General features: G+C 73.2%; 96 protein-coding genes and 1 riboswitch (1 of these 97 cut by a window edge). Of the genes, 39 read left to right on the top strand and 57 right to left on the bottom strand.

Features of this window, described 5'->3' with window-relative positions; all coding sequences use genetic code 11:
- Positions 1-504 carry the 3' portion of an amino acid ABC transporter ATP-binding protein gene (locus ACFO3J_RS08210; protein ID WP_386427616.1) on the top strand. 321 nt of this gene lie to the left of the window's left edge, so 504 of the gene's 825 nt are visible here — the last part of the coding sequence; its start codon lies beyond the left edge, outside the window; its stop codon occupies positions 502-504.
- 54 nt (positions 505-558) lie between these two features.
- Here the strand turns inward: ACFO3J_RS08210 and ACFO3J_RS08205 are convergent, their stop codons facing one another.
- The gene (locus ACFO3J_RS08205) at positions 559-1,095 is read right to left on the bottom strand and encodes a GNAT family N-acetyltransferase (RefSeq protein ID WP_386427614.1); all 537 of its coding nucleotides are present in this window, start codon (positions 1,093-1,095) and stop codon (positions 559-561) included.
- 243 nt (positions 1,096-1,338) lie between these two features.
- Here ACFO3J_RS08205 and ACFO3J_RS08200 point away from each other — a divergent pair, with 243 nt between their 5' ends.
- The 3 genes from ACFO3J_RS08200 to ACFO3J_RS08190 all read left to right on the top strand — a co-directional run bounded on the left by ACFO3J_RS08200 (position 1,339) and on the right by ACFO3J_RS08190 (position 3,965).
- A complete protein-coding gene (locus ACFO3J_RS08200; RefSeq protein WP_386427612.1) occupies positions 1,339-1,863 on the top strand; it encodes a DUF5134 domain-containing protein in 525 nt (174 codons plus the stop codon).
- Positions 1,864-2,128: 265 nt separating this feature from the next.
- Positions 2,129-3,067 carry a M56 family metallopeptidase gene (locus ACFO3J_RS08195; protein WP_386427610.1) on the top strand — a complete coding sequence of 313 codons (939 nt, stop codon included), beginning with the start codon at positions 2,129-2,131 and terminating at the stop codon, positions 3,065-3,067.
- Positions 3,068-3,293: 226 nt separating this feature from the next.
- The gene (locus ACFO3J_RS08190; RefSeq protein WP_386427608.1) at positions 3,294-3,965 is read left to right on the top strand and encodes a TetR/AcrR family transcriptional regulator; all 672 of its coding nucleotides are present in this window, start codon (positions 3,294-3,296) and stop codon (positions 3,963-3,965) included.
- A gap of 73 nt (positions 3,966-4,038) precedes the next feature.
- Here the strand turns inward: ACFO3J_RS08190 and ACFO3J_RS08185 are convergent, their stop codons facing one another.
- From ACFO3J_RS08185 to ACFO3J_RS08150, 8 genes are all read right to left on the bottom strand, one after another.
- Positions 4,039-4,947, bottom strand: a complete 909-nt coding sequence (locus tag ACFO3J_RS08185; protein WP_386427606.1) for a JmjC domain-containing protein — start codon at positions 4,945-4,947, stop codon at positions 4,039-4,041.
- Positions 4,880-6,301: a hypothetical protein gene (locus ACFO3J_RS08180; RefSeq protein WP_386427604.1), complete on the bottom strand. Its 1,422-nt coding sequence runs from the start codon at positions 6,299-6,301 to the stop codon at positions 4,880-4,882. Before ACFO3J_RS08180 ends, ACFO3J_RS08185 begins: the two co-directional genes overlap by 68 nt.
- On the bottom strand, positions 6,298-7,641 hold the full coding sequence (locus tag ACFO3J_RS08175; RefSeq protein WP_386427602.1) for an MFS transporter: 1,344 nt from the start codon (positions 7,639-7,641) through the stop codon (positions 6,298-6,300). The genes ACFO3J_RS08180 and ACFO3J_RS08175 overlap by 4 nt, the downstream gene beginning before the upstream one ends.
- Positions 7,638-8,426, bottom strand: coding sequence for a hypothetical protein (locus tag ACFO3J_RS08170; protein ID WP_386427600.1), 789 nt, complete (start codon positions 8,424-8,426; stop codon positions 7,638-7,640). Before ACFO3J_RS08170 ends, ACFO3J_RS08175 begins: the two co-directional genes overlap by 4 nt.
- Positions 8,423-9,316: a multinuclear nonheme iron-dependent oxidase gene (locus ACFO3J_RS08165; protein WP_386427598.1), complete on the bottom strand. Its 894-nt coding sequence runs from the start codon at positions 9,314-9,316 to the stop codon at positions 8,423-8,425. Before ACFO3J_RS08165 ends, ACFO3J_RS08170 begins: the two co-directional genes overlap by 4 nt.
- Positions 9,317-9,319: 3 nt before the next feature.
- A complete protein-coding gene (locus ACFO3J_RS08160) occupies positions 9,320-11,077 on the bottom strand; it encodes a B12-binding domain-containing radical SAM protein (RefSeq protein ID WP_386427596.1) in 1,758 nt (585 codons plus the stop codon).
- A 1-nt stretch (position 11,078) separates the two neighbouring features.
- Entirely contained in the window at positions 11,079-11,315 is a 237-nt protein-coding gene (locus tag ACFO3J_RS08155; RefSeq protein ID WP_386427594.1) for a hypothetical protein, read from the bottom strand.
- Between the two features lie 77 nt (positions 11,316-11,392).
- The gene (locus ACFO3J_RS08150) at positions 11,393-11,560 is read right to left on the bottom strand and encodes a hypothetical protein (RefSeq protein WP_386427592.1); all 168 of its coding nucleotides are present in this window, start codon (positions 11,558-11,560) and stop codon (positions 11,393-11,395) included.
- A gap of 511 nt (positions 11,561-12,071) precedes the next feature.
- On the opposite strand from ACFO3J_RS08150, the gene ACFO3J_RS08145 reads away from it, so the two are divergent.
- A complete protein-coding gene (locus tag ACFO3J_RS08145; protein ID WP_386427590.1) occupies positions 12,072-12,449 on the top strand; it encodes a hypothetical protein in 378 nt (125 codons plus the stop codon).
- A gap of 30 nt (positions 12,450-12,479) precedes the next feature.
- Here ACFO3J_RS08145 and ACFO3J_RS08140 read toward each other — a convergent pair whose 3' ends face one another.
- Positions 12,480-13,157, bottom strand: coding sequence for a uracil-DNA glycosylase (locus ACFO3J_RS08140; protein WP_386427588.1), 678 nt, complete (start codon positions 13,155-13,157; stop codon positions 12,480-12,482).
- A gap of 99 nt (positions 13,158-13,256) precedes the next feature.
- On the opposite strand from ACFO3J_RS08140, the gene ACFO3J_RS08135 reads away from it, so the two are divergent.
- The 3 genes from ACFO3J_RS08135 to ACFO3J_RS08125 all read left to right on the top strand — a co-directional run bounded on the left by ACFO3J_RS08135 (position 13,257) and on the right by ACFO3J_RS08125 (position 16,096).
- Positions 13,257-14,102 (top strand): phospholipid scramblase-related protein, encoded by an 846-nt coding sequence (locus tag ACFO3J_RS08135; RefSeq protein ID WP_386427586.1) that lies wholly within the window; start codon positions 13,257-13,259, stop codon positions 14,100-14,102.
- Positions 14,103-14,105: 3 nt separating this feature from the next.
- Positions 14,106-15,113 carry an N-acetylglucosamine kinase gene (locus ACFO3J_RS08130; RefSeq protein WP_386427584.1) on the top strand — a complete coding sequence of 336 codons (1,008 nt, stop codon included), beginning with the start codon at positions 14,106-14,108 and terminating at the stop codon, positions 15,111-15,113.
- Positions 15,114-15,211: 98 nt separating this feature from the next.
- Positions 15,212-16,096, top strand: coding sequence for a sirohydrochlorin chelatase (locus ACFO3J_RS08125; protein ID WP_386427582.1), 885 nt, complete (start codon positions 15,212-15,214; stop codon positions 16,094-16,096).
- Positions 16,097-16,201: 105 nt separating this feature from the next.
- On the opposite strand, the gene ACFO3J_RS08120 is transcribed toward ACFO3J_RS08125, so the two are convergent.
- Positions 16,202-17,242 (bottom strand): lactonase family protein, encoded by a 1,041-nt coding sequence (locus ACFO3J_RS08120; RefSeq protein ID WP_386427580.1) that lies wholly within the window; start codon positions 17,240-17,242, stop codon positions 16,202-16,204.
- A gap of 565 nt (positions 17,243-17,807) precedes the next feature.
- Here ACFO3J_RS08120 and ACFO3J_RS08115 point away from each other — a divergent pair.
- Positions 17,808-18,305, top strand: a complete 498-nt coding sequence (locus ACFO3J_RS08115) for an Lrp/AsnC family transcriptional regulator (protein ID WP_386427578.1) — start codon at positions 17,808-17,810, stop codon at positions 18,303-18,305.
- Between the two features lie 47 nt (positions 18,306-18,352).
- Here ACFO3J_RS08115 and ligD read toward each other — a convergent pair whose 3' ends face one another.
- Complete coding sequence (gene ligD / locus ACFO3J_RS08110) at positions 18,353-19,357, bottom strand: non-homologous end-joining DNA ligase (protein ID WP_386427576.1); 1,005 nt, start codon at positions 19,355-19,357, stop codon at positions 18,353-18,355.
- A 160-nt stretch (positions 19,358-19,517) separates the two neighbouring features.
- Between ligD and ACFO3J_RS08105 the strand changes: the two genes are divergently transcribed.
- Positions 19,518-20,582 carry an ATP-dependent DNA ligase gene (locus ACFO3J_RS08105; protein ID WP_386427574.1) on the top strand — a complete coding sequence of 355 codons (1,065 nt, stop codon included), beginning with the start codon at positions 19,518-19,520 and terminating at the stop codon, positions 20,580-20,582.
- Positions 20,583-20,632: 50 nt separating this feature from the next.
- On the opposite strand, the gene ACFO3J_RS08100 is transcribed toward ACFO3J_RS08105, so the two are convergent.
- Positions 20,633-21,055, bottom strand: coding sequence for a secondary thiamine-phosphate synthase enzyme YjbQ (locus ACFO3J_RS08100; protein ID WP_386427572.1), 423 nt, complete (start codon positions 21,053-21,055; stop codon positions 20,633-20,635).
- A gap of 444 nt (positions 21,056-21,499) precedes the next feature.
- Between ACFO3J_RS08100 and ACFO3J_RS08095 the strand changes: the two genes are divergently transcribed.
- The 7 genes from ACFO3J_RS08095 (at position 21,500) to ACFO3J_RS08065 (ending at position 28,288) form a co-directional block, all read left to right on the top strand.
- A complete protein-coding gene (locus ACFO3J_RS08095) occupies positions 21,500-22,705 on the top strand; it encodes an LLM class flavin-dependent oxidoreductase (RefSeq protein WP_386427570.1) in 1,206 nt (401 codons plus the stop codon).
- A gap of 183 nt (positions 22,706-22,888) precedes the next feature.
- Entirely contained in the window at positions 22,889-23,707 is an 819-nt protein-coding gene (locus tag ACFO3J_RS08090; RefSeq protein ID WP_386427568.1) for a glycoside hydrolase family 3 N-terminal domain-containing protein, read from the top strand.
- 109 nt (positions 23,708-23,816) lie between these two features.
- A complete protein-coding gene (locus ACFO3J_RS08085) occupies positions 23,817-24,932 on the top strand; it encodes an NAD(P)-binding domain-containing protein (protein ID WP_386427567.1) in 1,116 nt (371 codons plus the stop codon).
- Between the two features lie 19 nt (positions 24,933-24,951).
- Positions 24,952-25,170: a hypothetical protein gene (locus ACFO3J_RS08080; protein WP_386427565.1), complete on the top strand. Its 219-nt coding sequence runs from the start codon at positions 24,952-24,954 to the stop codon at positions 25,168-25,170.
- Between the two features lie 120 nt (positions 25,171-25,290).
- Positions 25,291-26,088, top strand: coding sequence for a (Fe-S)-binding protein (locus ACFO3J_RS08075; RefSeq protein WP_386427564.1), 798 nt, complete (start codon positions 25,291-25,293; stop codon positions 26,086-26,088).
- On the top strand, positions 26,085-27,614 hold the full coding sequence (locus tag ACFO3J_RS08070) for a lactate utilization protein B (protein ID WP_386427563.1): 1,530 nt from the start codon (positions 26,085-26,087) through the stop codon (positions 27,612-27,614). Before ACFO3J_RS08075 ends, ACFO3J_RS08070 begins: the two co-directional genes overlap by 4 nt.
- Positions 27,611-28,288 (top strand): LutC/YkgG family protein, encoded by a 678-nt coding sequence (locus tag ACFO3J_RS08065; RefSeq protein WP_386427561.1) that lies wholly within the window; start codon positions 27,611-27,613, stop codon positions 28,286-28,288. Before ACFO3J_RS08070 ends, ACFO3J_RS08065 begins: the two co-directional genes overlap by 4 nt.
- Before the next feature lie 47 nt (positions 28,289-28,335).
- Here ACFO3J_RS08065 and ACFO3J_RS08060 read toward each other — a convergent pair whose 3' ends face one another.
- Complete coding sequence (locus ACFO3J_RS08060; protein ID WP_386427560.1) at positions 28,336-30,198, bottom strand: ABC transporter ATP-binding protein; 1,863 nt, start codon at positions 30,196-30,198, stop codon at positions 28,336-28,338.
- A gap of 45 nt (positions 30,199-30,243) precedes the next feature.
- On the opposite strand from ACFO3J_RS08060, the gene ACFO3J_RS08055 reads away from it, so the two are divergent.
- Positions 30,244-30,804 carry a MarR family winged helix-turn-helix transcriptional regulator gene (locus ACFO3J_RS08055; protein WP_386427558.1) on the top strand — a complete coding sequence of 187 codons (561 nt, stop codon included), beginning with the start codon at positions 30,244-30,246 and terminating at the stop codon, positions 30,802-30,804.
- 6 nt (positions 30,805-30,810) lie between these two features.
- On the opposite strand, the gene mscL is transcribed toward ACFO3J_RS08055, so the two are convergent.
- Positions 30,811-31,254: a large conductance mechanosensitive channel protein MscL gene (gene mscL / locus ACFO3J_RS08050; RefSeq protein WP_386427556.1), complete on the bottom strand. Its 444-nt coding sequence runs from the start codon at positions 31,252-31,254 to the stop codon at positions 30,811-30,813.
- Positions 31,255-31,370: 116 nt separating this feature from the next.
- Complete coding sequence (locus tag ACFO3J_RS08045) at positions 31,371-32,150, bottom strand: hypothetical protein (protein ID WP_386427555.1); 780 nt, start codon at positions 32,148-32,150, stop codon at positions 31,371-31,373.
- 212 nt (positions 32,151-32,362) lie between these two features.
- On the opposite strand from ACFO3J_RS08045, the gene ACFO3J_RS08040 reads away from it, so the two are divergent.
- Both ACFO3J_RS08040 and ACFO3J_RS08035 read left to right on the top strand, forming a co-directional pair.
- Entirely contained in the window at positions 32,363-34,189 is a 1,827-nt protein-coding gene (locus ACFO3J_RS08040; protein ID WP_386427553.1) for an ABC transporter transmembrane domain-containing protein, read from the top strand.
- Positions 34,186-35,967, top strand: coding sequence for an ABC transporter ATP-binding protein (locus ACFO3J_RS08035; protein ID WP_386427551.1), 1,782 nt, complete (start codon positions 34,186-34,188; stop codon positions 35,965-35,967). The genes ACFO3J_RS08040 and ACFO3J_RS08035 overlap by 4 nt, the downstream gene beginning before the upstream one ends.
- 38 nt (positions 35,968-36,005) lie before the next feature.
- Here ACFO3J_RS08035 and ACFO3J_RS08030 read toward each other — a convergent pair whose 3' ends face one another.
- A complete protein-coding gene (locus ACFO3J_RS08030) occupies positions 36,006-36,800 on the bottom strand; it encodes a metal-dependent hydrolase (protein WP_386427549.1) in 795 nt (264 codons plus the stop codon).
- A 136-nt stretch (positions 36,801-36,936) separates the two neighbouring features.
- Here ACFO3J_RS08030 and ACFO3J_RS08025 point away from each other — a divergent pair, with 136 nt between their 5' ends.
- Positions 36,937-39,450 (top strand): DEAD/DEAH box helicase, encoded by a 2,514-nt coding sequence (locus ACFO3J_RS08025; RefSeq protein WP_386427547.1) that lies wholly within the window; start codon positions 36,937-36,939, stop codon positions 39,448-39,450.
- A 46-nt stretch (positions 39,451-39,496) separates the two neighbouring features.
- Positions 39,497-40,363, top strand: coding sequence for an acyl-CoA thioesterase (locus ACFO3J_RS08020; RefSeq protein ID WP_386427545.1), 867 nt, complete (start codon positions 39,497-39,499; stop codon positions 40,361-40,363).
- On the opposite strand, the gene ACFO3J_RS08015 is transcribed toward ACFO3J_RS08020, so the two are convergent.
- From ACFO3J_RS08015 to ACFO3J_RS08005, 3 genes are all read right to left on the bottom strand, one after another.
- On the bottom strand, positions 40,250-41,440 hold the full coding sequence (locus tag ACFO3J_RS08015; protein WP_386427544.1) for a DUF6397 family protein: 1,191 nt from the start codon (positions 41,438-41,440) through the stop codon (positions 40,250-40,252). The genes ACFO3J_RS08020 and ACFO3J_RS08015 overlap by 114 nt on opposite strands.
- 159 nt (positions 41,441-41,599) lie before the next feature.
- Positions 41,600-42,001 (bottom strand): roadblock/LC7 domain-containing protein, encoded by a 402-nt coding sequence (locus tag ACFO3J_RS08010; RefSeq protein WP_386427542.1) that lies wholly within the window; start codon positions 41,999-42,001, stop codon positions 41,600-41,602.
- Between the two features lie 219 nt (positions 42,002-42,220).
- Positions 42,221-42,556: a YnfA family protein gene (locus ACFO3J_RS08005; RefSeq protein ID WP_386427541.1), complete on the bottom strand. Its 336-nt coding sequence runs from the start codon at positions 42,554-42,556 to the stop codon at positions 42,221-42,223.
- A 13-nt stretch (positions 42,557-42,569) separates the two neighbouring features.
- On the opposite strand from ACFO3J_RS08005, the gene ACFO3J_RS08000 reads away from it, so the two are divergent.
- Together ACFO3J_RS08000 and ACFO3J_RS07995 are read left to right on the top strand one after the other, a co-directional pair.
- The gene (locus tag ACFO3J_RS08000) at positions 42,570-43,226 is read left to right on the top strand and encodes a class I SAM-dependent methyltransferase (protein ID WP_386427540.1); all 657 of its coding nucleotides are present in this window, start codon (positions 42,570-42,572) and stop codon (positions 43,224-43,226) included.
- Positions 43,227-43,415: 189 nt separating this feature from the next.
- Positions 43,416-44,348, top strand: coding sequence for a hypothetical protein (locus tag ACFO3J_RS07995; protein ID WP_386427539.1), 933 nt, complete (start codon positions 43,416-43,418; stop codon positions 44,346-44,348).
- Here the strand turns inward: ACFO3J_RS07995 and ACFO3J_RS07990 are convergent.
- The 8 genes from ACFO3J_RS07990 to ACFO3J_RS07955 all read right to left on the bottom strand — a co-directional run bounded on the left by ACFO3J_RS07990 (position 44,335) and on the right by ACFO3J_RS07955 (position 53,895).
- Positions 44,335-45,714 carry an FAD-dependent oxidoreductase gene (locus tag ACFO3J_RS07990; protein ID WP_386427537.1) on the bottom strand — a complete coding sequence of 460 codons (1,380 nt, stop codon included), beginning with the start codon at positions 45,712-45,714 and terminating at the stop codon, positions 44,335-44,337. The two genes, ACFO3J_RS07995 and ACFO3J_RS07990, sit on opposite strands and share 14 nt — an antisense overlap.
- Before the next feature lie 94 nt (positions 45,715-45,808).
- Positions 45,809-46,408, bottom strand: coding sequence for an NADAR family protein (locus ACFO3J_RS07985; protein ID WP_386427535.1), 600 nt, complete (start codon positions 46,406-46,408; stop codon positions 45,809-45,811).
- Positions 46,409-46,415: 7 nt separating this feature from the next.
- Positions 46,416-46,961, bottom strand: a complete 546-nt coding sequence (locus tag ACFO3J_RS07980) for an MOSC domain-containing protein (RefSeq protein ID WP_386427534.1) — start codon at positions 46,959-46,961, stop codon at positions 46,416-46,418.
- A 65-nt stretch (positions 46,962-47,026) separates the two neighbouring features.
- Complete coding sequence (locus tag ACFO3J_RS07975) at positions 47,027-47,209, bottom strand: hypothetical protein (RefSeq protein WP_386427532.1); 183 nt, start codon at positions 47,207-47,209, stop codon at positions 47,027-47,029.
- A 164-nt stretch (positions 47,210-47,373) separates the two neighbouring features.
- The gene (locus tag ACFO3J_RS07970; protein ID WP_386427530.1) at positions 47,374-49,353 is read right to left on the bottom strand and encodes a Xaa-Pro dipeptidyl-peptidase; all 1,980 of its coding nucleotides are present in this window, start codon (positions 49,351-49,353) and stop codon (positions 47,374-47,376) included.
- Positions 49,354-49,402: 49 nt separating this feature from the next.
- Positions 49,403-51,808, bottom strand: a complete 2,406-nt coding sequence (locus ACFO3J_RS07965; RefSeq protein WP_386427528.1) for a Tex family protein — start codon at positions 51,806-51,808, stop codon at positions 49,403-49,405.
- Positions 51,809-51,847: 39 nt separating this feature from the next.
- On the bottom strand, positions 51,848-52,393 hold the full coding sequence (locus ACFO3J_RS07960; RefSeq protein ID WP_386427526.1) for a GNAT family N-acetyltransferase: 546 nt from the start codon (positions 52,391-52,393) through the stop codon (positions 51,848-51,850).
- Positions 52,394-52,461: 68 nt separating this feature from the next.
- The gene (locus tag ACFO3J_RS07955) at positions 52,462-53,895 is read right to left on the bottom strand and encodes a M1 family metallopeptidase (protein ID WP_386427524.1); all 1,434 of its coding nucleotides are present in this window, start codon (positions 53,893-53,895) and stop codon (positions 52,462-52,464) included.
- A 178-nt stretch (positions 53,896-54,073) separates the two neighbouring features.
- Between ACFO3J_RS07955 and ACFO3J_RS07950 the strand changes: the two genes are divergently transcribed.
- Positions 54,074-54,790, top strand: coding sequence for a MerR family transcriptional regulator (locus ACFO3J_RS07950; RefSeq protein ID WP_386427522.1), 717 nt, complete (start codon positions 54,074-54,076; stop codon positions 54,788-54,790).
- On the opposite strand, the gene ACFO3J_RS07945 is transcribed toward ACFO3J_RS07950, so the two are convergent.
- The 5 genes from ACFO3J_RS07945 to ACFO3J_RS07925 all read right to left on the bottom strand — a co-directional run bounded on the left by ACFO3J_RS07945 (position 54,787) and on the right by ACFO3J_RS07925 (position 62,326).
- Positions 54,787-57,033 carry a 3-hydroxyacyl-CoA dehydrogenase NAD-binding domain-containing protein gene (locus ACFO3J_RS07945; RefSeq protein WP_386427520.1) on the bottom strand — a complete coding sequence of 749 codons (2,247 nt, stop codon included), beginning with the start codon at positions 57,031-57,033 and terminating at the stop codon, positions 54,787-54,789. The two genes, ACFO3J_RS07950 and ACFO3J_RS07945, sit on opposite strands and share 4 nt — an antisense overlap.
- A gap of 30 nt (positions 57,034-57,063) precedes the next feature.
- Positions 57,064-58,281, bottom strand: a complete 1,218-nt coding sequence (locus ACFO3J_RS07940) for an acetyl-CoA C-acetyltransferase (RefSeq protein ID WP_386427518.1) — start codon at positions 58,279-58,281, stop codon at positions 57,064-57,066.
- Between the two features lie 161 nt (positions 58,282-58,442).
- Positions 58,443-59,603 (bottom strand): CaiB/BaiF CoA transferase family protein, encoded by a 1,161-nt coding sequence (locus ACFO3J_RS07935; protein WP_386427516.1) that lies wholly within the window; start codon positions 59,601-59,603, stop codon positions 58,443-58,445.
- A 133-nt stretch (positions 59,604-59,736) separates the two neighbouring features.
- A complete protein-coding gene (locus tag ACFO3J_RS07930; RefSeq protein ID WP_386427514.1) occupies positions 59,737-61,266 on the bottom strand; it encodes an APC family permease in 1,530 nt (509 codons plus the stop codon).
- A gap of 103 nt (positions 61,267-61,369) precedes the next feature.
- A complete protein-coding gene (locus ACFO3J_RS07925) occupies positions 61,370-62,326 on the bottom strand; it encodes a hypothetical protein (RefSeq protein ID WP_386427512.1) in 957 nt (318 codons plus the stop codon).
- A gap of 265 nt (positions 62,327-62,591) precedes the next feature.
- Between ACFO3J_RS07925 and ACFO3J_RS07920 the strand changes: the two genes are divergently transcribed.
- Positions 62,592-64,088, top strand: a complete 1,497-nt coding sequence (locus ACFO3J_RS07920) for a hypothetical protein (protein WP_386427510.1) — start codon at positions 62,592-62,594, stop codon at positions 64,086-64,088.
- 166 nt (positions 64,089-64,254) lie between these two features.
- Here ACFO3J_RS07920 and ACFO3J_RS07915 read toward each other — a convergent pair whose 3' ends face one another.
- The 5 genes from ACFO3J_RS07915 to ACFO3J_RS07895 all read right to left on the bottom strand — a co-directional run bounded on the left by ACFO3J_RS07915 (position 64,255) and on the right by ACFO3J_RS07895 (position 68,688).
- Positions 64,255-64,695: a nitroreductase family deazaflavin-dependent oxidoreductase gene (locus ACFO3J_RS07915; protein WP_386427508.1), complete on the bottom strand. Its 441-nt coding sequence runs from the start codon at positions 64,693-64,695 to the stop codon at positions 64,255-64,257.
- Positions 64,696-64,778: 83 nt separating this feature from the next.
- Positions 64,779-65,330, bottom strand: coding sequence for a PspA-associated protein PspAB (gene pspAB / locus ACFO3J_RS07910; protein WP_386427506.1), 552 nt, complete (start codon positions 65,328-65,330; stop codon positions 64,779-64,781).
- Positions 65,330-66,229 carry a zinc metalloprotease HtpX gene (htpX, locus tag ACFO3J_RS07905; protein WP_386427504.1) on the bottom strand — a complete coding sequence of 300 codons (900 nt, stop codon included), beginning with the start codon at positions 66,227-66,229 and terminating at the stop codon, positions 65,330-65,332. Before htpX ends, pspAB begins: the two co-directional genes overlap by 1 nt.
- A 233-nt stretch (positions 66,230-66,462) precedes the next feature.
- Positions 66,463-67,425: a quinone oxidoreductase family protein gene (locus ACFO3J_RS07900; protein ID WP_386427502.1), complete on the bottom strand. Its 963-nt coding sequence runs from the start codon at positions 67,423-67,425 to the stop codon at positions 66,463-66,465.
- A gap of 102 nt (positions 67,426-67,527) precedes the next feature.
- Positions 67,528-68,688, bottom strand: a complete 1,161-nt coding sequence (locus ACFO3J_RS07895; protein WP_386427500.1) for a citrate synthase — start codon at positions 68,686-68,688, stop codon at positions 67,528-67,530.
- Positions 68,689-68,795: 107 nt separating this feature from the next.
- Between ACFO3J_RS07895 and ACFO3J_RS07890 the strand changes: the two genes are divergently transcribed.
- From ACFO3J_RS07890 to ACFO3J_RS07880, 3 genes are all read left to right on the top strand, one after another.
- On the top strand, positions 68,796-70,166 hold the full coding sequence (locus ACFO3J_RS07890) for a citrate/2-methylcitrate synthase (RefSeq protein ID WP_386427498.1): 1,371 nt from the start codon (positions 68,796-68,798) through the stop codon (positions 70,164-70,166).
- Positions 70,167-70,314: 148 nt separating this feature from the next.
- Positions 70,315-70,686 carry a thioredoxin gene (gene trxA, locus ACFO3J_RS07885; RefSeq protein WP_386427496.1) on the top strand — a complete coding sequence of 124 codons (372 nt, stop codon included), beginning with the start codon at positions 70,315-70,317 and terminating at the stop codon, positions 70,684-70,686.
- 303 nt (positions 70,687-70,989) lie between these two features.
- Positions 70,990-72,630, top strand: coding sequence for a bifunctional 3'-5' exonuclease/DNA polymerase (locus ACFO3J_RS07880; protein ID WP_386427811.1), 1,641 nt, complete (start codon positions 70,990-70,992; stop codon positions 72,628-72,630).
- 163 nt (positions 72,631-72,793) lie between these two features.
- Here the strand turns inward: ACFO3J_RS07880 and ACFO3J_RS07875 are convergent, their stop codons facing one another.
- From ACFO3J_RS07875 to ACFO3J_RS07850, 6 genes are all read right to left on the bottom strand, one after another.
- Positions 72,794-74,185 (bottom strand): ricin-type beta-trefoil lectin domain protein, encoded by a 1,392-nt coding sequence (locus tag ACFO3J_RS07875; RefSeq protein ID WP_386427494.1) that lies wholly within the window; start codon positions 74,183-74,185, stop codon positions 72,794-72,796.
- A gap of 148 nt (positions 74,186-74,333) precedes the next feature.
- Positions 74,334-75,338, bottom strand: coding sequence for a lysylphosphatidylglycerol synthase transmembrane domain-containing protein (locus tag ACFO3J_RS07870; protein WP_386427492.1), 1,005 nt, complete (start codon positions 75,336-75,338; stop codon positions 74,334-74,336).
- A 440-nt stretch (positions 75,339-75,778) separates the two neighbouring features.
- Positions 75,779-77,686 carry a ricin-type beta-trefoil lectin domain protein gene (locus ACFO3J_RS07865; protein WP_386427490.1) on the bottom strand — a complete coding sequence of 636 codons (1,908 nt, stop codon included), beginning with the start codon at positions 77,684-77,686 and terminating at the stop codon, positions 75,779-75,781.
- 318 nt (positions 77,687-78,004) lie between these two features.
- The gene (locus ACFO3J_RS07860) at positions 78,005-79,033 is read right to left on the bottom strand and encodes a LacI family DNA-binding transcriptional regulator (RefSeq protein ID WP_386427488.1); all 1,029 of its coding nucleotides are present in this window, start codon (positions 79,031-79,033) and stop codon (positions 78,005-78,007) included.
- Positions 79,034-79,176: 143 nt separating this feature from the next.
- Positions 79,177-79,923, bottom strand: coding sequence for a class I SAM-dependent methyltransferase (locus ACFO3J_RS07855; protein WP_386427486.1), 747 nt, complete (start codon positions 79,921-79,923; stop codon positions 79,177-79,179).
- Positions 79,924-80,029: 106 nt separating this feature from the next.
- Entirely contained in the window at positions 80,030-81,022 is a 993-nt protein-coding gene (locus ACFO3J_RS07850; RefSeq protein WP_386427484.1) for an enoyl-CoA hydratase/isomerase family protein, read from the bottom strand.
- A gap of 233 nt (positions 81,023-81,255) precedes the next feature.
- Positions 81,256-81,350, top strand: a riboswitch (ZMP/ZTP riboswitch).
- Between the two features lie 31 nt (positions 81,351-81,381).
- On the opposite strand from ACFO3J_RS07850, the gene ACFO3J_RS07845 reads away from it, so the two are divergent.
- Both ACFO3J_RS07845 and ACFO3J_RS07840 read left to right on the top strand, forming a co-directional pair.
- Positions 81,382-82,851: a glycine hydroxymethyltransferase gene (locus ACFO3J_RS07845; protein ID WP_386427482.1), complete on the top strand. Its 1,470-nt coding sequence runs from the start codon at positions 81,382-81,384 to the stop codon at positions 82,849-82,851.
- Between the two features lie 249 nt (positions 82,852-83,100).
- Positions 83,101-83,940, top strand: coding sequence for a DUF6227 family protein (locus ACFO3J_RS07840; protein ID WP_386427480.1), 840 nt, complete (start codon positions 83,101-83,103; stop codon positions 83,938-83,940).
- Positions 83,941-83,947: 7 nt separating this feature from the next.
- On the opposite strand, the gene ACFO3J_RS07835 is transcribed toward ACFO3J_RS07840, so the two are convergent.
- From ACFO3J_RS07835 to ACFO3J_RS07820, 4 genes are all read right to left on the bottom strand, one after another.
- Positions 83,948-84,985 (bottom strand): carbohydrate kinase family protein, encoded by a 1,038-nt coding sequence (locus ACFO3J_RS07835; protein ID WP_386427478.1) that lies wholly within the window; start codon positions 84,983-84,985, stop codon positions 83,948-83,950.
- A complete protein-coding gene (locus ACFO3J_RS07830) occupies positions 84,954-85,553 on the bottom strand; it encodes a hypothetical protein (RefSeq protein ID WP_386427476.1) in 600 nt (199 codons plus the stop codon). Before ACFO3J_RS07830 ends, ACFO3J_RS07835 begins: the two co-directional genes overlap by 32 nt.
- Before the next feature lie 4 nt (positions 85,554-85,557).
- Entirely contained in the window at positions 85,558-86,598 is a 1,041-nt protein-coding gene (locus ACFO3J_RS07825; RefSeq protein ID WP_386427474.1) for a hypothetical protein, read from the bottom strand.
- A 392-nt stretch (positions 86,599-86,990) separates the two neighbouring features.
- On the bottom strand, positions 86,991-88,172 hold the full coding sequence (locus ACFO3J_RS07820) for an ROK family transcriptional regulator (protein WP_386427472.1): 1,182 nt from the start codon (positions 88,170-88,172) through the stop codon (positions 86,991-86,993).
- 467 nt (positions 88,173-88,639) lie between these two features.
- On the opposite strand from ACFO3J_RS07820, the gene ACFO3J_RS07815 reads away from it, so the two are divergent.
- Genes ACFO3J_RS07815 through ACFO3J_RS07805 form a run of 3 tightly spaced genes read left to right on the top strand, consistent with a single transcriptional unit; the run spans position 88,640 to position 91,851 of the window.
- The gene (locus ACFO3J_RS07815) at positions 88,640-89,740 is read left to right on the top strand and encodes an EcsC family protein (RefSeq protein ID WP_386427471.1); all 1,101 of its coding nucleotides are present in this window, start codon (positions 88,640-88,642) and stop codon (positions 89,738-89,740) included.
- Complete coding sequence (locus ACFO3J_RS07810) at positions 89,737-90,069, top strand: Pepco domain-containing protein (RefSeq protein WP_386427469.1); 333 nt, start codon at positions 89,737-89,739, stop codon at positions 90,067-90,069. The genes ACFO3J_RS07815 and ACFO3J_RS07810 overlap by 4 nt, the downstream gene beginning before the upstream one ends.
- Positions 90,070-90,111: 42 nt before the next feature.
- Complete coding sequence (locus tag ACFO3J_RS07805) at positions 90,112-91,851, top strand: GUN4 domain-containing protein (RefSeq protein WP_386427467.1); 1,740 nt, start codon at positions 90,112-90,114, stop codon at positions 91,849-91,851.
- Between the two features lie 88 nt (positions 91,852-91,939).
- Here ACFO3J_RS07805 and ACFO3J_RS07800 read toward each other — a convergent pair whose 3' ends face one another.
- Positions 91,940-94,507 (bottom strand): glycoside hydrolase family 3 C-terminal domain-containing protein, encoded by a 2,568-nt coding sequence (locus tag ACFO3J_RS07800; RefSeq protein WP_386427465.1) that lies wholly within the window; start codon positions 94,505-94,507, stop codon positions 91,940-91,942.
- Positions 94,508-94,693: 186 nt separating this feature from the next.
- A complete protein-coding gene (locus ACFO3J_RS07795; RefSeq protein WP_386427463.1) occupies positions 94,694-95,308 on the bottom strand; it encodes a hypothetical protein in 615 nt (204 codons plus the stop codon).
- A gap of 662 nt (positions 95,309-95,970) precedes the next feature.
- On the opposite strand from ACFO3J_RS07795, the gene ACFO3J_RS07790 reads away from it, so the two are divergent.
- On the top strand, positions 95,971-99,069 hold the full coding sequence (locus tag ACFO3J_RS07790; RefSeq protein ID WP_386427461.1) for a discoidin domain-containing protein: 3,099 nt from the start codon (positions 95,971-95,973) through the stop codon (positions 99,067-99,069).
- A 154-nt stretch (positions 99,070-99,223) separates the two neighbouring features.
- Complete coding sequence (locus ACFO3J_RS07785) at positions 99,224-100,276, top strand: LacI family DNA-binding transcriptional regulator (RefSeq protein WP_386427459.1); 1,053 nt, start codon at positions 99,224-99,226, stop codon at positions 100,274-100,276.
- Here the strand turns inward: ACFO3J_RS07785 and ACFO3J_RS07780 are convergent.
- The 5 genes from ACFO3J_RS07780 to ACFO3J_RS07760 all read right to left on the bottom strand — a co-directional run bounded on the left by ACFO3J_RS07780 (position 100,242) and on the right by ACFO3J_RS07760 (position 105,259).
- Entirely contained in the window at positions 100,242-101,033 is a 792-nt protein-coding gene (locus tag ACFO3J_RS07780; protein WP_386427457.1) for a 4'-phosphopantetheinyl transferase family protein, read from the bottom strand. The genes ACFO3J_RS07785 and ACFO3J_RS07780 overlap by 35 nt on opposite strands.
- Positions 101,030-101,899: a metallophosphoesterase family protein gene (locus ACFO3J_RS07775; protein WP_386427809.1), complete on the bottom strand. Its 870-nt coding sequence runs from the start codon at positions 101,897-101,899 to the stop codon at positions 101,030-101,032. Before ACFO3J_RS07775 ends, ACFO3J_RS07780 begins: the two co-directional genes overlap by 4 nt.
- A 132-nt stretch (positions 101,900-102,031) precedes the next feature.
- Positions 102,032-103,219, bottom strand: coding sequence for an acetyl-CoA C-acyltransferase (locus tag ACFO3J_RS07770; RefSeq protein WP_386427455.1), 1,188 nt, complete (start codon positions 103,217-103,219; stop codon positions 102,032-102,034).
- Between the two features lie 184 nt (positions 103,220-103,403).
- A complete protein-coding gene (locus ACFO3J_RS07765; RefSeq protein ID WP_386427453.1) occupies positions 103,404-103,895 on the bottom strand; it encodes an RNA-binding S4 domain-containing protein in 492 nt (163 codons plus the stop codon).
- Between the two features lie 107 nt (positions 103,896-104,002).
- Complete coding sequence (locus ACFO3J_RS07760; RefSeq protein ID WP_386427451.1) at positions 104,003-105,259, bottom strand: phosphodiester glycosidase family protein; 1,257 nt, start codon at positions 105,257-105,259, stop codon at positions 104,003-104,005.
- Between the two features lie 286 nt (positions 105,260-105,545).
- Between ACFO3J_RS07760 and ACFO3J_RS07755 the strand changes: the two genes are divergently transcribed.
- Positions 105,546-106,541: a phosphotransferase family protein gene (locus tag ACFO3J_RS07755; protein WP_386427449.1), complete on the top strand. Its 996-nt coding sequence runs from the start codon at positions 105,546-105,548 to the stop codon at positions 106,539-106,541.
- Positions 106,542-106,894: 353 nt separating this feature from the next.
- Here the strand turns inward: ACFO3J_RS07755 and ACFO3J_RS07750 are convergent, their stop codons facing one another.
- On the bottom strand, positions 106,895-107,896 hold the full coding sequence (locus ACFO3J_RS07750) for a beta-ketoacyl-ACP synthase III (protein WP_386427447.1): 1,002 nt from the start codon (positions 107,894-107,896) through the stop codon (positions 106,895-106,897).
- Between the two features lie 181 nt (positions 107,897-108,077).
- Entirely contained in the window at positions 108,078-110,312 is a 2,235-nt protein-coding gene (locus tag ACFO3J_RS07745; RefSeq protein WP_386427445.1) for an ATP-binding protein, read from the bottom strand.
- 190 nt (positions 110,313-110,502) lie between these two features.
- Between ACFO3J_RS07745 and ACFO3J_RS07740 the strand changes: the two genes are divergently transcribed.
- Together ACFO3J_RS07740 and ACFO3J_RS07735 are read left to right on the top strand one after the other, a co-directional pair.
- Positions 110,503-110,973 (top strand): hypothetical protein, encoded by a 471-nt coding sequence (locus tag ACFO3J_RS07740; protein WP_386427443.1) that lies wholly within the window; start codon positions 110,503-110,505, stop codon positions 110,971-110,973.
- Positions 110,974-111,470: 497 nt separating this feature from the next.
- Positions 111,471-112,811, top strand: a complete 1,341-nt coding sequence (locus ACFO3J_RS07735) for an ABC transporter substrate-binding protein (RefSeq protein WP_386427807.1) — start codon at positions 111,471-111,473, stop codon at positions 112,809-112,811.
- Positions 112,812-112,831 lie beyond the last annotated feature (20 nt).

Genomic DNA, 112,831 nt, shown 5'->3' with positions numbered 1-112,831 from the left:
ATCGGCGTGGTGTTCCAGGCCTACAACCTGTTCCCGCACATGACAGTGCTGGACAACATCACGCTGGCGCCGCGGCGGGTGCACCGGGTGCCGCGCGCGGTCGCGGAGGGCGAGGCCCGTGAACTGCTGGCCCGGCTGGGGCTGGCCGACCGCGCGGGCGAGTACCCGGACCGGCTCAGCGGCGGCCAGCAGCAGCGTGTCGCGCTGCTCAGAGCGGTGGCGACCAAGCCGCGGCTGCTGCTGCTCGACGAGATCACCGCGGCGCTCGACCCGGAGCTGGTGGGTGAGGTGCTGGCCGTGGTGCGGGACCTCAAGGAGCAGGGCATGACGATGGTGATCGCCACCCACGAGATGGCCTTCGCCCGTGAGGTCGCCGACCAGGTGTGCTTCCTCGACGCCGGGGTGATCCTGGAACGCGGCACGCCCGCCGAGGTGTTCGGGGCGCCGCGCGAACCGCGTACCCAGGAGTTCCTGCGGCGGATCACCGAGGCGGGACGGCTCTGAGCCCTGAACGGACTCCGGAGGGGAGCGGGCGCCGCTGCCGGGCGGGGCGGAAGGTCAGCCGAGCTTCTTGGTGAGCAGTTCGAACTCCAGGTCGTCGCGCGTCGGCAGCCCGAACCGCTCGTTCCCGTACGGGAAGGGAGTCGTCTGACCGCTGCGGACGTAGCCGCGGCGCACATACCAGGCGATCAGGTCCTCGCGGACCGAGATCACCGTCATGTGCATCTCGGCGACGCCCCACTCCTCGCCGGCGAAACGCTCCGCCTCCGCGATGATCACCTTGCCCAGGCCCGCGCCCTGCAGGGCGGGGCGCACCGCGAACATCCCGAAGTAGGCGTGCGCCCCCCGGTGTTCGAGCTGGCAGCAGGCGACCAGTTCGCCGTCGCTCTCCACCGCGACCAACCGGCTGTCCGGCTTGGTGATGACGGTGAGCACATCCTCGGGGTCGGTTCGCTGACCCTCCAGGATGTCCGCCTCGGTGGTCCAGCCGGCCCGGCTGGATTCCCCCCGGTACGCGGACTCGATCAGCGCGACGAGCGCCGGGACGTCCTCGGGAGTGGCGGGCCGGAAGGTGGGTGAGGCGGCTGTGTCCATCCGGACAGGCTAACCGAGCCGATCGCGGCCCCTCACTGGAGCGGGCCGGCCCGTGGAAACGAGCCGGGGGGTGCGGAGCGAGGACGCGCACTCCCCCCAGTGACCCCGCGCGCCCGGGTGTGCACCGTTCGTGACGGGCAGCCTCTCACCGGGGCGGACGCCTGGCGGGGTGCGGCGCCGGGAGTGGTAGGAAGGGCCGGGAAGGGTACGAAGGGGGTGGGCTCAGTGCATGGAACACCGCTGGTGGCATGGCTGCTCGTGGTGCTCGGCGTCGCTGTCGCCGGGTCCTGCCTGCTGCGCCGCGAGGCCAGGGCGGAGGCGGTGACCGGCGCCGGGATGGCGGTGATGGCGGTACCGATGTCCGTCTTCGACCCCGGGCCGTGGGGCGCCGCGGTGCTGGCCGCGGTCTTCGCGCTGGCCGGGCTGCACTCGCTGCTCGGGCGGGCCCCGCACCGGGCGCATCACGCGGTGTGCTCGGTGGCGATGGTCTACATGGCGGTGGCGCTGGCCGCGGCCGGCCCGGGCAACTCCGAGCACGCCGCCCATCTCGGCGCGGGCCTCCCGCTGCTGACCGGCGTGCTGCTGCTCTACTTCGTGGGCTACGTGCTGCGGACCGGCATGGCCCTGATCCCCGGTCCCGCCCGGTCCCTGTCGATACCGGGGCCTTCCGGCGCCGGCGCCCCGAGGCTGCGGAACGCGCCGGAGGTCGCGATGGCCTGCCGCGTCTCGATGGCGCTCGGGATGCTGGCCATGCTGCTGGTGCTGTGACTCCCTCCGGGGTGGTGGGTCGCGACGGTGTCCGGATCGTCCGTCCGGTGGTGGGCGGGCCGTACGGCTCCGCGTGCCCCCGGCGGGGCGAGGTGCTGCCGGGGGCCGGACCCCGCCCAGCGGGTCCCCGGGGTGCCGGATCGGCCCGGGGGACGGTCCGGGGACGACCGGCCACGCCGAGTCCGCCGACACGTCCTGTGAGTGATGCGTCACATCGGGTCCGGTGTCCTGCGGGGAGATCACCATGGCTCCTAGGGTGATCCGTATGACGGTCCCGTTCGTGCTGCTGGTCCTCGGCGCACTGGCGGCGGCGACGGCGCCGCGTCTGCTCTCCCGTGCCGACTGGCCGGAGCGCGAACCGGTGCTCGCCCTGTGGGTCTGGCAGTGCGTGGTCGCCGCGGTGCTGCTGTGCTGCGCGCTGGCCATGGCGCTCACCGCGTCCGCGGCTTGGGCCGCCGTCCGCGGGAATCTCTTCGCCTTCGCGCCGCAGGACGTCGTGGACGCCTACGCGCTGCCGTCGTACGGCAAATGGTCCGGGACGCTGGCCATCGCTCTGGCACTCGGCGGGGTGTGGACGGCCGCCATGCTCACCCGTGAAGTACGCGCCGCGCGTGCCCGGCGCCGGCAGCGGTGGGGCGAACTACGCGCCCGCGCCCCCCGGTTGCCCGGCGAGGACGTACCGCCCGGCGAGCGGCTGGTCATCCTGGAGGACGGCAGGACCGACGCGTGGTGGCTGTCCGGCGCCCAGCCGCAGCTGGTGATCACCACCGCGGCGCTGCGCCGGCTCAAGGGCCGCAGCCTCGACGCGGTGCTGGCGCACGAGCAGGGCCACGCCCGCGCCCGCCACGATGTGCTGCTGCACTGCGCGGGCGCGCTGGCCGGCGGCTTCCCGCAGGTGCCGGTCTTCGCCGCCTTCCGCGACCAGGTGCACCACCTGGTGGAACTGGCCGCCGACGACACCGCCTCCCGCCGCTTCGGCCGGCTGACCACCGCGCTGGCCCTGGTGGAACTCAACGAGGAACGCGGCGTGTTCGCGCCCGGGCCGGTGCCGCTCGGCGCCCTGCCGGGCCGGGTGAACCGGCTGCTGGACCCGGCGCCGCGGCTGACCGTGGGCCGCAGACTGCGGGTGACGGCGCTGGCCATGATGGCCCCGGCCGTGCCCCTGCTGATCGCCTTCGGTCCCGGCCTGCACGCACTGACCTGACGGGGCGACCTCCATGGCGACCCGGTCACGACCAGGACGAACGGCGAGACCAGGCCATGTGTGACGGCGCCCGGGTCGTGCGTGGAAGACAGGGCAGACGAACGCCGGACCCGACGATCCCCCGCGTCGCCGGGTCCGGCGCCTGTTTCCCATTCCCACGCGAGCCGTGGCACGGCGGGATGCGCTGAGTATATTGGCTCGCAGCCAGTCAACGCAGGAGTAAAGCATGTCCCCTCGAAGCGCATCGGTCAATGAAGCGATGCGTCAGCGCTCGCGGGAGCGGCTGCTGCAGGCGACCGTGGAGTTGGTCGAGGAGCGCGGCTACGAGGCCACCACCCTCGCCGACATCACCCGGCACGCGGGTTCGGCCCGCGGCCTGGTGTCGTACTACTTCTCCGGCAAGCGCGCGCTGCTCCAGTCCGCGGTGCACCGGCTGATGAGCCTTGAGCTGGCGGCGGCGCTGGAGAGCGAGCCGCGCACCGAGGACGGCCGGGAACTCCTGGCCAGGGCCATCGACGCGATCCTCGGGCTGACGCAGACACACACCACCTTGATGCGCACCCATATGGCCTCGATCCTCCAGGAGGAGGGCTTCATCCAGTGCCCGGAGCAGCAGCGGCTGGCCCAGTTGCTGCGCCAGGCCGTGGCGGACTGGGGCGCGGCCGACCCCGAGGAGGAGTACCGGCTGCTGCGCGCCCTGCTCATGGGCGCCACCGTGGCGCTGCTGCTGCCGGGCGCCCCGATGCCGCTGGCCCGGCTGCGGGCGGAGCTGTTCCAGCGCTACGAACTGGACTGGAACGCGGGCATGCCGCCCAGCGACGACGAGAAGTCCGGCGGCGCGAGCGAGCCGCCGCGGCCGATCTCCGTACGGAGCAGGTGCGTCGGCCCGGTGGAGTGACGGACGCCGACCGGGCGAGCGCGAGTGCTGGCCGGCGGCGAGGACCCATGCCCCCGGTGCTCCCGGCCGGCCGTCACCGGCTGCCGCGGGTCTCGATCGCACGCCGCCCGAGGTGGGCGACAAGTGCCGTCCGGTCGACCCGGGTGAGCGCGTCGGCGAGCCGGTTGAGCAGGTCGTCAGCGGCCTTCTCCCGGTCCTCCGCGCTGCCGGAGAGGGCCGCGTGCGCGGGGACACCGGCGAGGCACGCCTGCAGCGCCAGCTCCGCGGCGCCGCGCAGAGCGGGCTCGCGGATCGCGACGGTGACATGGACGGACTCGGTGTCCAGCGTGCGGGTGTGGTGGGCGATTCCGTCCGGCAGGTACAGCACCTGACCCGCCCGCAGGTCGACCACCTGCGGCTCGTCGAGGCCGTCGACGTATCCCGGCTGCCAGTCGGCGGCGTCGCGCGGGGTGTCGTAGAGATACCAGCGCTTGGTCCCGCAGATCTGCGCCACGAAGAGGTGCCCGTCGTCGCGGTGGACCCGCAGTCCTTCCTCGCCGGCCGGCGACCAGAAGGCCACCGCTCCCGCCTTGGCGGTGAACAGCTCCGCCGCCCGTGCGCACAGCAGCCGCGCGGGCCGGTGCCAGTCGTGCAGGTTCTGCACGACCACGGTGGCCCCGGCGGCGAGTTGGGCGCGGACCTTCGCGCCGTCGACATAACCGCCCCGCGCCTCTCCCGCGACGGTGATCACCCGGGTCAGCTCCTCCGGCGGCACCGGGACGGCGCCGCGCATCGCGTTGAGCACCGGGTAGTGCAGCAGGCTGCAGTCCAGCCAGTCGTCCAGATCCTCGCGGGTCATCACGGAAGCGACTTCCGGCGAGGCGTCGAAGACCGCGTGGGCCCGGCCCCAGGGCAGCGCCCGCACGTCCGCCGGGTCACGGGCGAGCAGGTGTACTCCCGCCGACGGGACCGGTGGTTCCCTGGTGCTCAGGTCGGCGGTCATCGGGACTCCTTGTCGGGTCGGGGGTCGGGGAGTTCGGTGGCGCGGTGAGGGAGCGCAGGAAAGCGCCGGCCGAACCGGTGGACGCCAGGGCCCGCAGCAGCGCCGCCCAGGCGTCGTCCCGCCCGGCCCATCCGGCGCCGAACCGGCTGGTGAGCCCGGCGAGCACGGTGTCGCGCCAGGCGTAGCCGGCCAGGTACGAGCGCCAGTGCAGCATCCGCGGCTGCCGCATGAGGAGCAGTTCGGGAGCCCACCGCAGCCCGGTGCGTCCGATGACCGCGGCGGCGGCCTCCAGCGCGCCGGCCGCGCCCCGACAGCCACCCAGTTCGGCCTCCAGGGCCAGGTCGGCGGCCATCAGCCCGCGGCTGAAGCGCTCTTCCTCGGCGAGGAAGCCGGCGACGGCCGCGGCGGAGCCTTCGTCGAGTCCGAGCCGCACCAGCGGTTCGGGCGTGGTGACGAGGTGTTCCAGCAGCAGGGCCCAGCCTTCGGAGCGCAGGGGGTCGAACGACCACCGTGCGGCCAGCGGGGCGGCCGCCGGGCGCGCGGCGTGCTCGGCGAGGTGGGCGATCTCGTGCTGGAGGTACTGGACCGTCACCGGGGTGACCGCGGTGGGCAGCGACAGCAGCGAGTGTCCGGGCAGCCGCACCGGCATCACCATCGACGGGGTGTTGGGCCGGCGGATCAGCCCGACCCGGTGGGCGGCCGGCAGCAGCCCGTGGCCGCGGGCCTGCTCGACCAGTCGGCCGAGCAGGGTGTCCAGACCCGGCAGGGCGGCGCCGGCCGACGGTCCCAGCAGGCCCTTGCCGAGCATCAGCCAGCGCCAGTTGTACTCCTCGACGCCGTCGCCGAGCCCGGCCGTGCGTCCCCAGGACTCCGCGATCGGCGCCAGATCGGTGACCGGCGCCGTCACCGCGGCGAGCCGCCGTACCGAATCGGCCGGCAGCGGCAGCGCGGACTCCCCGCACCACCAGGGCCGGTCGCCGGCGGTGCGGCGGCGCTCGGTCAGCCACCGCCAGACCTCCTCGGCGGCGCTCCTGGCCTCGGCACGCCAGATCCGGTACGAGGCGCGCCGTCCCGCCTCGTCCGCCTCCAGGTCGAGTACGGCCACCGTGGCGGGCACCGGCGGCCCGTCGCCGAGGAGTTCGGCGACGAAGCGGGACAGCCCGAGGCGGGCGATCCCGCCGCTGAGCCGGGCGGCCCGCCCGGCGGCGGGGTCCGGGCCGCGGCCGGACAGACCGGAGCGTTCCAGCTGGAGGTCGGCGAGCAGGTCCTCGATGTCCCTCGCCGCCGTGTCCTGAGCGGTGGCGTCGTGAGCGGCGGCGTCCTGAGTGGAGGCGTCCGCCCCGGTGGCGGTCATGTCGAGGACACATCCTGCGGCAGCGCGGCGGCGGCCTCCCGATCGGACGGCCGTGCGGGCGCGGCCCGCACGGTGAGTGCGGCGACCCACAGCCCGACCGCGCCGAAGGCCGCCGCGGCGAGCGGCCAGGCCACGGCCGTACTGTCCAGGTCGCCGACGGCCATGCCCGTCACGACCAGCCCGCCGCCGGTGAACAGGCTGTTGAACAGGGACGCCACCGACAGGACGGTGGCCCGGTGCGGGCCGTCCACGCGTTCGTTCACCGCCGCCCGCACTCCCGGCATGCACAGCCCGAAGGCCGTGGAGAAGCCCACGTAGCAGACGATGGACACCGCCGGTTCCCGGATCAGGCCGGCCGCGGCCAGCGACACCGCTCCGACGGACGCGGCGGTGACGATCACGGTGCGCCGGGCGCCCGCGCCGCGCTTCTGCAGCCCGAGTGTCCAGCCCAGCAACGGGATCTCCAGCAGCGAGCCGACGCCGCGCATCAGGGCGAGCACGACGAGATGACCGCCGACCAGTCCGTCGTACACGACCGTCCACTGCACCCCGGGAATGCCGCGGCACAGCCACAGCAGCGCGGCCCCCAGGATCAGGGCGATCAGCACGCGGTCGCCCTGCAGGGTGTAGCGGGCGCCGGTGACGACCTCGCGCGCCGAGCCGCGCAGGCGCTGGCCGAAGGCTCCTGTGGGCCGCGGGGCGTGGCGGCCGCCGGCCATCAGCAGCGCCGACGCGACAGCCGCCAGGGCGCAGGCGGATCCGGCCGCGAGCTGGGGCACCGCCAGGTCCAGGGTGCCGAGCGCGGCGCCGGTGAGGGTGCCGAGCACCAGTCCGGCGTTCTCCGCGATCTTTCCCTGGGCGAAGAGCCGGTCCAGGCTCAGCGGGTTCCGGGACCGGGTCTCGTCCACCGCCCACGCCTCCAGGGAGCCGGAGGCGAAGGTGCCCCCGAGCGCGGCCAGCAGGGTGCCGGAGGCGGCCACCGCCACGCTGTCGCTGAAGAACAGCGCGCCGTAGCCGCCCGCCCGCAGCGCGAAGCTGACGGTCACCGAGGCGCGGCGGCCGAACATGTCGGCCAGGATCCCGGTGGGGATCTCGGCGATCCCTTCGAGGATCCACACCGCCGCGACCAACGCGAAGACGGCTCCCGAACTCATCCCGTAGGACTGGAGCAGCAGCACCGACGTGACCGTGAGCAGCATGTCGGCGAAGTAGTCGAAGCCCGACACCAGCAGATAGCCGCGCCGTACCCGCCGTACGTACAGGCGGTCCGCCTCGGCCTCCGCCAGTGTCTCCGCCTCCGGCGGCCCGGGTGGGCCGGCGCCCGGGCCGCCGCCTTTCACCAGGAGTCCTCCGCGACCAGTCCGGCGGCTACCGCCTTGGCATAGGCACCCGTCGACGTGGCATCGGCGGGGCGGGGCGCGTCCGGCGACCACAGCCATCGCAGCGCGGCGACGGTGGCGCCGGTCAGGCGGATGCGGCGGACCCGCCCGCTCTCCGGCAGGGAGACGACGGCGAGCGGCGCGGGACGCCGTTTGACCAGCAGCAGCGCCTCGGGCCACGGATCGACGGGACCGCGTTCGCGCAGCAGCCGGCCGTACTCGGGCACGTCGAAGGCGGCCTCCGCCACCCAGGCGCCCGGGACGAGACCGCTCTCCCCGGCGGCCGGGCGGCGGGTGCCGGCCGAGCCGCCGAAGAGGTAGTCGTGCTCGAAGGCGAACGCCTCCGCGACCCAGTCCTCCTGCCGGGCGATCCAGTCCGTGGAGCGCAGGAACGCGGCGAAGGCCGCGGCGGAGGTGGCGGCCGGCGGAAACACCGAGCCGGGCTGCGCCGGCCTGTCCTGCCACGCCCCGCTGTCGAGGAAGGCGTGCAGCCCCTCGGCGCCGGTCCGCCCGTAGTAGGCGAAGAAGGTGACCGCGAAGGCGGTGTTCAGCACATTGGCCACGGTCTTGCGGCGGCGGGCCTGCTCCATGGCGAAGCCCGGCCCGCTGGTGCCGTCGGCCACGATCGCGCGCTCGCCCGCCGGCAGGGCGGCGAGCAGCCGCTCCCGCCGTTCGCCGCCCGCGTTGAGGATGTGCCAGGTGGTGTCGACCACCCGGGCGTAGTCCAGTGTCGCCTCACCGCTCACCGCTCACCCCACCAGTGGCTGGCGCGGCGCGCGAAGCGCCGTACGCTGTCGGACAGTTCCGCGGCGGTCATGCCCTCCGCCTCGGCCATCACCGACCGCAGGTGGGGCGCGCGCGGCAGCAGGGTGTCGGCCAGCTCCCACACCTCGTCGCTCACCGGCCAGTCGTGCTTGTCGTCGACGAGCCGCACACCGCCCTCGAAGCGGCGGACGAACGTGCCGCTCATATGGGCCTCGACCACCCGGTCCCAGGCGACGGCGTCGTCGCCGGGCAGGACGGCGGGCCGTCCCTGCTGGACCCGCAGGCCGTAGAGATGGCCGAGGTCGATCGTCATGAGGCAGTCGGCGCGTTCGGCGATCCGGGTCATCAGGGTGAGGATGTCGCCGTCGCCGACGACGAACGGATAGGGCGCGTTCTCGATCGTCAGCGGGCGGCCGATGACGTCCTGGGCGTGCTTGATCCGGTCCACCGCCCAGTCGACCGCCTCGTCGACCAGCGGCATCGGCACCAGGGACTCCAGCAGCGTCTCCCCCCGGCGCACCCACATCGCCAGATCGATGTTGAGCCACGGGGAGTCCAGTTCGGCGGCGCGCTCGCCGAGCGCGCGCAGCAGCCGGCCGTCGAGCGGGTCGGTGCCGCAGATGTCCAGGTCCAGCGGGTGGAACAGGGTGTGCAGCCCGTGCCGTCGGCAGAACTCGGCGCAGCGCAGGGCGAGTTCCTGATCGTCGGCGAGGATGCCGACGCTGTACCAGGTGGCGTCGGCTCCGGCCTTCAGCGCGGTCTCCTCCGCCACGTCCATGGAGGTGATCGAGTCGCAGCTGAAGCAGATTCCGCGGACACCCGGGGGGCCGAGTTCCTCGATGGCGGAGCCGGCTGTGAGGGCGGTCGTCATGGATCAGTCCCTTCCGTGCTGGCCGGGGGCGCCGGGGATCTCGCTGAAGCCCACCTGCCCGGCCGCTGCCTTGGTTCGTCGGATGAGGTCGTGCAGAGGGACCAGATCGGGGCCGAGCCGGGGCAGCAGTGCTTCCAGACCCCCGGTGTCCAACCGCGGGAACCCGGCCTCGGCGTCCTCCAGCAGGGTCTCGACCAGCAGGTTGGGGGCGTGCCGCAGCGAGACCACGTCGAGTTGCAACCGCGCGTGCAGGGCGCGCGGGATGTCCGGGTGCTCGCCCATGGAGGCCAGTGCCAGCTCCCCGACGGCGAGCGCGTCGTCGATGTCGCCCTGCCACCGCTTGCGGAAGGCCCGCAGCGTGTCGCTGAACCGCTGCACCGCGGGCTCCTCGAACAGGTCGAAGGGGCTGGGCAGGTCGTCCGGGTCGAACTCCACGCCGAACCGCCGCGCGTAGAAGTCGCGGATGGGCGTGCCCTCGTAGAGCACCAGCGCGGTGTACAGGTGGTCGTGCGGGACGTAGTCGTAGAAGCCGGTGTCGCGCAGGAAGTCGAGGTTGGCGCGGATGTCCGCGGTGGTGGTGGCCGGGTCGAGCATGATGAAGTCGAGCGAGATCTCGATGCCGAGGCGGCGCAGCAGGCGGACCGCCGCTACGTTGACCTCCGGTTTCACATGCTTGGCGAGCCGCTCGAGCACGGGTTCCGAGGCGGATTCGATGCCCAGCTCGATGAAGCGCAGCCCGCACTCCTTGAGCCGGGGCAGCACCTCGGCCGCCTTGAGCACCTGGTTGACCCGGGTGCCGAAACTGAAGGAGATGTCCGGGTCGGCCGCGTGGAGGGCTTCGGCGACTTCCAGCGCCCGGGTCGGGGAGACGAAGAAGTTGGCGTCGCTGAAGTAGACGTGCTGGTAGCGGACTCCGTGCCGTTCGCGGAAGTGCAGCAGCTCGGCGACGACGCGTTCGGCCTCGCGGGAGCGGTACTTGCGCCCGATGGTGAGCACACCGCAGAACGAGCAGTTGTACGGACAGCTGCGGCTGCTGCAGATGGTCAGCGCCGCCTTGAGCCGGCCCTGCACCTCGTCGAAGTAGGTGAGGTCCGGATAGCCGGAGTGCGAGGTGAACTCCGCGTCGGGGAACGGGATCTGGTCCAGGTCGGGCACGAACGGCCGGTCCGCGTTGATCAGCGGTACGCCGTCCGCGTCCGCGCTGTGCCAGGTGGTGCCCTGGATCCGGGTCAGCGCTTCGCGGTCGCCGAGGTGACGGACCAGGTCCAGCATGGCCTCCTCCCCCTCGCGCCGGACGACGACGTCGACGCAGGGGTAGCGGCGCATGATGTGCTCGTGCACGGCGGTGGCGTGCGGGCCGCCGAGCACGACCAGGCAGTCGGGACGGCGGGACTTGATCCACTCGGCCATGGCGATCGCGTTGCGGAACGACTCGTTGTAGACCGAGAACCCGACGACATCGAAGCGGTCCAGGCCGTACAGCTCGGCCAGCTCCACGGTGTCGTCCTCGGAGTCCCCGAAGTCGAAGCCGGAGCTCGGATAGCCGTGCTTGTCCAGATAGGCCATGAGGTAGGCCAGACCGATCGGCTTGGACTTGCGGCGGTCGGAGAAGCCGACCGAGGGATTGACCAGGGCGATGCCGGGCTTGTCCGCCGGGACGGGCGGCCGGGTGGGGGCCGGGTCGGGCGCGGACACCGGTGCGGGCGGGGGCTTCGCGGCGGCTGTCCGCGAGACCGTCGGGTGGGTCGTCGGGGTGTTCATCTCAGTACCGCTCGTCCGCGGTCGCGGCCAGCAGGACACCCTGCCCGACGAAGGCGCGCAGGAAGTCCCGGTCGGCGGCGGCCAGTGCGTCCAGGTCGACCGGCCCGCTCAGCGCGGCGCGCCACACCTGCGAGGCGTGTCTGTTCAGCTTCAGGCAGGCGCCCTCCGGGCCGGCCAGCGGCACATAGACGTGGCCCGCCTCGTCCAGGTAGGGCAGTTCCGGGGTGAGTCGCATCATTGACCGTCCCTCGCAGACATGGGCCGACGGCGCGCGGGGCCCGGCGCGGCGAGGCGCCGGACCCCTGGGCTGCCCGGTCAGGAGTAGATCTTCCCGAGCATCTTGGTGTAGCTGGCGCTGCCGAGGCTCACGATGTCGGCCTCCGGGGTCTCGACCTCGTCGAAGCCGGCGATCTCCAGCTCGTTCCGGGTGCGGTCGGCCAGGGACTCACGGCCCGGCTGCTGCACGTTCTCGGTGGGTGCCATCAGCGTATTTCCTCTCGTCCAGCCCCGAAAGAATTCCGGCGGGGCATCGAAAGCATCACTCCGTGAATCCGGAGAGACCGACTATGAGCATGCTTCGACAGGGACCGGGTGTCAATATCCAAGAGCGCTCCGCTATTTAATCATTTCATATTTCGCTCATGAAATTGCGGAGGATCTACGGTCGGCAGCACGGCAAGGTGTCAGGTCTTCTTCCGGACACGACCGGGATCGCGCGGAAATCGATCGCTTCGTTCCGCACGGCCGATGTTTTCCGGCCATACGCCTGGTCGGCCGGGCCCGCCGTCCTGCGGCCGGGACGGCGGGAAACCCGAATTCCCGGGCTGCGGCTTCCGCCGCCCCGGTGGAATAAGGAGCCGCCCACGGCTCGCGAACAGATACCCGGAAAGGGCGGTTCGAAACGGCACGACCGGGCGGATGGTTCGGCGCGGAAATGACGTGCGCCGGAGCGGTCTCCCGGTCCCGGCGGCATAGATGTGACAAACTGTGCGACATGGCAGCGGGGGCCGGCGACGGCCGAGACGAAACGGACCGCCCGACTCCCGGCGAGGAAGCGGCGGCCCGCGAACAGGCCTTCTGGGAAACGCGCCGGCGCGCGCAGGATCTGGACGACGACGAAGCGGGCCGCCGCGAACGCCGGCGGCTGAGCAAGCGCTCCCGGCGGATGAATCTCGACGTCCGGGTGCATCGGTATGCCCGCCGTGTCGACGAGGGCCCCGTCCCCGGCGATCTGCGGCTGCCGCCGCTGCCGGACCGCGAGGACCCGGCGGCGGAGTTCCCCGAGGACTTCCGCGACGACGTGCCGGACGACTTCCCTGCGGACTTCCCGGCAGACCCCGGCGGGGCGGAATCCGACGGCGACGACCGCTGACGTCACGGCGCCCCGCCGGGCGCACCCGCGCTAGGGAAGACGCCAGTCCACCGGGGCGGCGCCCTGTGCGACCAGCAGTTCGTTGGTGCGGCTGAAGGGCCGTGAGCCGAAGAAGCCCCGGTCCGCGGACATCGGCGAGGGATGCGCGGACTCGATCGCCGGGAGCTCCCCGAGCAGCGGCCGGGCGTTGCGCGCGTCCCGCCCCCACAGGATGGACACCAGCGGGCGGCCCCGGGCGGCCAGCGCCCTGATCGCCTGCTCGGTGACCTGCTCCCAGCCCTTGTCACGGTGGGCCGCCGGCCGCTTCGGGGCGGTGGTCAGAGCCCTGTTGAGCAGCAGCACGCCCTGCCGGGTCCACGGTGTCAGGTCGCCGTTCGACGGCCGGGGCACCCCGAGGTCGGAGCCGAGTTCGCGATAGATGTTCTCCAGGCTCCCGGGCAGGTTGCGGACCTCGGGCGCCACCGCGAAGCTCAGACCGATGGCCATCCCCGGTGTCGGGTACGGATCCTGCCCGACGATGAGCACCCGGACCTCGTCGAAGGGCTGCGTGAACGCCCTCAGCACATTCGGCCCCGCGGGGAGGTATGTCCGGCCGGCGGCTACCTCGGCGCGGAGGAAGTCCCCCATCGCGGCGACACGTCCGGCTACCGGCTCCAGGGCCTTCGCCCAGCCGGCCTCGACAAGTTCAGAAAGGGGTTGTGGCGGCACGGTGTCACCCTACTGGCCCACACCGGCACCCTCCGCCATCGAAACCGCCGCTGCCGGATCGGCGGCTCCGCTGACGGTCCGCCACGATACTCTGCCCGGGTGACGACGCATTCCGACACCCCGGCCGGCTGGTACGCCGACCCGCAGGGCACTCCGAATCTGCTGCGGTACTGGGACGGCACCCGGTGGACCGAGCACACCAACCCCGGTCAGGTCCCCCAGCAGCCCGGCAAGCAGGAGGGCGGCAGCGCCTGGGAGGTGAATGTCAGCGGCACCCCGGACCCGGCCAAGGTCCAGCGCCAGGTGCAGCAGCAGGCCGGGATCACCCCGCCCGGCCAGGGCGGCGGCACGCTGTTCACCGAGCCGGTGCTGGTGGTCAACCAGAAGGCCAAGCTGATCGAACTCGTCAATGAGTACAGCGTGTTCGACCAGAACGGCCGGAGTCTCGGCTCGGTCGTCGAGGTCGGCCAGAGCACCGCCAAGAAGGTGCTGCGCTTCGTCTCCAGCGTCGACCAGTTCCTCACCCACAAGCTGGAGGTCAGGGACGCCCAGGGGCAGCCGCAGCTGGTGCTGACCCGGCCGGCGAAGTTCGTGAAGTCCAAGGTGGTGGTGCAGCGGCCCGGCGGCGAGCCGCTCGGCGAGATCGTGCAGCAGAACGCGTTCGGCAAGATCAAGTTCGCGTTCATGTACGACGGCCAGCAGATAGGCGCCATCAAGGCCGAGAACTGGCGGGCCTGGAACTTCGCGATCGTGGACCACACCGAGACCGAGATCGCCCGGATCACCAAGACCTGGGAAGGTCTGGCCAAGACCATGTTCACCACCGCGGACAACTACGTGCTGCAGATACACCGGCAGCTCGCCGACCCGCTGCTGAGCATGGTGGTGGCCTCCGCGCTCACGGTGGACACCGCGCTCAAGCAGGACTCCCGCGGGTTCGGCTGAGCCGTGCCCGACTCCGAGGTCTCCGCCGGCACCGACCGGCCGGACCCCGGCTGGGTGCTGGGCGTGGACTCCGGCGGTTCCGGGGTAAGGGTCGCCCTGGCCCGTCCCGACGGCTCGCGGGCGACCGCGCCGGCGGCCTCCGACCGGCCCGCCGTGGTGGGCGAGCGCGGTATCGACGCCGAGAGCCTGCTCGCCCTGGTGCTGCCGCTGGCCGGGGAGTTGATGCGTAGGGCCGGCGCCTCGCGGATCGCCGCGGCCTGTGTCGGCGCGGCCGGCATGGCCTCACTCGGTGACGATCTGCGCGCCCGGCTGCCGGGAGCGCTGTCCGAGGCGCTGGGCGTGGACCGGCTGGCGCTGGCCGGCGACGCGGTGACGGCCTACGCGGGGGCGCTCGGCCTGCGCCCGGGCGTGGTGGTCGCGGCCGGCACCGGCATGATCGCGCTCGGCGTGACCGCCGACGGCTCCGGCTGGCGGCGCGCGGACGGCTGGGGCCATCTGCTGGGCGATGTCGGCGGCGGCGCCTGGATCGGGCGGGCCGGCCTGGAGGCGGCGCTGCGCGCCCACGACGGGCGGGCCGGTGGCTCGGAGCCGCTGCTGGCGCGGGCGCGGGCGGTCTTCGGCCCGGTGGAGACGCTGCCCGGCCAGTTGTACCCGCGGGCCGACCGGCCCGCCGTACTGGCCTCCTTCGCCCCCGAGGTGGCCCGCTGCGCGCATCAGGACCCGGTGGCCTCGGAGATCCTGCGCCGGGCGGCGGCGCACATCCTGGAGGCCGCCGCGGCGGTCCGGCCGGGGCCCGGCCCGGTCGATGTGGCGCTGACCGGCGGGCTGTTCAAGATGGGCGAGCCGCTGATGGGGCCGCTGCGCGACCAGGCGGAGCGGCTGCTGCCGGACGCCGCCCTGCTCGCGGCGGCCGGTGACCCGCTGGACGGCGCGCTGCTGATCGCCGGGGCGGTGCAGCGCGGTGAACTGGGCCTGCCCGCCGATCCCGTACTGCTCAGACTCGTGCCATGACCCACCGTGACCGGTGAAACGGACAGTTCTGGACAGGTCTGACCCACCTCGTACCCGGCCGAACGAATGGGCGCCGTGAGGCGTTAGCATGCGTCGCCATGAGCACTGCACCAGGGCCCGCCTCCGGCCTCCCCGTTCGAACGCCGCGTCAACACCCGGGACGCCATCGCCGCCCGGAGGCGCTGACCGCGCCCGAGGGCGCGCCGGTGCTGGTCCTGGCGGTCCCCGGCACTCCCACCGCCGCCGCGCTCAGTCTGGCCGAGGAGGTCGTGAGCATCGCCCGTTCCGAGCTGGCCGGGCTCGATCCGCGGATCGCGTTCGTCGACGGCGAGGACAGCGGGCAGAGCGATTTCCCCGGCCTGCGCGGTGTGCTGGACCAGGTGGCGGCCGACCGTCCCGGTGAGGACACCTCGGCGGTCGTGGTGCCGCTGCTGGCGGGTCCCGAGGCGTCCGTGCTGCGCCGTATCCGGCAGGCCATCGCGGACAGCAAGGCGCAGGTGGAGCTGACCGACGTGCTCGGCCCGCACCCGCTGCTCGCCGAGGCGGTGCACGTACGGCTGGCCGAGGCCGGACTGGCCCGCGCCGACCGGGCCAGGCTGTTCACGGTGGCGACGGCGGCGGACGGGATCATCCTGGCCACCGTCGGCGGCGAGGAGGCGGCGCAGGCCGCCTCGGTGACCGGTCTGCTGCTGGCCGCGCGGCTCGCGGTGCCGGTGCTGGCCGCCGCGCTGGACGAGGACGGGGCGATCGCGCACGCCGCCGACCAGCTGCGCTCCTCCGGTTCCGGCACGCTGGCCCTCGCGCCGTGCCTGATCGGACCGGAGATCGCTCCGCAGCTGCTGCACACCGCCGCCGCGGAGGCCGGCTGCTCGGGCGCCGACGCGCTCGGCCCGTATCCGGCGGTCGGCAAGCTGGTGGTCAGCCAGTACGCCGCCGCGCTGGGCATCGCGCGGCAGTCGCCGCAGGGCGCGCAGGCCCAGTGAGCCGCTGAGGCGGGGCCGCGGGCCGGGCCCGCTCACGGTACGGCGGGCGATCCCGGACGGGACCGCCCGCCTTCGTGTGTCCGGGCGGGCCCCGGTGGAACGGCGTCAGGCGAACAGCACGCAGGACACCGCGGGCAGCGCCAGCGAACCGGCCTGCCGGGGAAGGCCGGTGGCCGCATCGACGTCGAACCAGGTCACGTCGCCGGAGCGTTCGTTGGCCGCGTAGAGGCGGCTGCCGGACGGGTCGAGGGTGAGGTGCCGCGGCCAGTCGCCGCCGCAGCTCACGGTGTCCACGAGTTCGAGGCCCTCGCCGTCCTCGTCCACGGCGAGCACCGCGATGGTGTTGTGGCCGCGGTTGGCCACCCAGGCGAAGCGGCCGTCGCGGGCGACCACCACTTCCGACGGGTAGTTCTCGCCCTCGGCGTCCTCGGGCACCACACGGGTCTCCGCGAGCGGGCGCAGGCTGCCCTTGTCGGCGTCCCAGCGGCACACGGTGACGACCGAGTCGAGTTCGTTGACCACGTAGGCGTGGGCGCCGTCGGGGTGGAAGGCCAGGTGGCGCGGGCCGATCCCGGAGCGCAGGCCGAGTTCGCGTTCGATCTCCAGCTCGTCGCTGCCCGCCTCCAGCTCGCAGACCCGCACCGAGTCGGTGCCGAGGTCCACGCTGAGCGCCCACCGACCGCTGGGATCGGTCACCACCGCGTGGGCGTGCGGGGCCTCCTGGCGCTCCTGGTCGGGGCCGTCGCCCTCGTGCTCCAGCACCGAGCGGACCCTGCCGAGCGATCCGTCGTCGTTGAGCGAGAGCACGCTGACACTGCCGGGCGCCGCGTAGTTCGCGGTCAGCAGGTGTCCCTGATGGACCGTCAGGTGGGTCGGCGAGCCGCCGTGGACCGGCACGGGATCCCCGAGCAGCCGGGGCGCGGCGGGGTCGGCGAGGGAGAACGCGGCGGCCGCTCCCTCCGGTTCGGTCTCGCTGACCGCGTAGAGGGTCCGCCCGTCGGCGGACCGGGCGAGGAAGGACGGGTTCGGCACGTCGGCCGTGTGCCCGAGCGCGGTGAGCGCCCCTGTGTCCGGGTCCACCGTGGCCGCGGTGAGGCCGCGGCCCCCCGCCGATGTGAACGACCCGATGTAAACGTGCCCGGCCACTGCCGTACCTCTTCCGCCTGATGTCTGTACGGCGGCTGAGAGTAGTACCTGACGGCCATCCCGTCGCCCCCGGGTCCCGCGGTGCGGTGCGGCCGGCGCTCGCCGGTCGGCGCCGGCACCGCGGCACGGGACGCGCGCACCTCCGGCCGGATGCCGCGCGCGATGAGGCCCTCGGCGCGGACGACCGGGGCGGGCCGCGTGGCGTGGCCGGGCAACCTTGCACACGGTACCCACCGCGGCACCCGCCGTCCCGGGCCGCGTCCTTGACGCCGGCCGGCCGTACGACCGCTGTTACGGGGACCACCGCGGTCACCGGCACCGCGTCGCGCTCAGGGGATCGGCGGTTCCCTCCGGTCGGGCGGTTCACCGGTACGAGTGAACGCCGGAGGCCGGGAACGGCAGGCGGCCGGGCCGTACCGCGCCGGTCGACCGAGCGCGGCCCAACGGGCCACCGGCACAGGCGAGTTCGCCGCCGGCCGGCAGTGGCTCAAAGTAACCCCTGTGTCCTGGGCCATCCGTACAGTGCATATGCCGGAGACCTGACCACGAGGGGAACAGCTGTCCCATGCCCGTCGATCCCCTGGACGTACGCATCCTGCGCCTGCTGCTGGAGCAGCCGCGGACCAGCGTTCGCGAGTACGCCCGCATCCTCGGTACGGCCCGCGGCACACTCCAGGCGCGGCTCGAACGGCTGGCGCGGACCGGGGTGATCACCACGGCGGGCCCGCGGATATCCCCCGCCGCGCTGGGGCACCCGGTGCTGGCCTTCGTACGGATCGAGGTCACCCAGGGAGGTCTGGACGAGGTCGCGGCAGAGCTGGCGGCGGTCCCCGAGATCATCGAGGCGTTCTCCATCACCGGCGGCGGCGATCTGCTCACCCGGGTGGTGGCGCGGGACAACGCGCACCTGGAGGACATCATCCAGCGGCTGATCCGGATGCCGGGGGTGGTGCGCACCCGCACCGAGATAGCGCTGCGCGAGCGGGTGCCGCACCGGGTGCTGCCGCTGGTGGAGTCGGTGGGCCGCGAGGCCGTCGGGGACGGTCAGCGGGCGGCCGGGTAGTCCTTCGCCCGCTGGGAGGCCTCCGCCGTCGAGCCGGGCGGACCGGATCACTTCTTGGCCCGGCTGGGCTGCACCCGCTTCGGCTCGCCGTCCATCTTGGGGTGGTCCGGCGGGTAGGGCAGATCGCCGAGGGCGTGCTCGCTCTCGTCGCGGGCGGCCAGTTCGAGGGCCGCGTCCAGCCGGAAGGCGTGTTCGTCCATGTCGGCGTGCACATCGCCGATCCGGGCGAAGCGCTCCGGCATGGTCACCACGTCGAAGTCCTCGGGCACGGCGTCGGGCACCTCGTCCCAGCGCAGCGGCGCGGACACCGGCGCGTTGGGGAAGGGCCGTACGGAGTAGGCGCTGGCGATCGTGCGGTCGCGGGCGGTCTGGTTGTAGTCAACGAAGATCTTCGCGCCGCGCTCCTCCTTCCACCAGGCGGTGGTGACCCGCTCCGGGTCGCGCCGCTCCAGTTCCCTGGCGACCGCGATCGCCGAGCGCCGCACCTGGGTGAAGGTCCATTCGGGTGCGATGGGCACGAAGACGTGCAGGCCGCGCCCGCCGGAGGTCTTGGGCCAGCCGTCCAGGCCGAGCCCCCGCAGGACGTCCCGCAGCTCCAGGGCGGCGCGTACCGCGTCGGCGTAGCCGGTGCCGGGCTGCGGGTCGAGGTCGATGCGCAGTTCGTCCGGGTGCTCGGTGTCGCCGCGCCGGACCGGCCAGGGGTGGAAGGTCAGGCAGCCGAGGTTGGCCGCCCACAGCACCGCGGCGGGCTCGGTGGGGCAGATCTCGTCGGCGTGGCGGCCGCTGGGAAAGGCGATCCTGCCGGTCGGAATCCACTCCGGGAGGTTCTTGGGGGCGCGCTTCTGGAAGAAGAACTCGCCGTCCACGCCCTCGGGGAAGCGCTGCAGCGTGGTGGGCCGGTCCCGCAGCGCCCGCAGGGCGCCCTCGCCGACGCTCACGTAGTAGCGGGCCACATCGCCCTTGGTGAGTCCGCGCTGCGGAAAGTACACCTTGTTCGGGCTGGACACCCGGACGGTCCGCTCGCCGACGGTGAGGTCCAGGGATTCTGCCATGGGTCCCACGCTAGGCCGGGCCGCCGGGCGCCGCGCGCCGGCGGCCCCCGGTCCGGCCCAGGGCGTCGGTCGAGGGGCCGGCAAGGGGCCGGTCGAAGGGAAGCGGGCCGGCCGGGCTTCCGGCGGGCGGCGACCGGCCCCGCGCCGGACAATCGCCCTCATGGACCTTCCCGTGATGCCTCCGGTGCGGCCGATGCTGGCGAAGGCCGCCAGGACCATTCCGCCCGGCATGCTCTACGAGGCCAAGTGGGACGGTTTCCGGGCGATCGTCTTCCGCGACGGCGACGAGATCGAGCTGGGCAGCCGTTCGGGCAAGCCGCTGACCCGCTACTTCCCGGACGTGGTGGCCGCGCTGCGGGACCACGCGCCGGCGCGGTGCGTGCTGGACGGGGAGATCGTGATCGCCCGCGAGGGGCGGCTGGACTTCGAGGCGCTGCTGGAGCGCATCCATCCGGCCGATTCCCGGGTACGCCACCTGGCGGAGGTGACGCCGGCCGGCTTCGTCGCCTTCGACCTGCTGGCGCTGGGCGACGCCTCCCTGATGGGCGAGGCCCAGCGGGACCGCAGGGAGGCGCTGGCCGCGGCGCTGCGGGACTCCGCCGCGCCGGTCTTCACCGCCCCCGCCACGGACGACATCGAGGTGGCCCGCGGCTGGTTCGAGCGGTTCGAGGGAGCGGGCCTGGACGGCGTGGTCGCCAAGCCGCCCGGGCTCGCGTACCGGCCGGGCGAGCGGGTGATGGTCAAGGTCAAGCACGAACGCACCGCGGACTGCGTGGTGGCGGGTCTGCGGCCGCACAAGAGCGGTCCGGTGCTGGGCTCCTTGCTGCTCGGCCTCTACGACGGCGCCGGGCGCCTCCAGCACGTCGGGGTCTGCGCCTCCTTCCCGATGGCCAGGCGCCAGGCGCTGATGACCGAACTGGAGCCGCTGCGCATGGCGAGCGCCGAGGGCCATCCCTGGGAGCGCTGGGCCAGCGAGGAGGCGCAGGCCGCCGACCGGCTGCCCGGCGGGCCGAGCCGGTGGACCGGCAAGAAGGACCTGTCGTGGGTCCCGCTGCGACCGGAGCGGGTGGTCGAGGTGGCCTACGACCACATGCAGGGCGCCCGCTTCCGGCACACCGCGCAGTTCCGCCGCTGGCGGGACGACCGCGAGCCGGAGCAGTGCACCTACGCCCAGTTGGAGGAGCCGGTGGGCTACGACCTCGCGGAGGTGCTGGGCGGCGCGTAGGGGGCCGCGGCGCGGCACACCGGCGGGGCCGCGGCGCTTCTTACGGCGGGTCAGCCCAGGAAGCTCAACCGCACCCGGCGGTCGGTGTTGTCGGTGTTGGTGTCCACCAGGACGACCGACTGCCAGGTGCCCAGTTCCAGCCGGCCGCCGACGACCGGGAGGGTGGCGTGCGGCGGTACGAGCGCGGGCAGCACGTGGTCGCGGCCGTGTCCGCGGTGACCGTGGCGGTGCTGCCAGCGGTCGTCGGCGGGCAGCAGGTCCCGCAGGAGCGCGAGCAGATCGTCGTCGCTCCCAGCGCCGGTCTCGATCACGGCGATCCCGGCGGTGGCGTGCGGCACGAAGACGTTGAGCAGTCCGTCGCGGCCGGGCGCCGCCTCCCGCAGGAAGGAGGCGCAGGCATCGGTGAGGTCGTGCACCGCCTCGCGGGAGCCGGTGGTGAGATCGAGCACTCGCGTGGTGAAGGTGTCGGCCATGGGTCCATGGTGCCGCACCCCGGCGGCGGCGGCCGCGGGCGCCGGGGCCGTGTCGGCGGCGCACCCCGCCGGCCGGCCCGGCCGGCGGTGGCCACGTGCCGAGACGCCATTGACCGGCCGACAGGGCGCTGGCTACCTTCGCTGCATGTCACGTCCTTGCCTGCTCACCACGCGCGGTCACATCGACCTGCTGCGGGTGGCGAGCGCCGCGTGTCCCGCCGGCCGCTGACGTACGACTGCCCGCCGCCGTCCCCGCCGTCCCGGTGACCTGTCCGGTCGCCGCGCCCGGGACACCTCCCGTGCCGGGATCGCCGCCCGGCGACCCGCCTTCCCCGGGGTCCCGGCCCCGCCGGCGGGGGCGGGTGCGGCAGTCGGCCCGACCGCGTGGCGCCTCCCCGCAGGGTGACCGGCTCCCCCGCCCGTACCACCGAAAGGCTCCGCCCCATGTCCGTACATCTGCACTGGTTCCTGCCCACCGGAGGCGACGGCCGCACCCTGGTGGACCGGCACGCCTACACCGACGGCGGCGTCAAGCGGTCCCGGATCACCCCGGTCAGCGGCATCCGCGCCCCCGACATCGAGTATCTGGCCCAGATCGCCCGCGCCGCCGACCAGTTGGGCTTCGAGGGGGTCCTGACGCCCACGGGCACCTGGTGCGAGGACGCCTGGCTGACGACCGTGGCGCTGTCCCAGCACACGGAGCGGCTGAAGTTCCTGGTCGCCTTCCGGCCGGGGGTGATCTCACCGGTGCTGGCGGCCCAGATGGCGGCCACCTACCAGCGCATCACCCGGGGCCGGCTGATGCTCAATGTGGTGACCGGCGGCGACCCGACCGAGCAGCGGCGGTTCGGCGACCATCTGGACCACGACAGCCGGTACGCGCGCACCGCCGAGTTCCTTTCGGTGGTGCGCGGGGTGTGGGAGGGCAGGCCGTTCGACTTCGAGGGCGAGCACTACCAGGTGGAGGGCGGGCTGACCGCGCTGCCGCCGGACCCGCTGCCGGAGATCTTCTTCGGCGGTTCGTCCCCGGCCGCCGGGCCCGTCGCGGCGCGGCACAGCGATGTCTATCTGACCTGGGGCGAGCCGCCCGCGCAGGTGAAGGAGAAGATCGACTGGATCGGCTCGCTGGCCGAGGCCGAGGGCCGTACGGTCCGCTTCGGCATCCGGCTGCATGTGATCGCGCGGGACTCGTCGGCCGACGCGTGGGCGACCGCCGACCGGTTGCTGGCCGACCTCGACGAGGACACGGTGGCGGCGGCGCAGCAGGCGCTCGGCCGCAGCGAGTCGGTGGGCCAGCAGCGGATGCTGGCGCTGCACGGCGGGCGGCGCGACAAGCTGGAGATCGCGCCGAATCTGTGGGCCGGGGTCGGTCTGGTACGCGGCGGCGCCGGTACGGCGCTGGTGGGCAGCCACGCGGAGGTCGCGGACCGGATCGAGGAGTATCACGCGCTGGGCGTCGACCACTTCGTGCTGTCCGGCTATCCGCACCTGGAGGAGGCCTACTGGTTCGGCGAGGGCGTCATGCCCGAACTCGCCGCCCGCGGCCTGCTGCCGCCGCTCCCGTCCCCGCTCACCGGTGTGCCCGCCGCAAACGGCCGGCCCGCGTCGGCGCCGGGTGGCGCGCCGTTGCTGCTCTCCGGCGGGCGGTAGCCGCGGGGCGCGGCGAGGTGCCGGTGGCGGCACTTCGCCCCTGGGGTGCCCGACCGGGCGTTCACGGACGGGGGTTGATGGGGTCGATGTGACCGGATTGCCGTCGACGGCGATTGGTCTGTACCATTCAGCGGGCCTTGGGACACCGCCCACCGCTGCCGCGCCCCGAAGGGGGACACCGACGTGAACGTGCTGCACCGGCTCGCCACGCTGGTCGACTCGTGCCTGCTGCCCTCCGTCGAGGGGGACGACGGTCGGCTGCCCGACTGGCTGCTGCGCCGGCTGGAGCGCGGCACGCCGGGCGCGGCCGTACACGCTTACGGTACGGCCGCCCGGGCGACCACCGACGCCGTCCGCGCGGCCCTCCCGGACGCGCTCACCGGGCATCCCGGGCCGCGCCGGAAGGGCGACGGCAGCGCCGCCGCGGCCGAACTCGTCGCCGCCGGCGCCAACTTGCACCTGGGCGTACGGCCGGGCCCGCGCGCCGACGAGACCCGCGTCTTCGTCACCGACCTCCAGACCCACGGTGTGGCGGGCGCTCTCGGCCCCTTCACCGGCACCGGCAGCCTGCGGCCCTTCGCCGAGGGCGCCGCGGCCGGAGTGCGCGCCATCACCGCCGGCCATACTCCCGTCCCGGGCCCCGACGGCCTGCCCGCCGCCCTCAGCGCGCCGGCCATCACCGGCATCCTGCGCGGCGAACTCGGCTACGGCGGCGTCGTCGTCAGCGACGCCCTGGACGCTCCCTCGATCGTGGACGGCTGGGGAGTGCCGGGCGCGGCCGTCCTCGCCTGGATCGCCGGGGTGGACCTCCTGCGCCTCGGCCCGGCCAGCGGCGAGGGCGTCCACGCCGCCATCCACACCGCGGCCGCCCGCGCCGTCTTCGACGGCGACCTCTCGCTGTCCCGCCTCGAAGAGGCCGCCGAGCGGGTCTCGCGCCTGCGCCGCTGGGCCTGCGACCCCCGCATGCCGGCCGATCCGATCACGGCTTCGGGCGAGCGCTGAGGCGCCGGGGCGGACCCCCGGCTTGCCCGGGCGCCGGGCCGACCGCGTCAGGTGCCCTCGCGGGGCGCGCGGCGGGAAGCTTTCCCCCCGACCGCTCGTTGCCACCAGCATGGACGAGTCGGGTGACGTGCGGAATGTCGAGGTGGCCGTGGTCGGCGCCGGGCAGGCCGGCCTGTCGGCCGGGTATTTCCTGCGCCGGGCGGGCTTCGAGCCGGGCAGCGGCTTCGTCGTGCTGGACCACTCCCCCGGGCCGGGCGGCGCCTGGCAGTACCGCTGGCCCTCCTTGACCTACGGCAAGGCGCACCGCGTGCACGACCTGCCCGGGCTGCCGCTGGGCGACGCCGACCCCGGCCTCCCGTCGTCCGAGGTGGTCAGCGCCTATTTCGCACGCTACGAGGACGCCTTCGGCCTGCGGGTGCGCCGCCCGGTCGACGTCCGGGCGGTGCGGGAGGGGCTCGACGGCAGGCTGCGGGTGGAGACCGACGCGGGGGTCTGGTCGCCCAGGGCGCTGATCAGCGCCACCGGCACCTGGGACCGGCCGTTCCTGCCGTACTACCCGGGTCAGGAGACCTTCCAGGGGCGGCAGCTGCACACCGCGGGCTACCGGGGCGCCGCCGAGTTCGCCGGGCGGCACGTGGTGGTGGTCGGCGGCGGCACCTCCGCCGTGCAGCTGCTGATGGAGCTGGCCGAGGTGGCCCGTACGACGTGGGTGACCCGCAGACCGCCGGTCTTCCGGGATGCCGCCTTCGACGAGGACTGGGGCCGTTCGGTCGTCGCGCGGGTCGAGGAGCGGGTCCGGCGGGGACTGCCGCCGCAGAGCGTGGTCGGGGCCACCGGGCTGGCGGCCACCGAGGCGATCCGGGACGCCCGGGCACGCGGCGTCCTGCGCCCCGAGCCGATGTTCGAGCGGATCACGCCGCACGGGGTGGCCTGGCCGGACGGCCGGACCCTCGACGCCGATGTCATCGTGTGGGCCACCGGCTTCCGGGCGGCGCTCGACCACCTGGCGCCGCTGCGGCTGCGCGAACCGGGCGGCGGCGTGAGGATCGAGGGCACCCGGGTGGTCAAGGACCCGCGGGTCCACCTGATCGGCTACGGGCCCTCGGCCAGCACGATCGGCGCGAACCGGGCCGGGCGTTCCGCTGTCCGGGAGATCCGGGCACTGCTGTCCGGCGGGGCGGACGCGGCAGGCATCGCCCCGGCACGGGAGGCCGCCACCTTCTAGGTTGTTCTAGGTTGTGAGGATGGGGACACAGAGCTGGAAGACGGTGCTGGCGGGAGTCTCGGCGGTCGCCGCACTGGCCGCGGTGGTGCTCGTGGTGGCGGCCACGCTCGGCGACGTCGGCTGGACGGCCGTGGTCGTCACCGCCGCGGTGGCCGTACTGAGCGCGCTGACGGCCCTGCTCGCCGACATGGGCACGGGCCGGGCGGGTCAGCGGCAGGCGGAGGGCCGGCACCAATAAGCCGCCGAAAGCCCAGGAAAACATCGGATGTCTGCTTCCCTGCGGCTCCGTCCTGCGGCAGGATGGGCGCATGTGTGATCGACAGCCGCTCGGCCCGGCCGCGGGCGCCGGGGAGTCCCCGTGCGCGTAGCCCTCTTCGTGACCTGCGTGAACGACCTGCTGTACCCGGACACCGGGCGGGCGGTCGTCACCCTGCTGGAACGGCTCGGTGTGGAGGTCGGCTTCCCGCCGGCGCAGTCCTGCTGCGGCCAGCCGCAGTTCAACACCGGCTACCGGCACGAGACCGAACCGCTGGTCCGCCGGTACGCCGCCGCGTTCGAGGACTACGACTACGTGGTCGCGCCGTCCGGCTCCTGCGCCGCGATGGTGCGGGACAACTACCCCCGGATCGCCGAGCGGGCCGCCGCAGAGGGGCGGGACGAGGGACTGGCCGCGGCCGCCGCGTCGTCGGTGCCCAAGACGTACGAACTGACCGAGTTCCTGGTGGACGTGCTCGGGGTGACCGACGTGGGGGCGTACTTCCCGCACACGGTCACCTACCACCCCTCCTGCCACGGGCTGCGGATGCTCGGCCTCGGAGAGCGGCCCAGACGGCTGCTGGAGGCGGTCGCGGGGCTGGAGTTGAGGGAACTGGAGGGCGCCGAGGAGTGCTGCGGCTTCGGCGGCACCTTCGCCGTCAAGAACCCGGACGTCTCGGTCGCGATGGGCGAGGACAAGATCCGGCACGCGCTGGACACCGGCGCCCAGGTGCTGTGCGGCGCGGACAACTCGTGCCTGATGCACCTCGACGGCTTCCTGCGCCGTCAGGACGCCCCGCTGCGGTCCGTGCACCTCGCGGAGATCCTGGCCTCGACCCGGGAAGAGCCCTACCGGCCGGCCCGGCCCTTCGCACCAGTGGAGACGGGAAAGATCCGATGAGCGGTACGTATCTGGGCCTGCCGTCTTTCCCCGCGGCCGCCCACGACTCCACCCGCGACACCCAGTTGCGGGCCAACCTCACCCACGCCACCCACACCATCCGCGACAAACGAGCCGTCGCCATCCGCGAACTGACCGACTGGCCCCAGCTGCGGGCAGCGGGCGCGGCGATCAAGGACCACACCCTGCGCCACCTCGACCACTACCTCGTCCAGTTGGAGGAGTCGGTCACCGCGGCGGGCGGAGTGGTGCACTGGGCCGTGGACGCCGACGACGCCAACCGCATCGTCACCGAACTCGTCCGCGCCACCGGGGAGACCGAGGTCGTCAAGGTCAAATCCATGGCCACCCAGGAGATCGGGCTCAACGAAGCACTCGCCGCAGCCGGCATCAGCTCCTACGAGACCGACCTGGCCGAACTCATCGTCCAGCTCGGCGACGACAGGCCCTCGCACATCCTCGTACCGGCCATCCACAAGAACCGCAGCGAGATCCGCGACATATTCACCGAGGCGATGGGCCGCTGGGGACGCCCGGCCCCCGACAACCTCACCGACACCCCCGCCGAGCTGGCCGAAGCCGCCCGCCTCCACCTGCGGGAGAAGTTCCTGCGCGCCAAGGTCGCCGTCTCCGGCGCCAACTTCATGGTCGCCGAAACCGGCACCATGGTCGTCCTGGAGTCCGAGGGCAACGGCCGGATGTGCCTGACCCTGCCCGAGACGCTGATCTCGGTGGTCGGCATCGAGAAGATCGTGCCCACCTTCCGCGACCTGGAAGTCTTCCTCCAGACCCTGCCGCGCTCCTCCACCGCCGAGCGGATGAACCCCTACACCTCGATGTGGACCGGCACCACCGAGGGCGACGGCCCGCAGACCTTCCACCTGGTGCTGCTCGACAACGGCCGTACCGACACCCTCGCCGACACCATCGGCCGGCAAGCCCTGCGCTGCATCCGCTGCTCCGCGTGCCTCAACGTCTGCCCGGTCTACGAACGCGCCGGAGGTCATGCCTACGGCTCGGCCTACCCCGGCCCGATCGGCGCCATCCTGACTCCCCAGCTCCGGGGCACCGCGACCGCGCTGGACGCCTCGCTCCCCTATGCCTCCAGCCTGTGCGGCGCGTGCTACGACGTCTGCCCCGTCGCCATCGACATCCCGGAGATCCTCGTCCACCTCAGGGAACGGGTCGTCGAGGGCGGCGAGGTCACCACCCGCGGCGCCCGCAGCGTCATCAAACCCGCCAAGGGCCACGCCGCCGAACGCGCCGCCATGCGGGCCGGCCGCTGGACGCTGGACCATCCCGCCGCCTGGCGTGCCACCCAGCGCCTCGCCGTCCGCGCCCGGAGCCTGCAGCCGAGACAGCTGCCCGGCCGTACCGGAAAGGCCTGGACCGGGAGCCGCGACCTGCCCGCGCTGCCCGCCCAGTCCTTCCGCGACTGGTGGGCGCAGCGCGAGCGGGCCGCATCAGGGGCCGAGGGCGCGCAGGACGCCCCGGCCCGGGGTCCGCAGAAGGGTACGCAGCAGTGACCGGGAACAGCAGCGGCACCAGCCGCGACGAGATCCTGCGCCGCGTCCGCGGCGCCCTGGGCAGGCCGGAAGGACCGGCGGCCGGTCCGGCCGCCGACGCGGCGGCGCTCGCGCGCGACTACCTGTCCGTGCACGCCGAGCGGAATGCGCGGCAGAGCGCCGACCTGCTCGCCGACAACCTCGCGGACTACCGCGCGGCGGTCCACCGGACCGATGCCGCGGGTCTGCCCGGCACCATCGCCCGGCTGCTGACCGAGCACGGCAGCCGGCGGGCTGTGGTGCCGCCCGGGCTGCCGCCCGAATGGCTGTCCCGGGTGACCGGCGTGGAACTGGTGCCGGCGGCTCGGGAGGCGAGCGCCCGCGAACTGGACGCCGTGGACAGCGTGGTGACCGGCTGCGCGCTGGCCATCGCCGAGACCGGCACCATCGTGCTGGACGGCTCACCCGACCAGGGCCACCGCAGGATCACCCTGGTGCCCGACCATCACATCTGCGTCGTGCTGGCTCCGGACCAGGTGGTTGACTCCGTGCCGCAGGCGATGCCCCGGCTCGACGCCACCCGCCCGCTCACCTGGATCTCCGGGCCGTCCGCCACCAGCGACATCGAACTCGACCGGGTCGAGGGCGTCCACGGCCCCCGCACCCTGGAAGTCGTCCTCGTGGCGTCGGGGTGAGGCCGGCGCCGCCGGCCGGCTGACCCCTCGGCGAACCGCGCCGTCGATCAGGGCGCGGTGGTGGCGAGTTGGGTGTCGCGTCGCAGCAGTGCGGCGTAGCGGCCGTCCTTCGCGGCGAGTTCGTCGTGGGTGCCGCGTTCCACGATCCGGCCGGCGTCGAGGACGGCGATCTGGTCGGCGTCGCGCACGGTGGACAGCCGGTGGGCGATGGTGATGGTGGTCCTGCCCGCCGACAGCGCGTCGATGGCGTCCTGTACGGCGGCCTCGGTGCGGGTGTCGAGCGCGCTGGTGGCCTCGTCGAGGATCAGCACCGGCGGATCGCGCAGGATCGTCCGGGCGATGGCCAGGCGCTGCTTCTCCCCGCCGGAGAAGCGGTAGCCGCGCTCGCCGACCAGCGTGTCGTAGCCGTCGGGCAGGCTCACGATGTGGTCGTGGATCTGGGCGGCCTCGGCGGCGGCCCGGATCTCCGCGTCGGTGGCGTCCGGCTTGGCGAAGCGCAGGTTCTCGGCGACGGAGGCGTGGAAGAGGTAGGTCTCCTGGGAGACGACGCCGACCGCGGTGGACAGCGTCTCGAAGCTCAGATCGCGCACGTCGGTGCCGTCGATCGTCACCCGGCCGCCGGTCACGTCGTAGAGCCGGGGCACCAGATAGCTGAGGGTGCTCTTGCCCGATCCGGTCGCGCCGACCACGGCGAGGCTGCCGCCGGCCGGGAGGGTGAGTTCGATGCCGCGCAGGGTCGGCTCGCCGTCCGCCTCGTAGGCGAAGTCGACGTTCTCGAAGCGGATCTCGCCGCGTACCCGGTCGATGCGGACCGGTTCGGGCCGCTCGGTGATCTCCACCGGCAGGTCCAGGTATTCGAAGATCCGCTGGAAGAGCGCGAGCGAGGTCTGCACCTGCACGCCGGTGGCGAGCAGCGAGACCGTGGGGCGGAAGAGCCCCTGCTGGAGCGAGACGAAGGCGACCAGGGTGCCGATGGAGACGGCCGGACCGCCGTGGCCCGAGGTGAGACCCGCCGCCCAGTAGAGCAGCGCGGGCATCGCCGACATCACGATGCCGATCACCGCCATCCGCCAGCGGCCCTGCATGTTGGAGCGCACTTCGAGGTCCACCAGGCGCTCGGACTCGGTTGAGAAGGTGCGGGTCAGGGACTCGCCGCGGCCCATGGTGCGGCCGAGCAGGATGCCGCTGACCGACAGGGACTCGGTGATGATCGCGGACATCGAGGCCATCTGCTTCTGCCGGTCGGTGGCGATCTTCTTGCGTTCGCGGCCGACCTTGCGGGCGACCCAGACGAAGACCGGGAGCAGCAGCAGCGACACCACGGTCAGCCGCCAGTCCAGGGCGGCCATGGCCACCACGGAGGCGATGACGGCGGTGAGGTTGGAGACCAGGGAGGTCGCGGTGGAGGTGACGGTGGCCTGCATGCCGCCGATGTCGTTGGCGATCCTGGACTGCACCTCACCGGTGCGGGTGCGGGTGAAGAAGGCCAGCGACATCCGCTGCAGCCGGCCGTAGACGGCGGTGCGCAGATCGTGCATGACGCGCTGGCCGACGGTGGTGGAGATCAGCGTCTGGCCGACGCCGAAGACGCCGTTGGCGACCGCGGTGGCGATCATGCCGAGGGCGAGCAGGGCCAGCAGCCCGGTGCGGCCCTGGGGGATGGCGGTGTCGAGGATCGCCCGGAGCAGGAACGGTGAGGCGACCGAGACGAGCGAGGACAGGCCGACCAGCACTCCGACGACGGCCAGCCGGCCGCGGTAGGGCCGGAAGAGCCGCACGATGCGGCGCACATCGGTAGGGCCGGCGGGTTTCTTCTTCGGTGGTGTCCACCGGTTCACGAGATCGTTTTCGGGGCGCAAAGGACTCCTTGAGGCGTTCGGACAGGGACTGACATAGGGAGTATAGGTCATTGTTACCTACGCTCACAATGAATGGCGTCCTGCTATCGTGGACCCATGGAATCGCGCACCACCGCAGTCGCGCGGCAGGCCGGACCCGAGGAGCTCTCCCCGGATGCGGCCACGCCCGAACAGGCCACTCCCGAGCAGGTCACCGGGCGGTTGGCCGATCAGCTGCTCCAGCTGAGCCGGCGGCTGCACCGCTTTCAGCGGGATCTGATGGAGCCGCTGGGCATCACCCCGGCGCAGGCCCGGCTGCTGCGGGCGCTCGCGCACTGCGACGAGCCGCCGCGGATGGCCGATCTCGCGCAGCGGCTGGAGGTGGTGCCCCGGGCGGTGACCACGCTGGTGGACGCGCTGGAGGAACGCGAACTCGTCCGGCGGGTGCCCGATCCGCGCAACCGCCGGGTGATCCGGATCGAGCTGCGGGAGCGGGGCGGTGAGGCGCTGCTCAATCTGCGCCGGGCGCGGCGCACCGCCGCCGCCGAACTGCTGGGGCCGCTGAGCGACGCGCAGCGGGTGGAGCTGACGGCGCTGCTGTCCGTACTGGACGAGCCGGAGCACCCCGCGGCCCCCGCGTCCGGTCGGGCCGGGGAGCAGGGGACGGGGAGCGCGTAGCGGCCGCTACCGGCGGGGGTCGAAACCGGTGGGGTCCTGGTCGACGATCCGCGGCCCTATCTGCGCGGTGCAGGCGCTGCAGCGCTTGGCCGCGGCCGGCACCGGGGTCAGGCACTCCGGGCACTCGCGCATGGGCGCGGAGGCCGCCTTCGGGAAGAAACGGTCCTGGAGACGGTTCATCGGCAGCACGACCAGGAAGTAGATCACCGCGGCGACGATCACGAAGCCGATCACCGCGTTGATGAACAGGCCGTAGGGGAACTTCACACCGGACGCCTTGAACGTCTTGGCGCTGAAGTCGCCCGAAGCGCCGGAGACCACTCCGACGATCGGGGTCAGGAACGCCTTGACGAAGTTGTCGACCAGGCTGCTGAAGGCGGCGCCGACGACGATGCCGACCGCCAGGTCGACGACGTTGCCGCGCAGCAGGAAGGCACGAAAGCCCTTCATGGGTGGGGGGTCTCCTCTGTGGTTCAGGAACGCTGCTCAGGATCTGCGGTTGGGAGTTGCCGAGCCACAGTCTGCCGTGTCCCGCCGTGCGGAGGCCAACCGGTGAACCGGCCCGCTCAGCTTGCCAGATGGGCCTTGTCGCCCATCACGATCACCGGGTGGTCCGCGGGTTCGAGGGTCCGCAGCAGATAGCGCATGGCGTCCTTGGAGACGGTCACACAGGCGGAGGTGCCCACTCCGTGGTCCATGTGCAGCCAGATTCCGCCGCCCTTGGACTCGCCCTGTGGACGGGTCGGGTCGGCGGGTGAGGTGCCGACGACCCGGTTGTAGTCGATGGCGATCACATAGTCGAAGTCGTGGTGGTAGCCCGGCGGCCAGGACGCCGGCGTGGTGAACGCGGTCGACCGGTGGTAGGGCAGCAGCGCGCCGGGGTCGGCGAGCAGGCCCCCCGCGTCGTGCAGGGTGAACACCCCGATCGGGCTCTTGAGGTCGCCCTCGTGGTGCTGGGGCGTCCAGCCGTGGATCGCGTTGTGCGAGGGCCAGTCCGGTCCGCGGTGCCACACGTCGTCGGCGCCCTTGGTGAAGAGAGCGACGGTGGACTGCGAGGTGGTCGGTCCGGCTCCGTAGACGACGATCGCCTGGCGGGCCGAGGCGGGCACCTCGGCGGACATCACCGGGCCGACGCCGGGCAGGGTCCGTGCGGGGCTCGCCGCCGTCCCCTTCCCGCCGGGTCCGCCGCCCGCCGGAGCGGCCGCCGCCGAGCCGCGGGGGCTGCCGGAACCAGCCGAGGGGCCTGGGCCGTGGGTGCTCCGGGCGCCGCCGCAGCCCGCGAGCAGCAGCGCGCCCGCCGCCGTCGCGGCCAGCACCCCCGTACGGGTGGTAGCCCTTCCTCGCATGCGCTGCCCGCCTTTCCTCCCGGGGCCCTTCCCCTGGGCCTTGTGACGCGCGGACGGCCCTGGCCCGTTCCCGCCGGTCAGCGGAAAACCTGTTGACCGGGCACCGGCGCCGACGCGACCCTGGCTCGTCTCCTGACCACTGCCGGCACGGTTTTTCCCGATACGCCCGGCCGGTCACGACTCCGCCACGCTCGCGCCGACCCCAGGACATCATGCCGTCCCTACGCAGCCTTCCCTTCCCCGACCCGGGCGTGCCCGATGTCCGCTCGGGTTTCCGATTCCTGCTCTGGCTCGAAGTGCGCCAGTGGCGCGGGCAGTTGGCCGCCGCCGCGTGGGGCACGCTCCACATGGGCGCGGTGGCGTCCTTCCCGGTGGCCGTCGGCATGGCGGTGCAGGCCGTGGTGGACCGCTCCGGCCACCGGCTCGCGCTGGCGGGGGCGCTGATGCTGGTGCTCGCCGTGCTGACCGCGCTGGGCGACACGATGCTGCACCGCACCGCGGTCACCAACTGGATCGCCGCCGCGGCCCGCGTCCAGCAGTTGCTGGCCCGCAAGACCGTCGAGCTGGGCTCGGTGCTGACCCGGCGGGTCGCGGCGGGCGAGGTGGTCGCCGTCAGTACCGGTGACGTGGAGAAGATCGGCTGGTTCGTGGAAGCGCTGGCCCGCTTCACCTCCGCGCTGGTGGCCACCATCGGCGTCGCGGTCGCGCTGCTGGTGTACCAGCCGGCGCTCGGTGTGCTGGTCGCGGCGGCCGTGCCCGTACTGGCGGTGGCGGTGCTGCCGCTGCTGCCGGCCGCCACCGGACGGGCCGACCTCCAGCGGGAGAAGGCCGGCCGGGCCACCGAACTGGCGGCCGACACGGTGGCCGGCCTGCGGGTGCTGCGCGGCATCGGCGGCGAGGAGCTCTTCCTCGACCGGTACCGCAAGGCGTCCCAGCAAGTGCGTACGGCGGCTGTGCACAGCGCCCGCATGTGGGCGCTGATCTCGGCTGTCCAAGTCGTGCTGCCCGGCCTGCTGCTGGTCGGTGTCGCCTGGTACGGCGCGCGGCTCGCCCTCGACGGGCGGATCTCGGTGGGCGAACTCGTCACGGTGTACGGCGCGGTGGCCTTCCTGATGTTCCCGCTGCAGAACTTCGAGGAGATCGCCATGGCCTGGTCCTTCTCCCGGCCGTCGGCGAAGCGCGCCGCCCGGGTGCTGGCGCTGTCGCGGCCGGGGGCGGTGCCGGTCATGACCGGTGCCGCGGCGGAGCTGGCCGCCGAAGGTGAGCTGTACGACCCGGTGACGGGGCTGCGGGCTCCGGCCGGGCTGTTCACGGCGGTGGTGTGCGGGGACCCGGACGCGGCGGGGCTGCTGGCCGACCGACTCGGCGGCCACAGCCCGGACGCGGTCGAGGGCGAGGCCTCCGCACTGCTCGGCGGGCAGGCGCTGGACGCGCTGCCGCTGGCCGCGGCGCGGGCCGCCGTACTCGTCCAGGACAAGGACCCCGTCCTGCTGTCCGGCACCCTGGCCGAACTGCTGGACGTGCCCTCGTCCGGCGCGGTCACCCCGGCCGACGCGCTGGCCGCGGCGCAGTGCGGTGACGTACTGGACGCCCTGGTGCAATCGCTGGCCGGCCCCGACGCGGACTCCGGCGATCCGATGCGGGCCCGGATCACCGAACGCGGCCGGTCGCTGTCCGGTGGGCAGCGCCAACGCCTCGCCCTCGCCCGGTCGTTGGTCGCCGACCACGAGGTGCTGGTGCTCGACGAGCCGACGTCGGCGGTGGACGCGCACACCGAGGCGCGGATCGCGGCCGGCCTGAAGGAGATCCGGGCCGGCCGCACCACGGTCGTCCTCAGCTCCAGTCCGCTGGTGCTGGACCGGGCCGACCTGGTGGTCTTCGTCGACGACGGCACGGCGACCGCGACCGGCCGGCACCACGACCTGCTGCGCGAGCACCCGCGATACCGCGCGGTGGTCACCCGGGAGACCGACGGGCCGGACGACACCGCTGCCCCGCACCCCGCCCCTGCCGTCCTGTCGATGGAGGAGTCCGCATGATCGGCGTGCGACCGCCGCGGTACGACCCGGCCGCGCCCCAGCAGAGCAGCACCCTGCCGGTGGGCTCGCCCGCCACGGTCCGGGCCTACGTCCGCGAGCTGGCGGCACGGCACCGCCGCGCGTTCACCCTGCTGCTGACCGTCAACACGGTCGCGGTGCTGGCCTCGATGGTGGGGCCGTACCTGCTCGGCGGGGTGGTGCAGGATCTGTCCTCGGGCCACCGGCACATCCCGATCGGGCGCACGGCCGGCTTCTTCCTCGCCGCGCTGGCGGTGCAGGCGTTCTTCGTGCGGATGGTACGGCTGCGCGGCGCGATCCTCGGCGAGCGGATGCTGGCCGACCTGCGGGAGGACTTCCTGGTGCGCGCGGTGGCGCTGCCGCCGGGCGTGCTGGAGCGGGCCGGCACCGGCGACCTGCTGTCGCGGATCACCACCGACATCGACCGGCTGTCCAACGCGATGCGCGAGGCCGTTCCGGAGCTGGCGATCGCTGTGGTGTGGGTGCTGCTGCTGCTCGGCGCGCTGACCGTCACCTCCCCGCCGCTGGCCCTGTCGGTACTGGTCGCGCTCCCGCTGCTGCTGGCCGGCTGCCGCTGGTACTTCAAACGCGCCCCGAAGGCCTACCGGTCGGAAGCGGCCGGCTACGCGGCCGTCGCCGCGGTGCTCGCCGAGTCCGTGGACGCCGGGCGGACGATCGAGGCCCATGGCCTCGGCGACCGCCGTGAGGAGCTGTCCCGGCTGCGGATCGGGCAGTGGGTGGCGTGGGAGCGCTACACGATGTGGCTGCGCAGCGTGCTGTTCCCGGTGATCAACCTGACGCACGCGCTGATCCTGACCGCCGTCCTGATGATCGGCGGCACCTTCGCGCTGCACGGCTGGGTGAGCGCCGGTGAGCTGACCACCGGCGCCCTCTACGCCCAGATGCTCGTCGACCCGGTCAACCTGATCCTGCGCTGGTACGACGAGCTGCAGGTCGCCCAAGTGTCGCTGGCCCGGCTGGTCGGCGTCCGGGAGGTCGCCGAGGCCGAGGGCGACGAGAGCGTCTCGCCGCGGGGCCGCGAGGTGGCCGCCGAGCAGGTGCGCTTCGGCTACCGGGCGGGCGCCGACGTGCTGCACGGGGTCACCCTGAACGTCCCGCCCGGCACCCGGCTGGCCCTGGTCGGGCCGTCCGGCGCCGGCAAGTCCACGCTGGGCCGGCTGCTGGCCGGGATCTACGCCCCGCGCACCGGCGAGGTCACTCTCGGCGGCGCCGAGCTGGCCAGGATGCCCGCCGAGCGGGTCCGGGAGCATGTGGCGCTGGTCAACCAGGAGCACCACGTCTTCGTCGGCAGTCTCCGCGACAATCTGCGGCTGGCCAGGGCCCGGGCGGACGACCAGGAGCTGTGGGACGCGTTGCGGGCGGTGGACGCCGGGGACTGGGCGCTGGCGCTGGCCGAGGGCCTCGACACCGAGGTCGGCTCCGGCGGGGCGGTGCTCACCCCGGCGCAGGCGCAGCAGCTGGCCCTGGCCCGGCTGGTGCTGGCCGACCCGCACACCCTGGTGCTGGACGAGGCGACCTCGCTGCTCGACCCCCGGGCGGCCCGCCACCTGGAACGCTCGCTGGCCCGGGTGCTGCACGGCCGCACCGTGGTCGCCATCGCCCACCGGCTGCACACCGCGCACGACGCGGACGTGATCGCGGTGGTCGAGGAGGGCCGGATCAGCGAGCTGGGCAGCCACCACGAGCTGGTCGCCGCCGACGGCGCCTACGCGGCCCTCTGGCGATCGTGGCACGGCTAGTGCGGCGGCCGGGGAAGGGCTCCCGGCCGCCGCCGGGGTCAGCCGAAGACGCCCAGGGCGCCGAGCGCGCTCACTCCGCCGACGACGAAGAACGCCGGGGTGAGGACCTTGATCTCCACCCAGCTCCCGGCGCGGAACCGCATGAAGTGCGGCGGCCCCAGCGGGTACCAGCGCCTGCGGCCTATCGGTATCGGCCACAGGATCGGGCACCCGGAGACCGTCAGCGCGTCGCCCAGGCAGTGCACCAGCGAGCCGAGCACGATCGGCATGCCGATCCACAGGTAGTGCTCTCCCGGCTGGGTGAACAGCCACTCCTTGCCGTTGCCCGGGTTGTCCAGCACATCGGTGAGCACCCAGGCGCTGGTGGCGCCGAGCAGCCACACCAGCACGTCGCTCGATGTCCTCGCCTGCCGCCACAGCAGGCCCTCGACGGCGAGCACCATGTGGACGAAGAGGATCGCCAGCACGGCCCAGCGCCCGCCGATGACGGCGGCGCCCGAGCAGCCGGCGCCCACCAGCACGGCCCATATCCAGGTGTGGGTCAAGGTGCGGTGCCCGCCGGTCCGGCGCGGGTCGCCCTGCTTCCTGGTCGCCTTGTAGGTGGCGGCTCCCAAGGTGTCGATGATCTGGCACAGGCCGCGCGAGACCGGCCCGAAGGCGCGCGAGATGGTCGCGGCGTGGTGGTCGAGGTCGGGGGCCAGAGCGGCGCCCGCGCAGATCAGCGCACCGACCACAAGCGTCGGCCACGGCATCGGGTGATCCAGGGCGGCCGCGATGCCGCCCACCACCAGCCAGGCAGTCGCCCCGGACAGTGAGTGCGCAGGTCCCATCATGGTGCTGCTCAGCCCCCCTTTTCAGCCGCCCGCGGGCGGAGTTGACGCCGTGTCGAGGGCACACCATACCGGTCATGATCAAGGCCGCCGTCGCCGCGGCTGCGCCCCCGGCGCCCGGGGCGGGCAAGATGGAGGGGTGACCCTTATCGATCAGCTGCCTTCCGACTCCGATCCCGACGCGCTCTTCGAGGCTTTCTCGACGTGGGCCGAGGGACAGGGCCTCACTCTCTACCCGGCCCAGGAGGAGGCGCTCATCGAGGTGGTCTCGGGGGCCAATGTCATCCTCTCCACCCCCACCGGCTCGGGAAAGAGCCTGGTCGCCGCCGGTGCGCACTTCGCCGCGCTGGCCCGTGACGAGGTGACCTTCTACACCGCGCCGATCAAGGCGCTGGTGTCGGAGAAGTTCTTCGACCTGTGCAAACTCTTCGGCACCGAGAACGTGGGGATGCTGACCGGCGACGCCTCGGTCAACCCGGACGCGCCGGTGATCTGCTGCACCGCGGAGGTGCTGGCGTCCATCGCGCTGCGGGACGGCAGGGCGGCCGACGTCGGCCAGGTGGTGATGGACGAGTTCCACTTCTACGCCGAGCCGGATCGCGGCTGGGCCTGGCAGATCCCGCTGCTGGAGCTGCCGCAGGCGCAGTTCCTGCTGATGTCGGCGACGCTCGGTGACGTGACCCGGTTCGAGGAGGACCTGACCCGCCGCACGGGTCGGCCCACCACGGTGGTGCGGTCCGCGACCCGCCCGGTGCCGCTCAGCTACGAGTACCGCACCACCCCGATGACCGAGACGATCACCGAACTGCTGGAGACCCGTCAATACCCCGTCTACATCGTGCACTTCACCCAGGCCGCGGCCGTGGAGCGGGCCCAGGCGCTGATGAGCATCAACATGTCCACCCGGGCGGAGAAGGACGCGATCGCCGAGGTGATCGGCAACTTCCGCTTCACCACCGCCTTCGGCCGCAACCTCTCCCGCTACGTGCGGCACGGCATCGGTGTGCACCACGCCGGCATGCTGCCCAAGTACCGGCGCCTGGTGGAGAAGCTGGCCCAGGCCGGCCTGCTGAAGGTGATCTGCGGGACCGACACCCTGGGGGTGGGCGTCAACGTCCCGATCCGCACGGTGCTGTTCACCGCGCTCGCCAAGTACGACGGCCAGCGGGTGCGGGTGCTGCGGGCCCGCGAGTTCCACCAGATCGCCGGCCGGGCCGGCCGGGCCGGCTTCGACACCGCCGGTTTCGTGGTGGCGCAGGCCCCCGAGCATGTCATCGAGAACGAGAAGGCGCTGGCGAAGGCGGGTGACGACCCGAAGAAGCGGCGCAAGGTGGTGCGCAAGAAGGCGCCCGAGGGCTTTGTGAACTGGTCGGAGGCCACCTTCGAGAAGCTGATCGCCGCCGATCCGGAACCGCTGACCTCGCGCTTCCGGGTGACGCACACCATGCTGCTGTCCGTCATCGCCCGCCCGGGCAACGCCTTCGAGGCGATGCGCCGGCTGCTGGAGGACAACCACGAGGACCGCCGGGCCCAGCTGCGGCACATCCGCCGGGCCATCGCGATCTACCGCTCGCTGCTGGACGGCGGTGTGGTGGAGCGGCTGGACGAGCCCGACCCCCAGGGCCGCATCGTCCGCCTCACCGTCGATCTCCAGCAGGACTTCGCGCTGAACCAGCCGCTGTCCACCTTCGCGCTGGCCTCCTTCGAACTCCTCGACCCCGACTCCCCCTCCTACGCGCTGGACATGGTCTCGGTGGTGGAGTCGACCCTGGACGACCCGCGGCAGATCCTGGCCGCCCAGCAGAACAAGGCGCGCGGCGACGCGGTGAATGCGATGAAGGCCGACGGAGTGGAGTACGAGGAGCGCATGGAGCGCCTCCAGGACGTCAGCTACCCCAAGCCGCTGGAGGAACTGCTGCTGCACGCCTACGGCGTGTACCGCAAGAGCCACCCCTGGGTGGGCGACCATCCGCTGTCCCCGAAGTCGGTCGTCCGCGACATGTACGAACGGGCGATGACCTTCTCGGAGTTCGTCTCCTACTACGAGCTCTCCCGGACCGAGGGCATCGTGCTGCGCTACCTGGCCGGCGCCTACAAGGCACTGGAGCACACCGTGCCGGACGACCTGAAGTCGGAGGACTTCCAGGATCTGACGGCCTGGCTCGGCGAGCTGGTCCGGCAGGTGGACTCCAGCCTGCTCGACGAGTGGGAGCAGCTGGCCAACCCCGAGGTGGAGACCGCCGAGCAGGCGGCCGAGCGCGCCGACCAGGTCAAGCCGGTCACCGCGAACGCCCGCGCCTTCCGGGTGCTGGTCCGCAACGCGCTGTTCCGCCGGGTGGAGCTGGCCGCGCTGGAGAAGTACGACCAGCTCGGGGAGCTCGACGCGGAGGCCGGCTGGGACGCCGACACCTGGGCGGAGGCCATGGACGCCTACTGGGAGGAGTACGACGACCTGGGGACCGGCCCGGACGCCCGGGGCCCCAAGCTGCTCCAGATCGAGGAGCAGCCCGAACACGGCCTGTGGCGGGTGCGGCAGACCTTCGCCGACCCCAACGGCGACCACGGCTGGGGTATCTCCGCGGAAGTGGATCTGGCGGCCTCCGACGAGGAGGGCCGGGCGGTGGTCCGGCTGACGGGTGTGGGCGAGCTGTGAGGAGGACCGCGGCAGGACGGACGGTGCGGGAGAGGAGGGGGACGCGATGAGCGACCCGACCGAGGGCCTGGTGGAACTCCTCGATCTGGAACGGATCGAGGAGGACATCTTCCGCGGGCGCAGCCCCGACGAGCGGCTGCAGCGGGTCTTCGGCGGCCAGGTCGCCGGGCAGGCGCTGGTGGCGGCCGGCCGCACCACCGACGGCGCCCGGCCGGTGCACTCGCTGCACGCGTACTTTCTGCGCCCGGGCCGGCCCGGGGTGCCGATCGTGTACCAGGTCGAGCGGGTCCGCGACGGGCGCTCCTTCACCACCCGCCGGGTGGTGGCCGTCCAGCAGGGTCGGACGATCTTCAATCTGACGGCCTCCTTCCATCAGCCCGAGCCGGGTTTCGAGCACCAGCTGCCGATGCCCGAGGTGCCGGGACCGGAGGGTCTGCCGAGTCTCGGCGACGAGCTCCGTGCCCATCTGGGGGTGCTGCCGGAGGCACTGCGGCGCATGGGCCGCCGCGTCGCCTTCGACATCCGCTATGTGGACCGGCTGCGCTGGACGCCCGAGGAGATCGAGGGCGCCGAGCCGCGCAGCGCGGTGTGGATGCGCGCGATGGGACCGCTGGGTGACGATCCGCTCGTGCACACCTGCGCGCTCACCTACGCCAGCGACATGATGCTGCTGGACGCGGTCCGGGTACCCGTCGAACCCCTGTGGGGTCCGCGTGGCTTCGACATGGCGTCGCTGGACCACGCCATGTGGTTCCACCGGCCCTTTCGCACCGACGAGTGGTTCCTCTACCAGCAGGAGTCACCCATCGCGACCGGCGCCCGCGGTCTGGCGCGCGGTCAGATCTTCGACCGCCGGGGACGACTGCTGGTCTCCGTGATGCAGGAAGGGCTGTTCCGCAAGATCGGGGACTGACCGCCGCCCCCGCAGCAGCCCGCGCAGTCCTCGCCGTACACCGGGTGCCGCCGTCACCCGGGCCGGCCGGCCCGGCGACGCCGGCCGCGGCCTGACCGGCCCGGGTCCGTGGAAGGGGCCGGGCGCGGGCCGCAGGGCGCGGGCTCTGCCGAGCGCACCGGACAGGGCGAGCAGTGCGGCGCCGATCTCGTCCGGGTCGTCGGCCGTGGTGAACTCCCTGATCCGCTCCGCCGAGGCGCGCCCGACCCGGCCCGGCGGCAGTTCTCCCCGCAGCCGTCTCAGACAGCCCCGTTCCCGGGCGTCGGGTACGGCGCCGGTGACGGTCTCCGGGCCCAGCAGCGCCGCCCAGATCGCGGCCTCCTCCCAGGCGCCGTAGGCGTCCCGCACGAGTTGCTCCACCCGGCGCTCCCGCCAGCCGCGCGGTCGCCGGTCCTGGCCGGCCGCGACCGCATCCCGCAGCGGCGCTGGCAGCGGCCCGTTCAGCAGCGCGGGGCAGCGGTCGGCGAACTCCGTGACTTCCCGGGCGAGATAGATCCACACCACGGCCCGGTACTGATTGACGTACCAGCGGATCGGGCGGACGTATCCCGCTCTGGCGAGCCGGACGAAGCGCTCCCGGCCCACGCCGAGCAGTTTCGCGGCCTCGTCGCTGTTCACCAGACGCAGCCGGGCGAGCAGGGGTTCCGGATGGTCCTTCGCGGCGCGCAGCCGGGCGACGGCCTCGGCGGGCACCTTCCACTGACCCGGTCCGCAGGCGACGCCGGGCACCTCGCCGGTCTGCAGCGCGACCTCGAACGCGCCGTACTCCAGGCCCAGTTCGTCCCTCGCCCGGTCGAGGCTCAGCAGATCGGGCACAGCCGCGCCGGTATCGGGCCGCGGCGGTGCCATCACGCCCTCCGGCGTGCCGACCCGTCGCCCGACCGCCCGCGCCGCATTCCCCTCCGGCCGCGTCCCCCGGCCGGCCCGCGCCGGCCCCTTCGAGGCTTCGGTCGCCTCAGCGGTCCTCGCCGCTGTCGCGGACTCGGCGGTCTTCGCGGTCTTCCCGTCCCGCGCCGACTTGACCGTCTTCACTGCCATCACTCCCCCACACCTGTTCGATCACTGACAGTGATCAATCTAGTGCGAGTCGCGACACCGCGTCAGCGAGGCTGTGGACAACTCAGCGAATCCTGCCGCCCGGCCGGTCCGGCCGACCCGGGCCACCCCCGTCGACCAGGGAGAAAACGACCGGCGACCTCAGAACGGCGCCTCGCTCTGCCGCGGCGGCACCCCGAGATGCTCACCGACCCGGTGCACCAGCAGCGTCATCTCGTACGCGACCTGGCCGACGTCCGCCTCCATGCCGCTGAGCACGGACAGGCAACTGCCGTCCCCCGCCGCCGTGACGAAAAGGAACCCCTCATCGAACTCGATCATGGTCTGCCGCACGCCGCCGGTCCCGAAATGGCGCCCCGCCCCCTTGGCGAGGCTGTGGAAGCCGGAGGAGACAGCGGCCAGGTGCTCAGCGGTCGGCCGGTCCAGATCGCCGCTGACGCCGGTGACCAGCCCGTCGTTGGACAGGACAAGCGCGTGCCGCACATGCGGCACCCGCTGCGTCAGGTCGTCCAGCAACCACGCGAGCCCCTTGCTCACCGTCATCGCCTGCCTCCCGTCTCCGCTGCGCTAGGCAGCCTGGTACGGACGGCCCGGGACGGCAACCCCCCCTCCCCGGTTGGCGCCGATCAGCCGCGCCGAGAGGCCGGCACGGCAGGGACGGCAGGAGCCCGAGGGATCAGAGGGGCGCAAGGGAATCCGCAGCGCAAGGGGGAAGGGGGCCGGGAAGCGGGGCGCGAACCGCGGCGGGGAGGGGGGAAGGCGTCATCTCCCGCGCGGCGCGTACATGATGACCCCGACCCCCGCCAGACAGATCAGCGCGCCGGTGATGTCGAACCGATCCGGCCGGTAGCCGTCCGCGACCGCCGCCCACAGCAGGGAACCGGCCACGAACACACCGCCGTAGGCGGCCAGGATCCGCCCGAAGGAGGCGTCGGGCTGGAGGGTGGCCACGAAGCCGTAGAGTCCCAGGGAGACCACCCCGGCGCCCACCCAGCCGATCCCCCGGTGCTCGCGCACTCCCTGCCAGATCAGCCACGCGCCACCGATCTCGAGGATCGCGGCGAGGATGAAAAGGGCGATGGAGCGCAGGCTGATCATGCCACCATGATGCATGGCCACCAGCGACCCCATCGAGCCCGGGCGGAGCGCTCGCACCGGGGCCGCCGGGCAGGCCGGACGGCGGGAGATCACCGCGTTCTTCGCGCCACGGGCGGCCGGGTGGGAGAAGCGCTTCCCCGACGACACCCCGGCCTATACCGCGGCGGTCGCCGGGCTGGGCCTGCGGCCCGGCGGCCGGGTGCTCGACGCGGGGTGCGGGACGGCGCGGGCGCTGCCGCTCCTGCGGGCCGCGGTCGGCGCGTCCGGTGCGGTCCTCGGTGTCGACCTCACGCCGGAGATGCTGCACGAGGCCGCCGGCCTGGGCCGCACCGGCTCCGGCGCGTTGATCGAGGCGGACAGTTCGCGGCTGCCGCTGCGGGACGGCCGCCTCGACGCTGTCTTCGCGGCCGGTCTCGTCCACCATCTGCCCGACCCGGCGGCAGGACTGCGGGAATTGGCCAGGGTGACCCGGACGGGCGGCCGGCTCGCGCTGTTCCACCCGCTCGGCCGAGCGGCGCTGGCCGCGCGGCGCGGTCATGAACTGCGCGCCGACGACGTACGCGCCCAGCCGCGGCTGGGCCAGCTGCTCGACGGCGCCGGATGGGAGTTGTCGCTGCTGGACGACTCCGACGAGCGCTATCTGGCGATCGCGGTCAGACGGCCGGGCTGAGCTTTCGCTCCTCCCGCCGGACCGTAGGGGCCGGGCACGATCCGCCGGACCGTGGGGCCGGATCCGACCGCGGGACCGGCGGGCCGGCGGACCGGACCGGCGGATTTCCGCTGAGGGAGGCGCGGGCTCTCGACGGGGAGGTTACCGGCTGGTTAAGGTGCGCGGACCGGGACGGGAGGGAGCGGGCCGATGGCCGCGGACGGGCTGGCGGAGCACGAGGACGCGCTGTTCGTGCTGACCGCGGCGATGCTGACGCCGGGTCGGTTCCCCGGCGTGCTGGGGGACGACTATCCAGCCGCCTGCGCGCAGCTCGGCCTGGCGTCTCCGGACACCGGCTACGGCCTGGTGTTCGGCCAGGACGGGACGGGCGCCCGCTGGACGGTGGCCACCGCGGACACCGCCATGGTGGCCTGCGCGCTGGCGGCCTGGGACTGCGGCCTGCCCTACGACCTCTCCCCCGACCAGGACAGCGTCGTCGCGTCACTGCCGGGCTGGCCGCTGGCGGTGGCCGTCTCCGTACCGGGCCTGCCGGAGCCGTACGACCCGGACGAGGCGACCGGTGGCCGGCCGCCGCTGGCGCCGCCGGACATCTCGGTGTGGGGGCCCGCGCAGCGCCGCCTAGGCGCGGACGGGATCGCGGTCCGCTGGCGGGAGTGGCGCGACCGGTTCGACGGCGCGCAGGACGCCTCCGGGGACGGCTCCGACCGCGAAGCCCCTGCCGTCCCGGGTCCTGCCGGGGACCGAGCCGCGCCCGCGGCCCGCACGGCGGACGCGCACGGCGCGGCCCCCACCGGACCCACCGCCGCGACCGGGCAGGCTGACGGATCGGCGCGCCCCGGCCTGTCCCACAGCGGCGTGCGCCGCGCGCTCGCCGCCGCCGAGGACTATCTGCGGCGGACGCCGCCGCCGGGCAGGGTGCGCAGCGCGTACGGCGCGCTGCGGGCCGACGGTCCCGGCTGGAGCCTGGTGGCGCGGACCGACGACATGGCGTTCGTGCTGCTGGACGAGGCTCCCGGCGAGGTGCTGCCGGTGGGACGCGGGCCGTCGCTGCCGCCGCTGCTGGAAGCGCTCGGGGAGCTGGCCGCTTCCCTGTCGCCTGCCGCCGCCGTCACGCCTTCCTGATGTCGGCCGCCACCGCGTCGGCCGCCTTGCGCGCGGCGACCAGGATCGGGTCCCACACCGGGGAGAAGGGCGGGGCGTAGCCGAGGTCCAGGTCGACCATCTGGCCGACCGTCATGCCCGCGGTGAGGGCGACCGCCGCGATGTCGACGCGTTTGGCCGCGCCCTCCCGCCCGATGATCTGCACGCCGAGCAGGCGGCCGGTGCCGCGTTCGGCGAGCATCTTGACCGTCATCGTGGCGGTGTCGGGGAAGTAGCCGGCCCGGCTGGTGGACTCGATGAGCGCGGTCACGAATTCCAGGCCCGCGGCCCGCGCCTGGGCTTCCAGCAGCCCGGTCCTGGCGAGTTCCACATCGCACACCTTGCTGACCGCGGTGCCCACGACGCCGGGGAAGGTGGCGTAGCCGCCGCCGATGTTGGTGCCGATGATCCGGCCGTGCTTGTTGGCGTGGGTGCCGAGCGCGATGTGCTGGAGGGCGCCGGAGACGAGGTTGAGCACTTCCACGCAGTCGCCGCCGGCCCACACCCGCTCGGTGCCGCGCACCCGCATCGCGCGGTCGGTGAGCAGTCCGCCGTGCGCCCCCAGCGGCAGCCCGGCGGCCCGGGCGAGATCGGTGCCCGGACGCACCCCGAGGCCCAGCACCACGATCTCGGCCGGGAACTCGCCCTCGTCGGTCTCCACCGCCCGGGCGCGGCCGTCGTCGCCGGTGAGCACCGCGCGTACGGTCACGCCGGACACGACCCGGACTCCGAGGCCCTCCAGCGCGTCGCGCACCAGCCGTCCCATGTCGGGGTCGAGGGTGCTCATCGGCTGCTCGTCCCGGTCCACCAGGGTCACTTCCAGGCCGTGCCGCAGCATCGCCTCGGCCATCTCGACCCCGATGTAGCCGCCGCCCACCACGACCGCCCGCCGTACCTCGGTCCGGTCGAGGCCGAGCAGCGCGGCCTCGCCGTCCCCCAGCGTCTGCACGCCGTAGACGCCGGGGGCGTCGATACCGGGGATGGGCGGGCGCACCGGTACGGCGCCGGTGGCGATCACCAGGTGGTCGTAGCCGGTCCACTCCTCGCGGCCGTCGGCGTCCCGGCTGCGGACCCGGCCGCCCGCCGGGTCCACCTCGGTCACCTCGGTGCCGAGCCGTACGTCGATGTCGCGGGCGCGGTGCTCGTCGGGGGTCCGGGCGATCAGCGCGTCGGGGCCGTTGGTGTCACCCGCGATCCAGTACGGGATGCCGCAGGCGGAGTAGGACGTGCGGTGGCCGCGCTCGAAGGCGACGATCTCCAGTTCGCTCGCGGATCTGCGGCGCCGGGCCTGCGAGGCCGCCGACATGCCGGTGGCGTCGCCGCCGATCACGACCAGACGTTCCGTCATCTCCCGCGGCTCCCTGTCCCTCTACGGCTGTCCCTCGACGTCGCCGGTGACCGTACGGGGTGGTGTGCGCGAGCCCGTGCGGCTGCACCGAACTCTACGGGTGCGGGTCCGCGGCCAGCCGGTCCCGCGCCTCCATCAGTGCGAAGCCCAGCAGATTGAGTCCGCGCCAGGCCGCGGGGGTGGCGGCTCGGGTATCGTCGGCGGCCAGCCCGATGCCCCAGATCCGGTCCACCGCACTGGCTTCGACCAGTACGCGGCCGCCGGTGCCGAGCAGGAAGGCGCGTAGGCCGGGGTGGGCGGCGAACTTGTGCACGCTGCCTTCCACGACCAGGGGGAACCGTTCGCGGACCCACACCGCTTCGTCGAAGTCTCGGACGGTACGGCCGGCGTCCTTGGCCGCCTTGGGGTGCACGGCCGCCCGGATCCGCCGCTCCGCGTCCGCGTCCCCGAAGAGCCGCGCCTTGCCCGCCATCATCCAGTGCTCGGCGGTGGCATAGCGGACGCCGTCCACGGTGAAAGGGGACGGCCACCACTGGCTGAGACAGCCCGGGCCCGGGCGGGCGTCGTGTCGCGGTCGATGGCTCCAGAAGTGGAGGTACTTCACCCGGGCACCGGTGGCGGTGAGGGCGACCAGGTCGTCCACCGAGCGGACGGCGGCGGCCGGGGTCCGCCGGGGCGGGCTCACGCGGTCCATCGCGGGATCAGACCCGTTCCAGCGGGCGGTGCGGGGTGGCCGGGAGGTCGACGTGGATCGCGTCACCCGGGTGGATCTCGCCGGGTTCCAGGACGACGGCCATCACACCGCTCTTGCGGACGATCCGGCCGGCCTCGTCGCGGCTGACGACCTGCTTGAGCAGGCCGCCGCGGAAGCGGTCGATCTGGCGGCAGGGGTTGCGCAGGCCGGTGATCTCGACGACCGCGTCCGGCCCGAGGCGAAGCCGCGTACCCACCGGGAGGGCGAGCAGGTCGACGCCGTGTGTCGTGACGTTCTCCCCGAGGTCGCCCGGGGCGATCTCGTATCCGGCGGCGCGCAGTTCGGTGAACAGCTCGTCGTGGATGAGGTGGACCTGCCGCAGATTGGGCTCGGTGGGGTCCTGGGCGATCCGGGACAGGTGCTGGACGGTCACACCCAGATGCGCGTCGCCCTCGACACCGAGGCCGCTGAGCAGCCTGATGCTGTCCTGGTTGGCCTTGCTGAACCGATGCTGGTCGTCACGGCTGACCGCCACGACCGTACCGATGGTCATGAGACGTCTTTCCCCTCGATCGGATGCCCTGACCGCGCTCGCACCCTAGCGGGGTCCGGCCCCGGTCAGCGACCGATTTGCCGGCGCCCCACGCCGCGCAGCCGGCGCCGCTGGGAGGAGTCCAGGGTCATGTAGGCGACCGCCGGGACTCCGACGATGATCAGGAAAGTCACCCACCACGGCACCCAGATCAGCAGGATCAGCCCCACGACCGCGCCACCGACTGCGAGCTTCGCTCGACTCGACATGTCCCCGCCTCCATCTCGCGACGGCCCGCGCCGCGTCCATCCGTACGTACCCAGAGGAACGCGCCGCGGACCGCCCTGGTTCCCGCCGATGTGCCCGGCGGCGGTCTTTTCACCGTTTTGTCGTCTTCTTGACGTAGCGGGGCGAAAAGACCGCCGCGCCGGGGTCAGCCCAGGTCCGCCGCCCCCGCGAAGGAAGGCGCCGGGGCCGCGGGGCGCCGGGCGGACAGGCCGCGCGGGGTGCTCCCGGCCGGCGTCGTCCGCAGGCTCGCGGCGCCGCCGACCAGCGGCAGGCGCACGACCGACCGGGCCAGGTCGACGGTCACCCTGGGCGTGGTGTCGGGCGGCAGGATGAGCCCGCCGTCCGTACCGGCGACGATGAGCGCGAGCCGGTGCCCCGCCGGTACGACATGGTCGGTGGCGGCCAGCTGGATGGTCATGGTGCAGGGCTTGCCGGGAGTCAGCGGCACCCCGTGGGCGAGCGACCGGTAGTGGCCGAGATCGGCCCAGCCGCGGCTGAACACATTGTGGTCGACGGTCTCGGTGTCGGCCGCGGTGTCCAGGAAGCAGGGGCTGTCACCGGCGGTGGCGGCCCCGTAGCAGGAGCGCGTGTCGAGGGTGGTGATGCCCTCGCCGCCGCCGAGGTAGTCGCGGATGGTCTCGGGACCGAGGTCGACGAGCACGGCGGACAGGTGGGCACTGGTGGTCGACGAGCTGGCGGTGACGGTGACCGTGCCGCCGCCGGAGATCCGCAGGTCCTTGGCCAGCACGCCGGTGGTGAAGACGGTCTTCTCCGGGGTGGCGGTGTCGGCCGCGGCGGCCCAGTCCTCCTCCCACAGGTCCGGATCGTCGGTGAAGGACTCCGCACCGGCCGCGGCCGGCCGCGCCCCGAGGGTGCCCAGGCCGTCGGTGCCGGTCGCGCCGAGCGTCAGCGCGGTGTCGCGGGTGGCGGGCGCGGGCCACGCCGGATCGGTGGTCCAGTGGTCCACGGCCCGCTCGATGTCGGCCATCGGCTCACGCTGGATGCCGTTGTCGACCCCCAGCAGATAGTGGTCGAACCAGCGCTGGAGGGTGGGCACCCAGGCCGAGCGGCGGTAGTCGAAGGGGTCGACGTGGCCGGTCTGCGACAGCCACACCTTGCGCTCGACGCCCTGCGCGGACAGCGCCTGCCACCACTGGCCGAAGTTCTTGGTGCGGACGTTGAGGTCCTGCATGCCCTGCACCGCGAAGACACTGGCGCGTACCTTGCCGGCGTCCTTCACGTAGTCCCGCGCGGTCCAGAACGGGGTCCAGTCGCCGGTGCGCGGCGAGCCGTCGATGATCTTCTGCTGCTCGGCGGCGCAGGCGGCGTGCGCGCTGTCGCTCTCCACGTAGTCCGAGAGCCACTCGGGGCCGTCCTGGAGCGGGGCGCCCTGGTGGAAGTAGTAGTCGTACCAGGACGAGATGGAGCTGATCGGCACGATGGTCTTCAGTCCGGCCACGCCGGTCGCGGCGACGCCGTTGGCGATGGTGCCGTCCCAGCTCTTGCCGATCATGCCGACCGCGCCGTTGGTCCAGGTGGCCTTGACGCCGTTGCCGCCGGTGCGGGCGCTGTAGCCCTTGGCGCGGCCGTTCAGCCAGTCCACCACCGCTTTCGCGGACTGGACGTCGGACGGGCCGCCGACGTCGACGCAGCCGTCGGAGCGGTCGGTGCCCGCCAGGTCGACGAGCACGGTGGCGTAGCCGCGCGGCACGAAGTAGTTGTCGTAGAACAGCGGCGCCTGGACGATGTTCCCGGCGGCGTCGTACGTCTTGACCTGGCTCTCGTTGCCGCGCCCGCAGCAGGAGTAGTACGGGCTGGCGTCCATGATGACGGGGACCTTGCGGCCGGCCTTCGCCGGCTCGGCGGGCCGCACGATGTCCACGGCCACGCGGTCGCCGCGGCCGTCCCCGTCGCCGTCGAGACCGGTGTCCACCCAGACGGCCTCACGGATGGCGTCGGCGTAGGAGTAGTCGGGTTGGCTGAGGCCGTGCCGCACGGTGCCGCCCCCGGTGCCGGCCGCGTGGGCGGCGGTGCCGGGGGCGACGAGTGCGGCGGCCAGGGCGGCGAGTACCGCCACCAGCACGGAGATCCACGGAATGCGGGGTACCCGCGTCTTTGAGATCACCCGGGGAGGCTAGCGCCTGGCCGGGTCACGTCAACAGAGGGCGCTCCGGTTACTTTCCCCCCGTCAGCCCCGCCCGCCGCAGGGCGTCCGCCATCGCCCCGCCGCCCGCGGTCGGCTGCCCGGCCCCCGAGCCCGGTCCGCCGCCGCGCCGGCCGCCGCCCTGACCGCCGCCCTGACCGCCGCCCTGACCCCCGCGGCTGGCCTGCCGCGGCGGGGCGCCGCCCTGGCGCTCGCCGCCGGCGCCGCCCCGCGGCCGGCCGCCGCCTCCCGCGCCGGCCTCGTCGTTGAGGCGCAGCGTCAGTGAGATCCGCTTGCGCGGCAGATCGATGTCCAGCACCTTGACCCGCACGATGTCACCGGGCTTGACGACCTCGCGCGGGTCGGACACATAGGAGTCGGACAGCGCCGAGACGTGCACCAGCCCGTCCTGGTGGACACCGACGTCCACGAAGGCGCCGAAGGCGGCCACATTGGTGACCACGCCCTCCAGCAGCATCCCCGGCCGCAGGTCCTTCATCTCCTCGACGCCCTCCTTGAAGGTCGCGGTCTTGAAGGCGGGCCGGGGGTCGCGGCCGGGCTTCTCCAGCTCGGCCAGGATGTCGGTGACCGTCGGCAGACCGAAGGACTCGTCGACGAAGTCCTGCGGCCGCAGGGTGCGCAGCACACCCGCGTTGCCGACCAGGCCGGCGATCCCGGTGCCGGCGGTGGCGCTCATCCGCCGCACCACCGGATACGACTCGGGGTGCACGCTGGACGCGTCGAGCGGGTCGTCGCCGCCCTGGATGCGCAGGAAGCCGGCGCACTGCTCGTACGCCTTCGGGCCGAGCCTGGCCACCTCCTTGAGGTCCTTGCGGGTACGGAAGGGGCCGTTGGTGTCGCGGTGGGCGACGATGTTGGCGGCCAGGCCCTCGGTGATGCCGGAGACCCGGCGCAGCAGCGGTACCGAGGCGGTGTTGACGTCCACGCCGACGCCGTTCACGCAGTCCTCGACCACCGCGTCCAGCGAGCGGGACAGCTTCGCCTCGGACAGGTCGTGCTGGTACTGGCCGACGCCGATCGACCGCGGGTCGATCTTGACCAGTTCGGCCAGCGGGTCCTGCAGACGGCGGGCGATGGACACCGCGCCGCGCAGCGAGACGTCCATGCCGGGGAGTTCGGCGGAGGCGTAGGCGGAGGCGGAGTAGACCGAGGCGCCGGCCTCGGAGACCACGGCCTTGGTGAGTTTCAGGTCCGGGTGCGCGGCGATCAGCTCGGCGGCGAGCTTGTCGGTCTCGCGGGACGCGGTGCCGTTGCCGATCGCGATCAGGTCCACCCGGTGGGCGGCGGCGAGCCGGGCGAGGGTGGCCAGCGAGTCGTCCCAGCGGTTGCGGGGGGCGTGCGGATAGATGGTGTCGGTGGCCACCACCTTGCCGGTGCTGTCGACCACCGCCACCTTGACGCCGGTCCGCAGGCCCGGGTCCAGGCCCATGGTGGCGCGGGTGCCGGCCGGCGCGGCCAGCAGCAGGTCGCGGAGGTTCGCGGCGAAGACCCGGACCGCCTCGTCCTCGGCCTCCTGGCGCAGCCGCACCCGCAGGTCGATGCCGAGCCGGACCAGGAAGCGGGTGCGCCAGGCCCAGCGCACGGTGTCGGCGAGCCATTTGTCGCCCGGCCGGCCGCGGTCGGCGATGTCGAATCGCTGGGCGATGCGACGCTCGAAGCTGGTCGGGCCCTCGGCGGGCTCCTCCGGCTCCATGGTGAGGTCGAGCACCTCTTCCTTCTCGCCGCGCAGCATCGCCAGCACCCGGTGCGAGGGCAGCTTGGTGAAGGGTTCGCCGAAGTCGAAGTAGTCGGAGAACTTCGCGCCGGCCTCCTCCTTGCCCTCCCGCACCTTCGCGGTCAGCCGGCCCTTGCTCCACATCCGGGTGCGCAGCTCCCCCACCAGGTCGGCGTCCTCGGAGAACCGCTCGGTGAGGATGGCCCGCGCGCCCTCCAGGGCCGCCGCGGCGTCGGCGACGCCCTTGTCGGCGTCGACATAGGCGGCCGCCCGCGTCTGCGGGTCCAGGCCCGGGTCGGCGAGCAGCACCTCGGCCAGGGGTTCCAGGCCGGCCTCGCGGGCGATCTGGGCCTTGGTGCGGCGCTTGGGCTTGTACGGCAGGTAGATGTCCTCAAGGCGCGCCTTGGAGTCGGCGGCCATGATCTGCGCCTTGAGCGCGTCGTCCAGCTTGCCCTGCGACTCGATGGACTCCAGTACGGCCGCGCGCCGCTCGTCCAGCTCCCGCAGATAGCGCAGCCGCTCCTCCAGGTTGCGCAGCTGCTCGTCGTCGAGGGTGCCGGTGGCCTCCTTGCGGTAGCGCGCGATGAAGGGCACCGTCGCCCCGCCGTCGAGCAGGTCGACGGCCGCGTGCACCTGCCCCTCGCGTACGCCGAGCTCCTCGGCGATCCTGGCCTCGACCGACCTCACTGCCGACGTCGTCACGATGCTGAACCCGCTCTCTTCGCTGGACTTCTGACCGCATTATCCAGGTCGGTGCAGCTTCTTCTCGAACCAGTGGTCGGCGAGCGAGTTGCCGTTGTACGGCTCGATCTCGACATAGCCCTGTCCGGCGTAGAGCGCGCGCGCCTCCACCAGGTCCTTGCGGGTGTCGAGGCGGATCCGCCCGGCGCCGAAGCCCGCCACGGCGAGCCGTTCCACCGCGTCGATCAGCAGCGCGGAGACTCCCTGGCCGCGCGCCTCGGGGCCGACGAACATCCGGGTCATCTCGACGGTGGCCGCGTCCAGCACGCGCAGGCCGACGCAGCCGACGGGCAGGCCGTCGCGGCGGGCGACCAGGAATTCACCGGTCGGGCGGACCAGATCGTCACTGGGCATCTCGGCCAGGGTGGCGGTGACCTCCTCGTCGGTGGTGGGCCGGCCGTAGTAGCGGACGATCAGCTCGGTGTAGTAGCGGCGCAGCAGGGCGGCGGATTCGGGGGCGGACACCGGGTGCGGGGCCACCGTCCAGCCGGCCGCGGGCACGGCGTTCGTCCTCGTGCCGTTCGGCCTCGTGTTGTTGGTCGTCACGCCGTTCATCCTGGCACCGGGCGGGGGCGGTTCTCCTCCGGTTTTCCGCCGTCAGGCGCCCGGCGGTCTCACAGCCGCGCGGGCTTCGCGCCGCCGTAGAGCCAAGTGGAGAACAGCGGGCTGAGATCCTTGCCGGTCAGGCGGCCGCAGAAGGCGGCGAATTCGGCGGTGGAGGCGTTGCCGTGCGGGTGGGCGGCGGGCCAGTCGCGCAGCAGCGCGGCGAACGCCTTGTCGCCCAGGGCCCGGTGGAGCTGGTAGAGGACGAGGGCGCCGCGTTCGTAGACCGGGGGCGCGAAGAGGCGGGACGCGGTCGGTGCGGCCGGGGCGAAGGTCCAGTTGCCGGGGTCGGCGAAGGCCGCGGCGGCGCTCCGTGCCAGGGACGCGCCGCCCTCGTGCTCGGTCCAGAGCCACTCGGTGTAAGTGGCGAAGCCTTCGTTGAGCCAGATGTCCTGCCAGCTGCTCGGCGTGGTCCAGTCGCCGAACCACTGGTGGGACAGCTCGTGGACGAGGGTGCCGACCGCCACGGCCGGCGGTCCGCTGTCGCCCGGGAAGACCGGGCGGTTCTGGGTCTCCAGCGCGTATCCGCCCTCGCCGCCCGGCAGATGGGCGACGATCGCGCCCGACGACTGGAAGGGGAAGGCTCCGAACAGGCCGCTCTCCCAGGCCAGGATCTCGGGGATGCGTCGCATGGCCGCGGCGGTCTGCCGGTCGTCGGAGCGCGGGTCGACCGCGACGTAGAGCGGCACCGCGCCGGGCGTACGGGACCGGGTGACGGTGTAGTGCCCGATGGCGACGGTGGCCAGATAGCTGGCCATCGGCTCGGTGGTGCGCCAGTGGAAGGAGGTCCGGCCGCGGGAGCCGGCGCGGCTGGCCAGTTCGCCGTTGGACACCGCGGTCAGACCGTCGGGGACGGAGACGGTGATGTCGTAGGCGGCCTTGTCCGAGGGGTGGTCGTTCCCGGGGAACCACGTCATCGAGCCGAGCGGTTCGCCGAGCGCCAGCGCTCCGTCGCCGGTGCTGAGCCATCCCTCGTGCGAGCCGTCCGGGTCGGTGAGCGGTTTCGGTACGCCCGCGTAGTCCACTGTCGTCTCGAAGCGGTCGCCGCGCCGCAGCGATCGCGCCGGGCGTACCACCAGCTCCGTTCCGGAGCGGCCCTCGGCGGCCGGTCGGCCGTCGACGGTGACCCGGCCGACATGCAGCCCCGAGAGGTCGAGGTCGAAGCGGCCCAGGTCCGCGGTGGCGGTCGCGGTGATCTCGGCCGTGCCGGTGAGCCGTCCGGTTCCGGGGTCGTAGGACAGGTCGAGGCCGTAGTGGGTGACGTCGTAGCCGCCGTTTCCCGCGTCCGGGAAGAGCCGGTCGCCCACTCCGGCGGCGCCGGCCGGGAATCCGGGCAAGGCCGCCGGCGGGCGCGCTTCCGCACCGCCGGAGCACGACAGGCAGCAGCCGAGCAGCAGCAGGATCAGGGCCGCCCGCAGCGGGGTCCGGACCGCGTGAAGACGCATCAGGTCAGCGTACGGTCCGGGCGGCGGCGGACCGCCGCGGCACTTCGGCCCGCCGTGCCGCCGTCCGTGCCACCTGCCGCGAGGTCCGCGCGGCGGGCCGGCGCGCCCCGGGCACCCGGGCATCCCGCCGCGTCCGTGCGGCCTTTCACCGGGCTGGTGGCGCGGCGATACTGTTCCGGTGCGCGAGACCGGTCTCACCGTCGACGAGCTGGCCGCCCGCGCCGGGGTGACGGTGCGTACCGTCCGCTTCTACGGCGCCCGCGGTCTGCTGCCGCCGCCCGCCATCGGGCCGCGCCGGGTGGGCAGATACGGGCCCGAGCACCTGTCCCGGCTGGCGCTGATCGAGGAGTTGCGGAGCCAGGGTCTGACGCTGGCCGCGATCGAGCGGTATCTGCGGCAGCTCCCGGACGGCATCACCGCCCACGATCTGGCGATCCACCGGGCCCTGGTGGCGTCCTGGCTGCCGGAGGGCATCGAGGACATCGACCGGGAGAAGCTGGAGCGGCGGGCGGGGCGCCCGCTGGCGGAGGCGGACCTCGACCGGCTGGCGGCGATGAACGTCCTGGAGCGCACCGGCGATCCGGACGCCTTCCGGGTGGACCCCGGCATCCTGCACCTGGGGATGCGGCTGCTGGACATGCCGATCCCGGTGGAGGCGATCCTGGCGGCCCGTGAGGTGATGCTGGAGCACGCCCGGGCGGCGGCCCGTGAGATCGGCCGCGTCTTCCGCGACGAGGTGCCGCGCCCGGAGCAGGTCGCCGCGATGCGCTCGCTGTCGGCGCAGATGCAACCGCTGGTCGTGCAGGCGCTGGTGACGGCCTTTCAGCGCACGCTGCGGGAGGAGGTGCGGGCCTGGCCGGATTCCCGGCCGGGCCCGCGCCCGTCTGCGTCCTAGGCCTGGGCCTGGGAGGGGGAACCGGCCGGCGCCGCCCGGGCGTCGGTGAACCGCTCGCCCGCCTCCGCCGTGGCCACCAGCAGCGCCGGCGGGGTGAAGCGCTCCCCGTAGGCCGCCGCCAGCTCCCGTGCCCGGGCGGTGAATCCGGCCGGGCCGCCCGGGTAGCCGTTGATGTACTGCAGGACGCCGCCGGTCCAGGCCGGGAAGCCGATGCCCAGCAGCGAGCCGATGTTGGCGTCGGCGACGGAGGTGAGGACGCCCTCCTCCAGCAGCCGTACGGTGTCGAGCGATTCGGCGAACAGCATCCGTTCCCGCATGTCGGTGAACGGGATCTGCCCGGCCGGCCGGCCGGTGCGGTCCCCGGGGGCGCGGTCTGCCGCGGCTCCGAAGTGCTCGGCCAGGCCCGGCCAGAGCCCGGTGCGGCGGCCGTCCTGGTAGTCGTAGAATCCGGCGCCGCCGCTGCGCCCCGGGCGGCCGAACTCGTCCACCATCCGGTCGATGACCCGCTCGGCGGGGTGTTCCCGCCAGCTGCCGCCGGCGGCCTCGACCGCCTCGCGGGCCTCGCGGCGGATCCTGCGCGGCAGGGTCAGGGTCAGCTCGTCCAGCAGCGAGAGCACCTTGGCGGGGTAGCCGGCCTGGGCCGCCGCCTGCTCGACCGAGGCGGCGGGGACGCCCTCGCCGACCATGGCGACGCCCTCGTTGATGAACTGGCCGATGACGCGGGAGGTGAAGAAGCCGCGCGAGTCGTTGACCACGATCGGGGTCTTGCGGATCTGCCGGACCAGGTCGAAGGCGCGGGCCAGCGCCTCGTCGCCGGTCCGCTCGCCGCGGATGATCTCCACCAGCGGCATCCTGTCCACCGGTGAGAAGAAGTGCAGGCCGATGAAGTCCCGCTGCCGCCGGACGCCTTCGGCGAGCAGGCCGATGGGCAGGGTGGAGGTGTTGGAGCACAGCAGCGCGTCGGGCGCCACGATCCCCTCGATCTCCTGGAACACCTTGTGCTTGAGGCCCGCGTCCTCGAAGACCGCCTCGATCACCGCGTCGCAGCCCGCGAGGTCGGCCGGGTCGGCGGTGGGGGTGATCCTGGCCAGCAGCTCGTCCCGCTTGCGCGGCGTGGTGCGGCCCTTGGCGAGCGCCTTGTCGAGCAGAGCGGCGGAATGCGCCTTGCCGCGGTCGGCGGCCTCCTGGGTGACGTCCTTGAGCACCACGTCGAGGCCGGCCCGGGCGCAGGAGTAGGCGATTCCCGCGCCCATCATGCCGGCGCCGAGGACGGCGACCCTGGTCACCTGGCGGGCGGGGACGTCCTTGGGCCGGCTGGCGCCGGAGTTGACCGCCTGCATGTCGAAGAAGAAGGCCTGGATCATGTTCTTCGAAGTGGGGCCGCAGGCCAGTTCGGTGAAGTAGCGCCCCTCGATGGTGAAGGCGGTGTCGATGTCGACCTGGGCGCTCTCCACGGCGGCGGCCAGGATGGAGCGGGGCGCCGGGTAGGGCGCGCCGGCCAGTTGCTTGGTCAGGTTGGCCGGGAAGGCCGGCAGGTTGGCGGCGAAGGACGGGCTCTTCGGGGTGCCGCCGGGGATCTTGTAGCCGGGGGCGTCCCACGGCTGGCGGGCGTCGGGGTTGGCCCGGATGAAGGCGCGGGCGCTGTCCAGCATGGCGTCGCGGTCGGTGGCCACCTCATGGATCAGCCCGGCCTCCAGGGCGCGCCGGGCGGAGTACTGGCGGCCCTGGAGCAGCACGGTGAGCAGCGCGTCGGCGATGCCGAGCAGCCGTACGGTACGGACCACACCGCCGCCGCCGGGCAGCAGGCCCAGGGTGACCTCGGGGCAGCCGATCCGGGTGCCGGGCGTGTCGAGGGCGATGCGGTGGTGGCAGGCGAGCGCGATCTCGTAACCGCCGCCGAGGGCGGCGCCGTTGATGGCCGCCACGACCGGCTTGCCGAGGGTCTCCAGCCGCCGCAGGCGGCTCCTGACGCGCATCGAGCCGGCGAAGACCCGCTGGGCGTCGTCCGGGGTGGCGCGGATCAGGTCCCGCAGGTCGCCGCCGGCGAAGAAGGTCTTCTTCGCCGAGGTGATGATGACACCGGTGATCCGGTCGAGCTCGGTGTCCAGCCGGTCGAGTACGGCGTCCAGGGAGTCGGCGAAGGCCGCGTTCATGGTGTTGGCGGACTGGTCGGGGTCGTCCAGGACGAGGGTGACGACGCCGTCGGCGTCCTGCTCCCAGCGGATGGTGGTGGACTCGCTCATGGTCGGGTGCTCCGTTGGATCCGTAGGCGGTCAGGACAGGCGTTCGACGACGGTGGCGACGCCCATGCCGCCGCCGACGCAGAGGGTGGCGAGCCCGTACCGCTGGTCGCGGCGCTCCAGTTCGTCGATCAGGGTGCCCAGGATCATCGCGCCGGTGGCGCCGAGCGGGTGGCCGAGCGCGATGGCGCCGCCGTTGACGTTGACCTTGTCGATGCTCACTCCCATGTCGGAGGCGAAGCGCAGCACGACGGCGGCGAACGCCTCGTTCATCTCGATCAGGTCGATGTCGTCGATGGTCAGCCCGGCCTTGGCCAGCGCCTTGCGGGAGGCGGGGGCGGGTCCGGTGAGCATGATGGTGGGCTCGGAGCCGCAGACCGCGGCCGAGACGATACGGGCCCTGGGGGTCAGCCCGTAGCGCTCGCCGGTCTCCCGGTTGCCGATGGCCACCAGCGCGGCGCCGTCCACGATGCCGGAGGAGTTGCCGGCGTGGTGGACATGGTCGATCCGCTCCACCCAGTGGTATTTCTGCAGGGCCACCGCGTCGAAGCCGCCGGCCTCGCCGACCGTCGCGAAGGAGGGCTTGAGGCCGGCCAGCGACTCGGGGGTGGTCCCGGGGCGCATGTGCTCGTCGTGGTCGAGGACCGTCAGGCCGTTGACGTCCAGCACCGGGACCACCGAGCGGGCGAAGCGGCCTTCCTTCCAGGCCTCGGCGGCGCGCTCCTGGGACAGGGCGGCGTAGGAGTCGACGTCGTGCCGGCTCCAGCCGCCGAGGGTGGCGATCAGGTCGGCGCCGACACCCTGCGGGATGAAGCCGACCTGGAAGGAGGTCATGGGGTCCATCGCCCAGGCGCCGCCGTCCGAGCCCATGGCCACCCGGGACATGGACTCGACGCCGCCGGCCAGGATCAGGTCCTCCCAGCCCGAGCGGATCTTGGCGGCGGCCAGGTTGACCGCTTCGAGCCCCGAGGCGCAGAAGCGGTTCTCCTGGACACCGGCCACGCTGTCCGGCAGCCCGGCGGCGACGGCCGCGATCCGGGCGATGTCCGAGCCCTGGTCGCCGAGCGGGCTGACGACGCCGAGCACGATGTCGTCGATGGCGGCCGGGTCCAGGTCCGGGAAACGGCGCCGGAGCTCGTGGATGAGGCCGACCACGAGGTCGATCGGCTTGGTGCCGTGCAGGGAGCCAGTCGCCTTTCCGCGCCCGCGCGGGGTGCGTACGGCGTCGTAGACGTAGGCGTCGGTGCTCAACGTCGTGCCTTTCGGTGAGGGGCGGGCGGGCTGTCCGGGCGGCGGGGTGTCCGGGAGTCCGGGACCTTGCGGGGGACCGGGGTCCCGCGGGCCTTGGCGGGCGGCGCGGCCGGCGCGGTCGGCGGGGGCGTACGGATATGGCCGCCGGTCGGCTGTCGCGGTTACGGTGCCGGTCTGCCGAGCAGTGCCGGTACGTCCCAGTCTCCGGCGACACCGGCGGTGTGCGCTCCCGGCCGCGCGGGCGGGCGGCGTACCGATGTCGGTGTCCCGGAGAAGCGGGGCGCCGGGACCGGCTGGATGATCCCGGCGTCCTCGGTGAAAGTGCCGCGGGCCGCCAGGTGCGGGTGGCCGGGCGCCTCCGCCAGGGAGAGCACCGGGGCCACGCAGGCGTCCGAGCCTTCGAACACGCCGGTCCACTCGTCGCGGGTGCGGGTGCGGAAGCGGGTGGCGACGGCGGTGCGCAGTTCCTCCCAGCGTGCCGGGTCCGCCCGCAGCCCGGCTTCCCCGGGCGTCAGCCCGAGCAGCGCGGCGAAGGTGTCGTAGAAACGCTGCTCCAGGGCGCCGACCGCCATATGGCCGCGGTCCGCGGTCTCGTAGACGCCGTAGAAGGGGGCGCCGCCGTCCAGCAGATTGGCGCCGCGGCGGTCCTGCCAGGCGCCGGCGGCGCGCATGCCGTGGATCATCGCGGTCAGATGGGCGGTGCCGTCCACCACGGCCGCGTCCACGACCTGGCCCCGGCCGCCGGTCCGGGCGTGGTGGAGCGCGGCGAGGACACCGGTGACGAGGTAGAGCGAGCCGCCTGCGTAGTCGCCGAGCAGATTGGCGGGGGCCACCGGCGGAGCGCCGGCCGGACCGGTCAGGGCCAGCGCGCCGGTGACGGCGATGTAGCCGATGTCGTGGCCCGCCGTCGCGGCGAGCGGACCGGTCTGGCCCCAGCCGGTCATCCGGCCGTAGACCAGCCGCGGGTTGCGGGCCAGGCACGCCGCGGGGCCGACGCCGAGGCGCTCGGCGACACCCGGCCGGTAGCCCTCGATCAGGATGTCGGCGCGTTCGGCCAGGTCGAGTACGGTGCCGGGGCCGTCGTCGGTCTTGAGGTCGATGAGGACCGAGCGCTTGTTGCGGTTGGTGACGTCGCGGGCCGGGTCGATGCCGAGGCCCGGGCCGCCGGGACGGTCGACGCGTACGACATCGGCGCCGAGGTCGGCCAGCAGCATGGCGGCGAACGGGCCGGGGCCGATCCCGGCCAGTTCGAGGACGCGGACTCCTGCCAGCGGACCGGCTGCCGGGGAGGGGGGCGGCCGGTCTGACAGTTCTGATGTCACATCAGTGATGCTAAGAACGTGTTCCAGTCTTGGCAAGGGCTGGCTGAGCGCCCGCTCAGTCGGCCCCCGGCCGCCCGGTCAGCGGCCCGCCCGCGCCCGGGTGGGCGGGGCGGGCGGGCCGTGGGTGTCCCGGTCAGACGGAGGTCTCCGCCGCGCTGGCGGCCTTGTCCAGCTGGAAGGCTTCGTTGCCCTGACCGATCCGGGCGTGCGCGGTGGGGTTCTTCACCTTCAGCACCGCCCCGTAGATCAGGCCGGCCAGCGCGGCGATGCCGACGATGCCGGGCAGGATCCAGCGCAGGCCGTGCCCGGGGTCCACACCGAGCAGCACCTTGAAGTCCTTGACCGCGTAGAAGGCGATCACCAGCAGCGCCACCGCCGCGACACCGGAGGTGACGAGCCGCCAGGCCTGGACACGGGCGGCGCCGCGCTTGATGAAGAACACGATGATGGCGATCGACGAGACCGCCATCAGCACCACCACACCGAGCGCGCCGATGTTGCCCGCCCAGGTGAACAGCCGCAGCATCGGGGCGAACGACGGGTCGCCGCCCGGCTTGTTGTCGGTGATCGCGAAGGCGGCGACCACGACCAGCGCGACGACGGTCTGGATGAGCGAGCCGACGACCGGAGCGCCGCCGGAGCGGGTGGTGCGGCTGACCCCGGCGGGCAGCAGGCCGTCGCGGCCCATGGCGAAGGCGTAGCGGGCGACCACGTTGTGGAAGCTGAGCAGCGAGGCGAAGATGCCAGTGATGAAGAAGACGTTCAGGATGTCGGTGAACGTGTTGCCGATACGTGCCTCGTTGAGGTCGAAGATCATGGTCGGGCTCTTCTGCGCGGCCCCGACCACGCTCGAAGGACCGGCCGCCACGGTGATCGCCCAGGCGCTGAACGCGAAGAACAGGGTGGCGAATCCGACCGCCAGGAACATCACCCGGGCCACCACGCGCTGGGGCTTGGCGGTCTCCTCGGCGTAGACCGGGGCCTGTTCGAAGCCGGTGAAGGCGGCGATGCAGAAGCACAGCGCGGTGCCGAAGCCGGCGCCGGTGATGGTGCTGGGGTTGAAGGCGTGCATCGAGACGCCCTGCGGGCCCGGGTCGGACAGGAAGCTGATGTCGAAGACCACGATGAGCAGCGTCTCGACGAGCAGCAGCACGCCGAGGACCTTGGCGTTGACGTCGATCTTGAGGGCGCCGAAGATACCGGCGATCAGTACGCCGCCCAGCGCCGGCCACCACCAGTCGATGTTGTGGTGCCAGTGCTCACCGATCTGGCTGGAGATCTCGAAGCCGAAGATGCCGTAGATGCCGCACTGCAGGATGCTGTACGAGGCCAGCGCGACATAGGAGGCGGCGGCGCCCACGGTGCCGCCGAGGCCGCGCGCTATGTAGGCGTAGAAGGCGCCCGCGTTGTGCACATGACGGCTCATCTCGGCGTAGCCGAAGCTGAACAGGACGAGAACGACGCCGAGGATGAGGAAGATCAGCGGTACTCCCACGACGCCGACCGCGGCGAAGGTGGTGGGCACCACTCCGGCCACCACCATGAGCGGAGCGGTCGCCGCGAGGACCGACAGGAGAAGGCCCGGAGTACCGATCCGGTCCGCGCGCAAGGCGCGGTCCTCACCCTTGAACGTGCTGATCTCGGTGGTACTGCCCGTCAGCATGGCTGCGGTTCCTTCCGGTGGAGGTGGTGCGGGTTCGGGACCTGCCCGGGACTGGTCCCGGGCGTGTACGGGGTTTATGCGGGCCTGTTGGGGCTTGTTCGGGCTATGCGGAACCGAAGCCGAGTGCGTAGTTGCGTGCGGCGCGGAACGTCTTCTTCGGGTCGCGGTCGAGGTACGACCACGGGACGCGGGTCGCCAGCGGCCCTATCCGGTTGAACAGGGCCGCGGCGGCGACCGTGTCCCCGGAGTGGAACTTGGCGAAGGCGAGGTAGTTCAGGTCCAGGGCCAGCCGCGGATGGCTCCGGTTGTCCCAGTCCAGCCACCAGTCGAAGGCGGACCGCAGACTGGTGCGGGCCCGCGGGCTGGTCCAGTACGGGAGCCGGGCCGGGTCGCCCGGCATGGCGCCGGCGGCGGCCAGCGCGCGGTAGCGCTCGACCAGGGCGATCAACGGCAAGGTGGCGAGCGGCGATCCGGGCCCGGCCTCGCCCGCCGCCCACTCGGCGAACTCGTAGACCTCGTGGAACGGGTCGTCGCCGTCGGTCTTCTGACGCTCCGCCAGGCACTGGGTCATCAGATAGTGCGCGTGGTGGTGGCCGCGGTGCCGGCCGCGGACCTGGTCGAAGGCCCGCACCTGCTCGTCGTCGGTGCCGGTGCGGCGGGCCAGGATCAGCAGGCCCAGCCAGGGCGTCGGGTCGCTCGGGGTGGCCCTGGCCACCCGCAGGCACGCGTCGCGGGCCGAGTCGACGCTCTGCTTGCCGTTGGCGGCGCGGAAGACGGCGGCGGCGGCGCCCAGCGCGGCGGCGTCCGGGCTCTCCGGCTCGGCCAGCTGCCACTCCTGCGCCCACGCGGCGCTGGACTTGCCCTCGCCGAGCACGACCAAGCGGTGGCCACGGCTGTCCCAGTCGTCGCCGGTCCGCGCCAGGAGCGCACGGACATCGGTCCAGCGACCCTGGGTCAGGGCGGCTCGGGCGGCGATGAGTTCCTCGTCGCCGAATGCGGGATCAAAAGCCACGTCGTCCTTGCCACGCGAGAAGCGGAAGGGTGGCGGCGGTGGGGTCATCCGCGGGCAGCCCTCCACGGCAGCGCGTTACGTCAAGTGATCGCGAACAGCCAACCGGTAGGCGGCAGTCTGCTACAAGTGCGGACCTGTTGTCTCGGTGTAGTCCGGTATCGTTGCCGGGGTTTGAGACAGGGAACGGCGCTGGTGACGGCCTCCGGCTGGCGCCGGAAGCCGACTTCCTGATATTCGAAAGCCTGATCGCAAGTACGGCAGGGGCGTGCGGCGGCGCGGCGCGGTGAGCGCCGCGCAGTGGGGACCAGGTGGCATGGAAGGCAGCAACGTGGCAGGGGAAGGCTCCGCCGCGTCCGCACACCCGCTCGCCTATGTGCGGCGAAGACACGGCTGGAGCTATCAGGACCTGGCCCGGGTGATCGCCGACCACGCCCGCGCGCTCGGGGTGCCGATGGCGGCGCGCCGGGAGAAGGTGTGGCGGTGGGAGCACTGGGGGGTGGTCCCGGAGGCCGACAGCCAGCGCGCGCTGGCCCGGGCACTGGGCATCCCGGCCAGGGAGCTGGAGACCCGCCCGTGGCCGCGCTGGCTCCCGGCCCACGGCGGGATGCCGGACGGCCTGCCCTGGACCGCCGAGGGCAGTCTGAGCGCGCTCACCTCCCTGGTGGACGACGGCGGTTCCGACCCGCGCGGTTTCCCGATCGCGGACGAGCGGGCGCTGCTGGACGCGATAGCCGACTGGGACGCCGCCCGGGCGGAGGCCGGGCCGGCCGGCCTGGTCGTCGGGGCGGCGGCAGGGGGCGCGGCGGCCGCCGCCACGGGCGGCGGTGATCCGGCGGCCCGGCCCGCCGAACCTCCCGTGGTGGCGCCGCGTCCGGGACTGACCGACGCGTCCTTCGGGGGCGGGGCGCGGCGGGTGCCGGCCCAGGGCGCGGAGCCCGCGATGGAGCGGGACGACGGTCCCGCCGCGGTCGACGGCACCGTGGTGGCCTGGCTCGAAGCCGGTGTGCTGGGGCTGCGGCAGCTGGACGACCGGCTGGGCGGCGGCGCCGTACGGCATCGGGTGCAGGCCGATCTGCGGCTGGTGTGCGGGCTGTTGAGCCGCGGTACGCAGCCGCGCGCCACACAGACCCGGCTGCTGCGGACGGCGGCCGATCTGGCCCAGCTCGGCGGGTGGGCGGCCACCGACACCGGCCGGCACAGCGCCGCGCAGCGCCACTATCTGACCGGGCTCCGGCTGGCGCACACCGCAGGGGACCGCGCTATGGCCGTGGCGCTGTGGGGGGGCCTGGCGCTGCAGGCGGTGATCGCCGGCCGGCCGCAGGAGGCGGTGGCCGCGGCGGAGGCGGCGGTACGGGCGGCCGGCGGCGCTCCCCCGGTGGTGCGGGCGCTGGCCGCGAGCCGGCTCGGCCGGGCGCATGCCGCGCTCGGCGCCGAGGGCGCCTTCCGGCGGGCCGCCGCCGAGGCCGAACGCCGGCTGGAGGCGGCCGGGAAGGACCCGGGGCCGCCGTGGCTCTACTGGTTCGACCGGGCCGAACTCGCCGCCCAGAACGGCCAGTCGCTGCTCGACCTGGGGGCGGCGGACGAGGCCGGGCCGCTGCTCGAACGGGCCCTGGCGCAGCAGGACCCGGCCTTTCTCCGCGACCGCAGCCTCTATTCGGCCCGCGCCGCCGAGGCCCGCGCGCTGACCGGCGACATCGACGGCGCCCGGGTGCTCGGCCGCGAGGCCGCGCGGCTGTCCCGCCAGTGCGGCTCGCCCCGGCTGGCGGCCGCTCTGGACTCCCTCAAGGCCTGCCTGGACGACCGGTCCTGACAGCGCGCCCCGACAATCGCGCCCTGATGATCGCCCGGTCCTGGCGGCCGGTTCTGACGAGTGACGAGTGCGGCGGGTCCCGCGCTCATGGGTAAGGGGCGCCCGCCAAGAGCGGGCGCCCCTTACCGGGGTCGTGGGGAGCGAGGGCGCCGGGCCCCCGCCCGGGTCAGATCCGGCTGAGCCTGATCACCGGGATGTCCCGGTCGGTCTTCTTCTGGTACTCCTCGTACGGGGCGTACACCTCGAGCAGGTGCGGCCATACGCGGGCCTTCTCCTCGGGCGACAGCACCTCGGCGCGGGCGGCGAACCGCTCGTCCAGCACCCGCAGATGCACCTCGGGGTGCTCCTGGAGGCTGAGGAACCAGACGGGGTGCTCGGGCGCGCCACCCTTGGACGCGACGATCAGGTAATCGTCGCCGTCACGGCCGAAGATCAGCACGGTGCGGCGCCAGTCACCGCTGAGGCGGCCCCGGTAGTCCAGCAGCAGGCAGGGCGAGCCGTTCAGGTCGGTGCCCTCGGCGCCGTTCGACTCCTCGTAGCGGCGGGCCTGTTCGGCCACCCACGGGGTCGGGCTGATCTTGACGGTGGCCGGGTCGTAAAGGGTCATGCACTTGCCTCCAGGACGTATTCGGTCGGCGACGATCACCACCATAGGCTCGTCTGCCCCGCCCGGTGACCTCGCGAACGGCCTCACAGGCCCGGGGCGCCCCAGACCGGGAACCAGCGGGACAGATCGTTCTCCAGCCGGAGATCGTTCACCACCAGTGCCTTGACCTGGAGCTCCAGCGCGCTGTCCCGCTTCTCGTCGGGCAGCGGGGCGAAGGGGTAGAAGCTGCCGCGCTTGTAGAGGTAGACCAGCGCCAGCGACCGGCCGGCCGGGTCCTTGAAGCCGACCAGGGAGCACAGCAGCTGCGGCCCGAATCCGTGCTCCTCCAGCGCGGAGTTCACGGCGTGCAGATCGGTGACGAGGTCGGTGATCGCCGCCGGGTCGTGCCGGGACATCAGCCAGGTGTAGCCGTAGGAGTCCTGGGTCGCCTCGACCGACAGCAGCGCGTCCAGATCCTGGCGCATCTCGGCGAAGGCGCCGCCCTCGACCGCGGCGAAGCACACCGAGCCCAGCCCGGTGGGCCGCAGCTCGCTGGCGGCCTCCAGGGTGATGGCGGCCGAACTCAGTCCGAAGAGCTGGTCGAGATCGGGGCGGACGGGTTTGGTGCGGCCCAGCAGTACGTCCAGCAGACCCATCAGCGGCGGTCCAGTTCGAGGGTGATCCGGCCGAGCTGCTCCAGTCGCTTTTCGAGGGTGGGGTGGGTGGACAGCAGCCGGGAGATCGACGGGCCGCCGCTGAGGGCCGGCGCGAAGAAGAACGCGTTGAACGGCTCGACCTTGCGCAGGTCCCGGGTGGGGATGGCGGCGATCTGACCGCTGACCTTGGTCAGGGCGGAGGCCAGCGAGGAGGGGCGGCCGGTGAGCAGCGCGGCGCTGCGGTCGGCGGACAGCTCGCGGTAGCGCGACAGCATCCGGGTGAGCAGGAAGCTGATCACATAGACGACCGCGCTGACCAGCGGCACCAGGACCACCAGGGCGGCGGTGCCGGGGTCGCGGGCCCGCCGGAAGCCGCCCCACAGTCCGATCCGGGTGACGACACCGGCCAGGATGCCAAGGAAGGAGGCGATCGTCATGACGGCGACGTCCTTGTGCGCGACGTGCGAGAGCTCGTGCGCGATCACGCCCTCCAGCTCGTCCGGCTCCAGCCGTCGCAGCAGGCCGGTGGTGGCGCACACCAGGGTGTTCTTCTGGTTGCGGCCGGTGGCGAAGGCGTTCGGCACGTCGGAGTCGGCGATGGCCACCCTGGGCTTGGGGAGGTCGCCGAGCGCGCAGATCCGGTCGACGACGCCGTGCAGCTCGGGCGCCTGTTCGGGGGTGACCTCGTGGGCGCCCATGCTGAAGGCGGCGATGCGGTCGCTGAACCAGAACTGGGCGATGAACAAGATGCCCGCGATCACCAGGATCACCGGCCAGGACCCTTGCAGCAGGACCAGCAGGGCGCCGACGAAGACGACGTACAGCAGTCCGATCAGGAACATCGTGACGACCATCCGGGTCGTCAGTCCCCGGTCTGGCGCGAAGCGGTTACGGTTCATATGCCCCTCCCGAGTCGTGCGGGGCGCGGGTCACCGGCCGCGACCCGACGTGCTCCGTGAATGGATACAGCCCTCAATGGTGTATCTACCCAATTGTTGCAACGACGGGAGCGACCCGAGGGGTTCCGCCCTTCGGGTGCCTTGTCCGGAGTTTTACCCACCGCGGGCCCCTTCCACGGCCTCAGAGGGGCGGGGAAGGGCATCCGGGGCGCGTCATCAGGCCGCTGAGCTGGTCATTCCCGGCCGGTCACATCGAGTACGAGCTTGCCGGAAGTGCGCCGGGCCCGCAGATCCCGGTGCGCGCGGGCGGCCTCGGCCAGCGGGTACACCCCGCCGATCTGCGGCCTGAGGCGGCCGTCGCCGACCATTTCGAGGAGTTCGGCGATCGGTTCGTGGTACATCCCGGGGCGGCTCAGGCAGTGGGCCAGCCAGAAGCCGACGACCGAGCGTGAGCGCCCCATCAGCCGCGCCGCCTGTATCGGGGTGGCCGGGACCCTGGACGCCATACCGTAGGTGACGAGCCGGCCGAAGGGCGCCAGCGCGGCGAGCGAGGCGTCGAAGACCGGGCCGCCGGTCATCTCCAGCACCACGTCGACCTTGTGTCCGCCGTTGGCCTCGATCAGGCGCTCCCTGAGCTCCTCGGGTCCGCCGTCGATCGCGATGTCGGCGCCGAGCTCCAGGGCCAGGTCGCGCTTGTCCTTGGAGGAGGCGGTGGCGATCACCCGCCCGGCGCCGTACGCCCTGGCGAGCTGTACCGCGAGCGAACCGGTGCCGCCGGCCGCCGCGTGCACCACCACGCTCTCGCCGCCGGCCAGCCGCGCGGCGGTACGCAGCAGGTGCCAGGCGGTGAGGCCCTGGACGACCACCGCCAGCGCCTGTCCGTCGGTGATGCCCGGCGGCAGCTCGACGGCCAGTCGCTCGGGTGCGACGGCCTGCTCGGCGTAGCCGCCGTTGCCGGTGAGCAGGGCGACCACCCGGCGGCCGTCCGGGGTGCGGCCGACGACCTCGCCGCCGGGTACCAGGGGCAGCGCGGCGCGGGAGAGGTAGGAGTCGTCGACGGTGTGGGTGTCCGCGTAGTTGACACCCGCGGCGTCGACCCGGATCAGCAGCTGTCCGGGGCCCGCCACCGGGTCCGGCAGCTCGGCCTCGTGGAGCACCTCGGGGCCGCCGAACTCGGTGATCTGGATGGCGCGCACGCTGGACTCCTCCGCGGGGACGCGGCTCTGCCGGGCGGCAGAACCTCTCCGCAGAGATTACCGACTGGTCGGTATGGAGCATAGGGTGCGACGGTCGCGACGTCAGGCGAGCGGCACCGGCTGCGCGGGCGGCGGCCCGACATAGCGGGCGGCGGGCCGGATGATCTTGCTGTCCTCGGCCTGCTCCAGGATATTCGCGCTCCAGCCGACCACCCGGGCCGCGGCGAAGGTGGGAGTGAACATCTCGCGGGGCAGCCCGCACAGCTCCATCACCACCCCGGCGAAGAACTCCACGTTGATGTGCAGCTCGCGGCCGGGTTTCAGCTCGGCGAGCAGGGCCTCGGCGCGCTCCTCGACCCGCACCGCGAAGTCCACCAGCTCGCCGCCGAGGCCGCGCGCGATGGCCTTGAGCATCCGCGAGCGCGGGTCCTCGGTGCGGTAGACCGGGTGGCCGAAGCCCATGATCCGGTCACCGGCCAGGATGTGCTCGCGCAGCCAGTCGTCGATCCGGTCCGGCGTACCGATGGCGTCCAGGGTGTCCAGCGCGCGGCTGGGCGCGCCGCCGTGCAGCGGGCCGGACAGCGCGCCGACCGCGCCGACCAGGCAGGCGGCCAGGTCCGCGCCGGTGGAGGCGATCACCCGGGCGGTGAAGGTGGAGGCGTTGAAGCCGTGGTCGACGGTGGAGATCAGATAGCGCTCGATCGCCCGCGCCCTGGCCGGATCGGGCTCCTGCCCGGTGATCATGTAGAGGTAGTTCGCCGCGTACGGCAGGTCGTCACGCGGCTCGACCGGTTCGAGTCCCCGCCCGAGCCGGTGCAGCGCGGTCAGCAGCGTGGGTACGGCGGCGCAGGCGGCCAGCGCGTCGGCCCGGCGGCGCGGCGGGTCGATGTCGTAGAGCGGACGGAAGCCCGCCGCGGCGCCGGCCAGCGACAAGGCGGTCCGCAGTCCGGCGAGCGGCCCGGCCGAGGCGGTGCCGCGGGCGATCGCGGGCAGCGCCGCGCGCACGTCGGCGGACAGGTGCCGCAGCGCGGCGGTCTCGGCGGTGAAAGCGGCCCGCCGGGCGGCGTCCGGCAGCGTGCCGTCGGACATCAGGTGCCAGACGTCCTCGAAGCTGCGGTTCTCCGCCAGTTCGACCGCGGAGAACTCCCGGTAGTGATAGAAGCCCTCGGCGCCGCGGACGTCACCGAGTGACGTATCGGCGACGATCACGCCCTTGAGACCTCGGGGTACGTCGATCGGAGCCTTGCGTTCGGCGGTCGGCATGGTCTTCCTCCTTGACTATTGACTTGACTGTCTATCATTGATTTCGAGCGTGTCAATGTTGATCGAATCAATATGGATTCCGGAAACAGTCCCGGTACGGTGTGCACATGACGGAAGAATGGGCGGATTCGGCGAACGAGGCCGGTCCCGACAGGCCCGCCGCGGCGGCCGACCCTACGAATGGCGGTAGCGGCGGCGGCCGGGACGGCGGCGCGGGCACCGGCGGCGACGGCCGGATCAGCACCCGCGAGGCGGCGGGCCGCCTCGGCGTCAAACCGGAGACGCTGTACGCCTATGTCAGCCGCGGCCAGCTCGGCAGCAAGCGGGCGGCGGGCGGCCGGGGCAGCACTTTCGACCCGGCCGAGGTCGAGGCGCTGGCCCGGCGCGGCCGTCCCGCTCCGCCCGAGTCCGCCACCGGACCGGCGGCCGGGCTGACCGGCGGGGCGGCGGCCGGCTGGACCCAGGTGCGCACCGGCATCACCCTGATCGACGCCGACCGCTACTACTTCCGCGGCGTCGACGCGGTCGCGCTGGCCGAGGCGTACGCCTACGAGGAGGTGGCCGAGTGGCTGTGGACGGGGGTGCTCCGGCGCGGGGTGCGCTTCACCGCTCCCCCGCAGCCGCTGTCGGCGGCCCGCAGGACGGTCGCCTCGCTGCCCGCCGACTGCGGCCCGATGAACCGGCTGCGGGTCGCGGTGGTCGCGGCGGCCACCGCCGACCCGCTGCGCTTCGACCTCTCGCAGGAGGCCGTGCTCGGCTCGGCGCGCTCGCTCATCCCGACGATGGTGGACGCGCTGCCGCCGCTCGGCCCGCCGCACCGCGGCGGCGGCCCGCTGGCCCAGCGGCTGTGGTCGCGGCTGACCGCGCAGCCCTCCGACGAGGCGTCGCTGCGGGTGCTCGACGCGGGCCTGGCCCTGCTCATCGACCACGACCTGGCCGCCTCCATCCTGGCCGCCCGGGTCGCCGCCTCGGCCCGCGCGCATCCGTACGCGGTGGTGTCGGCGGGCCTCGGCGCGCTCGACGGCCCGCTGCACGGCCAGGCCAGCGCGCTGGCCCACCGGATGCTCGCCGAGGTGCTGGAGCGGGGCGGCGCGGGTCCGGTGGTCGCCGAGCACCTGCGGGCCGGGCAGCGCGTCCCGGGACTCGGCCACCCCCTTTACCGCGGGGAGGACCCGCGGGCCCGGCTGCTGTTCGCCCTGCTCGACCGGGTACCGGCCGCCGCGGACGCGCTGGCCGCGGCCCGGGACGTGGTGACGACCGCCGCCCGGGACGCCCCCCTGCACGCCAATGTCGACCTCGCGCTCGGCGTGCTGTCGCTGTCCTCCGGCATGCCGGTGGAAGCCGGCGAGACGGTGTTCGCGGTGGCCCGCACGGCCGGATGGATCGCCCACGCGCTGGAGGAGTACGGGGAGCGGCCGCTGCGGATGCGGCCCAACGGGTCCTACGACGGACCGCGGCCGGCGCAGCCGCTGCCGTGAGCGCGGGTCGGCGGGAGCATCTCCCCTCGGGCAGTGCTCAGGGGCCGGACGACGCCTCCACCAGCGGCGGTTCGGCGCAGGCGGACGAGCGGACGCCGGGTGGCGGCGGGCGAGGAATTTCCGGGCGGCGGAGCTCGTTGGGGAGGGCATGAGCACTGTGGAGCTGACCAAGGAGAACTTCGACGAGGTCGTGTCTTCGAACGACTTCGTCCTCATCGACTTCTGGGCCGACTGGTGCGGGCCGTGCAAGATGTTCGCCCCGGTGTACGACAAGGCGTCGGGCACGCATCAGGACCTGGTCTTCGCGAAGGTCGACACGGAGGCGCAGCCGGAGTTGGCGGCGGCCTTCCAGATCCAGTCGATCCCGACCCTGATGATCGTGCGCGACAAGGTGGCGATCTTCGCTCAGCCGGGCGCTCTCCCCGCGCCCGCGCTCGAAGACGTCATCGCCCAGGCGCGTGCCCTCGACATGGACGAGGTGCACAAGTCCGTGGCGGAGGCCCAGAACAACAACGCGTAACCCCCAGGGGGTACGCCGTTCCACCCGCCGGGCACTGACCGGCGGGAGCGTGCCGTTCGGCGCGGCACCCGGCCGGGCGCTCGCCGGCCGGTGGCGTACGCCTGTGTTCCCACGGCATCCGCGGCGGTGCCGGACCCCTCATGACCGTACGGTCGGACGGGTCCGGCACCGCCGCGGCGCGTCGGGGCGGGTCGGCGTAGGCGGGGCCGCGGCCGCCTGCCGCGCGGCAGTGTGTTGTCAGCGGCGGCGCATAGGGTCGGTGGCGTGGCGGGTGACGGTGGGCGCGGCGGGCGGGTCGTCGTGATGAGCGATCCGGTCGGGGCCGGGGGAAGACTGCGCCGCGTCGGGGAGGACGGGGAGCCGGTAGGCGCCGAGGAGTCGGTTGCGGATCTCGCCGCCGAGGTGCTCCGGCGGGAGGCGGCGGAGCGGCCGCGGTGGGTGTGGGCGGCGACGGACGAGGTTTATCCGGGGCTGCCCCGGGTGGCGCGGTGCCATGACGTGAAGCTGGTGGAGACACTGCTGCTCGGCCAGGAGGGGCGGCACGGGCGTCCCCGGGCGCTCGGGGCCGCCTGGGCACGGCTGCGAGGACTGCCGGAGCAACCCGACGCTCCCGAGCCGGGCGCGGAGGACCAGCCGGTGCTGTTCGCGGCGGACCGGCATCATCTGCCGCAGGGCACCGATCCGCTGACCGCGCTGATCGCCGTGCACGCGGCCCAGCTGCGCCGGATCGCCGCCGGCGAGCACCCGGACCGGATGCGGCTGCTGTGCGCCGCCGAGTCCGCCGGTGCGCTGGCCGCGGTGGAGATGAGCCAGGACGGGCTGCCCTGGAGCGCCGCCGCCCACGACGAACTGCTGACCGCCCTGCTCGGCCCCCGCCCGGCGGCCGGTGCGCGGCCCGCCCTGCTGCTGGACCTCGCCGCCCGCGTCCAGCAGGCCCTGGGCCAGCCGGTCAACCCGGACTCCCCTGCGCAGGTGCTGCCCGCCTTCGCCCGGCTCGGTGTCCAGCTGCCGTCCACCCGCTCCCACGAGCTGCGCCGGATCGACCACCCGGCCGCCGCCCTGCTGCTGCGCTACAAGGAGCTGTCCCGTATCCATGTCGCGCACGGCTGGGCCTGGCGCGAGCGCTGGGCACCGGGCGGCCGCTTCCGTCCGGAGTATGTGGCCGGCGGGGTGGTCACGGGCCGCTGGGCCAGCCGCGGCGGCGGCGCGCTGCAGATCCCGCGGCTGCTGCGGGGCGCGGTGATCGCCGATCCGGGGCACCGGCTGGTGGTGGCGGACGCCGGCCAACTGGAGCCGCGGGTGCTGGCGGCGATGTCGGGGGACGAGGGGCTCACCCGGGCGGCGGCGGCCGGCGATCTGTACGCGGCGCTGGCCGAGGACGCCTTCGACGGCGACCGGGGGCGGGCGAAGATCGGCCTGCTGGCCGCGATGTACGGCCAGACCGGTGGCGAGGCGGGCCAGCCGCTGGCGGTGATGCGGCGCCGCTTCCCCTCGGCGCTGGCCCTGCTGGAGGCCGCGGCCCGCACCGGCGAGGCGGGCGGCGCCGTACGGTCGCAGCTGGGCCGTACGTCTCCGACGCCTTCCGCCGACCGCTTTCTCGACGAGTCCGCCGATCCCGCCGACGGCGCCTCGCCGGACCGGCGGGCGGCCCGGTCCTGGGGGCGGTTCACCCGCAACTTCGTGATCCAGGCCAGCGCTTCGGACTGGGCGCTGGCGATGCTGGCGGCACTGCGCCGCCGGCTGGCGGAGACCGGTCCCGAAGCGCGGCTGGTGTTCTTCCAGCACGACGAGGTGATCGTGCACACCCCCGCCGCACTGGCGGCGCGGGTGGAAGCGGCGGTGACGGCGGCGGGCGAGGAGGCCCGCCGGCTGGTCTTCGGCGCCACCCGGGTGCCGTTCCCGTTGCAGACGCACAGCGTGCGCAGCTACGCGGACGCCAAGTAGCCGCGGCCGCCGTCCCGCTGCCCTGTCCCCCCGCCGCGGTCCGTGCGTGCCTCCGCTCCCCGGCCGCGCGGCATGGTTGCATCGCGAGAACCATGTCCGTACGGCGGGGAGCGGAGAGTCGTGTCACCCGGCGGCCGGTCCTGCGACCCGGCCGCCCCGTCCCTCAGCCGTTGTACTGGGCGAAGGTGCGGGTGAAGTCCCAGGCCTGCTGCGAGACTCCGGAGCAGGTGTCGTCGTTGGGGTAGGCGCCCGGGCAGGGCCGGTCCCGGTTGGTGGACCAGAAGGTCAGCCGGGCCAGGTGGTGGGTCTGCGCGTAGGCCAGGATGGTACGGAAGTCGTTGACGGTGACGGTCTCGTTGTTGTCGGTGATGCCGTTCATGGACGAGATTCCGCTGTGCCGGTAGGCCTGGTCGTCGCTGTAGCCGTAGGCGCTCTTGAGCGCGTTCTTCAGGCCGTCGGTGGCCTGTGTGGTGAGGGTGCCCATGTTCTGGCCGGCCCCGCCGAAGTCGAAGGGCATGATCGTCCAGGCGTCGACGGTGAGGCCGGAGGCGGCCGCCTTCTTGATCAGGCCGGTGTCGGGGCCGCTCTGGCCGGTGCCCATGGTGACGTAGACGGCGATGCCGGGGTTGGTGGACTTGACCGTCTTCAGCGCGTCCACGGTGCGCTGCTGGACGGTGGCGTTGCTGTAGGCATCCGCCTCGATGTCGATGTCGATGGCCTTGAGCCCGTAGGCGCTGATCACCTTCTGGTACGCCCCGGCGAGCGCGCTCGCGCTGGTGCAGGAGGACTCCAGCTTGTTGCCGCTGTAGCCGCCGAAGGACGGGACGATGTCGCCGCCCGCCGACCTGATCTTGTTGATGGTGGTCTGGTCGACGCCGCCGGTGAGCGGGCGGCCGCCGTCCCACTGCGGATTGCAGGTGCCGTTGCTGAGCACGAAGGCCAGGGTGAACCACTTGACCCCGGTGGCGTTCATGACGGTGGCCGGGTCGGGCGGGTTGCCCCAGCCCTCGTAGAGGTACGGGGCCACGGCCGGGACGCCGGTGGCGGGCGGCGGGCTGGTCGGCGGCGGGGTGGTGCCGCCGCCGGACGGCAGGGTCCATTTCTGGTTGGCGGAGCCGGCGCAGTCCCAGATCTGCAGCCGGGTGCCGTTGGCGGAGCTGGGGCCGGTCGCGTCCAGGCAGCGGCCGGAACCGGAGTTGACCAGCTCTCCGCCGGTGGCGGTCCACTTCTGGGCGGCGGTGCCGTTGCAGTCGTACAGCTGCACCTTGGTGCCGTTGGCGGTGCCGGCCGCGGTGACGTCCATGCACTTGCCGAGGGCCTGGAGACTGCCGTCGGAGGCGACCGTCCAGTTCTGCGCCGTGGTGCCGTTGCAGTCGTAGAGCTGGATCGCGGCGCCGTTGGCGCTGCTGGCCGCCGCCACGTCGACGCACTTGCCGCCGTAGCCGCTGATGGCTCCGGCGGCGTCGGCGCCGGACGCGTTCTGGACGATGCCGAAGGCACCGAGGGCTCCCGCGGCCAGCGCGGTGGTGGCGAGGATGCTGATGGACCTTCTCATCGGCCGTTCACCGTCCGCTTCATGTCATGCTCCTGACAGGATGGAGGGCGACGAACACCCTGGGGGACTTCGCTCACGTCTTAGTTCAGGACGTGATTCAAGTGGTGGGGACGAGCGACCGTCAAGGGTTTCGGCAAAGGTCTGTACCTTAAAGTTCGCGGCGGCGTACCAGCACGGCGAGCACCAGCACCCCGGGGACCAGCGGCAGCCAGGCCGTGAACAGCCGGTAGCCCAGGACCGCCGAGGTGGCGGCGACCATCGAGGCGCCCGCCGTCACCAGCGCCAGGCCCAGCGCCGCGTCCAGCGAGCCGAGGCCGGCCGGCGTCGGCAGCCAGCCCGCCGCGGTGCTCGCGAAGAGGTAGGCCACCAGTACGCCGCTGACCGGGACCGGCGCGTGCACCGCGCGGATCACCGCGACCATCACGGAGGCGTGCATCAGCGGGAAGGCCAGCGAACCGCCCCACAGCGCCGCCACCCGGAACCGGTCGTGGTGCAGCGCCCGCAGATCGTCGGCGACCGAGGTCAGGAAGCTGCGCAGCCGTGAGCGCAGCAGGCGGGCGCAGCGCGGCAGCAGCATCGCCACCACCACCAGCAGCACCACGACCCCGGCGATCAGCAGCGGCTGTCCGGGCAGCACCAGGCCGCCCGGGGCCAGCCGGTGGAAGTGCAGGGCGGTGGGGAAGAGCAGCAGCACCGTCAGCAGCAGCACCACCCGGGCGAGCCCGGCGGCGCCGGCCCGTACCGCCAGCGAGGTCACCGAGTGGGTCGGGGTCAGCCCGCGGCGGATCAGGAAGCGCAGGCTGACGGCGTTTCCGCCGACCCCGGCGGGCAGCAGGTGGTTGGCCGCGGAGGCGGCGAACTGCGAGGCCAGCAGGAGCAGCGGCGGCAGCTTGCGGACCACCGCGCCCTGCAGGGCGGTGGCGGAGCACACCCAGGTCATGAAGGCGGCGAGACCCGCCACCGAGAGCCAGTAGCGGTCGGCCGAACTCAGGCGCGCCGCACTGGAGTCGATCAGCGGCCACTGCTGCACGAGGAAGAGCGCGACGAGCACCATCGGCAGCAGCACCGCCGCCGTCCGCAGGGTGGTGCGCTGCCAGGCCGACCGCCCGGGAACACGCTGCCAGAGGGTGTCCTCGGTACGGGTGACGGTCACGGGGACTCCTCGTCGCGGGAGGTTCGGCGGTGGGGGGCCGCCGTGAGCGGGACTCTTCGTGGCGGAGGACGCCGGGCGCGGGGCGATGGCGGGCGAAACGGTGAACGGCCAGTCCAGATTAGGCCGCTCCGGACCCGGCGACCTACCCGCGCAGGGCCACACGGGTCAACACACTCAGTGAACCCGGTGCGACGAACAGGTGCTTCCCGGCCAGCTGTCCCACCGCGATCCCGGTTCCGCCACCCGGAAGGGGGCACCCGGATTACCCCGTTCGATGATCACCCCGGGTACGGCGCGTCACCGGTCCGTGGAGCTCGGGGTCACCTGTTCGTGGGCATGCCGAGCCGCCGGCCCGCGCTGGGCGCGGACCGGCGGCTGCTTCCTTCAGCGCGACTCCGGGCGGTGAGAGGTCCACCTGGAGCCGTTCATGGGGCAGTGGATCAGGAAGGTGCCGTCCACTGCTGGTTGGCGGCGCCGGTGCAGTCCCAGATCTGCAGCCGGGTGCCGTTCGCGGAGCTGGGGCCGGTCGCGTCCAGGCAGCGGCCCGACTGCGGATTGACCAGCGTGTTGTTGGCCCCCTTGGTCCACTGCTGCGACCCGGTGCCGTTGCAGTCGTACAGCTGGATCTGGGTGCCGTTGGCAGTGCCGGCCGCGCTGACGTCCATGCACTTGCCCAGTGCCTGGAGGGTGCCGCCGGTCGCGGTCCACTGCTGGGCGGTGCTGCCGTTGCAGTCGTAGAGCTGGATCGCGGTGCCGTTGGCGTTGCTGGCGGCGTTGACGTCCACGCACTTGCCGCCGTAGCCGGTGATGGTGCCGGTGTGGGTGGTGCCGCCGCCGGTGCCGGTGCCCTGGGTGCCGGCCCAGGTGAAGGTGGCCGAGGCGCCGCCGGGCAGGCTGTAGGAGAAGTTCTCGTTGCCCCAGTTGACCCGCACCGTCTGCGCGGCGGTCGACTCGTTGTAGGCGATGAGCGCCTTGGAGCCGTCGGGGTTGCGCCAGGCGACGTTGCGCACGGTGGAGTTGTCGGTGGAGGCGATCCGGGTGGCGCCCGGCTTCACGAACTTGGTCAGGTGGCCCATCGTGTAGTACTCGATGGTGTAGTCGACCTGTCCGCTGCGGCTGTCGCCGTTGTGCACGGTGACCAGGCCGGTGCAGGTGCCGCAGCCGCCGTTGTGGGGACCCATGTTCTGATCGACCGCCAGGCTCCACTTGACCCAGCTCTGCCCGTAGTTGCGGGTGTAGTTGATCAGGTTCTCCATGTCCTCCTTCTGCTGGTTGCCGATCCAGGTGCCGCCGGAGTGCTCGGTGTCGAAGGCCGGGACGTTCGGGTACTGGTTGTGGATCGTGGTCTGCTCGCCGACGTCGCCCTCGTAGCCGTGCCAGGCGATGCCGCCGAAGTTGGGGTCGTTGCGGATCGCCGCGTCGTCCACGGTGGGGGCGCCGTAGCTGGCGTAGGAGTCCCAGTTCCAGTCCAGGGCCAGGACCTTGGTGGACAGCCCGGCCGCGTGCAGCGCCGGCAGCAGGTTGGTCTTGGTGAAGTACGCCAGACCCGAGCCGTTCCACTGCGCCGACGGGTAACCGCTGCAACAGGTCGGCTCGTTCTGCACCGTCACGTAGTCGATCGGCACGCCCTGCGCCTGATAGGCCTGCAGGTACTTCACGAAGTACTGCGCGTAGGCGGCGTAGTACTGCGACTGCAGCCAGCCCTGGCTGTAGGCGCCGCTGTCCTTCATCCACGGCGGCGGGGTCCACGGGGTGGCCATCACCGTCACGGCGGGGTTGAGCTGACGGGCCTGCTTGGTGAGCGGCAGCACGTCGGTCAGGTCGTGCGCGATGGAGAAGTGCGCGAGGGTGGGGTCGGTCTGACCGGCCGGCATGTCGTCGAAGGTGTAGTTGCCGCGGGCCAGGTCCGAGGCGCCCATCGGGTTGCGCAGGAAGTCCAGCCCGATGCCGTTGACCGGGTCGAAGAGCTTCTGCATCACCGAGTTGCGGGTGGCCGCCGACAGCGCGCCGCTGGAGTTGAGCAGATAGGCGGCGGTGTCGGTGAAGGACGCGCCGCCGCCGGTGAACTGCTGGTACTTGGTGTTCTCGTCGACCGTGATCTGCTGGCCGGCGCCGCCGGTGCCGGCGGTGAAGGAGACCGGCGTCTGCTGCTGGAGGCCCTTGGAGACGGTCCGGCCGCCGGCGTCGGTGGTGGTGGTCAGGTAGACCTGCACGCTCTCGCCCGCGGCGTGCGCGGTGGCCGGCAGGACCAGGGTGGGGGTGAGGGCCGCCGCGACGGCGGCCAGCATCCCGACGAGGGTACGTCGCAGGGTGAATCCACCCGCGCGGGGGCGGGTCGCTGAGCTCATGGTCGTTGCCCTTTCGGCAGTGGCATGGGCCTGACATGAACGACCGTGCAGCGAGGGGGTCTGCACGCTTGTTTCAGAACTTGTTTCACGACTTATATCGCGTCGTGATTTAACTAGCGGGCCCCGGGGCCGTCAAGGCATCGGACAGGGTGGAACTCGCCCCGGGCCGGAAAGGGAAAAGGTGAAACACCGTGAAACAAACCTGCGTTGGCGGGGAGGGGGCCGATGACCTGCGGTGTATTGGTCCAGACCGGTAAAGGAACGAGACGGGGGGCGTGCCGGCGCGAGCGGGTGTCCGGCGGCGGCGGGCGGCCCCGGTCAGCGGCGGACGGCGGCGGGGGCGGGCGCGGTGGTGCCGCGCGGCATCAGCACCGGAGCGCCGAGCAGGGTGTCCGGCACGTCCTCGCCGCCGATCAGCGCGAGCAGTGCCGCCGCGGCCCGCTCGCCGTACTCCGGTACCCGGCGGCCGACGGCGGTGAGCGCCGGGTGCACCAGCCGGCACAGCTCGCTGTCGTCCCAGGCGACGAGGGAGAGTTCGGCGGGGACCGGCACGCCCATCTCCTGGGTGACGCTCAGCGCGGCGACCGCCATCACATCGTTGTCGTAGACGATCGCGGTGGGCCGGGACGGGCCGGACAGCAGCCGGCGGGTGGCGCGGGCGCCGTCCTCGCCGGAGTAGTCGGTGTGCACACAGGTGATGCCGGGCAGCGAGAGTTCGGCGGCGCACGCCTCGAAGACCTCGCCCCGTTCACGGGTGTGCACGAACCGCTCGGGGCCGGCCACCCGGGCGATCCTGCGGTGCCCCATCGCCGCCAGATAGGCCAGCGTCTCGCGGACGGCGGCGCCGTCGTCGATCCAGATCGAGGGCAGGCCGGGCGCGTCGGACGCGTGGCCCATCACCACGCCGGGCAGGCCGAGTTCGGCGAGCAGCGCGAGCCGGGGGTCGCGCTCGCGCAGGTCGACCAGCAGCACCCCGTCCACCCGGCGCTCCCCCCACCAGCGGCGGTACGCGGCCTCCTCGGCCTCGGCGTCCTCGGTCACCTGGAGCAGCAGCGCGGTGCCGGTGGCGGCGAGTCCCGCCTCCACCCCGGAGATCAGCCGCATGAAGAACGGTTCGATGCCCAGTACCCAGGCCGGCCGGTCCACCACCAGGCCGATCGCCCCCGCCCGCCCGTCCGACAGCGCCCGGGCGGCGCTGCTCGGGTGCCACCCCATCCGCGCGGCGATCTCCAGGACCCGCTCACGGGTGCGCGCCGAGACACCCGGCTTGCCGTTGAGCGCGTACGACACCGCGCCTTTGGAGACGCCCGCCGCGGCGGCGATGTCGGCGATGGTGGGACGCTTCATCGGGCCCATACGTCCTGCACGTCCTCGAAGGTCGGCGGGGACCGCGCGGCGCGCTGCCCGCAGTGATGATCGGCCACACCTTAACAATGCCGAAACCGGCCGGACCGCTGCCTCAAGGCCCGTACCTCCAGGGGTCCCGGTCCTCAGCCGCGGGTCGCCGTGATCTCCAGCCGGACGTAGTCCACGACCGGCTCGGCCAGCCGTGCGGCGACCGCCCGGACGAAGGGCGCCCGGTCCTCGGCGGGCATGCCGTCCAGATGGGCGCCCAGGACGACGGTGGCCAGGAAGGCCTCCACCTGCTCGCCCGGCTCGAAACGGGCCGGGTCCGGCCGCAGTCGGACCTCGATGTCGGTGAAGGAGGCGGCGGCCAGCCGGGCGCGGGTGTCCTCGACGCCGGCGAACTCCCAGGGGCCCGGCCGGTGCCCGGCGCCGAGCACGTCGGCGACGGCCGCGTCGACGGCGACGATGTTGCCGCGGCCGCCGCACTCGGCGACCAGCCGGGCGCCCGGCCGCATCCGGGAGGCGAGCGAGCCGAACAGCGCGGCGTGGTCCTCGATCCAGTGGAAGGCGGCCACGCTGAACACGGCGTCGACCTCGCCTTCGAAGGGCAGCGGCCGGGTCAGGTCGGCGCGTACCACCTCCACCCGGTCCAGCCGCCCGGCCAGCCGTGACCGCAGTTGGTCCAGCATGCGGACGGAGGCGTCCACCGCGACCACCCGTCCTTGCGGCAGCAGGTCGAGCAGCCCCTCGGTGTCGCGGCCGGTGCCGCAGCCCGCGTCCAGCACCCGCTCGTCGCCCCGCAGCGGCAGCCGGGCCAGGGTGCGTCTGCCCCAGCCGAGGTGCGGCAGCGGCAGGGAGTCGTATGTCGTGGCGTCCCATTCGCGGGGCATGGCACTCCAACCGTGGTCGGTTCCGGGGCGGGCCGCGGCGTGTTCCGGCCGCGGCGCGTTCTGCGGTCACGCTACGCCGCGGCGTCCGTATGATGACACCCGCATCTCACATCGCGGGCAGTGGATGGGGTGACCAGACCGGAGCGCGGTCCTTGTCGATCAGCGCGGCCCGAACGCCCTCGTGGAAGTCGGGTGCGTGGGCGACCCGGCGGGCCAGGTCCAGCTCACGGGCCAGGCAGTCCTCCAGACTCGATCCGGCGCCGGCCCGCAGCAGGTCGAAGGTGACGGCCAGGCTCATCGGCGAGGCCCGCTCCAGCGTCGCGAGGGTCTCGTCGGCCCAGGCGCGGTCCGCGTCCTCGGCGGCGAGCCGGTCGTACAGCCCGGCGAGGTCGGGGGCGGTGAAGCAGCGCTCGACGGCGGGCCGGTGCGCGGCGAGTTCGGAGGGCGGCGCCTCGGCGGCGAAGCGGGCCGTCGTCGCGGCGGGCGCGCCGCCGGCCAGCAGGGCGGCCTCCAGCGCGGGCAGTTCGGCGGCCGGCACATAGTGCGTCGCCAGTCCGCACTCGACGGCCGCCGCGCCCCCGATCCGCTGACCGGTCAGCGCGAGGTACCAGCCGACCGCGCCGGGCAGCCGGGGCAGGAAATGGCTGGCGCCGATGTCGGGGAAGAAGCCGATGGCGGTCTCCGGCATGGCGAGCGCGGCCCGCTCGGTCACCACGCGGGCCGAACCGTGCACCGAGATGCCCAGTCCGCCGCCCATGGCGTAGCCGTCGATGAGCGCGGTGTACGGCTTGGGGTAGCGGGCGATCATCGCGTTCAGGGCGTACTCGGCGGAGAAGTAGGTGACCACCGCCGCGTCGTCGCCGCGTACCCCGGCGTCGCGCATCGCCCGGATGTCGCCCCCGGCGCAGAAGGCCTTGGGCGAGGTGCTGCGGATCACTACCGAGCGCACCCCCGGGTCGTTCCGCCAGTTCTCCAGGGCTTCGGTGATCAGCCGGACCATGGTGAGGTCGAGCGCGTTGAGCGCGGCGGGCCGGTCGAGTTCGATCACCCCGGTGCCCGCGCCGACGCGGGTGGTGACGGGCGGGGCGGTCGTGTCCATGGCGCTCCAGTCGGTCGTACGGTCGGGGCGGCCCGGTCGGCCGGGTCGTCACCCGGATGGCGGCCCCCGCTCGCCTCCCATCCAAACACCTGGTCCGCCGGCGCGGGCCGGACGGCCCGGCGACCGGCCACGGCCGGGACGGCGTCGGGGACGACAGGCGACGACAGCGGGGACAGCGGTGGGACGACGCCCGCGCCGACGGTCGCGCCGACGGGAACCGCGTTGGTAAGCTCGCGGCGAGCCGTGACTGGCGCGCTGGGATGGGGTCAACCATCGGGGAGCGGCTCGTTCGTACCACCACCGAGAGCCGTGCGCCTGGGCCGTCCCGTTTCCGAACCCGCTTCGAACCGGAGAACCCCATGGCCGAGCTGTCAGCCGTCCCCTCGTCCGGCGCCGCCCTCACCCCCGAGTCGATCGCCTACCGCAGCGCGCTCGATGTGATCCGGTCCGTGGAACCGCGGATCGCGGACGCCATCGCGAGCGAGCTCACCGATCAGCGCGAGATGCTCAAGCTGATCGCGAGTGAGAACTACGCCTCCCCCGCCGTCCTGCTCACGATGGGCAACTGGCTCAGCGACAAGTACGCCGAGGGCACCGTCGGCCGCCGTTTCTACGCCGGCTGCCGCAACGTGGACACCGTCGAGGCGCTCGCGGCCGAGCACGCCCGCAACGTCTTCGGCGCCGCCCACGCCTACGCGCAGCCGCACTCGGGCATCGACGCCAACCTGGTCGCCTTCTGGGCGGTGCTGTCACAGCGGGTGGAGAGCCCCGCGCTGGCCCGGGCCGGCGCCCGGCAGGTCAACGACCTGTCGGAGCAGGACTGGGCGGCACTGCGGGCCGAGTTCGGCAACCAGCGGATGCTCGGCATGTCACTGGACGCCGGCGGCCACCTCACGCACGGCTTCCGCCCCAACATCTCCGGCAAGATGTTCGAGCAGCGCAGCTACGGCACCGATCCGGAGACCGGGCTGCTGGACTACGCCGCGCTGCGCGAGTCCGCCCGCGAGTTCCGGCCGCTGATCCTGGTGGCGGGCTACTCCGCCTACCCCCGGCTGGTCAACTTCCGCATCATGCGGGAGATCGCCGACGAGGTGGGTGCCACGCTGATGGTGGACATGGCGCACTTCGCGGGCCTGGTGGCCGGCAAGGTGCTCACCGGCGACTTCGACCCGGTGCCGCACGCGAACATCGTGACCACCACCACTCACAAGTCGCTGCGCGGCCCGCGCGGCGGCATGGTGCTGTGCGACGACACGCTGGCCGAGCATGTGGACCGCGGCTGCCCGATGGTGCTCGGCGGTCCGCTGCCCCATGTGATGGCGGCCAAGGCGGTGGCGCTGGCCGAGGCGTCCCGGCCGGAGTTCGGCGGCTACGCCCGGGCCGTGGTGGACAACGCGCGTTCGCTGGCCGAGGGCCTGCTCCGGCGCGGGGCCGCCCTGGTCACCGGCGGCACCGACAACCACTTGGTGCTCATCGATGTGTCCGGCTACGGGCTGACCGGCCGGCAGGCGGAGTCGGCGCTGCTGGAGGCGGGCATCGTCACCAACCGCAACTCGGTGCCGCAGGACCCGAACGGCGCCTGGTACACCTCGGGCATCCGGATCGGCACCCCCGCGCTCACCACCCGCGGCCTCGGCACGACCGAGATGGACGAGATCGCCGGGCTGATCGACACGGTGCTGGCCGGCGCGAGCGCCGCCCCGGCACCCAAGGGCGGTCTGTCGAAGGCGCATCACGTGCTGGACCCGGCGGTGGCCGAGAAGGTGGCGAGCCAGGCGGCCGACCTGCTCTCGGGCTTCCCGCTCTACCCGGGCATCGACCTGAGCTGACCCGTCCGGGCACCCGCCCCGGCCGGCCCCGGAAAGGTGATCTCCTCGTACGGACGTACGAGGCCGCCGCCCTTGCAATATGGCGCGGGCCGGGCCCCGACTGCGGCTGACCTGGGGGCCTTTCGGCCATGGGGGCGTGCGTACCGGCCCCGCACGCCCAAAATCTCGGCGTTCATCGGTGCAACCGGCGATGGCGCTACTACCCTGAGTCGCCAGCAGGGTTGGTGACGTCGGAGCCGGGAGGGCCGGATGGACCCAGAGCCCGCACAGACGGTGGAAGTCGTACGGACCGGGGGCCGCCCCGGCGAACAGCTGGCCGGTTTACTGGCTCGCGCGCAGAACGGCGCGCGGGCGGCGGAGCAGTTCGCCGAGGTGCGGTCCGCGCTGATGCACTACTGCGGTCTCCAGTCGTGCCGTCACACCAAGGGACCGCCCCGGCGGCTGGACCGCCGGACCTTCCGGCACAGTTTCCTGCTGCCGGACGGGGCAGTACGGGTGCTGTGGGAGCTGGAGCACAACACCGGTCCCGACGACCGCCTGCGCCACGCGGTGTTCGGCGACCGCGAGGATCTGGCGGTCGCCGAGTGGGAGGTGGACACCGCTTTCGGCGCCAGCACCGGGCCGGTCGAACTGCCCCCGGATCTGGTGCCGTTCGGCACCGTGAACGGCGCGAGGCCGGCCGCGGCGACCGCCCTGGACGCCGAACGCGACGCGGTGGACGACCTGTTGGTCCCCGGCAGGGAGGCCTTCCGCCGCGCGTACACCGAGAGCGACTCCCCCGAGCACGCCTGGCGCCTGTTGCGCCGGGCCACCAACGCCAACGCGCCGGGCGAGGACGTACTGCTGCGGCTGCACGCCGCCATCGCGCACGACATCAGCATCGTCACCCGCCGCAGCGCGGTGATCGCCGGCCGGCTGGTGTCCTGGTCCTTGTACGAGCACGCCTTTCTGCTGCTGGACGGCAGCGAGTTGAGCCTGTGGGAGATCGACCACACCCGCACCCCCGACGGCCATCCGGCCTGCGAGGTCTACTCCTCCCGTGACGCCGCCCTGGACACCGCGGTCCGCCGGATCGAGTCCGGCGGCTAGGCCGTGTCTAGGGGCGGACCGGTTCCGGGCCGCCGGAGGCATCGCGCGCCCGGCCGATGGCGGCCGCGAGGGAGGCGGCGTCGATGAGCTCCTCATGGGTGCCGGGGCTGCCGCAGGCGTACGCGCCGGAGACCGATCCGGCACGTACGCAGGCCGCGCGGTCGGCGCCGGCGAAGCGGGCCCGCAGGAAGGCGGTGAGGAAGGCGTCGCCCGCGCCGTTGCTGTCCACGACCGGCCGCTCGGGCAGCACCGCGGGAAAGCGCTGCGGCTCCTGCTCACCGCGGTCGAGGACGAGGCAGCCCGCCGCGCCGTCGGTGGCCACCACCAGCGTGGCCCTGCCGTGCGCCAGGATCTGCCGCATCACCTCGGGAATGCGCTCTCCGGCACCGGCGGCGCTGAGGAACACCAGGTCGGCGCCGTACGCCCAGGGGTGGGCCGCGGCGTCCCGCCCGTCCCAGGCGTGCAGATCGGTGGAGACGCCGCACCCGAGGCGGACGGCGTCGGCGAACACGTCCTGGGCGGGCGTGGAGCGGGAGATGTGCACATGGCGGGCCCGGGCCAGGTGCGGGAGGTAGAACTCACGCGGCAGCCGCAGATCCTCGGGGTGGCGGCCGTCGTAGAAGGAGAAGCGCCGGCCTTCCCGGTCCACCAGGTTGACACTGCGCGGGGTGCCGGCGGGCGCGGGCAGGTGGCTGAAGTCGAGGCCGACCGCGGCGTAGTGGTCCAGGATCATCCGGCCCTGCGGGTCGTCACCGAGGAAGTCGATGAACTTGGTGGTCAGGCCGAGCGCGTGGAAGCCGAGGGCCACGCCGTTGCCGGTGTGGGCCACATAATCGCGAATCGGCGGCACGCCGAGGTAGTCGCCGCCGGGTATCGCGAACTCCTCGACCCGGACGATGGTGTCGACGCCGGTACCACCGATCACCAGCACGTCGTAGGGCGTCCCGGGACCGGCGTCCGGGACCTCAAGGCCATGGTCGGGACCGGTGCCAGGAGCGGAGCCGGCCCGGGTGTCAGGTGGTTCGGCGGGGAGGGCGGTGGTCATCGTCGGAGTTCTCCGTTCCGTCGGGGTGCTCGTGGTCGTGTCGCTCCCGCGCGTCCCGCGTCCGCTGCTCCTCCTCGGTGGTCAGCACGACCAGCGAGAGCCGGGACAGCGGTGGTACGGGTCCGGTCCGGCCGGCCCGGCGCCAGGCGACGCTCACGGTCAGCCGGATCATCTTCCTGGCCGCGTACAACAGCAGGGCGGCAAGCGGGAGTTCGGCGAGGCCCGCGGTGAGGATGGAGCCGGTCGGTCCGTCGCTGCTCCAGTCCAGGACGATGTCGAACCAGGCGTCGCAGCACAGCAGGGTGGCGGTCACCACCGCCCAGGGGACGAAGATCTGCAGCCGCCGCCAGGCGCACACCGCGGTGACGCCGATCGCGGCGATCAGGGCGGCGTCGAAACCGACCCAGGCCAGCCGCCATTGGTCCACCTCGTGATGGTTCGGCAGGCTCGCCGAGAGGTAGCCGATCCACGGGATCAGGAAGAGGAAGCTCGCCGTGATGACGGCGAGGAACATCCGGCGCATGTGCCGCACATGCGGATCGTCCGGTGGGGGGAGCTCTGGCACCATGCGCTCACTCTGCCGGATCGCCTCCTCGGCCAGGGCTCCCACCGGGCGGTTCCCAGGTCGTTTCGCATCCCCGGCGGCATGCGGGTGAGCGGTCGGGCACGGGTGTGCCGGACCGGTCCGGAGGGTCGGCAGCCGCGGCGGGACGGTCGGCGTCCGCCCGCCCTTCGGCGCGGCCCTTCGCGGTGTCCCGGCGCGGGACGTCACGGTTCGCGCCGCCGCGTTCCGGCTCCCGCCCCGGCACCCGCTCGGACTTGGGATCGGTGTTCGCCTTCGCGGTGCCGTCCGTGTTCCGCTCCGCCTTCCGGTCCGTCCCCCGGTCCTTGCCCGGGCCGACACGCGAGCCGGCCGTCGGCGCGGGGTGGCCGCCCTGGAAGCGCCGGCAGTAGGCGGTGACGCGGTCCCGGCCGCCGGCCACGCGCCGCAGGCGGTCGGTGAGTGCGGCGTCGGGCCGTCCGCCCGGCAGCAGCGCGTGCGCGTACCGCTGGCAGAGGGCGCGCGGGTCGGGTGCTCCGGACGGGACGCTCGGTGCCGGCGCACCGCTCAGCGGGGTACGGGGGCCCCGGCCGCCGTCCGGTGCGGACTCGTGGGTACGGTCCGGACCCGGGCTGGGGGAGCGCTCTCCCGTCACCGGGGCGGACGGCCCGGCATGCTGCACCCCGCCGGCCCGGAACGGACCCGGCAGCGCTCCGGCCCCGGCGGCGATCGTGACCACACCGAGCGCGCACACCGCCGCCAGGCCGCCCGCCAGGGCCCGGGCCGGCCAGGCGGGCTGCGCGAAGCCGCGCCCGGTACGCCGTACCGGGCGCGCGTCCGCCCCGCGCGGTCCGCGGGCGGTCCGGAAAGCCGACAGCGCGGCCCGCTCCCGTACCGGATCGACCCGGTCGGCCGCCGCCGCCGCGGTGAGTGCCCGCAGCAGCTCCGCCAGCCGTGACTCCCCCGCCGCGCCGGGTGCGGCGCGGGCGCCGTCGAGCAGTCGCTCGACCCTCTCCGGCGCGGGCCATGGTCCTTCGGGCGTGGTCCGGGACCGTTCCGCCGCCTTGTCCACCGCGTGCCTCCCGGGGTCGTCCGCGGTGCCGCCGGGCCATCGGGCCCGGGCGCGGTCCTACACCTCACAGCGCCCGCGGCCGCGAAAACGTCACACCCGCCCCACCGGCACCGCTACCGGGGACCACCGACGGACCGTCCCCGTACCCGGCCGCGGGAGCCCGCGCCCGGGCTCTGGGGCCTGTCGTTTGGATCTCCGTGGATGGCGGAGCGATGTCCGGTGCGTGCGGCCGCAGGGCGGAGGAGGGAGGCGACGCGGTGGGGGCACCTCCCGGCCGAAGGCCGAGGGGACGTCGTCGACCGACGAGAACGCGGCTGGGGGTACCCCCAGGCGAAGCGCTGGGGAGTGCGTGCCGGGGCGCCGCGACGCGGCGGAGATCCGGACGACGGGCCCTAACCGGCCGTGAGGAGTTCGTGCACCGGCAGGGTCGCCGCGCCGAGGGCGACCGCCTCCTGGCCCAGCCGGCCGAGTTCGAGGCGGGTGGCGGCGGCCATGTAGTCGAGGCTGTGGCGGCGCATGGCGTCGTGGACGGCGGGGAGCATGGCGGGGCCCAGGCTCATGCTGAGCCAGCCGGAGAGGATCACCCGGTCCGGGCTGAGCAGGTTGACGAGATTGGCGATGCCGATCCCGAGGTATTCGGCGGCCCAGCGCACCGTGTCGGCGGCGGCTCCCGGCCGGGCGGCCCCGGCGACCAGGGCGGCGATCCGCTCCTCGGTGCCGGTGACCGCCGACTTCGGTGCTCCAGCGGTGTGTTCGTAGTGCCGCAGGATGGCCTCGGCGCCGACGTACGCCTCCAGGCAGCCGTGCGAACCGCAGCGGCAGGGGGCGCCGCCGGCCTGGACGACGGTGTGGCCCCACTCGCTGGTGGTGCTGGTCACCCCGCTGGGCGAGCCGGTGGCCACCGCGGCGCCGACGCCGACCGCGAGGAGCGCGACGATCGCCCGTTCGGCGCCGCGCCCCGCGCCCCGCCACATCTCGGCCTGGCCCAGAGTGCGGGCGCAGTTGTCCAGGTGCAGGGGGGCCGCGATCCGGGGGCGGAGCAGCGCTTCGAAGGGCACGCCGGACCAGCCGAGGGTGGGAGCGTGCACCAGTCCGTCGGGCAGCACCGTACCGGGCACTCCGACGCCGACGCCGAGGAGCTTCGCGGGGTCGAGGCCGGCCCGGCCGGTGACCTCCTCGATGCCGGTGGTCACCAGCCCGGCGAGTACGGCCGGGTCGGGGTGGCCCTCGTCCATGGGGTAGGTCGCGGTGGCGATGGTGTCGAGCGTCCAGTCGAACAGACCGACCTGGACGTGGGTTTCGCCGATGTCCACGCCGACGACCCGCGCGTAGCCGGGGCGTACCTCCAGCAGCGTCCTGGGTCGGCCGCCGTCGGAGTCCAGCAGTCCGGCCTCGGCGACCAGGCCGTCCGCGACCAGGGCGGTGACGACGTTGCTGACGGTCGCGGAGCTGAGGCCGGTGGCGTGCATCAGGTCGAAACGGCTGGCGGGGCCGTGCAGATAGAGCTTGGACAGCACGGACGTGCGGTTGTGCCGACGAAGATCCCTCGTCGTCCGGCCCACGTCGCGCTTCACCGGGCTCCCCCTCACGATGTCGGTACCGCCGGCCGGGGCGGTGCGCCGCGGACCGCGGGGAACCGGCCGGTCGCGGCGCCGCGCCGCCGTCACCCTCCGCGGCGGCCCCCGGGAGATCGCGGTACACGGCACATAATGCCAGAACGCGGGCGCGGCACACGGCTGTCGGGGAAGCGCTCTCCCAATACGTCGGAGAAGGGGACCCGTCGACGATTCGCCCGTGTCCGATGGCCGGTTTCCCGTATCGCCGGCGGCTGTCGGGTTCCGGAAGGAAGGACGCCGGTATCGGCCGGATCCACTCACCGCAAACCCTCCGGCGGGTAGGCTTGTCAGCACGGAAGGGTGCTTTCCCGGGGGCGTGACGACTGGGTGGGAAGGCGCCGGCGCGGACCGCCGCGCTTCCGTTTCGCTGGGGGGCGATATCGATGGTGAAGGACGGCGGACCCGGCGCTGTGGCGCCGCCGGGCATGACCGACTACGACCGCAGGGCGTGGGCGGAGATCCAGGAATGGAAGGACAAGCGCCTGCACGCGCGAGTCGGGCGGCGGATGCCCGAATCGCTGCGGAAGAAGGCGGCGGCCGCCGGTCAGGCGGCCCGCCGCGGCGCCCATGTCCTGCCCGGCTCGGAGAAGTTCGAGCAACTGCTGAAGGAGGGCCTGGAGAGCCTTTTCGAGCAGGGATTCGACCTGGCCGTGGCCTCGGTACGAACGGAGAAGATCCTGGCCGCTTATCGCGCCGCCGGGTTCGAGGCGCGGGTCCTGCCCGACATCCGCGCACTCGATCTCGCCGACATCGACCGGGTGAAACCGAATCTGGCGCTGTCCTACGCGTCGGTGGCGCTGATCGAGGGCGCCGGCGCCGGGTTCGCGATCACCGGCGGCGAAGCCCTCACAGTGACCGGGGCGGGGCCGGCCATGGTCGTCGGCGTGATGGTCGGCGACGCGGCGGCCACTTTGGTCGGGAGTCTGCGGCTCGTCGCGCACACCGCCGCGTACTACGGCTTCGACACCCTGTCCGGTGACGAGCAGGAGACGGCCTTCTCGCTCGGGGTCCTGGGAGTCGGCGTGGCGCGCCGCGCGCAGAACAAGGCCGCCGCCTACCGCGAGTTGAGCCGGGTGAAGCAGCTGCTCGCCCAGCGCAGATTCAAGTGGCTGGAGAAGTTCGGCAAGGCCGGGAAGATACCCAAGAGCCGGGTCACCGAACTGATCACCCGGGTACTGACCCAGCTCGGGTTCAAGGCCACCGCCCAGAATGTCGAGAAGCTGCTTCCGGTGGTGGGCATCGGCATCGGCGCCGGGCAGAACGCGGCGATCTTCCGCCGGGTCGCGAGCACCGCCGACCGGCTGTACCGGGAGCGCTGGCTCGCCGAGCGCTACGGCCTGACGGCGAGTGTGCCGGACGTGCCCGAGGACGGGGAGGCCGTCCCCATCGCGGAGATCCTGGACGAGGTCGAGGCCGAGATCCTCGAGGACTGGGCGGCGGAAGAGGTGGAGGCCGAGATCCTCGAAAGTCCGGAAGGGGAAGCCGGACCGGAATCCGCGCGTGACAAGGGAAAGGTGGGCGAATGACCGACGAGCGGATTCTCGTACTGACCGCGGGGCAGGAAACGCCGCCGCCGGCGCCGGGCGGCGGCAGAGGCTGGGGCCGGGAGCCGGAGACATCGCCCACCACCACGACGACGGCCGTGTCCACCCCTGAATTGGGCCGCCGTCTCGGTGAGTTGCTGCGTCAGATCGGCTCGGCTGTCAGCGAGGCCGAAACGGCGGCGGCCGGCTTCGGGGTGGCCGAGATCCAGGTCTCCGTCAGCCTCACGGCCGACGGGAAGCTGGCCCTGCTGGGTGTCGGCCTCGGCGCCTCGACCTCCGCCACCTTCCAACTCACCTTGCGCCGCGGCTGACGCGGCCGAATCGACTGGACCGGCTGGATCGGGAGCGGGACGGTGGGCTCTTCGCGTGACGTGGTCCTGGCGGTCGGCGTCAACCGGCTGCCGGGGATTCCCCGGATGCCGGTGCTCGCCTACGCCGAGGCGGACGCCGCCGCGCTGGCCCGCACCTTCCGGACGCTGGGTCTGGCCGCCGACCGCGTCCACACCCTGACCGGACCGGAGGCCACCTTCGAGAACATCGGGCGCCACATCGCCGAGATCCCGCGCCACTTCCCGGACCTCACCTCGCGGGACCGGGTGTGGTTCTCCTTCAGCGGGCACGGCGTGACCGGCATGGACGGCCGGACCCATCTGCTGGTCCACGACACCGCCGTCGACCGGTGGCGCGGGCCGGAGCGCAGCGTCACCGTCGAACAGGTCGTCAACGTCCTTCCCGACGCGAGCGCCGCCGACCGGATCCTGCTGCTGGACGCCTGCCGCGAGAACGCCGGACCGCAGGCCCGGTCGGGTCTGCCGGGGCCGGCGGCCGGACTCGACGGTATCGACCTGCGCCGGCACCCGGGGGTGGCGATCTTCTCGGGGTGCGGCGAGGGCGGGGTCTCCTTCGAGGACCCGCGCCGGAAGCTGGGCGTCTTCACCGCCGCCGTGATCGACATCCTCGGCGGCGCCGAGCGGCCGCTGAGCGCCGAGGAGTTGGAGGCGCGGCTGCTCGAAGCCGTACCCCGGGCGTCACGCGAACTGGGCCCGGCCTACTACCAGCAGCCCAGCCTGCGCAGCGAGCCGTACTGGCAGGCCGCCGCGATGCTGCTCTTCCCGCATCTGCTCACCGGCGCCGATCTGGGCACTCTGCGCCGCAAGGCGGAGGCGGCGCTGCCGGCCACCGCCGCCGCCCTCTGGGAGGCGCTGCACCTGCTGGATCCCGAGGACACCGCGGCGCGGCGACTGCACGAGCACTTCGGTGCGCTGGCCGACGCCGCGGCGGGCTCGCAGCCGGGCCGCGGACAGTCGGCGCTGCCGCTGGACCGGCTGGACGACCTGCTCAGGGTGAGGGAGTGGCAGCGGGCCGACCGGGAGACGATACGTCTGCTGATGATCGCGGCCGGCTCGGACCCGGAACGGCTGGGCAACCGGATGATCCCGATGGACCGGGTGCCGCACCTGCGCCGCGAGGATCTGGCCGCGCTCGACGAGCTGTGGATGCGCCGCAGCGACGGCCGGTTCGGCTTCACCCCTCAACTCCAGCGGCTGTACACGGCGGAGGGGGACATCGCGCGTTTCGCCGACCTGATCGGCTGGCGCAACGGACGCTGGTTCCTGTATCCGGAGGCGCAGTGGCGTTCCGGCGCCCCCGGCGGGCACCTGCCGATCCTCGGGCCGATCGGCGGCATCCGGCCGGCGTGGAAGATGTCGTACGCCCGGCAGGGCTTGGCGGCCCTCGGTACGGCCCAGCAGGGGATGCGTTACGCCGTTCGCGACTACCGCGATCCGGGCGTGGTCGAACGGGCGACCGCGGACATCGCCGTCGACGACTCCTTCGACTGGTCGCGGTACAACCGGCTGGCCGCCATCACCATGGGCCATGTCTATTCGTCCGCCGCCAGGGGGAAACTGAGCCCGTTGGCCGCGGTGTACAAGGAGGGTGCGGTACGACGCTTCGGTGTCTCCTACACCAGCCTGCTGTCCGCGGTGTGGGCGGTGAATCGCGTGCCCCTGCTGCGTCACTACGCGTCGCTGGTGCCGGGCGCCTCCTCCACCGGAACGGCCGGGGGCACGGCCCCGGGAGCGGCTGACTGATCCCGGTCGGCGCCCGGCGGCGGACCGGTTGCTGGGGCGCCCCTCGCGGTCAGGACGCGAGGGGCGCCCGCTCTCGGGGTGGGGGCGGTCAGGGCGTCAGGGCTCGGGAGAGCGGTTGCCGGTCGGCGGAGGGTCCGGCGTGCAGGGTGTACGGGCCGGGGCGCGGCTGCCAGCACCCCTGCCGGGGCGACCAGCGCTGGAAGGCACGCGGGGCGATCCGTACCTCGGCGACCACCGGCTCACCGGGCTCGGCGCGGACGGCGGCGTAACCGGCCAGCCGCGGGCCGCCGTCGTCGTACCCGTCGGCGCCGGTGGTCAGATACAGCTGTACGACCTCCCGGCCGGCCCGGGGGCCGGTGTTGCGGACGGTGACGCGGGCGAGGACAGCGGTGGCGTCGGGGGCGGGGGCCGGGTCGGCGAGGTCGGCGGGGTCGGTCGCGGCGACCTCCAGCTGCTCGTAGGCCCAGGTGGTGTAGCCGAGGCCGTGGCCGAACCAGTAGGCGGGCCGGGCCGCGGAGCGGCGCCAGGCGCGATGGCCGATGTACGGGCCCTCGTCGTAGCGGAGCACGCCGTCGACCGGGAGGGTGGAGGGCGCTGGCGACAGGGCGGCGTTGGAGAGCGCTCCCCAGGTGGTGGGGAGCCGGCCACCCGGTTCGCCGCGGCCGAACAGCACATCGGCCAGGCCGTGGCCGGCCTCCTGGCCGGGGAACCAGCACAGCAGCACCGAGGGAACGCTCTCCCGCCAGGGCAGTTCGACCGGGCCGCCCGAGTTGACGATCACCACGGTTCTCGGATTGGCGGCGGCGACGGCCGCGACCAACTCGTCCTGCCGGCCGGGGAGGGCGAGCGAGCCGCGGTCGAAGCCCTCGCTCTCGATCTCGTCGGTGGTGCCGACCACGACGATCGCGGTGTCGGCGCCGCGGGCCGCCTCGACGGCCTCGGCGATCAGCGCGTCCTCGTCGCGCGCCGGGGGGTCCACGGCCAGCGCCACCGCGTGGCCGTGCTCGGTCTCCCAGCGCCGGGCCGCGGTCAGCAGCAGCTCCCGGCCGGCCTCGACCCGGTGGGAGGCGGTGCGGAAGGGCGGGCTGACGTGCACATAGGTGGGGTCGTCGGATTCCGGGGTGACATAGGTGTCCAGCAGCGGTGCGCCGTCGGCGGTCAGCGAGACCGCGCCGAGTCCGATCACCGAGAACCGCCACTCCCCCGGGGTGTCGGGGATGATCAGTGCGCTGACCTCGACGGAGGCGGCGGTGGCGGCGAGTTCGGGGGCGTCGCCGGATTCCAGGACGCGGCCGCTGAGCCGGTGTTCGGCGTGGATCTCGGTGCCGTCGGCGGCCAGATAGCGGACCAGGACTCCGGGGTCGCCGGTGCGCGGGTCGCGGGCGTTGCCGGTGTGCACGGGGGTCGGGCGGGTGGTGAGCACGGCGCCCTCGGCGTGGACGACGGTCGTCCCGGTACCGGAGAGCGCTTCCCGAATACCGGCCAGCGGCGAGACGACCGACTCCGGGAAGACCGCGGCGCTGCCGCCGCCCTGGAAGCGCGCGGCGGCGGCGTTGGGGCCGATGACCGCGATCCGGCCGGGAGCCGATGTCCCGCCGGCGGCGAGCGGCAGGAGTCCGCCGTCGTTGCGCAGCAGTACGCAGCCGGCCGCCACCGCCCGCCGCAGCAGGCCGCGCGCGGTGCCGGGCGAGGGGGACGCGCGCGGTTCCGGCACGGCTCCGAGCGCGCCGACCCTGGCGGCCAGCAGCAGGATGCGGCGGACCTTGTCGTCGACGGTCTTCTCCGGCACCCGGCCGTCGCGCACGGCGGCGAGCAGCGGTGCGCCCCAGCGCGGCTCGGGCCCTGGCATGGCGAGGTCCTGGGCGGCCAGGGCCGCGGCCTCGGTGGTGCGGACGGCTCCCCAGTCGGAGATCACCACGCCGTCGAACCCCCACTCGCCCTTGAGGGGCTCGGCCAGCAGCGGGCTTTCGGACATGGTGGCGCCGTTGACCCCGTTGTAGGCGGACATCACCACCCACACCCCGGCGGCGACCGCGGCTTCGAAGGGCGCCATGTACACCTCGCGCAGGGTGCGCCGGTCCACCTTCGCGTCCAGGGTGAGGCGTTCGGTCTCCGAGTCGTTGGCGACATAGTGCTTGGCGGTCGCGGCGACCCCGCCGGCCTGCACGCCGCGGATGTAGGCCGCCGCGGTCCGCGCGGTGAGCAGCGGGTCCTCGGAGAAGCACTCGAAGTGGCGGCCGGCGCCGGGGCTGCGGTGCAGATTGAGGGTGGGGGCGAGCAGCACGCCGACCCCCTTGCGGCGGGCCTCGGCGGCGAGCAACCCGCCGAGTTCGGTGATCAGTTCGTCGTCCCAGCTGGCGGCGAGCGCGGTCGGGGAGGGCAGGGCGAGAGAGGTGTCGCGCTCGTCCCAGCGTTCGCCGCGGACTCCGGCGGGGCCATCGGAGACGCCGATCGCCCGCAGGCCGATGGCGGGTTCCGCGTGCAGCCGGAAGGACGCGGCGCCGGAGAGGAGCCGGATCTTGGCGGGCAGGTCCAGCGCGGCGACGAGCGCGTCCAGTTCCGCCGCGGCCGGTCCCGGCGTTCCGGCGGCCGGCTGCTGCGGGCCGCGCGCCAGCGGTGGGGACTGCGGGGGCGGCGGGGGCGCGGGGGTGATCATGGTCATCCCTTCGGGGCCGGTACGCGCGCCGCCGCCGGATGACGGCTCGTCGGCAGCGCGGGGCCGCGTGGTCGTTGGGCGGAGGACGGGCGCCCGGCGGCCGGGTTCGCCCTTCGGGCTCCGTGGGAGCGGTGGACCTGCTGCGCGCGGAGTTGGAGAGCGCTCTCCCGCCCCACTCCGCAACTCTCAGCTCCCCCGGCCCCGCCTGTCAACCCCAGGCCGCCACCGGCCGCCCCGCACCCGGGGCCCGCGCGCCTCGCGTCGGGGCTGCTCAACGGCGGGAGCGTCCCCGGTGGCTCCGTCCGCGACGGCGCGCAGATCACCTACGGCGAGCCCGGCGTTCCGATACCGGTCCGTGAGCCGCACGACGACGATGTGCACGTCGGCGCCGAGCCGCGCCAGCATCAGTGCGCCATGGCCGGGTTGTTCGTAGGTCAGGAGCTTGAGGATGCCGACGAGGTGGGAGCGGACCGGGTCGAGCGTCACCGTCTCCAGGCCGGTGAAGAGTTCGTAGTGCCGCCGCTGCTCCGCGACCAGGGGCAGCAGCGGAAGGCCGGCCAGCTCGTCGCCCGTGAGGTGACGGCCGGTGGCGGCGGCGACGTCGTTCGACCGCGCGTACAGGGACAGCGCCAGAAGTGTCCTGGTCAGGCCGTCCGCCAGCGGAATGGTCAGCCCCCGCGCGCCGGACTCCAGCCGGCGGTCGCGCTGCCAGGACACCTGATCGTGCACCCGGAACACCAGCTCGCTGTGCTCGACGCAGGCGTCCCAGACGAGTTGGGGTGTCCCGCCCGAGTCGGACATGGGTTCATTGTGCGGTCGCGGCGTTCCGGTGAACAGGTGGCCTCGGGGCTGCCACCGGCACCCCCGGGACCGCGAACGCCCGCCCGGCACGGAGCGCCCGGCCCCCGCAGCCGCCGGACGCCTCCCGCCCGCAACCGCCCCGCCGCGACCCCGATCATGGGACCCGGCCCCGGCAGGGCCGCGCCCGCCCGCGCCCCCGACCCGGGCCAGCCGCATCCGCCCGGCCCCGGATCCATCGACCTCCCCGTGGGGCCGGTACCCCGCATGCCCCCCGACCAGCCGTTTTCCCGCCCTGCCGGGCATCCGTACCCGCACTCGCCCGGCCCGGTCCCGGCACGGGCCCCCTCCGCCCCGGCGGCGCCGCGCGCCCGCGCTTCCCGGCCGGGGCCACCCGCTCTCCGCCTGACGCCCCCGCCCCGCGCCCCCTCCCCAACCCGCCGAGCCGCGGCCGATCTTGGCCCTCGCGCCCGCGATGCCCGATTCCGCGCTGAATCCTCCGCCTCCGTACGGCGCCCCCTCCCCCCGTTCCGGTTCGATCCCTTGACACCCCGGAAACGCAGCGGCAACCATCAGGACCACTGAGAGAGCGCTCTCCCAGCCTCCTGCCGTCACTGGAGCGGCGCCCTCCCCCTCCTTCCCCCCTCGCACCGCAGGAGACCGGCATGAGAGCCTCACCCTCAGCGTCCGCCCGGCTCGGTTCGCTCCCCCCGCCCCTTCGCGTGCTGCTGCTCACGCTGCTCGCCGTAGGACTGGCGGTGTACGCGCTGGCCGTCCCCACGACGTCCGCGCACGCCGCCGACACCCTGCTCTCGCAGGGCCGGCCGGCCACCACGTCCAGTACCGAGGGCGCCGGCTACGCGGCCTCGGCGGCCGTCGACGGCGACACCACCACCCGGTGGGCCAGCGCCTGGAGCGATCCGCAGTGGATCCAGATCGACCTCGGCGCCACCTCGACCCTCAGCAAGGTGGTGCTGAACTGGGAGAACTACGCGACCTCGTACCAGATCCAGGTCTCGGACAACGCCACGCAGTGGACCAGCGTCTACTCCACCACCACCGGCACCGGCGGTACGCAGACCCTCACCGTCAGCGGTTCCGGCCGCTATGTCCGTATGAACGGCACCGCGCGGGTCAACGGCTACGGCTACTCGCTGTGGGAGTTCCAGGTCTACGGCACCGCCGGGACCGGTACGTCGGGCGGTACGACGGTCGGCGGAACCACCGTCGGCGGTACGAGTGACGGCGGAACCACCAGTGGGAGCACAACCGGCGGGGGCACCGGCACACCGCCGCCCGGCAACTGGACCACGGTCTGGAGCGACGACTTCAACGGGTCGACCGGGGCGCCGCCCGCCTCCGGCGACTGGATCATCGACACCGGCACCGCCTACCCCGGCGGCGCGGCCAACTGGGGCACCGGTGAGGTGGAGACGGCCACCAACTCCCCCGCCAACATCGGCCTGGACGGCGCCGGCCATCTCAACCTGACCGCGCTGAAGTCGGGTTCGTCCTGGACGTCCAGCCGGATCGAGACCCGGCGCAGCGACTTCACCGCCCCGGCGGGCGGCCAGCTGCAGATCTCGGCGACGATCAAGCAGCCCAATCCGGCCAAGGCGCTCGGTTATTGGCCGTCCTTCCGGGCGATGGGCGCCGCCTACCGGGGCAACACCGCGGCGTGGCCGGCGGTGGGCGAGAGCGACATCCTGGAGGACGTCAACGGCCGCAGCCAGTTGTCCGCCACCCTGCACTGCGGGACGGCGCCCGGCGGCAACTGCGCCGAGTACAACGGTCTGACCAGCGGACTGGCGACGTGTTCCGACTGCCAGACCGGCTACCACACGTACTCCGAGATCGTGGACCGCACCACCTCCGACGAGCAGATCCGCTGGTATCTGGACGGCAAGCAGGTGTGGCAGGTCAGTGAGTCGCAGGTGGGCGTGTCCACCTGGAACGCGGCGGTGCACCACGGGCTGTATCTGGACTTCAGCCTGCGGATCGGCGGTTCCTACCCGAACGCGGTGTGCGGCTGCACCTCGCCGGGCGCCGACACCTCCTCCGGCGGGGTGCTGAGCCTGGACAACGTCACCGTGTCCCAGACCACCGGTACGGCGCCGGCCCCGCTGACCGACCCGCCGGTGCCGACCGCCGCGAGCAACGTCCATGTGACGGGCAGTCAGGGCAACTGGCAGCTCACCGTGGACGGAAAGCCCTGGCAGGTCAAGGGCATGACCTGGGGCCCGGCGACCAGCACGGCGGACGCCCATATGCGGGACCTGAAGGCGATGGGCGTCAACACCCTGCGCACCTGGGGCACCGACGCGAGCAGCAAGCCGCTGCTGGACTCGGCCGCGGCCTACGGGCTGAAGGTCGTCAACGGCTTCTGGCTCAACCAGGGCGCCGACTACGTGAACGACACGGCGTACAAGACCAACACGCTCAATGACATCAAGAACTGGGTGACCACCTACAAGAACCATCCGGGCGTGCTGATGTGGGACGTCGGCAACGAGGTCATCCTCACCACCCAGGACCATTACACCGGCGCCGCGGTCGAGCAGCAGCGCATCGCCTACGCGAAGTACGTGGAGCAGGTGGTGGAGGCGATCCACGCCATCGACCCGAACCACCCGGTGACGTCGACGGACGCGTGGACGGGCGCCTGGCCGTACTACAAGCAGTACACGCCGTCGCTGGACCTGTACGCGGTCAACTCCTACGGCGCGGTGTGCGGGGTCAAGCAGGACTGGATCAACGGCGGTTACACCAAGCCGTACATCGTGACCGAGTCCGGTGAGGCCGGCGAGTGGGAGGTGCCCGACGACGCCAACGGGGTGCCGACGGAGCCGACCGACACGCAGAAACGGGACGGTTACGTCTCGGCGTGGAACTGCATAGCGGGACACACCGGGGTGGCGCTGGGCGCGACACTCTTCAACTACGGCGAGGAGGACGACTTCGGCGGCGTGTGGTTCAACGTCCGTCCCAGCGGCTGGAAGCGGCTGATGTACTACTCGGTGGCGAAGGACTACGGCGGCACGCCGCAGGCCGACACCCCGCCGGTGATCGGGTCGATGACGCTGAGCAACAGCGCGTCGGTCCCGGCCGGCGGCACCTTCGACGTGACGGCGGCGGCGACCGATCCGAACGGCGATCCGATCCGCTACCAGCTCATGTACTCGTCCAAGTACGTCGACGGCGGGACCGGGCTGCTGCAGGTGAACTTCACCCAGACCGGCGACGGCCGGTTCACCGCCACCGCGCCGAAGGCGCTCGGGGTGTGGAAGGTGTACGTGTACGCCTACGACGGGCACGGCAACGTCGGGATCGAGACGCGGTCGTTCCGGGTGGTGGCGCCTTCGGTGGGCGGTACGAATGTGGCGCTGGGCCGGCCGACCACGGCGTCGACCTATCAGCAGACGGGTGACGGAGCGCCGTTCCCGCCGTCGAACGCCACGGACGGCCGCTGGGACACCCGTTGGGCGAGCGAGTGGGCCGATCCGCAGTGGATCCAGGTGGATCTGGGCCAGACGACCGCGGTCAAGCACGTCCAGCTGGGCTGGGAGTCCGCGTACGGCAAGGCGTACCAGGTGCAGCTGTCCAATGACGGCACCAACTGGACGACGGTCTACACGACGACCACCGGGGCCGGGGGTGTGGACACCTTCGACGTCAGCGGGTCGGGCCGCTATGTGCGGGTGACCATGGGCACGCGCGGCACGGCCTACGGCTACTCGCTGTACGAGTTCGGCGTGTACGCCTGAGCTGTCGCCCGCGCCGCCCGTCCCCCTTCGCGGGGCGGGCGGCGCGGGGGACCTGTACGGGGCGGGGTGCGGTCGGCCTGTGGGGGGTTGCCGCATCCCGCCCCAGCTGCGAAGCATCCCGGAGAGCGCTCTCCTGCGTGGTATAACTTGGACCATGACGAGCAGCCGTCCTGCCCGGCCCCACCAGCCCACGCTGGAAGACGTCGCGCGGACCGCCGGGGTGTCGCGGGCCACGGTGTCGCGTGTGGTCAACGGGACGCGCAATGTGGACCCGGAGATCCAGCGGATCGTCCAGCAGGCGGTGGCCGACACCGGCTATGTCCCCAACCGGGCGGCCAGGACCCTCGTCACCCGCCGTACCGATTCGGTCGCCCTGGTCTTCTCGGTGCCGAACCACAAGGGCGCCGACGACCCCTTCATGAGCCGGGTGTTCAGCGACCCCTTCTTCGGCCGGATCATGGGCGGCCTGCTCACGGTGCTGCGGCCGCGCGGTGTGCACCCCGTGCTGATGCTCGCGGACTCCGAGGACGCCCGGCACGATCTGGTCGCCAACCTGCGCCAGGAGCACATCGACGGGGTGGCGCTGGTGTCGATAGCGCCCGGGGACTCGCTGCCCTTCCTGCTGACCGAGGCGGGGGTGCCGACGGTGCTCTTCGCCCGCCCGCAGACACCGCTGCCGATCAGCTACGTGGACGTGGCCCAGCAGGCCGGCGCCCGGCTGGCGGCCGAGTTGCTGCTGTCGCGCGGCTGCCGGCGGATCACCACCATCGCCGGCCCGTACGACTCGCCGGCCGGTCAGGACCGGTTGGCCGGTTTCCGTGACGCCATGGCCGAGCACGGGCACGCGTTCGTGCCGAGCGTGGAGGGCGGCTTCACCCAGGAGGGCGGGGAGCACGCCATGCGGCGGCTGCTGGAGGAACACCCCGACACCGACGGGGTGTTCGTCGCCAACGACCTGATGGCGCAAGGGGCGTTGCTGGTGCTGCGCGACCTTGGCCGCCAGGTCCCGGACGACGTCGCCGTGGTGGGCTTCGACGACAGCAGCGCCGCCCTGGCCTCACGCCCGCTGCTGACGACGGTGCGGCAGCCGGTGGAGGACATGGCGGCGGAGATGGCGAAGCTGCTGATGGCGCTGATCGACGAGGGCGAGCGGGAGACCCGGTCGGTGATCTTCAAGACGACGCTGATTCGCCGCCAGTCCGCCTGAGCGGGTCGTCCTGCTCGTTGGGTACGACGATGGCGGTCGCCACGTATCCGTTCCTCACGATCCAGCGGCCGGTGAACACGGCCGGGCCGATGCCCTCGGCGAGCAGCGGGCCCGGGATCAGCAGCCGCGCGGTGTACGTCCCGCGGCTGTCGTCGGGGCCGCCGTCGGGGCCGACCGCCCCGGGCGCTGCGTCCGTTCCGCCGCCGGACGTCTCCCCGGTGTCATGGGTGAAGAGGAGTTCGGCCTCCTTGAAGCCGAGCATGCGGCGGTGGAAGGGATACCACGCCTTGTAGACGGTCTCCTTGGCGCTGAACAGCAGCCGGTCCCAGCGGATGTCGGGGCGGCGGCCGGTGTGCGCGGTCAGCGCGGCGCGTTCGGCGGGGGTGGCGAGGATGACGTCGAGGACGCCCTCGGGCAGCGGTCCGTGCGGCTCGGCGTCGATGCCGAGGGTGAGGATGTCGCTGTCCCGGGCGACGGCGGCGGCGCGGTAGCCCTCGGTGTGGGTGATGCTGCCGACGAATCCTTTGGGCCAGACGGGTGCGCCGCGTTCGGTGTCGCGCGGGATCGGCCCGGGCGCGTTGCCGAGTTCGGCGAGCGCGGCGCGGGCGCAGGCGCGGCCGGCCGCGTACTCGGCGCGGCGTTTGGCGACCGCTCGGGCGACGGCCTCGGCTTCTTCCGGGTAGAGCGGGGACCGGTCGAGGGCGTCGCCGTAGACGACGCGGGAGCGTACGGCGGCGGGTACCAGGTACTCGATCACCGGCGGGCCTCCTGGGCTCCGGCCATGATGCGGCGCAGGCCGGGCGCGCCGTCGGCCCGGCGGCCCCATTCGCGGGGGTAGCCGAGCGAGACCTCGGTGAAGCGCACCCCGTCCAGCCAGGTGACGCGGGGGATGTGCAGATGGCCGTAGACGACCTCGGTGGCGCGGAAGCGGGTGTGCCAGTCCTCGGTGAGCTCCGTGCCGCACCACAGGGCGAAGGAGGGGTAGCGCAGGACGGCGGTGGGGTCGCGCTGGAGCGGCCAGTGGTTGGCGAGCACCGTCGGCAGGTCGGGGTCGAGGGCGGCGAGCCGGTCCTCGGTGAGGGCGACCCGGGCCCGGCACCAGTCGTCGCGGCCGGGCAGCGGGTCGGGGTGCAGGAACATCTCGTCGGTGCAGATCACGCCGAGTTCGGCGGACTGGGCGAGTGCCTGCTCCTTCGTGGTGGCGCCGGGGGTGCCGTCGCGCCAGCTGTAGTCGTAGAGCAGGAACAGCGGGCAGACCGCGACCGGGCCGCGCGGGCCCTGCCAGATCGGGTACGGGTCCTCGGGGGTGATCACGCCGATGTCCTGGAGGGCCCGTACCAGGTGCTGGTAGCGGGCCGCGCCGCGCAGGGTCACCGGGTCGTCGGGGGGTGTCCACAACTCGTGGTTGCCGGGCAGCCAGATCACGGTGCCGAAGTGCTGTTTGAGGGTGGCCAGTGCCCAGGTGATGTCTTCGAAGCGTTCGCCGACGTCACCGGCGACGATCAGCCAGTCCTCGTCCGTGTCGGGCCGCAGGCCCTCCACGATGGCGCGGTTGGCCTTGTAGCCGACGTGCAGGTCGCTGATGGCGAGGAGCTGCGCCCCGCCTGGGCCGGTCAAGTCGATGCCGTCCTTCCGCCTGTCGGTACATGCTCGCGTCGAGTCTTACAGAGGGGCGCGGGGCCGCCAACCCCTTGTTTTTCCCCGGCGGTCCCGCCCGGCCGTGCCGCGGCGGCCGGGCGGGACGGCAGCCGGTGGTCAGTCGCGGTCGACGAGGACCGCGGCGCCCTGGCCGACCCCGACGCACATGGTGGCCAGGCCCCGGTGGCTGGAGGTGCGGGCCATGCGGTGCAGGAGGGTGGTGAGGATACGGGCGCCCGAGCAGCCGAGCGGGTGACCGAGGGCGATGGCGCCGCCGGTCGGGTTGACCAGGGCGGGGTCGATGCCGAGCAGGCGTACGGAGGCGAGGGCCTGGGCGGCGAACGCCTCGTTGAATTCGGCTTCTTCGACCGATTCGATGCCGCGGCCGAGCCGGGTGAGCACGCGCTGGGTGGCCGGGACCGGCCCGATGCCCATCACATCGGGGTGGACGCCGGCGCTGGCCCCGGCCGCGTAGCGCCCCAGGGAGTCCAGGCCGAGGTCCCGCAGGGCCTCCTCGCTGACCAGCAGAAGCGCGGCGGCGCCGTCGTTCATGGGTGAGGAGTTGCCGGCGGTCACGCTGCCGCCGTCGCGGAAGACGGGCCGCAGCCCGGCGAGCCGCTCGGCCGTGGTGTCCTCGCGGATGGACTCGTCCTCGGTGACGGTGACCCCGTCGGGGCGGGTGACGGGGACGATCTCGGCGTCGAACAGCCCGTCCTTGCGGGCGGCGGCGGCGTTGCGGTGGCTGCGCAGCGCGAACGCGTCCTGGTCGGCGCGCTCCACGCCGTACCGCTCGGCGACCTCTTCGGCGGTCTCGCCCATGGACAGCACGCCGTTGGACTCGCGCATCCGGGGGTTGGTGAGCCGCCAGCCGAGGCGGGTGTCGTGCGTCTCGATGGTCCGGGGCAGCGCTTCGTCGGGGCGGGGCAGGACGAAGGGGGCGCGGCTCATCGATTCGGAGCCGCCGGCGATCACGATGTCGGCCTCGCCGGCCGCGATCATCCGGGCCGCGCTGGTGACGGCCTCCATGCCGGAGGCGCACAGGCGGTTGACGGTGGCGCCGGGCACGGTGTCGGGGAGCCCGGCGAGCAGGACGGCCATCCGGGCGACATTGCGGTTGTCCTCGCCGGCCTGGTTCGCGGCGCCCCAGTACACGTCGTCGATCCGGGCCGGGTCGAGGTCCGGCACACCGTCGAGCAGGCCGCGCAGCACCGTCGCGGCGAGGTCGTCGGGCCGCACACCGGAGAGCGCTCCCCGAAGCCGTCCGATCGGGGTTCGGCGGGCGGCGGCGAAGTGGACTGGGCGCATCGCGGACTCCTCGGCGGGCGTGTTCCGGCGTGGCCGCGGGCAGGCCGCGCCCTTCGCAAACTAGCACTGCGAGTTTACGAAGGCGAGAGCGTCGCCGTGGCCTGCGGGCCACCGGCCTCGGCCGCCGCCGATCGCTCCGCCGGTGGCCGCCGCACGCGATGCCCACCGCCGCCGGCGCCCCGGCTCAGTCGCCCGGCGCGCGCCGCGACGGCCCGAGCAGGCGGAGCCGTTCGAGTTCCCTGCGGTCCCGCTTGGTGGGCCGCCCCGCGCCCCGGTCCCGCATCCCCAGCGCCAGCACGTCCTCACGCGGGGGCGGCGGCGGGCTGTTGTCCACGTACGACCCCACGGCGACCGGCGCGCCCACCCGCTTGCTGAGCAGCTTCGAGACGATGACGACGCGCTCGCGGCCCGCGTGGAAGAGCCGCACCTCGTCGCCGACCCGTACCGCCTGGGCGGCCTTCACCCGCTCGCCGTTGACCTTCACATGCCCGGCCCGGCAGGCGGTGGCCGCCAGTGACCTGGTCTTGGTCAGCCGCACACACCAGATCCAGCTGTCCACCCGTACGCTGCCGCCGGTCGCCAGCACCTGGCCCGCGCCGCGCGGCGGACGCTCGTTCTCCGCGGCCGCGGCGGGCTCGCGCCCGGCGCCGTCCTGTCCCGTCTCCTCACCTGCCATGCTCCGAGCCTACGACGTGAGGGGGGTCGCCCCGCCAGTACGCCGCCGGTTCCACCCCGCCCCCGGCCCGGCGGCGCCGAGGGCCCCCGGGCCGCGCCGCGGCCCCCTCAGCGGGCGTAGACCGCCACGAAGTCACGGGTGGCCTGGACGTAGTAGCGGTCCGGCGGGTCCTCGAAGTCGAGGATGTTGGTGGGCTTGGGGTTGGACGGGTCGTGGCTGCCGTCGTAGGACATGAAGGACGGCCAGGCGCGGTTCATGTCCAGCGGCATCGCGCGGACGGCGCCGGCCCGCTGCATGAGGTTCGCCAGGCTCCGGGCGTTCAGCGCCTGGCCGACGACCATCACGATGTCGCCCTTGGCGGTGACACCGACCCCGGACCGGGGCACGAACATCCCGCCCTGGTCGCTGACGCCCCACTTGGAGTCGTCGTTGATGTCGGGTACGACCTTGCCGCCGTCGACCATCAGCTCCAGGCACTGCCGGATGCCGACCACGTCCGGTGTCTTGCGCACGTCGCGGCCCCAGACGCCGATCTTGACGGAGCCGTCCCGGTAGAACACCTCGGACGCGGCGCCGTCGCGCAGGGTCCCGGCCGTCTTGCCGTCGAGGTAGAAGCCGCCGCGCGAGCCGCCGTCGGTGATCCGGAAGCCGCCGTTCCAGGTGGCGACCAGGCCTTTGCGCTGGCCCTTGGGGATGGTCGGCGGTACGTCGAAGGTCTCGCCGGGCTCGCGGAATCCGGGGTGCAGCTGGAAGCGGGCGTACTTGCCGCTGATCCAGGCGACGGCGGCTTCGTAGGAGGTGTGCTCGGCGTCCGGGCGTACGTAAGTGCCCTGCACGACAGGCTCGCCGTGGGCGCTGGCGAGGGTGCGGTAGACGCCTTCGCCGGCCAGCGCCGGCTTGACCAGCGGCCGCATCGGGGCGCGCGCCGGGATGAGCGGCTGGGCGGCCACGTGGGCCGGGGCGGGGCCGGCCGGGGCGGTGGCCTTCATCCGGGCCAGCGCGTCGGCCGGCAGCGAGCCGCCGACCTTGGGCGGGTTCAGCTTGTACTGCAGGTCCTCCAACTCGTTGACCACGAAGCCGAGTTCGTGGTCACGGGCCCATTCGGCGAGCCGGGCCGCGTTGCTGTCCGAGCCCGGGTAGGTGAGCGCGTCGCCGATCGACCAGGCGAGGGAGCCGACGCAGATCACGCCGACGCCGAGCGCGCCGCGGACGGTGAGCCTGCGGCGGCGGAGCTGGGCCGGGGTCAGATCGCGCTTGTGTTTCCAGGGCAGCAGTCTTCTGCGGCGCCGGGCTTGTGCGGGGCCGTCGGGCGGCTCCTCGGCTTCCGGGTCCGACGGACGCTGCGCGATCCCGCCCTGGCCCATGGTGCTCCTTCCGCGTACCCGCCCTGCCGCCGTGCGCGACCCGGGAAGCGCTTCACTTTGTCCGATTTTATGACTTTATGACCACAAGACTGACGCGCTAACCGTCCCCGGCCCCGGAAGCACCCGCTCGCCGCACATTCCGCCGCCCCGGCGGGGGCCGCGGGCGGCGCGCCGGACGGGCGGGGCACGGCCGCCCGGTGTGCTCCGGACGGGTCATACCGGGTTCACCGCCGGCGGCCGGTGCCGCCGCGTAGGGTGGCGGCCGGGGCAGGACGGGGGAGGCGGCATGGCGGTGCGGGAGCGTCCGGTCGAGCCGGTGGCGGGGCTGCTGGCGCGGGCCGGGATACCCGCGGCGCGGATCGCCGGGCACGCGCCGATGACCGGCGGCACATACAACTCCCTGCACCGGATCGACCTCACCGACGGCCCACCGCTGGTGCTCAAGGTCCCGCCGTCCCCGGACATCCCGCGGATGGCCTACGAGACCGGACTGCTCCACGGCGAGGCGCTGTTCTGCACCTCCGCGGCGGCGGTGGGGGTACCCGCCCCTCAGGTACTGCACGCCGAGCCGGACGAGACGGGTCCACCGGCGCCCTTCCTGCTGATGACGCACTGCCCGGGCGCGCCCTGGCGGGGCGCGGGGGCCGAACCGGACGGCGCGGAGCGCGACCGGCTGCGGTCCGGACTCGGCGGGCTGGTGGCCCGGTTGCACACCGTACGCGGGCCCGGCTTCGGGTATCCGGCGCCTGGCTCCGGCTCGCTCGCCGACCGCTGGGCGACCGCTTTCGCGGCGATGACCGGTGCCGTCCTGGACGACGCCGAGAGGTACCGGCCGTGGCTGCCGCGCGAAGTCCCCTGGATACGTGCCAGGTTGGCGGCGGCGGCCCCGGTACTGGACGAGGTGGCGGAGCCGGCCCTGGTCCACTTCGACCTGTGGCCGGGCAATGTGCTGCTCGACGGCCCGGTGGGCGACCGGGTGATCAGCGGACTCATCGACGGCGAGCGGATGTTCTGGGGCGATCCGCTGGCCGACTTCGCGTCGATGTCGCTCTTCGACACCCGGCCGGAGGCGGACGCCGCCTTCCTGGCCGGATACGGCGCCGGCGGCGGCCGGATCCGCTTCGACGACGCCGCTCTGCGGCGCATCGCCCTGTACCGCTGCTATCTGTACCTGATCATGCTGGTCGAGGTGGTGCCGCGCGGTTACCGGGGGGAACACCTGGCCTGGGTGCGGGAGTTCGCGGGGCCCCGGCTGGAGGCGGCGCTCGGCGCGGTGGGCTGACCGGGTCCACCGGCCGGGTCCGCCGGTCCGCCGCGTTGACGGACGGGCGATGCTTTTCAGCCATCGCGGCCGGGCGGTCCGACGGCGATCGGCCCTCGGCCCGCGCGGATCGGACCGGACCGGCGGGTGCGGCGGGGTGGCTGGTTCTTTTCGTCCGGACAGCGGGCTCTGAAAGGATCACCAGCGCGCGGCCGACGGCGACCCGAGCACCCCGCCCGGCGGTCCGCGTGCTGCCGGTCGCCCTGACAGGCCCGGCACCCGGCGCGGACCGGTACGGCGGGGCGGTGACACGGAGCGGCGGCACGCGGATCACCGCCGCTCCGTGTCCTGGGAATCCCGCCCGGGGGGGTGGCCTACGGCAGGGTCGCGACCACCGCCGCGTAGGACAGGCCGGCGCCGTAGCCGAGCAGCAGGGCCGTGCCGCCGGAGACCGCCGCGCCGGAGGAGAGGACCGCCTCCATGGCGAGCGGGATGGACGCGCCGGAGGTGTTGCCGTTGGTGACGATGTCCTTGGCGACGATCACCCGCTCGGGCAGTTCCATCGAGCGGGTCATGCTGTCGATGATCCGCTCGTTCGCCTGGTGCGGGATGAAGGCGTCGAGTTCCTCCGGGCGGACACCGGCCTCGTCCAGCGCCTGCAGGGCGACCTTGGCCATCTCGTAGACCGCCCAGCGGAAGACCCGCTGCCCGTCCTGGCGCAGCGAGGGGAAGGGGTGCCCGGGGTCCCTCTTCAGGACGTCCCAGGGCGCGTTCTGGCTGATCGCGTCCGCCTGGCCGCCGTCGGCGCCCCAGACGACCGGGCCGATGCCGGGCGTGTCCGACGGGCCGACGACCACCGCGCCGGCGCCGTCGCCGAAGATGAAGGCGGTGGAGCGGTCCGTGAGGTCGAGGATGTCGGTCATCCGTTCGACCCCGACGACCAGGACATGACCGCCGCGGGCCCGCACCGCGTCGGAGGCGAGCACCACGCCGTGCACGAAGCCCGCGCAGCCCGCGGAGACGTCGAAGCCCGCCGCCCCGGTCGCACCGATGCGGTGGGCGATCTCGGTGGCGACGGCCGGCGTCTGCATCAGGTGGGTGAAGGTGGCCGCGATCACACAGGTGATGTCGCCCGGTGTCAGGCCGGCCGCCGCGATCGCCTTGCTGGCGGCCTGCTCCGCCATCACGCCGAGCGTCTCGTCGGGGCCCGCCCACCGGCGGGTCCTGATGCCGGTCCTGGACCTGATCCACTCGTCGGAGGAGTCGATGTGCCGGCACACCTCGGCGTTGTCGACGATCCGCCGCGGGCGGTAGGCGCCGACACCGAGGATCCTGGTGTGCCGTGTGCCCGCGGGCACGGTGATCTCAGCAGACATGGAAGCCCTTCATCGAAACCTTTCAGACCATCACCGGCCGACGTCCGGCTCGGGTCCTTGCGGCGGGCGGTGCGCCGCGGCACCGTCCACGGTGGCTAACCGCGAAAGGGCGCGCGGGCTTCCGCACCCACGCATGATCTCGCCCCGGAGGTGGAAACGGAGACGGCACCCCGTAAAAGCGTCAGTCAAGGCCCGGCGGGGCGGGCCGGAGGGCCGCCGCCAGCGCCGTCGGGCCGTCGGCGGTGGCGCCGCGGGCGAACGCCGCGGCGTACCCGGCGTCGCCGAGGGCTTCCCGCGCGGTCGCCTCGCAGCGCTGACGCACCGCTTCCAGTTCGGGCGCGCCGCGCTGCAGGTGGCCGACGCTGCGCCAGTACATCGCCCCGGTGCCGTAGACGGACGCCGCCTGCTCGGCCCCGCCGTCGGCGGCCAGCGCGGCGGCCAGCAGATCGAGGCCGAGGGCGATGCCGAAGGCGTCGTGGAGCGCCCGCTTGCTCTCCAGCATCGTGCGGGCGTAGGCCGCCGCCTCCCGGGGCGCGCCGGAGAAGAGGGCGACGATCGACAGCTGGTAGTCCAGGTAGGAACGGGTCCACATCTCGCCGGTGCGCACGCAGTGCTCCCGTAACTCCAGCGCGCGGGCCTGGCCTTCGACGAAGTTTCCCAGGGCGGTGAGCGAGAGCACCTCGACCAGGCTGCAGCGCAGCCGGTCCGGGGAGTCGAAGGCGAAGCCGGGGGCGGTCGACAGCGCCTCCCGCGCGATGTCGAGGGCCTTTTGCGGCTGCCCGGTGAGCATGGCCAGCAGGCCGACGAAGCTGGCCGTGCCGAACCGCCCCTCGCGGTCGCCGTCCGCCCGGGCCGCTTCCTGCGCCTCGGCGCTGATCCGGTGGGCGAGCTCGTAGTCTCCCTGGAGGGTGACGGTCACGCCGTATCCGATCAGGGCCCGGGTGCGGGCGCTGCCCGGGACGGTGTGGAGGGCGAGAGCGCGTTCGAGATAGGTGCGGGCCTCCTTCAGGTGGCCGCAGCAGGTCCAGAAGTAGACCAGCAGCCCGCCGAGCTCGGCGGCTTTCGCGGGGTCGTGGACCAGCCAGTGGTCGAGGGCGGTGCGCAGATCGGTGTGGGCGTCCTCGATCATGCGGTAGCCGGGGATCTGGTCGGCGCCCGGCCAGCCGGCGTCGGCCCAGCGCGCCAGGGCGGTGAAGTGCTCGGCGTGGCGTGCGGCGAGGGTGTCGGCCTCGCCGAGCTCGGTCAGCCACTCGTGGCCGAACTCCCGGATGGTGTCGAGCATGCGGTAGCGGTCGACGGGCGCGCGCCGGTCCACGCCCGGGATGCCGTCACCGGTGCCGGGGGCGCCTTCACCGTAAACGTGTCCGTAGCCGTCCCCATAGCCCTCGCCGTAGCCCTCCCCGTAACCCTCGCCGTCGCCGTCGCGCCGGACGACGGACTGGGCGACCAGCCGTTCCAGGGCCGGCTCCACGTCCTCGGGGCGCAGTGGTCCGCCGACGGTCACCGCCCGGGCCGCGGCGAGGTCGAAGGTGCCGCGGAAGACGGTGAGGCGGGCCCACAGCAGCCGCTCCAGCGGCGCGCACAGCTCGTGGCTCCAGCCGATGGCGGTACGCAGCGTCTGGTGCCGGCGGGGCCAGACGAAGCCGGAGCGGGAGAGCACGTCGAAGCGGGAGCCGAGCCGGTCGGCGATCTCGGCGACGGAGGCCGGGCCAACCTGGGCCGCCGCCAGCTCGATGGCCAGCGGGATGCCCTCCAGGCGGCGGCAGATGGACACGGCCGCCTCGGTGGCGCCCGGTTCGGCCAGCGGGGCGGGACCCAGCCGTGCGGTCAGCCGCTCGGTGAACAAGGTGAGCGCGTCGTCGCCGTCGGCCGGCAGCGGGAGCACATCGAGGATTTCCTCCACCTGGGAGGCCAACGGGCGGCGGCTGGTGGCCAGTACGGTCACGCCGGGGGCGGCGGTGAGCAGCTCCCCGACCAGATGGGCGCATTCGTCGATCAGGTGCTCGCAGGAGTCCAGCACGAGCAGCAGCCGCTTGTCCGCCAGCCATTCGCACAGCGCCTCGACCGGCATCCTCGGCGAGTGGTCGGCGAGGTCCACCGCGTCGCTGACGGTGGCGAGCAGCAACTCGGGGGTGTCCAGGGTCGCCAGGTCGGCCCACCAGGTGCCGTCCGGGAAGCGGGCCGAGGCGGCGGTGCCCGCCCCGGCGGCCGGGCCGGGCCTGCTGCCGGTGGCGCCGCCGGTCCGCTGCCCGGTCGCGGTGCCGGCCGCCGCGCGCTGCGCGAGCCGGGTCTTGCCGACCCCGCCGGCGCCGGTCAGGGTGATCAGCCGGTGGGTGTCCAACGCGGCGTCCAGCCTCGCGAGTTCCGGCCGCCGGCCCACGAAACTCGTTGTCTCCTGCGGAATGTTGCCCTTCATGGCGACAGCCTGGCATCGAGTGCGCACGTACGGAAACCGGGCGGCAATCGAGGATCGGCCGGATCGGGTCTTGCTGCCGGTCGGGCGGAGGTCCGGACCATTGCCAACCGCCCCCGGGGGCGGCACTTTGGTGTCGGTCGGCCGCCGGTCGGTCCGGGCGGTCCAGGCCCGGATGAGGGAAGGAATCGACATGCCCCGCAGAGTTCTCGCGTCGCTGACCGCCGCCGCCGCGCTGGGCGTTGCCGTGTCGGTGTCGGGCGCCGGCCCGGCGGCGGCGGACGGCGCGCCGTCCCCTTCCTGCGCGCAGGTCGTCCGGATCGACAGCCTGGCCTTCGATCCGGCCGAGATCACGGCCGGCGGGACCTCGGCCCTGGAGCTGGTCGCCACCAACTGCACCGGCCAGTCGCAGGCGGTCAGCGAGACCTGGGCGGGCAGCTGGCTGTCCGCCACGGCGACGGGCATCCCGAGCGGCTGCCCGGTGATCGACCCGCTCCCCCGCCAGGTGACCTTCGCCCCTCATGCCCGGGTGTCCACGACGACGACGTATCTCGTCTTCCCCGGTTGCACCGCGAGCGCCCTGCGGGTGACGGTCACCGTCAGCCAGGCGGGCACCCAGCTGGCCCGCCGGAGCGCCGACCTGCTGATCGACCACTCCGCGTAGCGCCAGTCGCCCGTCGCGAGGGGCGATATGGCCGGTTGTCCGCCCCGGGCGGACAACTCCCCCCGATCCGGGCCTCTTTCCCACCCGGCTCAGCAGACACGGATGTGAGCGCCGTCGCAGCGCCGTACCCGGTCGAACGCCGATGATGGGGAGTTCGGCCACGCGCCGGCCGGACACGGAAGGAAGTTGGCGCACCGGCATCGCCCCGCCGGGTCCGCCGCTGAGCATCGGCGACCGGAAGCGAACATGTTCCAACACCAGTTGGACATCACGGTCCGGCAACGCATCCGGATAAGAACGTTGACGCCCCCCTTCATGTGGCGTAGAACTACCCTGCAGTTGCGATGGCGTTTCATCTTGGTGACTTCTGTTGGAAACGGATCGGCGCACAGAGCCGCTGAAACGCTCCGCTCCGCCAGCATTCGCCTTCTGCTTCTTGAATACGCCCACACACACATGGAGGCACCATGTCGGACGTCGAGTCGTCGGGCAGCAGCATGGGAACCGGCCCGTCCCCGACACGCAGGAATCTGCTCAGGGGCGTGGCCGCCGGTGCCGGGCTGGCTGCCGTCTCCGGAGGTCTGCTGACCGCCTGCGGCAGTTCGAGCTCGGACAAGGACAAGGACACCAAAGCGTCGGGCGGCGCGACCGACTCCGTCGCCGGCTCCACGGTGACCTTCGGGTCGAACTACTCCGACCCGGCGGTCAAGTCCGCGTTCGCCGCGCTGACCACGTCGGCCACCGCCTCCACCAAGGCGAAGATCACGATCAACACTGTCGACCACGACACGTTCCAGCAGAACATCACCAGCTATCTGCAGGGCACCCCGGACGACCTGTTCACCTGGTTCGCCGGATACCGCATGCAGTACTTCGCCGCGCAGGGCCTGGCCCAGCCGATCGACGACGTGTGGGAGAAGATCGGGAGCAGCTTCAGCCCGGCGGCCAAGAGCCTGTCCACCGGGCTGGACGGCCACCAGTACCTGGTGCCGATCTACAACTACCCGTGGGTCGTCTTCTACAACAAGAGCCAGTTCGCGGCCAAGGGCTACAGCGTCCCCACCACGTGGGACGACTACGTCGCGCTGGCGAAGAAGATGAAGGCCGACGGGATCACGCCGATCGCGTTCGCCGACAAGGACGGCTGGCCGGCGCTGGGCACCTTCGACATCCTCAACATGCGCATCAACGGCTACGACTACCACAGCAAGCTGATGAAGCACCAGGTGCCGTGGACCGACCAGGGCGTCCACACCGTCTTCCAGCACTGGGCCGAGATCATGCCCTACATGCAGAGCGGCGCGAACGGCCGTATCTGGCAGGACAGCGTCAAGCTGCTGGAGGACAAGCAGGCCGGCATGATGTTCCAGGGCACCAACCAGGTCGCCGCCCAGTACGTCAGTGACAAGGCGAATCTGGACGACCTCGACTTCTTCCCCTTCCCCGCGGTCAACCCGCAGTGGGGACAGGACTACATGGACGCCCCCACCGACGGCTTCATGCTCAGCAAGAAGGCGAAGAACACCGATGCCGCCAAGGCGGTGCTGGAGTACATCGGGACCGGCGCCGCCGAGAGCGAGTACCTCAAGACCGACCAGTGGGACGTCGGCCTGGTCAGCGGCCTCCAGGTGCCCACCTACAACGCGATCCAGAAGAAGTCGGTCGTCGAGATCGGCAAGTGCAAGGCGGTGGCCCAGTTCATGGACCGCGACGCCGACCCGGCGATGGCCAACGCGATGATCTCGATCATCCAGAAGTTCATCGACGACCCCAGCACCGGCAACATCGCGTCCCTGCAGAAGAGCGCGGAGGCCCAGGCGAAGGCGATCTATTCCTGATGAGTTCCGCCTCCCAGGTG

The sequence above is a fragment of the Streptomyces polygonati genome, from assembly GCF_042650325.1.
GTDB classification, from domain to species: Bacteria; Actinomycetota; Actinomycetes; order Streptomycetales; family Streptomycetaceae; genus Actinacidiphila; species Actinacidiphila polygonati.
The sequence above is the reverse complement of the archived record's forward strand: the minus strand, read 5'-3'. Positions and strand labels throughout refer to the sequence as shown.

What these genes read in the sequence shown, in the direction of transcription:
- ACFO3J_RS08205 (WP_386427614.1), bottom strand. Translation starts at nt 1,095, where the DNA reads ATGGACACAGCCGCCTCACCCACCTTCCGGCCCGCCACTCCCGAGGAC.
- ACFO3J_RS08195 (WP_386427610.1), top strand. Translation starts at nt 2,129, where the DNA reads ATGACGGTCCCGTTCGTGCTGCTGGTCCTCGGCGCACTGGCGGCGGCG.
- ACFO3J_RS08190 (WP_386427608.1), top strand. Translation starts at nt 3,294, where the DNA reads ATGTCCCCTCGAAGCGCATCGGTCAATGAAGCGATGCGTCAGCGCTCG.
- ACFO3J_RS08185 (WP_386427606.1), bottom strand. Translation starts at nt 4,947, where the DNA reads ATGACCGCCGACCTGAGCACCAGGGAACCACCGGTCCCGTCGGCGGGA.
- ACFO3J_RS08180 (WP_386427604.1), bottom strand. Translation starts at nt 6,301, where the DNA reads ATGACCGCCACCGGGGCGGACGCCTCCACTCAGGACGCCGCCGCTCAC.
- ACFO3J_RS08165 (WP_386427598.1), bottom strand. Translation starts at nt 9,316, where the DNA reads ATGACGACCGCCCTCACAGCCGGCTCCGCCATCGAGGAACTCGGCCCC.
- ACFO3J_RS08160 (WP_386427596.1), bottom strand. Translation starts at nt 11,077, where the DNA reads ATGAACACCCCGACGACCCACCCGACGGTCTCGCGGACAGCCGCCGCG.
- ACFO3J_RS08155 (WP_386427594.1), bottom strand. Translation starts at nt 11,315, where the DNA reads ATGATGCGACTCACCCCGGAACTGCCCTACCTGGACGAGGCGGGCCAC.
- ACFO3J_RS08150 (WP_386427592.1), bottom strand. Translation starts at nt 11,560, where the DNA reads ATGGCACCCACCGAGAACGTGCAGCAGCCGGGCCGTGAGTCCCTGGCC.
- ACFO3J_RS08145 (WP_386427590.1), top strand. Translation starts at nt 12,072, where the DNA reads ATGGCAGCGGGGGCCGGCGACGGCCGAGACGAAACGGACCGCCCGACT.
- ACFO3J_RS08125 (WP_386427582.1), top strand. Translation starts at nt 15,212, where the DNA reads ATGAGCACTGCACCAGGGCCCGCCTCCGGCCTCCCCGTTCGAACGCCG.
- ACFO3J_RS08115 (WP_386427578.1), top strand. Translation starts at nt 17,808, where the DNA reads ATGCCCGTCGATCCCCTGGACGTACGCATCCTGCGCCTGCTGCTGGAG.
- ligD (WP_386427576.1), bottom strand. Translation starts at nt 19,357, where the DNA reads ATGGCAGAATCCCTGGACCTCACCGTCGGCGAGCGGACCGTCCGGGTG.
- ACFO3J_RS08105 (WP_386427574.1), top strand. Translation starts at nt 19,518, where the DNA reads ATGGACCTTCCCGTGATGCCTCCGGTGCGGCCGATGCTGGCGAAGGCC.
- ACFO3J_RS08100 (WP_386427572.1), bottom strand. Translation starts at nt 21,055, where the DNA reads ATGGCCGACACCTTCACCACGCGAGTGCTCGATCTCACCACCGGCTCC.
- ACFO3J_RS08095 (WP_386427570.1), top strand. Translation starts at nt 21,500, where the DNA reads ATGTCCGTACATCTGCACTGGTTCCTGCCCACCGGAGGCGACGGCCGC.
- ACFO3J_RS08085 (WP_386427567.1), top strand. Translation starts at nt 23,817, where the DNA reads ATGGACGAGTCGGGTGACGTGCGGAATGTCGAGGTGGCCGTGGTCGGC.
- ACFO3J_RS08080 (WP_386427565.1), top strand. Translation starts at nt 24,952, where the DNA reads ATGGGGACACAGAGCTGGAAGACGGTGCTGGCGGGAGTCTCGGCGGTC.
- ACFO3J_RS08070 (WP_386427563.1), top strand. Translation starts at nt 26,085, where the DNA reads ATGAGCGGTACGTATCTGGGCCTGCCGTCTTTCCCCGCGGCCGCCCAC.
- ACFO3J_RS08060 (WP_386427560.1), bottom strand. Translation starts at nt 30,198, where the DNA reads ATGACCTATACTCCCTATGTCAGTCCCTGTCCGAACGCCTCAAGGAGT.
- ACFO3J_RS08055 (WP_386427558.1), top strand. Translation starts at nt 30,244, where the DNA reads ATGGAATCGCGCACCACCGCAGTCGCGCGGCAGGCCGGACCCGAGGAG.
- mscL (WP_386427556.1), bottom strand. Translation starts at nt 31,254, where the DNA reads ATGAAGGGCTTTCGTGCCTTCCTGCTGCGCGGCAACGTCGTCGACCTG.
- ACFO3J_RS08045 (WP_386427555.1), bottom strand. Translation starts at nt 32,150, where the DNA reads ATGCGAGGAAGGGCTACCACCCGTACGGGGGTGCTGGCCGCGACGGCG.
- ACFO3J_RS08040 (WP_386427553.1), top strand. Translation starts at nt 32,363, where the DNA reads ATGCCGTCCCTACGCAGCCTTCCCTTCCCCGACCCGGGCGTGCCCGAT.
- ACFO3J_RS08035 (WP_386427551.1), top strand. Translation starts at nt 34,186, where the DNA reads ATGATCGGCGTGCGACCGCCGCGGTACGACCCGGCCGCGCCCCAGCAG.
- ACFO3J_RS08030 (WP_386427549.1), bottom strand. Translation starts at nt 36,800, where the DNA reads ATGATGGGACCTGCGCACTCACTGTCCGGGGCGACTGCCTGGCTGGTG.
- ACFO3J_RS08020 (WP_386427545.1), top strand. Translation starts at nt 39,497, where the DNA reads ATGAGCGACCCGACCGAGGGCCTGGTGGAACTCCTCGATCTGGAACGG.
- ACFO3J_RS08015 (WP_386427544.1), bottom strand. Translation starts at nt 41,440, where the DNA reads ATGGCAGTGAAGACGGTCAAGTCGGCGCGGGACGGGAAGACCGCGAAG.
- ACFO3J_RS08010 (WP_386427542.1), bottom strand. Translation starts at nt 42,001, where the DNA reads ATGACGGTGAGCAAGGGGCTCGCGTGGTTGCTGGACGACCTGACGCAG.
- ACFO3J_RS08005 (WP_386427541.1), bottom strand. Translation starts at nt 42,556, where the DNA reads ATGATCAGCCTGCGCTCCATCGCCCTTTTCATCCTCGCCGCGATCCTC.
- ACFO3J_RS08000 (WP_386427540.1), top strand. Translation starts at nt 42,570, where the DNA reads ATGGCCACCAGCGACCCCATCGAGCCCGGGCGGAGCGCTCGCACCGGG.
- ACFO3J_RS07995 (WP_386427539.1), top strand. Translation starts at nt 43,416, where the DNA reads ATGGCCGCGGACGGGCTGGCGGAGCACGAGGACGCGCTGTTCGTGCTG.
- ACFO3J_RS07990 (WP_386427537.1), bottom strand. Translation starts at nt 45,714, where the DNA reads ATGACGGAACGTCTGGTCGTGATCGGCGGCGACGCCACCGGCATGTCG.
- ACFO3J_RS07985 (WP_386427535.1), bottom strand. Translation starts at nt 46,408, where the DNA reads ATGGACCGCGTGAGCCCGCCCCGGCGGACCCCGGCCGCCGCCGTCCGC.
- ACFO3J_RS07980 (WP_386427534.1), bottom strand. Translation starts at nt 46,961, where the DNA reads ATGACCATCGGTACGGTCGTGGCGGTCAGCCGTGACGACCAGCATCGG.
- ACFO3J_RS07975 (WP_386427532.1), bottom strand. Translation starts at nt 47,209, where the DNA reads ATGTCGAGTCGAGCGAAGCTCGCAGTCGGTGGCGCGGTCGTGGGGCTG.
- ACFO3J_RS07955 (WP_386427524.1), bottom strand. Translation starts at nt 53,895, where the DNA reads ATGCGTCTTCACGCGGTCCGGACCCCGCTGCGGGCGGCCCTGATCCTG.
- ACFO3J_RS07945 (WP_386427520.1), bottom strand. Translation starts at nt 57,033, where the DNA reads ATGAGCGAGTCCACCACCATCCGCTGGGAGCAGGACGCCGACGGCGTC.
- ACFO3J_RS07930 (WP_386427514.1), bottom strand. Translation starts at nt 61,266, where the DNA reads ATGCTGACGGGCAGTACCACCGAGATCAGCACGTTCAAGGGTGAGGAC.
- ACFO3J_RS07925 (WP_386427512.1), bottom strand. Translation starts at nt 62,326, where the DNA reads ATGACCCCACCGCCGCCACCCTTCCGCTTCTCGCGTGGCAAGGACGAC.
- ACFO3J_RS07920 (WP_386427510.1), top strand. Translation starts at nt 62,592, where the DNA reads ATGGAAGGCAGCAACGTGGCAGGGGAAGGCTCCGCCGCGTCCGCACAC.
- ACFO3J_RS07915 (WP_386427508.1), bottom strand. Translation starts at nt 64,695, where the DNA reads ATGACCCTTTACGACCCGGCCACCGTCAAGATCAGCCCGACCCCGTGG.
- pspAB (WP_386427506.1), bottom strand. Translation starts at nt 65,330, where the DNA reads ATGGGTCTGCTGGACGTACTGCTGGGCCGCACCAAACCCGTCCGCCCC.
- htpX (WP_386427504.1), bottom strand. Translation starts at nt 66,229, where the DNA reads ATGAACCGTAACCGCTTCGCGCCAGACCGGGGACTGACGACCCGGATG.
- ACFO3J_RS07895 (WP_386427500.1), bottom strand. Translation starts at nt 68,688, where the DNA reads ATGCCGACCGCCGAACGCAAGGCTCCGATCGACGTACCCCGAGGTCTC.
- ACFO3J_RS07890 (WP_386427498.1), top strand. Translation starts at nt 68,796, where the DNA reads ATGACGGAAGAATGGGCGGATTCGGCGAACGAGGCCGGTCCCGACAGG.
- trxA (WP_386427496.1), top strand. Translation starts at nt 70,315, where the DNA reads ATGAGCACTGTGGAGCTGACCAAGGAGAACTTCGACGAGGTCGTGTCT.
- ACFO3J_RS07880 (WP_386427811.1), top strand. Translation starts at nt 70,990, where the DNA reads ATGAGCGATCCGGTCGGGGCCGGGGGAAGACTGCGCCGCGTCGGGGAG.
- ACFO3J_RS07875 (WP_386427494.1), bottom strand. Translation starts at nt 74,185, where the DNA reads ATGAGAAGGTCCATCAGCATCCTCGCCACCACCGCGCTGGCCGCGGGA.
- ACFO3J_RS07865 (WP_386427490.1), bottom strand. Translation starts at nt 77,686, where the DNA reads ATGAGCTCAGCGACCCGCCCCCGCGCGGGTGGATTCACCCTGCGACGT.
- ACFO3J_RS07860 (WP_386427488.1), bottom strand. Translation starts at nt 79,033, where the DNA reads ATGAAGCGTCCCACCATCGCCGACATCGCCGCCGCGGCGGGCGTCTCC.
- ACFO3J_RS07855 (WP_386427486.1), bottom strand. Translation starts at nt 79,923, where the DNA reads ATGCCCCGCGAATGGGACGCCACGACATACGACTCCCTGCCGCTGCCG.
- ACFO3J_RS07850 (WP_386427484.1), bottom strand. Translation starts at nt 81,022, where the DNA reads ATGGACACGACCGCCCCGCCCGTCACCACCCGCGTCGGCGCGGGCACC.
- ACFO3J_RS07845 (WP_386427482.1), top strand. Translation starts at nt 81,382, where the DNA reads ATGGCCGAGCTGTCAGCCGTCCCCTCGTCCGGCGCCGCCCTCACCCCC.
- ACFO3J_RS07840 (WP_386427480.1), top strand. Translation starts at nt 83,101, where the DNA reads ATGGACCCAGAGCCCGCACAGACGGTGGAAGTCGTACGGACCGGGGGC.
- ACFO3J_RS07835 (WP_386427478.1), bottom strand. Translation starts at nt 84,985, where the DNA reads ATGACCACCGCCCTCCCCGCCGAACCACCTGACACCCGGGCCGGCTCC.
- ACFO3J_RS07830 (WP_386427476.1), bottom strand. Translation starts at nt 85,553, where the DNA reads ATGGTGCCAGAGCTCCCCCCACCGGACGATCCGCATGTGCGGCACATG.
- ACFO3J_RS07815 (WP_386427471.1), top strand. Translation starts at nt 88,640, where the DNA reads ATGACCGACTACGACCGCAGGGCGTGGGCGGAGATCCAGGAATGGAAG.
- ACFO3J_RS07810 (WP_386427469.1), top strand. Translation starts at nt 89,737, where the DNA reads ATGACCGACGAGCGGATTCTCGTACTGACCGCGGGGCAGGAAACGCCG.
- ACFO3J_RS07800 (WP_386427465.1), bottom strand. Translation starts at nt 94,507, where the DNA reads ATGATCACCCCCGCGCCCCCGCCGCCCCCGCAGTCCCCACCGCTGGCG.
- ACFO3J_RS07795 (WP_386427463.1), bottom strand. Translation starts at nt 95,308, where the DNA reads ATGTCCGACTCGGGCGGGACACCCCAACTCGTCTGGGACGCCTGCGTC.
- ACFO3J_RS07790 (WP_386427461.1), top strand. Translation starts at nt 95,971, where the DNA reads ATGAGAGCCTCACCCTCAGCGTCCGCCCGGCTCGGTTCGCTCCCCCCG.
- ACFO3J_RS07785 (WP_386427459.1), top strand. Translation starts at nt 99,224, where the DNA reads ATGACGAGCAGCCGTCCTGCCCGGCCCCACCAGCCCACGCTGGAAGAC.
- ACFO3J_RS07770 (WP_386427455.1), bottom strand. Translation starts at nt 103,219, where the DNA reads ATGCGCCCAGTCCACTTCGCCGCCGCCCGCCGAACCCCGATCGGACGG.
- ACFO3J_RS07765 (WP_386427453.1), bottom strand. Translation starts at nt 103,895, where the DNA reads ATGGCAGGTGAGGAGACGGGACAGGACGGCGCCGGGCGCGAGCCCGCC.
- ACFO3J_RS07760 (WP_386427451.1), bottom strand. Translation starts at nt 105,259, where the DNA reads ATGGGCCAGGGCGGGATCGCGCAGCGTCCGTCGGACCCGGAAGCCGAG.
- ACFO3J_RS07755 (WP_386427449.1), top strand. Translation starts at nt 105,546, where the DNA reads ATGGCGGTGCGGGAGCGTCCGGTCGAGCCGGTGGCGGGGCTGCTGGCG.
- ACFO3J_RS07750 (WP_386427447.1), bottom strand. Translation starts at nt 107,896, where the DNA reads ATGTCTGCTGAGATCACCGTGCCCGCGGGCACACGGCACACCAGGATC.
- ACFO3J_RS07745 (WP_386427445.1), bottom strand. Translation starts at nt 110,312, where the DNA reads ATGAAGGGCAACATTCCGCAGGAGACAACGAGTTTCGTGGGCCGGCGG.
- ACFO3J_RS07740 (WP_386427443.1), top strand. Translation starts at nt 110,503, where the DNA reads ATGCCCCGCAGAGTTCTCGCGTCGCTGACCGCCGCCGCCGCGCTGGGC.
- ACFO3J_RS07735 (WP_386427807.1), top strand. Translation starts at nt 111,471, where the DNA reads ATGGGAACCGGCCCGTCCCCGACACGCAGGAATCTGCTCAGGGGCGTG.